The sequence below is a fragment of the Kaistella sp. SH40-3 genome (assembly GCF_030686865.1).
Lineage (GTDB): Bacteria > Bacteroidota > Bacteroidia > Flavobacteriales > Weeksellaceae > Kaistella.
The window spans coordinates 1-115,343 of sequence record NZ_JAQYUS010000001.1 but is presented as its reverse complement, the minus strand read 5'-3'; the positions used below and the strand labels follow the sequence as shown (position 1 = coordinate 115,343).

At 37.2% G+C, this 115,343-nt stretch carries 102 protein-coding genes and 1 tRNA gene (1 of these 103 running past the window's edge); 62 read left to right on the top strand and 41 right to left on the bottom strand.

From position 1 onward, the window contains the following. The 3 genes in view from rplA to rplL are tightly spaced (at most 53 nt apart) and all read left to right on the top strand, a layout consistent with a single transcriptional unit that may run on beyond the window. On the top strand, positions 1–278 hold the end of the coding sequence (rplA, locus tag PUH65_RS00515; protein ID WP_305517904.1) for a 50S ribosomal protein L1. Its footprint begins 415 nt before the window's first position; 278 of the gene's 693 nt are visible here — the last part of the coding sequence; its start codon lies beyond the left edge, outside the window; it ends in the stop codon at positions 276–278. A 13-nt stretch (positions 279–291) separates the two neighbouring features. Continuing rightward, the gene (rplJ, locus tag PUH65_RS00510; RefSeq protein WP_305517903.1) at positions 292–891 is read left to right on the top strand and encodes a 50S ribosomal protein L10; all 600 of its coding nucleotides are present in this window, start codon (positions 292–294) and stop codon (positions 889–891) included. A 53-nt stretch (positions 892–944) separates the two neighbouring features. Next, positions 945–1,310, top strand: a complete 366-nt coding sequence (gene rplL, locus PUH65_RS00505) for a 50S ribosomal protein L7/L12 (protein ID WP_305517902.1) — start codon at positions 945–947, stop codon at positions 1,308–1,310. A 173-nt stretch (positions 1,311–1,483) separates the two neighbouring features. Here the strand turns inward: rplL and PUH65_RS00500 are convergent, their stop codons facing one another. From PUH65_RS00500 to rpoB, 3 genes are all read right to left on the bottom strand, one after another. Then, positions 1,484–1,795 (bottom strand): DUF3467 domain-containing protein, encoded by a 312-nt coding sequence (locus PUH65_RS00500; protein ID WP_305517901.1) that lies wholly within the window; start codon positions 1,793–1,795, stop codon positions 1,484–1,486. Positions 1,796–1,881: 86 nt separating this feature from the next. Next, positions 1,882–6,147, bottom strand: coding sequence for a DNA-directed RNA polymerase subunit beta' (gene rpoC, locus PUH65_RS00495; RefSeq protein ID WP_305517900.1), 4,266 nt, complete (start codon positions 6,145–6,147; stop codon positions 1,882–1,884). Positions 6,148–6,230: 83 nt separating this feature from the next. Next, positions 6,231–10,058, bottom strand: a complete 3,828-nt coding sequence (gene rpoB / locus PUH65_RS00490) for a DNA-directed RNA polymerase subunit beta (protein WP_305517899.1) — start codon at positions 10,056–10,058, stop codon at positions 6,231–6,233. A gap of 637 nt (positions 10,059–10,695) precedes the next feature. On the opposite strand from rpoB, the gene PUH65_RS00485 reads away from it, so the two are divergent. Next, positions 10,696–11,955 carry a putative DNA modification/repair radical SAM protein gene (locus PUH65_RS00485; RefSeq protein ID WP_305517898.1) on the top strand — a complete coding sequence of 420 codons (1,260 nt, stop codon included), beginning with the start codon at positions 10,696–10,698 and terminating at the stop codon, positions 11,953–11,955. After that, entirely contained in the window at positions 11,956–12,720 is a 765-nt protein-coding gene (locus PUH65_RS00480; protein WP_305517897.1) for a TIGR03915 family putative DNA repair protein, read from the top strand. Positions 12,721–12,795: 75 nt separating this feature from the next. Here PUH65_RS00480 and PUH65_RS00475 read toward each other — a convergent pair whose 3' ends face one another. The 4 genes from PUH65_RS00475 to PUH65_RS00460 all read right to left on the bottom strand — a co-directional run bounded on the left by PUH65_RS00475 (position 12,796) and on the right by PUH65_RS00460 (position 17,588). Further along, a complete protein-coding gene (locus tag PUH65_RS00475; RefSeq protein ID WP_305517896.1) occupies positions 12,796–13,377 on the bottom strand; it encodes a hypothetical protein in 582 nt (193 codons plus the stop codon). Positions 13,378–13,445: 68 nt separating this feature from the next. Further along, on the bottom strand, positions 13,446–16,127 hold the full coding sequence (locus PUH65_RS00470; protein ID WP_305517895.1) for a hypothetical protein: 2,682 nt from the start codon (positions 16,125–16,127) through the stop codon (positions 13,446–13,448). Between the two features lie 58 nt (positions 16,128–16,185). Then, entirely contained in the window at positions 16,186–16,737 is a 552-nt protein-coding gene (locus tag PUH65_RS00465; protein ID WP_305517894.1) for a hypothetical protein, read from the bottom strand. A gap of 218 nt (positions 16,738–16,955) precedes the next feature. After that, positions 16,956–17,588: a hypothetical protein gene (locus PUH65_RS00460; protein WP_305552524.1), complete on the bottom strand. Its 633-nt coding sequence runs from the start codon at positions 17,586–17,588 to the stop codon at positions 16,956–16,958. A gap of 332 nt (positions 17,589–17,920) precedes the next feature. Between PUH65_RS00460 and PUH65_RS00455 the strand changes: the two genes are divergently transcribed. Continuing rightward, the gene (locus tag PUH65_RS00455) at positions 17,921–18,424 is read left to right on the top strand and encodes a thermonuclease family protein (protein WP_305517892.1); all 504 of its coding nucleotides are present in this window, start codon (positions 17,921–17,923) and stop codon (positions 18,422–18,424) included. 256 nt (positions 18,425–18,680) lie between these two features. Continuing rightward, positions 18,681–19,319 (top strand): MBL fold metallo-hydrolase, encoded by a 639-nt coding sequence (locus tag PUH65_RS00450; RefSeq protein ID WP_305517891.1) that lies wholly within the window; start codon positions 18,681–18,683, stop codon positions 19,317–19,319. Between the two features lie 101 nt (positions 19,320–19,420). On the opposite strand, the gene PUH65_RS00445 is transcribed toward PUH65_RS00450, so the two are convergent. The 12 genes from PUH65_RS00445 to PUH65_RS00390 form a co-directional block, all read right to left on the bottom strand. Beyond that, positions 19,421–19,981, bottom strand: coding sequence for a thioredoxin family protein (locus PUH65_RS00445; protein ID WP_305517890.1), 561 nt, complete (start codon positions 19,979–19,981; stop codon positions 19,421–19,423). Between the two features lie 92 nt (positions 19,982–20,073). Then, on the bottom strand, positions 20,074–20,976 hold the full coding sequence (miaA, locus tag PUH65_RS00440) for a tRNA (adenosine(37)-N6)-dimethylallyltransferase MiaA (protein WP_305517889.1): 903 nt from the start codon (positions 20,974–20,976) through the stop codon (positions 20,074–20,076). Between the two features lie 433 nt (positions 20,977–21,409). After that, positions 21,410–21,751 carry a YkvA family protein gene (locus PUH65_RS00435; protein WP_305517888.1) on the bottom strand — a complete coding sequence of 114 codons (342 nt, stop codon included), beginning with the start codon at positions 21,749–21,751 and terminating at the stop codon, positions 21,410–21,412. Positions 21,752–21,825: 74 nt separating this feature from the next. Beyond that, entirely contained in the window at positions 21,826–22,377 is a 552-nt protein-coding gene (locus tag PUH65_RS00430) for a TlpA disulfide reductase family protein (protein ID WP_305517887.1), read from the bottom strand. Positions 22,378–22,550: 173 nt separating this feature from the next. Continuing rightward, entirely contained in the window at positions 22,551–23,153 is a 603-nt protein-coding gene (locus PUH65_RS00425; RefSeq protein WP_305552523.1) for a thioredoxin family protein, read from the bottom strand. 300 nt (positions 23,154–23,453) lie between these two features. Beyond that, on the bottom strand, positions 23,454–24,527 hold the full coding sequence (gene aroC / locus PUH65_RS00420; RefSeq protein ID WP_305517885.1) for a chorismate synthase: 1,074 nt from the start codon (positions 24,525–24,527) through the stop codon (positions 23,454–23,456). A 123-nt stretch (positions 24,528–24,650) separates the two neighbouring features. Then, positions 24,651–26,300 carry a hypothetical protein gene (locus PUH65_RS00415; protein WP_305517884.1) on the bottom strand — a complete coding sequence of 550 codons (1,650 nt, stop codon included), beginning with the start codon at positions 26,298–26,300 and terminating at the stop codon, positions 24,651–24,653. A 55-nt stretch (positions 26,301–26,355) separates the two neighbouring features. Then, positions 26,356–26,859: a YMGG-like glycine zipper-containing protein gene (locus PUH65_RS00410; protein ID WP_305517883.1), complete on the bottom strand. Its 504-nt coding sequence runs from the start codon at positions 26,857–26,859 to the stop codon at positions 26,356–26,358. 269 nt (positions 26,860–27,128) lie between these two features. Further along, a complete protein-coding gene (locus PUH65_RS00405) occupies positions 27,129–28,415 on the bottom strand; it encodes a DUF389 domain-containing protein (RefSeq protein WP_305552521.1) in 1,287 nt (428 codons plus the stop codon). A gap of 155 nt (positions 28,416–28,570) precedes the next feature. Next, positions 28,571–28,641: transfer RNA gene (locus PUH65_RS00400), tRNA-Cys, on the bottom strand. 82 nt (positions 28,642–28,723) lie between these two features. Then, positions 28,724–29,200 (bottom strand): RDD family protein, encoded by a 477-nt coding sequence (locus PUH65_RS00395; protein ID WP_305517881.1) that lies wholly within the window; start codon positions 29,198–29,200, stop codon positions 28,724–28,726. A gap of 52 nt (positions 29,201–29,252) precedes the next feature. Beyond that, positions 29,253–30,629: a DUF4403 family protein gene (locus tag PUH65_RS00390; protein ID WP_305517880.1), complete on the bottom strand. Its 1,377-nt coding sequence runs from the start codon at positions 30,627–30,629 to the stop codon at positions 29,253–29,255. 159 nt (positions 30,630–30,788) lie between these two features. Between PUH65_RS00390 and PUH65_RS00385 the strand changes: the two genes are divergently transcribed. The 3 genes from PUH65_RS00385 (at position 30,789) to PUH65_RS00375 (ending at position 34,548) form a co-directional block, all read left to right on the top strand. Further along, positions 30,789–31,793, top strand: coding sequence for an LLM class flavin-dependent oxidoreductase (locus tag PUH65_RS00385; RefSeq protein ID WP_305517879.1), 1,005 nt, complete (start codon positions 30,789–30,791; stop codon positions 31,791–31,793). A gap of 246 nt (positions 31,794–32,039) precedes the next feature. Continuing rightward, positions 32,040–33,161: a 3,4-dihydroxy-2-butanone-4-phosphate synthase gene (gene ribB, locus PUH65_RS00380; protein ID WP_305517878.1), complete on the top strand. Its 1,122-nt coding sequence runs from the start codon at positions 32,040–32,042 to the stop codon at positions 33,159–33,161. A 175-nt stretch (positions 33,162–33,336) separates the two neighbouring features. Continuing rightward, positions 33,337–34,548 (top strand): type IX secretion system plug protein domain-containing protein, encoded by a 1,212-nt coding sequence (locus PUH65_RS00375; RefSeq protein ID WP_305517877.1) that lies wholly within the window; start codon positions 33,337–33,339, stop codon positions 34,546–34,548. Positions 34,549–34,820: 272 nt separating this feature from the next. Here the strand turns inward: PUH65_RS00375 and PUH65_RS00370 are convergent, their stop codons facing one another. The 3 genes from PUH65_RS00370 to PUH65_RS00360 all read right to left on the bottom strand — a co-directional run bounded on the left by PUH65_RS00370 (position 34,821) and on the right by PUH65_RS00360 (position 37,238). Further along, positions 34,821–35,057 (bottom strand): addiction module protein, encoded by a 237-nt coding sequence (locus PUH65_RS00370; protein ID WP_305517876.1) that lies wholly within the window; start codon positions 35,055–35,057, stop codon positions 34,821–34,823. A gap of 68 nt (positions 35,058–35,125) precedes the next feature. Further along, entirely contained in the window at positions 35,126–36,154 is a 1,029-nt protein-coding gene (hemH, locus tag PUH65_RS00365) for a ferrochelatase (RefSeq protein WP_305517875.1), read from the bottom strand. Positions 36,155–36,359: 205 nt separating this feature from the next. Further along, positions 36,360–37,238 (bottom strand): NifU family protein, encoded by an 879-nt coding sequence (locus PUH65_RS00360; RefSeq protein ID WP_305517874.1) that lies wholly within the window; start codon positions 37,236–37,238, stop codon positions 36,360–36,362. A 180-nt stretch (positions 37,239–37,418) separates the two neighbouring features. On the opposite strand from PUH65_RS00360, the gene PUH65_RS00355 reads away from it, so the two are divergent. Further along, positions 37,419–37,946, top strand: a complete 528-nt coding sequence (locus PUH65_RS00355) for a gamma carbonic anhydrase family protein (protein WP_305517873.1) — start codon at positions 37,419–37,421, stop codon at positions 37,944–37,946. Between the two features lie 29 nt (positions 37,947–37,975). Here PUH65_RS00355 and PUH65_RS00350 read toward each other — a convergent pair whose 3' ends face one another. Then, positions 37,976–38,437, bottom strand: coding sequence for a hypothetical protein (locus PUH65_RS00350; RefSeq protein WP_305517872.1), 462 nt, complete (start codon positions 38,435–38,437; stop codon positions 37,976–37,978). 252 nt (positions 38,438–38,689) lie between these two features. On the opposite strand from PUH65_RS00350, the gene PUH65_RS00345 reads away from it, so the two are divergent. Then, positions 38,690–40,819, top strand: coding sequence for a helix-turn-helix domain-containing protein (locus tag PUH65_RS00345; protein ID WP_305517871.1), 2,130 nt, complete (start codon positions 38,690–38,692; stop codon positions 40,817–40,819). A gap of 265 nt (positions 40,820–41,084) precedes the next feature. Here the strand turns inward: PUH65_RS00345 and lnt are convergent, their stop codons facing one another. From lnt to PUH65_RS00315, 6 genes are all read right to left on the bottom strand, one after another. Beyond that, the gene (lnt, locus tag PUH65_RS00340; RefSeq protein ID WP_305517870.1) at positions 41,085–42,746 is read right to left on the bottom strand and encodes an apolipoprotein N-acyltransferase; all 1,662 of its coding nucleotides are present in this window, start codon (positions 42,744–42,746) and stop codon (positions 41,085–41,087) included. 218 nt (positions 42,747–42,964) lie between these two features. Then, positions 42,965–43,324, bottom strand: a complete 360-nt coding sequence (gene folB, locus PUH65_RS00335; RefSeq protein WP_305517869.1) for a dihydroneopterin aldolase — start codon at positions 43,322–43,324, stop codon at positions 42,965–42,967. Between the two features lie 240 nt (positions 43,325–43,564). Continuing rightward, a complete protein-coding gene (nadA, locus tag PUH65_RS00330; protein WP_305517868.1) occupies positions 43,565–44,584 on the bottom strand; it encodes a quinolinate synthase NadA in 1,020 nt (339 codons plus the stop codon). 3 nt (positions 44,585–44,587) lie between these two features. After that, the gene (locus PUH65_RS00325; protein WP_305517867.1) at positions 44,588–45,319 is read right to left on the bottom strand and encodes an NAD(P)-binding domain-containing protein; all 732 of its coding nucleotides are present in this window, start codon (positions 45,317–45,319) and stop codon (positions 44,588–44,590) included. Continuing rightward, positions 45,316–45,879: a guanylate kinase gene (gmk, locus tag PUH65_RS00320; protein WP_305517866.1), complete on the bottom strand. Its 564-nt coding sequence runs from the start codon at positions 45,877–45,879 to the stop codon at positions 45,316–45,318. The genes PUH65_RS00325 and gmk overlap by 4 nt, the downstream gene beginning before the upstream one ends. A 100-nt stretch (positions 45,880–45,979) precedes the next feature. Then, complete coding sequence (locus PUH65_RS00315) at positions 45,980–46,837, bottom strand: YicC/YloC family endoribonuclease (protein ID WP_305517865.1); 858 nt, start codon at positions 46,835–46,837, stop codon at positions 45,980–45,982. 252 nt (positions 46,838–47,089) lie between these two features. Here PUH65_RS00315 and PUH65_RS00310 point away from each other — a divergent pair, with 252 nt between their 5' ends. The 5 genes from PUH65_RS00310 (at position 47,090) to murI (ending at position 52,484) form a co-directional block, all read left to right on the top strand. After that, a complete protein-coding gene (locus PUH65_RS00310) occupies positions 47,090–48,157 on the top strand; it encodes a PASTA domain-containing protein (RefSeq protein ID WP_305517864.1) in 1,068 nt (355 codons plus the stop codon). A gap of 64 nt (positions 48,158–48,221) precedes the next feature. Further along, on the top strand, positions 48,222–49,283 hold the full coding sequence (locus tag PUH65_RS00305) for an RluA family pseudouridine synthase (RefSeq protein WP_305517863.1): 1,062 nt from the start codon (positions 48,222–48,224) through the stop codon (positions 49,281–49,283). Between the two features lie 48 nt (positions 49,284–49,331). After that, positions 49,332–50,276: a PorP/SprF family type IX secretion system membrane protein gene (locus PUH65_RS00300; protein ID WP_305517862.1), complete on the top strand. Its 945-nt coding sequence runs from the start codon at positions 49,332–49,334 to the stop codon at positions 50,274–50,276. A 73-nt stretch (positions 50,277–50,349) separates the two neighbouring features. After that, positions 50,350–51,474, top strand: coding sequence for a radical SAM family heme chaperone HemW (gene hemW / locus PUH65_RS00295; protein WP_305517861.1), 1,125 nt, complete (start codon positions 50,350–50,352; stop codon positions 51,472–51,474). 179 nt (positions 51,475–51,653) lie between these two features. Continuing rightward, positions 51,654–52,484, top strand: coding sequence for a glutamate racemase (gene murI, locus PUH65_RS00290; RefSeq protein WP_305517860.1), 831 nt, complete (start codon positions 51,654–51,656; stop codon positions 52,482–52,484). A 122-nt stretch (positions 52,485–52,606) separates the two neighbouring features. On the opposite strand, the gene PUH65_RS00285 is transcribed toward murI, so the two are convergent. The 3 genes from PUH65_RS00285 to PUH65_RS00275 all read right to left on the bottom strand — a co-directional run bounded on the left by PUH65_RS00285 (position 52,607) and on the right by PUH65_RS00275 (position 54,434). Then, the gene (locus PUH65_RS00285; RefSeq protein WP_305517859.1) at positions 52,607–53,212 is read right to left on the bottom strand and encodes an RsmD family RNA methyltransferase; all 606 of its coding nucleotides are present in this window, start codon (positions 53,210–53,212) and stop codon (positions 52,607–52,609) included. Positions 53,213–53,286: 74 nt separating this feature from the next. After that, a complete protein-coding gene (locus tag PUH65_RS00280) occupies positions 53,287–53,640 on the bottom strand; it encodes a four helix bundle protein (RefSeq protein WP_305517858.1) in 354 nt (117 codons plus the stop codon). Between the two features lie 71 nt (positions 53,641–53,711). Continuing rightward, positions 53,712–54,434, bottom strand: a complete 723-nt coding sequence (locus PUH65_RS00275) for a DUF3822 family protein (RefSeq protein ID WP_305517857.1) — start codon at positions 54,432–54,434, stop codon at positions 53,712–53,714. Between the two features lie 523 nt (positions 54,435–54,957). Between PUH65_RS00275 and PUH65_RS00270 the strand changes: the two genes are divergently transcribed. Then, positions 54,958–55,260 carry a DUF6370 family protein gene (locus PUH65_RS00270; protein WP_305517856.1) on the top strand — a complete coding sequence of 101 codons (303 nt, stop codon included), beginning with the start codon at positions 54,958–54,960 and terminating at the stop codon, positions 55,258–55,260. Positions 55,261–55,421: 161 nt separating this feature from the next. On the opposite strand, the gene PUH65_RS00265 is transcribed toward PUH65_RS00270, so the two are convergent. Next, entirely contained in the window at positions 55,422–55,916 is a 495-nt protein-coding gene (locus PUH65_RS00265) for a Smr/MutS family protein (protein ID WP_305517855.1), read from the bottom strand. 600 nt (positions 55,917–56,516) lie between these two features. Here PUH65_RS00265 and glyA point away from each other — a divergent pair. The 7 genes from glyA to PUH65_RS00230 all read left to right on the top strand — a co-directional run bounded on the left by glyA (position 56,517) and on the right by PUH65_RS00230 (position 65,498). Then, complete coding sequence (gene glyA, locus PUH65_RS00260; RefSeq protein ID WP_305517854.1) at positions 56,517–57,782, top strand: serine hydroxymethyltransferase; 1,266 nt, start codon at positions 56,517–56,519, stop codon at positions 57,780–57,782. Between the two features lie 634 nt (positions 57,783–58,416). Then, complete coding sequence (locus PUH65_RS00255) at positions 58,417–58,890, top strand: regulatory protein RecX (RefSeq protein WP_305517853.1); 474 nt, start codon at positions 58,417–58,419, stop codon at positions 58,888–58,890. Positions 58,891–59,252: 362 nt separating this feature from the next. Continuing rightward, a complete protein-coding gene (locus PUH65_RS00250) occupies positions 59,253–59,894 on the top strand; it encodes an outer membrane beta-barrel protein (RefSeq protein WP_305517852.1) in 642 nt (213 codons plus the stop codon). Positions 59,895–59,962: 68 nt separating this feature from the next. After that, the gene (locus tag PUH65_RS00245; RefSeq protein WP_305517851.1) at positions 59,963–60,760 is read left to right on the top strand and encodes a polysaccharide biosynthesis/export family protein; all 798 of its coding nucleotides are present in this window, start codon (positions 59,963–59,965) and stop codon (positions 60,758–60,760) included. Between the two features lie 6 nt (positions 60,761–60,766). Continuing rightward, positions 60,767–63,088, top strand: a complete 2,322-nt coding sequence (locus tag PUH65_RS00240; protein ID WP_305517850.1) for a tyrosine-protein kinase — start codon at positions 60,767–60,769, stop codon at positions 63,086–63,088. Between the two features lie 367 nt (positions 63,089–63,455). Then, entirely contained in the window at positions 63,456–64,424 is a 969-nt protein-coding gene (locus PUH65_RS00235) for an SDR family oxidoreductase (RefSeq protein WP_305517849.1), read from the top strand. A gap of 108 nt (positions 64,425–64,532) precedes the next feature. Further along, entirely contained in the window at positions 64,533–65,498 is a 966-nt protein-coding gene (locus tag PUH65_RS00230; protein ID WP_370692006.1) for an ABC transporter permease, read from the top strand. 34 nt (positions 65,499–65,532) lie between these two features. Here PUH65_RS00230 and PUH65_RS00225 read toward each other — a convergent pair whose 3' ends face one another. Both PUH65_RS00225 and PUH65_RS00220 read right to left on the bottom strand, forming a co-directional pair. Further along, positions 65,533–65,727, bottom strand: coding sequence for a hypothetical protein (locus PUH65_RS00225; RefSeq protein WP_305517848.1), 195 nt, complete (start codon positions 65,725–65,727; stop codon positions 65,533–65,535). Positions 65,728–66,247: 520 nt separating this feature from the next. Beyond that, positions 66,248–67,351, bottom strand: a complete 1,104-nt coding sequence (locus PUH65_RS00220) for a GEVED domain-containing protein (RefSeq protein ID WP_305517847.1) — start codon at positions 67,349–67,351, stop codon at positions 66,248–66,250. Between the two features lie 669 nt (positions 67,352–68,020). Between PUH65_RS00220 and PUH65_RS00215 the strand changes: the two genes are divergently transcribed. From PUH65_RS00215 to PUH65_RS00095, 25 genes are all read left to right on the top strand, one after another. After that, positions 68,021–69,283: an ABC transporter ATP-binding protein gene (locus PUH65_RS00215; RefSeq protein ID WP_305517846.1), complete on the top strand. Its 1,263-nt coding sequence runs from the start codon at positions 68,021–68,023 to the stop codon at positions 69,281–69,283. Positions 69,284–69,287: 4 nt separating this feature from the next. Then, positions 69,288–69,686: an FdtA/QdtA family cupin domain-containing protein gene (locus PUH65_RS00210; RefSeq protein ID WP_305517845.1), complete on the top strand. Its 399-nt coding sequence runs from the start codon at positions 69,288–69,290 to the stop codon at positions 69,684–69,686. Between the two features lies 1 nt (position 69,687). Beyond that, positions 69,688–70,155, top strand: a complete 468-nt coding sequence (locus tag PUH65_RS00205) for an acyltransferase (protein WP_305517844.1) — start codon at positions 69,688–69,690, stop codon at positions 70,153–70,155. Further along, positions 70,148–71,248 (top strand): DegT/DnrJ/EryC1/StrS aminotransferase family protein, encoded by a 1,101-nt coding sequence (locus PUH65_RS00200; protein WP_305518404.1) that lies wholly within the window; start codon positions 70,148–70,150, stop codon positions 71,246–71,248. The genes PUH65_RS00205 and PUH65_RS00200 overlap by 8 nt, the downstream gene beginning before the upstream one ends. 70 nt (positions 71,249–71,318) lie before the next feature. Then, the gene (locus PUH65_RS00195) at positions 71,319–72,209 is read left to right on the top strand and encodes a glycosyltransferase (RefSeq protein ID WP_305517843.1); all 891 of its coding nucleotides are present in this window, start codon (positions 71,319–71,321) and stop codon (positions 72,207–72,209) included. 68 nt (positions 72,210–72,277) lie between these two features. Continuing rightward, entirely contained in the window at positions 72,278–73,198 is a 921-nt protein-coding gene (locus PUH65_RS00190) for a polysaccharide pyruvyl transferase family protein (RefSeq protein WP_305517842.1), read from the top strand. Beyond that, entirely contained in the window at positions 73,198–74,142 is a 945-nt protein-coding gene (locus tag PUH65_RS00185; protein WP_305517841.1) for a glycosyltransferase family 2 protein, read from the top strand. The genes PUH65_RS00190 and PUH65_RS00185 overlap by 1 nt, the downstream gene beginning before the upstream one ends. Next, positions 74,139–75,149: a glycosyltransferase gene (locus PUH65_RS00180; RefSeq protein WP_305517840.1), complete on the top strand. Its 1,011-nt coding sequence runs from the start codon at positions 74,139–74,141 to the stop codon at positions 75,147–75,149. Before PUH65_RS00185 ends, PUH65_RS00180 begins: the two co-directional genes overlap by 4 nt. A gap of 30 nt (positions 75,150–75,179) precedes the next feature. Continuing rightward, positions 75,180–76,289 carry a glycosyltransferase gene (locus PUH65_RS00175; protein WP_305517839.1) on the top strand — a complete coding sequence of 370 codons (1,110 nt, stop codon included), beginning with the start codon at positions 75,180–75,182 and terminating at the stop codon, positions 76,287–76,289. Next, complete coding sequence (locus PUH65_RS00170) at positions 76,286–77,257, top strand: glycosyltransferase family 2 protein (RefSeq protein ID WP_305517838.1); 972 nt, start codon at positions 76,286–76,288, stop codon at positions 77,255–77,257. The genes PUH65_RS00175 and PUH65_RS00170 overlap by 4 nt, the downstream gene beginning before the upstream one ends. A gap of 21 nt (positions 77,258–77,278) precedes the next feature. Beyond that, entirely contained in the window at positions 77,279–78,337 is a 1,059-nt protein-coding gene (locus PUH65_RS00165; RefSeq protein WP_305517837.1) for a hypothetical protein, read from the top strand. Beyond that, the gene (locus tag PUH65_RS00160; protein ID WP_305517836.1) at positions 78,334–79,311 is read left to right on the top strand and encodes a glycosyltransferase; all 978 of its coding nucleotides are present in this window, start codon (positions 78,334–78,336) and stop codon (positions 79,309–79,311) included. The genes PUH65_RS00165 and PUH65_RS00160 overlap by 4 nt, the downstream gene beginning before the upstream one ends. A 12-nt stretch (positions 79,312–79,323) precedes the next feature. After that, the gene (locus tag PUH65_RS00155) at positions 79,324–80,481 is read left to right on the top strand and encodes a polysaccharide pyruvyl transferase family protein (protein WP_305517835.1); all 1,158 of its coding nucleotides are present in this window, start codon (positions 79,324–79,326) and stop codon (positions 80,479–80,481) included. Then, complete coding sequence (locus PUH65_RS00150; RefSeq protein ID WP_305517834.1) at positions 80,478–81,686, top strand: glycoside hydrolase family 88 protein; 1,209 nt, start codon at positions 80,478–80,480, stop codon at positions 81,684–81,686. Before PUH65_RS00155 ends, PUH65_RS00150 begins: the two co-directional genes overlap by 4 nt. Next, positions 81,679–82,770, top strand: coding sequence for a hypothetical protein (locus tag PUH65_RS00145; RefSeq protein ID WP_305517833.1), 1,092 nt, complete (start codon positions 81,679–81,681; stop codon positions 82,768–82,770). Before PUH65_RS00150 ends, PUH65_RS00145 begins: the two co-directional genes overlap by 8 nt. A gap of 55 nt (positions 82,771–82,825) precedes the next feature. Continuing rightward, positions 82,826–84,640 (top strand): acyltransferase family protein, encoded by a 1,815-nt coding sequence (locus PUH65_RS00140; RefSeq protein ID WP_305517832.1) that lies wholly within the window; start codon positions 82,826–82,828, stop codon positions 84,638–84,640. Positions 84,641–84,787: 147 nt separating this feature from the next. Beyond that, complete coding sequence (locus PUH65_RS00135; RefSeq protein WP_305517831.1) at positions 84,788–85,882, top strand: EpsG family protein; 1,095 nt, start codon at positions 84,788–84,790, stop codon at positions 85,880–85,882. After that, positions 85,882–86,766: a glycosyltransferase family 2 protein gene (locus PUH65_RS00130; protein ID WP_305517830.1), complete on the top strand. Its 885-nt coding sequence runs from the start codon at positions 85,882–85,884 to the stop codon at positions 86,764–86,766. Before PUH65_RS00135 ends, PUH65_RS00130 begins: the two co-directional genes overlap by 1 nt. Before the next feature lie 227 nt (positions 86,767–86,993). Beyond that, a complete protein-coding gene (locus PUH65_RS00125) occupies positions 86,994–87,977 on the top strand; it encodes a glycosyltransferase family 2 protein (protein ID WP_305517829.1) in 984 nt (327 codons plus the stop codon). A gap of 53 nt (positions 87,978–88,030) precedes the next feature. After that, complete coding sequence (locus tag PUH65_RS00120; protein ID WP_305517828.1) at positions 88,031–89,215, top strand: glycosyltransferase family 4 protein; 1,185 nt, start codon at positions 88,031–88,033, stop codon at positions 89,213–89,215. 321 nt (positions 89,216–89,536) lie between these two features. Further along, the gene (locus tag PUH65_RS00115) at positions 89,537–89,740 is read left to right on the top strand and encodes a hypothetical protein (protein ID WP_305517827.1); all 204 of its coding nucleotides are present in this window, start codon (positions 89,537–89,539) and stop codon (positions 89,738–89,740) included. A gap of 541 nt (positions 89,741–90,281) precedes the next feature. After that, positions 90,282–91,040 carry a hypothetical protein gene (locus PUH65_RS00110; RefSeq protein ID WP_305517826.1) on the top strand — a complete coding sequence of 253 codons (759 nt, stop codon included), beginning with the start codon at positions 90,282–90,284 and terminating at the stop codon, positions 91,038–91,040. Between the two features lie 2 nt (positions 91,041–91,042). Further along, on the top strand, positions 91,043–91,447 hold the full coding sequence (locus PUH65_RS00105; protein WP_305517825.1) for a DUF5675 family protein: 405 nt from the start codon (positions 91,043–91,045) through the stop codon (positions 91,445–91,447). Further along, positions 91,444–91,662 carry a hypothetical protein gene (locus tag PUH65_RS00100; RefSeq protein ID WP_305517824.1) on the top strand — a complete coding sequence of 73 codons (219 nt, stop codon included), beginning with the start codon at positions 91,444–91,446 and terminating at the stop codon, positions 91,660–91,662. The genes PUH65_RS00105 and PUH65_RS00100 overlap by 4 nt, the downstream gene beginning before the upstream one ends. Positions 91,663–92,250: 588 nt before the next feature. After that, complete coding sequence (locus PUH65_RS00095; RefSeq protein WP_305517823.1) at positions 92,251–92,934, top strand: hypothetical protein; 684 nt, start codon at positions 92,251–92,253, stop codon at positions 92,932–92,934. 200 nt (positions 92,935–93,134) lie between these two features. Here PUH65_RS00095 and PUH65_RS00090 read toward each other — a convergent pair whose 3' ends face one another. Beyond that, a complete protein-coding gene (locus PUH65_RS00090) occupies positions 93,135–93,995 on the bottom strand; it encodes an RteC domain-containing protein (RefSeq protein ID WP_305517822.1) in 861 nt (286 codons plus the stop codon). 32 nt (positions 93,996–94,027) lie between these two features. Then, complete coding sequence (locus tag PUH65_RS00085) at positions 94,028–95,722, bottom strand: AraC family transcriptional regulator (RefSeq protein ID WP_305517821.1); 1,695 nt, start codon at positions 95,720–95,722, stop codon at positions 94,028–94,030. A 272-nt stretch (positions 95,723–95,994) separates the two neighbouring features. Here PUH65_RS00085 and PUH65_RS00080 point away from each other — a divergent pair, with 272 nt between their 5' ends. The 3 genes from PUH65_RS00080 to PUH65_RS00070 all read left to right on the top strand — a co-directional run bounded on the left by PUH65_RS00080 (position 95,995) and on the right by PUH65_RS00070 (position 98,310). Beyond that, positions 95,995–96,222 (top strand): hypothetical protein, encoded by a 228-nt coding sequence (locus PUH65_RS00080; protein WP_305517820.1) that lies wholly within the window; start codon positions 95,995–95,997, stop codon positions 96,220–96,222. Between the two features lie 263 nt (positions 96,223–96,485). Then, positions 96,486–98,006: a MauE/DoxX family redox-associated membrane protein gene (locus PUH65_RS00075; RefSeq protein ID WP_305517819.1), complete on the top strand. Its 1,521-nt coding sequence runs from the start codon at positions 96,486–96,488 to the stop codon at positions 98,004–98,006. Between the two features lie 25 nt (positions 98,007–98,031). Continuing rightward, positions 98,032–98,310 (top strand): DUF6520 family protein, encoded by a 279-nt coding sequence (locus PUH65_RS00070; protein WP_305517818.1) that lies wholly within the window; start codon positions 98,032–98,034, stop codon positions 98,308–98,310. Positions 98,311–98,345: 35 nt separating this feature from the next. Here PUH65_RS00070 and PUH65_RS00065 read toward each other — a convergent pair whose 3' ends face one another. Genes PUH65_RS00065 through PUH65_RS00055 form a run of 3 tightly spaced genes read right to left on the bottom strand, consistent with a single transcriptional unit; the run spans position 98,346 to position 105,190 of the window. Next, positions 98,346–100,799: a S9 family peptidase gene (locus PUH65_RS00065; protein ID WP_305517817.1), complete on the bottom strand. Its 2,454-nt coding sequence runs from the start codon at positions 100,797–100,799 to the stop codon at positions 98,346–98,348. Beyond that, on the bottom strand, positions 100,789–102,168 hold the full coding sequence (locus PUH65_RS00060) for a RagB/SusD family nutrient uptake outer membrane protein (RefSeq protein WP_305517816.1): 1,380 nt from the start codon (positions 102,166–102,168) through the stop codon (positions 100,789–100,791). Before PUH65_RS00060 ends, PUH65_RS00065 begins: the two co-directional genes overlap by 11 nt. A gap of 10 nt (positions 102,169–102,178) precedes the next feature. Beyond that, a complete protein-coding gene (locus PUH65_RS00055; RefSeq protein ID WP_305517815.1) occupies positions 102,179–105,190 on the bottom strand; it encodes a SusC/RagA family TonB-linked outer membrane protein in 3,012 nt (1,003 codons plus the stop codon). Positions 105,191–106,163: 973 nt separating this feature from the next. On the opposite strand from PUH65_RS00055, the gene PUH65_RS00050 reads away from it, so the two are divergent. Beyond that, positions 106,164–106,544: a helix-turn-helix domain-containing protein gene (locus PUH65_RS00050; protein ID WP_305517814.1), complete on the top strand. Its 381-nt coding sequence runs from the start codon at positions 106,164–106,166 to the stop codon at positions 106,542–106,544. Positions 106,545–106,555: 11 nt separating this feature from the next. Continuing rightward, positions 106,556–106,969, top strand: a complete 414-nt coding sequence (locus PUH65_RS00045; protein ID WP_305517813.1) for a helix-turn-helix domain-containing protein — start codon at positions 106,556–106,558, stop codon at positions 106,967–106,969. 152 nt (positions 106,970–107,121) lie between these two features. On the opposite strand, the gene PUH65_RS00040 is transcribed toward PUH65_RS00045, so the two are convergent. After that, the gene (locus PUH65_RS00040) at positions 107,122–107,271 is read right to left on the bottom strand and encodes a hypothetical protein (RefSeq protein ID WP_305517812.1); all 150 of its coding nucleotides are present in this window, start codon (positions 107,269–107,271) and stop codon (positions 107,122–107,124) included. 164 nt (positions 107,272–107,435) lie between these two features. On the opposite strand from PUH65_RS00040, the gene PUH65_RS00035 reads away from it, so the two are divergent. The 7 genes from PUH65_RS00035 to PUH65_RS00005 all read left to right on the top strand — a co-directional run bounded on the left by PUH65_RS00035 (position 107,436) and on the right by PUH65_RS00005 (position 115,182). Then, positions 107,436–107,843: a DUF6530 family protein gene (locus tag PUH65_RS00035; RefSeq protein ID WP_305517811.1), complete on the top strand. Its 408-nt coding sequence runs from the start codon at positions 107,436–107,438 to the stop codon at positions 107,841–107,843. A 2-nt stretch (positions 107,844–107,845) separates the two neighbouring features. Beyond that, a complete protein-coding gene (locus PUH65_RS00030) occupies positions 107,846–108,106 on the top strand; it encodes a hypothetical protein (protein ID WP_305517810.1) in 261 nt (86 codons plus the stop codon). A gap of 196 nt (positions 108,107–108,302) precedes the next feature. After that, positions 108,303–111,401, top strand: coding sequence for a class I SAM-dependent DNA methyltransferase (locus PUH65_RS00025; protein WP_305517809.1), 3,099 nt, complete (start codon positions 108,303–108,305; stop codon positions 111,399–111,401). Continuing rightward, a complete protein-coding gene (locus PUH65_RS00020) occupies positions 111,388–111,984 on the top strand; it encodes a hypothetical protein (RefSeq protein WP_305517808.1) in 597 nt (198 codons plus the stop codon). Before PUH65_RS00025 ends, PUH65_RS00020 begins: the two co-directional genes overlap by 14 nt. An 18-nt stretch (positions 111,985–112,002) precedes the next feature. Beyond that, entirely contained in the window at positions 112,003–112,308 is a 306-nt protein-coding gene (locus PUH65_RS00015; RefSeq protein WP_305517807.1) for a hypothetical protein, read from the top strand. Positions 112,309–112,646: 338 nt separating this feature from the next. Beyond that, positions 112,647–113,291 carry a hypothetical protein gene (locus PUH65_RS00010; RefSeq protein WP_305517806.1) on the top strand — a complete coding sequence of 215 codons (645 nt, stop codon included), beginning with the start codon at positions 112,647–112,649 and terminating at the stop codon, positions 113,289–113,291. Next, positions 113,281–115,182: a hypothetical protein gene (locus tag PUH65_RS00005; protein WP_305517805.1), complete on the top strand. Its 1,902-nt coding sequence runs from the start codon at positions 113,281–113,283 to the stop codon at positions 115,180–115,182. Before PUH65_RS00010 ends, PUH65_RS00005 begins: the two co-directional genes overlap by 11 nt. Positions 115,183–115,343 lie beyond the last annotated feature (161 nt).

Sequence of the window (115,343 nt, the reverse complement as noted above, 5' to 3'; positions counted from 1 at the left end):
ATCCTAAATCAGGAACTGTAACGATGGATATCGGTAAAGCAGTATCTGAAGTAAAATCAGGTAAAATTGATTTTAAAGTTGATAAATACGGAATCATCCACGCTGGAATTGGTAAAGTGTCTTTTGACCCTGCTCAAATTAGAGAAAATGCTTCTGAATTAATTCAGACATTAATCAAATTGAAACCAACAGCGTCTAAAGGTGTTTATGTAAGAAGCATTTATTTGTCTTCTACTATGAGTCCAGGTATTGCAATTGATACTAAATCTGTAAACTAAAATCTGAAAGACAATGACAAAAGAAGATAAAGTATTAGTAATACAAGAATTAAAAGAAGTGTTACAAGACGCGAAAGTGGTTTATGTAGCAAGTCTAGAAGGAATGAATGCTGCTGCGACTTCAGATTTTAGAAGACAAGCATTTAAACAAAATATCACTGTAAAAGTTGTAAAAAACACTTTACTACAAAAAGCATTGGAACAAATCGAAGGAGTAGATTACTCTGAAATGTTCCCAACTTTCAAAGGTAACTCTGCTATTATGATTTCTGAAACAGCAAATGCTCCGGCAAAGTTGATTCAAGGATTCAGAAAAAAAGCAGAAATTCCAGCTTTGAAATCTGCTTATTTACAAGAAACTTTCTACGTAGGCGACGAAAACTTAGCTACTTTAGTTAGCATCAAGTCTAGAGAAGAAATGATTGGTGAAATCATCACATTACTTCAATCTCCACTTAGAAATGTTCTTTCTGCATTACAGAACAAAGATGAAGCAAACGGAGATGCTGAAGAGGCTGCTCCTGTTGCGGAAGAAGTTCAGGCAGAAACCCCAGCAGCAGAAGTTGCTCCAGAAGCAAGTGCTGACGCTACCAATGCACCTAGTGCAGAGTAATTAGACTCAAAAAAAAATCAAATAAATCGTTCAACAATTAAAACATTATTAAAATGTCAGATTTAAAAAACTTAGCGGAAACGCTTGTAAACTTAACCGTTAAAGACGTAAATGAATTAGCTACTATCCTTAAGGATGAGTACGGAATCGAACCAGCTGCTGTAGCTGTAGCTGCTGTTGCAGGTGCTGGCGAAGCAGTAGAAGAAAAAACTGAATTCGACGTAATCTTGAAAGCAGCAGGTGCTTCAAAATTAGCAGTTGTAAAATTAGTTAAGGATTTAACTGGTGCAGGTCTTAAAGAAGCGAAAGATATGGTAGACGGAGCTCCGACTGCAATCAAAGAAGGAATCTCTAAAGACGAAGCTGAAGCGTTGAAAAAACAATTAGAAGAAGCTGGTGCTGAAGTAGAATTGAAATAATTCTTCCTCAACCTTATAACTAAGCCGTCTCGTTTTATACGAGATGGCTTTTTTGTGCTTAATGGTACTTACCTTGGACGAGTGGTATTTCTTTAAATTAAACAAACTGAAAGCAAAAAAATCCCGACTCAAATAAATGAATCGGGATTTCTATTTTAAAAACGTTTTGCTGATTAAGCTTGTACGTTGTTTTGTCCTAATACGAAAGGCTCAACTTCTTTGATTTCTCCGAATTGTTGTTCGTAGTTATTGATGTTTTGTTGCAATGCAGCCATTACTCTTTTTGCGTGTAGTGGCGCCAAGATTACTCTTGATCGTACGTTCGCTTGTTGAACTCCTGGCATCATTTGGATGAAATCCACAACGAATTCTGAAGGGGAATGGTTTACTAAAGCAAGGTTACAGTAAACTCCTTGAGCAACCATTTCGTTTAAGTTAATGTTAATGTTGTTTGGATCTTGATTTTGATTCTGATTGTTGTCCATTTTAAATTTTATATTTTAAGTTAAAAATTATAGACTACGAATATAAATTATTTAAAACTTATATCCGTAATCTGTAATTAAAATATTTAGTTGATATCTTCGAATTCTTTTTTAGAACCCACGATCACGTTTTGATAGTCTTTAAGACCTGTACCTGCAGGAATTCTGTGTCCTACAATTACGTTCTCTTTCAGTCCGCTTAAGTAATCTACTTTTCCTGAAACTGCTGCTTCGTTCAATACTTTCGTCGTTTCCTGGAAAGAGGCTGCAGACATGAATGATTTGGTCTGTAGTGCCGCTCTGGTAATCCCTTGCAATACTGGTGTTGCAGTTGCAGGAAGTGCTTCACGAACTTCTACTAAAGCCAGATCTTCACGTTTAAGTTTAGAATTCTCGTCTCTTAGATCTTTAGAGGTAATCATTTGACCAGGTTTGAATTCTTTCGAATCGCCCGCTTCTGTTACTACTTTTAGACCGAACACTCTATTGTTTTCTTCTAAGAAATCTCCTTTGTGTTCTAGTGCACCTTCTAAGAATTGAGTATCTCCACCATCTACAATTGACACTTTGGTCATCATTTGACGAACAATAATTTCGAAGTGTTTATCATCGATTTTCACCCCTTGTAGTCGATATACTTCCTGAATTTCATTTACCAAATATTCCTGTACGGCAGTTGGTCCCTTAATTTTCAAGATGTCATCTGGTGTAGTAGATCCATTTGATAATGGTGATCCAGCTCTTACGAAGTCATTTTCCTGAACCAAAATCTGATTCGATAATTTCACCAAATACTTAGTGATTTCTCCAGTTTTTGCTTCTACGATTAACTCACGGTTACCTCTTTTGATTTTACCATAAGATACCACTCCGTCGATTTCTGTAACTACCGCTGGGTTTGAAGGATTTCTCGCTTCGAACAATTCGGTAACTCTCGGTAGACCCCCTGTAATATCTCCAGATTTTGCAGATTTTCTTGGGATCTTGATCATTACTTTACCAGCTTTAATTTTCTCACCATCGTTTACCATGATGTGTGCTCCTACCGGTAAGTTGTATGCTTTTTGCTCAACTCCTTTAGAATCCACAACTTTCAAGGTTGGTACTGCTTTCTTGTTTCTAGATTCAGAAATTACTTTCTCTTCGAAACCAGTCTGCTCATCAATCTCTAGTGAGAATGAAACCCCTTGGATAATATCTTCATACTCAATCTTACCTGCAGATTCCGCGATGATTACCGCATTGTACGGATCCCACTTACAGATTAAATCTCCTTTCATTACTTTATCACCTGGTTTAACAGCCAATTCAGATCCATAAGGAATGTTGGCAACCATTAACGGTGTTCTAGCAGCATTGTCTGCTACCAAACGGAATTCCGTTGAACGGGAAACCACGATTTCGGCTTTTTTACCAGCTTCGTTTTCTGAAGTTACCGTTCTAATCTCATCCATTTCTACGATACCATCACGTCTTGCAACAATTGATGGATTCTCAGAAATATTCCCTGCAGTTCCCCCTTGGTGGAAGGTTCTCAATGTTAACTGAGTTCCTGGCTCACCGATGGATTGTGCTGCGATAACGCCAACTGCTTCACCCATATGAATAGGTTTACCAGTTGCTAAATTACGACCGTAACACGCTGCACAGATTCCTTTTTTCGCTTCACAAGTTAATGGAGAACGAACTTCTACGCTATCAATTCCAGCTGCTTCAATTGCTTTAGCATAAGCCTCATTAATTAACTGATCTGCTTCAACGATGATTTCATCGGTTTCTGGATCATAAACGTTATGTAAAGAAACTCTACCTAATACTCTTTCAGAAATACGTTCAACGATTTCGTCATTTTTCTTAAGTGGTGTAATTTCTGTTCCTCTTAAAGTTCCACAGTCGTTTTCAGTAATGATAACGTCTTGTGCAACATCTACCAATCTTCTGGTCAAGTAACCAGCATCGGCAGTTTTTAGTGCGGTATCCGCTAGACCTTTACGAGCACCGTGAGTAGAGATAAAGTACTCTAAGATGGATAAACCTTCTTTAAAGTTCGCTACAATCGGGTTTTCGATAATCTCTGCACCAGATGAACCGGCTTTTTGCGGTTTTGCCATCAAACCTCTCATTCCTGAAAGCTGACGGATCTGCTCTTTGGAACCCCTTGCTCCAGAATCAAGCATCATATAAACAGAGTTGAATCCACCTTGATCGGTCTTCATTCTGCTCATAATCATCTCCGTTAATCCTGCATTGGTATTGGTCCAAACGTCAATTACCTGGTTATAACGTTCTGTATCGGTGATAAGACCCATGTTATAGTTTGCCTTAATTTCATCTACTGTTTCTACAGCAGTTGCAATCATGGTTTTCTTTTCTGCAGGAATTACGATATCACCTAAACTGAATGATAGTCCTCCACGGAATGCATGAGAATAACCTAAGTCTTTCATGTCATCCAAGAATTCTACAGTTGTTGGGAAATCGGTGTCAGCCAAAATTCTACCAATTACATTTCTCAATGATTTCTTGGTTAAAAGTTCGTTAACATAACCTACACCTTCTGGAACGATTTGGTTAAATAATACTCTACCAGCAGTTGTGTCTACTAATTTAGTTACCAATTCTCCGTTTTCTTTTACAAGAACTCTACATTTCACTTTTGCATTTAGGGAAACTTTTCCTTCTGCATAAGCGATTTCTACTTCTTCCGGAGAATAGAAAACCAAACCTTCACCTAAAACTTTCATATCATCAGTTGATGATAATTCTTTGGTCATATAATATAGACCCAAAACCATATCCTGAGAAGGTACCGTAATCGGTGAACCATTTGCAGGGTTCAAGATATTCTGAGAGCCTAACATTAGAAGTTGTGCTTCTAAGATTGCCTCAGGCCCTAAAGGTAAATGAACCGCCATCTGGTCACCATCGAAATCCGCATTAAATGCAGTTGTACACAATGGGTGAAGTTGGATTGCTTTTCCTTCGATCATTTTCGGCTGGAATGCCTGAATACCTAGTCTGTGAAGAGTAGGCGCTCTGTTCAAAAGAACCGGGTGACCTTTGATGATTCCTTCCAAGATGTCATAAACAACTGGCTCTTTTCTATCAATGATTCTTTTTGCCGATTTCACAGTTTTTACAATTCCTCTTTCAATCAGTTTTCTGATGATAAACGGTTTGTACAATTCCGCTGCCATATCTTTTGGAATACCGCATTCGTGCAATTTCAAGTTTGGACCTACGACGATTACAGAACGGGCAGAATAATCCACACGTTTCCCCAATAAGTTTTGACGGAAACGACCTTGTTTACCTTTCAATGAATCAGAAAGTGATTTCAATGGTCTGTTAGATTCCGATTTTACAGCAGAAGATTTTCTGGTGTTATCGAATAATGAATCTACAGATTCCTGTAACATTCTTTTCTCGTTTCTAAGGATAACTTCAGGAGCTTTAATTTCCAAAAGTCTCTTCAAACGATTATTTCTAATGATTACTCTACGGTAAAGGTCATTTAAATCTGAAGTCGCAAAACGACCACCATCCAATGGAACCAAAGGTCTCAATTCTGGTGGAATTACAGGAAGCACTCTCATAATCATCCATTCTGGACGGTTGATCATTCTTGTATTTGCTCCTCTAATCGCTTCTACAACGTTCAGTCTTTTTAAAGCTTCAGTTCTTCTTTGTTTTGAAGATTCGTTATGCGCTTTGTGACGCAAATCGAATGACAAAGTATCTAAATCAATTCTGCTTAATAATTGCTCAACCGCTTCAGCACCCATCTTAGCGATGAATTTGTTCGGATCAGAATCATCAAGATATTGATTATCTGCAGGAAGGGTATCTAGAACATCTAAATATTCTTCTTCAGTTAAGAATTCTTTATCATCGAAGTCAGCACCATCTGCTCTTTTAGCGATACCTTGCTGAATTACAACATATCTTTCATAATAAATGATCATGTCTAATTTCTTAGACGGCAATCCTAAAAGATATCCGATTTTATTTGGTAAAGAACGGAAATACCAGATATGAGCAACAGGAACAACTAAGCCAATATGGCCAATTCTTTCTCTACGTACTTTTTTCTCGGTAACCTCAACACCACAACGGTCACAAACGATTCCTTTATATCGGATTCTTTTGTATTTCCCACAAGCACATTCGTAATCCTTAACAGGACCGAAGATTTTTTCGCAGAAAAGACCATCTCTTTCCGGCTTGTGCGTACGGTAGTTTATTGTTTCGGGCTTTAAAACTTCACCTCTTGAATCCTGTAAAATAGATTCGGGAGAAGAAAGACCAATTGTAATTTTACTAAAATTACTTGTTTTATTTTTGTTTGACATTTGTTAGATTTTAAATTTTAGATTTCAGATTTTAGATTAAGCATTGAATATTTCTATTCAAAAATTATAAATAAAATTTAAAATTATTCTTCTAGTCTTACATCAAGACCAAGTCCTTTCAACTCATGAAGTAATACGTTGAAAGATTCTGGAATACCTGGTTCAGGCATTGCTTCTCCTTTGGCAATCGCTTCATAAGTTTTTGCTCTACCAATCACGTCATCAGACTTTACAGTCAAGATTTCTCTAAGGATATTCGAAGCACCAAATGCTTCCAATGCCCAAACCTCCATCTCTCCGAATCTTTGTCCACCAAACTGCGCTTTACCTCCTAATGGCTGTTGCGTAATCAATGAATAAGGTCCTATAGAACGTGCGTGCATTTTGTCATCTACCATGTGACCAAGTTTCAACATGTAAATGATTCCAACCGTTGCTGGCTGTGCGAATCTTTCACCTGTTCCACCGTCATATAGATAAGTGCTACCATATTTTGGTAAACCTGCTTGCTCTGTATATTCTGTAATCTGCTCTAAACTTGCTCCGTCGAAAATTGGAGTTGCAAATTTTAACCCTAATTTTTGTCCAGCCCAACCAAGAACGGTTTCATAAATCTGACCAATGTTCATACGAGAAGGTACACCTAGTGGATTCAATACGATATCTACCGGAGTTCCGTCTTCTAGGAACGGCATGTCTTCTTCACGAACGATTCTTGATACAATACCTTTGTTACCGTGACGTCCCGCCATTTTATCACCAACGTTTAGTTTACGTTTTTTAGCAACATAAACTTTCGCCAATTTGATGATTCCTGCAGGAAGTTCGTCTCCAATAGAGATTGCAAATTTCTCACGGTTTTTAACACCATTAAGATCGTTGTACTTGATTTTGTAGTTGTGAATTAATTGTTTAACCAATTCATTACGTTCAGCATCAACCGTCCAATCAGCACCGCTTACGTTTACATAATCTTCAACAGATTGAAGAAGTTTGGTTGTAAACTTCACGCCTTTTCCGATAATCTCTTCAGCCAAATCGTTATTAACTCCCTGAGAAGTTTTACCGTTAACTAAAGTTCCTAATTTTTCAAGAAGGGTTGCTCTTAATTCATCGAATTTCGCTTTGTACGTGTTTTCGATTTCTTCAAGTTTCAATTTCTCTTCGGATCTTTTCTTTTTGTCTTTAATGTTTCTTGAGAATAACTTCTTGTTGATTACAACTCCTCTTAATGAAGAATCTGCTTTCAAGGAAGCATCTTTTACATCTCCAGCTTTGTCACCGAAGATTGCTCTCAATAATTTTTCTTCCGGCGTTGGGTCTGATTCTCCTTTTGGAGTAATTTTCCCAATCATGATATCACCAGGCTTCACATCAGCACCGATTCTAATCATACCGTTTTCGTCTAAGTCTTTGGTCGCTTCTTCAGAAACGTTAGGAATATCTGCAGTCAATTCTTCCATACCTAATTTGGTATCACGAACTTCCAATGTATATTCATCAACGTGAATTGAAGTAAACCAGTCCTCACGAACTACTTTTTCATTAATTACAATTGCATCCTCAAAGTTGTACCCTTTCCATGGCATAAATGCTACGGTTAGGTTTCTACCGATTGCTAATTCACCATTTTCTGTTGCGTAACCATCACAAAGAACCTGACCTTTTTCTACTTTGTCGCCAACTCTTACGTTTGGTCTCAAAGTAATAGTCGTACTCTGGTTGGTTTTACGGAATTTGGTTAATTTATAAGTTTTGGTTCCAGAATCAAACGATACTAAATCCTGATCTGCAGTTCTTTCGTACTTGATGGTGATTTTATCAGCATCAACATATTCTACAACTCCATTTCCTTCAGCATTAATTAAAACTCTTGAATCTGTTGCAACTTGTTTTTCTAAACCTGTACCTACAATTGGTGCTTCTGGTTTCAATAATGGAACTGCCTGACGCATCATGTTTGATCCCATCAAAGCTCTATTCGCATCATCATGCTCCAAGAAAGGAATTAATGAAGCAGAAATACCAGAAATCTGGTTTGGTGCAACATCAATTAAATCAACTTGTTTAGGCTCAACTACCGGATAGTCACCATCCAAACGAGCAATAACTCTGTCTGTAAGGATCGTTCCATCATCTTTCATGTCGATATTTGCCTGAGCAATTGTTTTATCTTCCTCATCTTCAGCATTCAAATAAATCTGAGTGCCTTTTAAGTCAACTTTACCGTTTTCTACTTTTCTGTAAGGAGTTTCGATGAAGCCAAGAGTATTGATTTTCGCATAAATTCCTAAAGAAGAAATCAAACCAATGTTTGGTCCCTCTGGAGTTTCAATCGGACAGATTCTACCGTAGTGCGTATGGTGAACGTCACGTACCTCGAAACCTGCTCTCTCTCTTGATAAACCACCAGGTCCTAGGGCAGAAAGTCTACGCTTGTGCGTGATTTCTGATAGTGGGTTGGTTTGGTCCATGAACTGAGACAACTGGTTGGTTCCGAAGAACGAGTTGATTACTGAGGTTAAAGTTTTCGCGTTAACCAAGTCAATCGGCGTAAAGATTTCGTTATCTCTAACGTTCATTCTCTCACGAATTGTTCTTGCAATTCTAGAAAGACCTACACCGAACTGTCCTGATAATTGTTCACCAACAGTTTTAATCCTTCTGTTTGATAAGTGATCAATATCATCAACCTCCGCCTTAGAGTTTACCAACTGGATCAAATGTCTTACGATCGCGATGATATCATCTTTGGTTAAAACTTCAGTTTTCTCAGGAATATTTAATCCTAATTTTTTGTTCAATCGGTAACGACCAACTTCTCCTAATGAATAACGTTGCTCAGAGAAGAATAATTTTTCAATAATTCCACGTGCAGTTTCTTCATCGGGCGGATCTGCGTTACGCAATTGACGATAAATATATTCAACCGCTTCTTTTTCAGAGTTGGTTGGATCTTTTTGTAAAGTATTCTGGATGATTGAGAATTCATTTGAATTTTCTTTGTGAATCAAAATTGATTTCACACCTGAATCAATAATCATTTCAACATGCTCTTTTTCAAGAACTGTTTCTCTATCCAAGATGATTTCATTTCTTTCGATAGAAACTACTTCACCTGTATCTTCATCAACGAAATCTTCGAACCAAGTGTTCAAAACTCTCGCTGCAAGAACTCTACCTTCTACTTTTTTCAAAGCGGCTTTAGAAACTTTAATTTCTTCAGCAAGGTCAAATATTTGTAAAATGTCTTTATCAGATTCGTATCCAATTGCTCTTAACAAAGTTGTTAAAGGTAATTTTTTCTTACGATCGATATACGCAAACATTACATTGTTAATGTCGGTTGTAAATTCCATCCAAGATCCTTTAAAAGGAATAATTCTCGAATAGTACAATTTAGTTCCGTTGGCGTGATACGTTTGGCCAAAGAAAACCCCTGGCGAACGGTGTAATTGAGTTACAATTACACGCTCAGCACCATTAATAATAAATGATCCAGACGGCGTCATGTAAGGAACAGGTCCTAAATAAACGTCTTGAACAACGGTTTGAAAATCTTCATGTTCCGGGTCGGTACAATACAATTTCAAACGTGCTTTTAAAGGAACCGAATAGGTTAAACCTCTTTCTACACACTCGTCTCTCGAGTATCGTGGTGAATCTACCAAATAATCTAAAAATTCTAAAACGAAATTGTTTCTAGAATCGGTAATTGGGAAATTCTCTTCAAAGGTTTTGTACAAAGATTCTTTGAGTCTCTGCTCCGGAAGGGTATCCAACTGGAAAAATTCTTTGAAAGATTGGATCTGAATGTCCAAAAAGTCAGGAGTCACAATTTTCCCTTTTGCTTCAGAGAAATTGATTCTTTCATTGGCCTGAGTTTTAGCGACTGCTTTAGATTTACTCATAAAAAAATTAAAGAATGAGGGTTAAAAAATATTTTGTTTTATAAAATATCAGAAAGAAACTAGACTATGAATTTGAGTTCAGACGGTTGATTTTTGGCGCAATCAGGAGAAGTCTTGGCTCTCTGCTCTTTATTCTTGGGTCTTTCTAACTGCAACATCGGTATATCTTTTCACGACGTAGTGCAAAATATTTTCACTGTAATTCTGGCGGTAATTTTTGTTGGATTGATAATGAAAACAGAAAATCCTCTTTCAAGAAATGAAAGAGTTGATAATCAATATTTTAAAGTCAAGTAAACAATTATATGCGCCAAAATTGAGTGCAAAGATACGTAATAAATTTGGTTTTCACAAATAACACGCTGATTTTGAACCCTAACCTATTTTCAGATAGAAGAGAATAATTGAAATTGGTCTAAGGAGAAAAATTAAATGATCAATTCATTTCAAATGTATTAATTTATTTTAAATTATCACTTATTTGTTTGTGTTTTTCATTTATATAACTGAATTTTTGTTATTTAATTTATCTAAAAAGTATTGACTTATAATGATTTACACAAAGTGTTAAACTTCTGTAAAACTTTGTTCGCGCGCTTCAAAGGTTGTAATTTTGATTCCATAAATATTTCAATTGATGAATTTCCCCCGCCTTCAAGAAAAACTCGAAATTCTGGCAGATGCAGCAAAATATGATGTATCGTGTTCCTCTAGCGGTGGAAATCGCAAGAATAAGAATGGTGGCTTAGGCGACAGTCACGCTTCAGGGATTTGTCATTCCTATACGGAAGATGGGCGATGTGTTTCTTTACTAAAAATTCTATTAACCAATCATTGTATTTATGATTGTGCATACTGTGTTTCCCGAAAATCGAATGACATAAAAAGAGCGGCATTCACTGTAGAAGAAGTGGTAGATTTAACGATTAACTTTTACCGTCGAAATTATATTGAAGGTCTTTTTTTAAGTTCCGGAATTTTTAAAGATGCTGATACCACTATGGAACGACTGGTGAGAGTTGCCAAGAAGCTTCGAACCGAACATAAATTCAATGGCTACATTCATTTAAAATCAATTCCAGGCGCAAGTGATGAATTGATGAAAGAAGCCGGTCTGTATGCAGATCGTCTTTCCATTAATTTAGAAATTCCGACTACCAAAGGTTTGAAACTTTTGGCACCCGAAAAATCTCATGACCAGATGATAAAACCGATGGGTTTCATTAAAAATGAACTCACCTTATATAAAGAGGAAAAAAAGATTTTTAGAAATGTTCCTAAATTTGCGACTGCAGGACAATCAACCCAGATTATTGTAGGAGCGACGGATGAGACGGATTTAAAAATCATAAAAGTAGCAGATCATTTTTATCAAAATTTTAATTTGAAAAGAGTCTACTATTCCGGTTATGTGCCGATGTTGGAAGATAAAAGATTGCCTTCGATTGATTCTCAAGTTCCCATGTTGCGGGAAAATCGACTATATCAAGCCGATTGGTTGATGCGGTTTTATGGTTTTAAAGCCGATGAGATTTTAGAAAAAAGCAATCCTTTCCTGGATTTAGAAGTTGACCCCAAATTGGCTTGGGCACTGCGTAATCGTGAGCAATTTCCAGTGAACGTCAATACGGCGTCCAAAGAAATGATTTTACGCGTTCCTGGAATCGGACGTAAATCTATGTTTAAAATTTTGACTGCAAGAAATTTTCAGAAATTAAATCTGGAGGATTTAAGAAAAATGGGTGTTGCTACAAATCGTGCAAAGTTTTTCCTGGAGTTCGAATCGCAAAATATTTTTAACAAATATATTGATGATTTTAATTTTCGAAAAATAATTCTGCAAGGAATGAAATCAAAATTCCAAAATCCACATTCCCAACAGTTGACGCTTTTTTAAATGACGACTCTTCTTTACGATGGAACTTTTGAAGGTTTAATGACGGCGATTTTTGAGGTGTACGAATGTCGATTCGAACCCGTAAAAATAATCGCTGCTGAAAACTATCAAACCGAATCTATTTTTACAGATCACCATGAAGTGATAACAGATCAGGGAAAAGCGGATCGGGTTTTAAAAAAAATAGAATCCAATTTAGGAAAAAAAGGCGTCTCTCAATTACTCAGCGTTTATTTTTCTGAAAATGAAAATTTAGAACGACTCATTCTTTCTACAGTTTCTGCTTGTATTAAAAATCCAAAAGAGAACGTGTTAAATAATTTTGCAGATGTTGATATGATGGACATTGCGAAAATCACCAAATCAATGAGTCGGGAGGTTCACCGAATGCATGCATTTGTTCGTTTTGAAAAACTGCAAGATGAGGTTTATTTTTCTAAGATTGAACCTGATTTTAATGTGTTGCCTTTAATTATCACTCATTTTGAAAATAGGTATCGAGATCAAAAATGGATGATTTACGATTTAAAAAGGCATTACGGAATTTTCTACGATTTAAGTAATGTTCAATTTTTTGAACCTGCCTTAGAGCATACTCAGCAATTGAAAAGGACTGAAAATATTCTTCATGAAGAAGAAATTCAGTATCAAAAATTATGGCAGCGGTATTTTTTTAAAACCAATATTCCAGAACGTAAAAACTTAAAACTCCATGTGCAGTCTTTACCAAAAAGATATTGGAAATACTTAACAGAGAAATTGTAAGCCGACTATCCTAATTCACAATGAAATAAAAAAGTCACTCCTTTCGAAGTGACTTCAATTATTGAGTGTTTGATTTTAGGGTGCCCAGAAAGACCATTTACTACCATTGAAAACGGCCAGTCTTTTTGCGCCAGTTTTATTAACGTAAACCATCATTCCCGGCGAAGGACTCAGGATATTTTGCACATCTGCAACGATAGGTAATACCATCGCTTTATTGGAAGATTCCAAAACCAAAACCCCATCTGCACTACTAGATTGTGCGCCGATAATCGCTTTAGATGTAGCGGATTCTGGTGCTTGCAATATGGTCGGTTGCGACGCCATGTAATTTGTAGGCAATGTAAGATTGGCGTCTTGGCCACTTAAATCTACCCAACCATTGGTTAACGGTAAAGTGTTGCCATTATAAAATTTCATTCTTGCTTTGGTAGGATCAGTTGCATCTAATAAGATGGTTCCTTCTGTGCGGGCATTTCCTGCTACAGGCATTACTCGTACATAAGGAACGATGATTCCTTTGTTTTGTCCTGTGACAAAGTCTAATAATACAGAAGTTGTATTAGATCCTGCTGATCCAGTTGCTCCGCCAATTACTACTTGGGCATTTAAACCCACGATAATTGATAAAGTTAATATTGAAAATATTTTTTTCATTTCTTTTATATTTAATTAAAGTTAAATAACCCGAAAGTGACAACTTATCACTTTCGGACTGTATTAATTTACGGACATGCTGGTTTGTTGAAACAAGACCAATTTGTACCATCGTATAATTTCAAACATTTTAAGTCTGTATCATAAACCATCATTCCTTCTACTGCATGATTATCAGTTTTTATTTGATTAATCTGGTTTGTTGTCATTCTGGAAATTACAAATCCTTTGGTATTCGATTCTAACACAGTGTGTGCAGATTTTCTCACCATTGGCCAGTTATCTAGCGACGCTGGGCTGGCTCCGGCTCTTTGCAACAAAGTAATACCATGCTTGGTATCTGTACCAGTTCCACCAGCTGGTAAATTGTAACATAATCCTCTAGAAATTGAGATAATGAAGTAACAGTTAGCAGGCATATTTGGCGCCACGGCATAGTATCGAATAGCTGGATCCGAACCATTTGCTGGCGCATTGAAATCTCCTGTAAACACATCAGTTATTGCATTAAAAGTAGGGTCAGATGGAGATTTTGTGTAGAAAATCGTTCCAGCAGGAAAGTCATTAGCTACCGTTGCACGTGGTATTGTACTTGCTCCGGCGTTATATGTCACGATCTTATGGGTAGGATCATTAGGATCAGTTATAATATTTGACGGACAATTTAGGGTAGAAGAATCAATATTCAAAGCAAAACTGAAAGGATTTGTACTAGGAACGGTACAACCGCCTGAGGTAGTAGTGCTTCCAGTAATTGTAGGAAGCTGTACAGTCTGACCAGATACTTGACCTGTTCCCGTCATGTATGCATTTTGTTCCGTAACTCCACTACATGTAGGCGCAGTTAGCAATAAACAATTGGTTGTGATCCGGAATTGTGCTTGCAGGCTGGCCATTACTCTGTTTTTATCCGCAGCACTCATTAAAGGTAAGGTTCCTAAATTCCACGTAAGCGTTCCGCCCGTTACTTGTCCCGGTGCTGCTGGTGTAAATACCGGGCTGACTTGTGGACCAAGTAATGAAACATCCCAACTATTTACTGAACTGGAAACATACTCTTGATTGAAAGGAATTGGAATTGTAAGTTTCGAGTTGATCACTGCCTCATTTCCAGGATTGGTAATATCATAATCTACAGTAAAGTTATCCCCCGCATTAACAGTACTACCATTTACGATAGAACTTGCCGAAATAGATGACGTTGGCTGCGGCACGTAGTTGTCTACTGAAAAGGCAATGCTATAGATAATATAAGTATCCTGAGAAGAACCATATTGAAAACTTGTAGAAGTCTGACTGTTGCCAATAATCGAGTTACTGGCATTAACCAAATTTAACATATGAATATCTGATCCATAGTTATTCATATGATTAGGGTTTCTTGGTGGATTTCCTGCAATTGTGATACTGGAATCAAAAAAGTTGTTGTAAGCCCCAGTCGGTGTGGACGTGGTACTATTTCCGTTATGATCTAAATACCGATAGGTTGTTGTGTTTTTTTGTTGAATAGAAAACGGGTCACCTGCAATACTAAGATCACCTTCTCCACCCATCACACCAATGGTAGCATTAACTGCGCCAGATGGTGGAGTTGAAAAACCACTTACATTTAAAGTTTGTGTACCTCCACCGCTCGCCATATAACCATAGCCATCGAATACGGTGATACTTTTATCTACCATAAAAGGGTTTTTATAGACCACAACAAGCCCCCAACTGCCATAGTATCCGGTGTCTCCACCGTTTCCCTCTCTCAGTGCGATATTGGCTACGGTATAGTTTCCTGCCCCATGGGCTTTGACATAAGCCGTTACATCCGCGTAGCCCGCATACATTTGACCGTAGTTAGTTGGTGGATAATTAATCGCTGTTCCACCTAATGCTGGAATATCCTGGTAGGTATCGCCTGCAAATTTGAATTTAACTTTTGCTTTATCCAAATTAGCAGTTGTACCTGCAACTGCAGGCGTATTTACGGTAGCATAGAAACTATTGCTCACACTTTGCCCACTACCTCTTACTTTTTGTAAGACAGTAACTAAGCCAGTCCCTATTGGTAATGCGTAAGGTGTGCTTAGCGTTACAGAATAATTAGTATTATTTGATGCTGTTCCAGATAAGGTTTGTACAGTACCAGTGCCAACCTGAACGGTTACTTTATTTGTGTAACTATTATTATTAGTAGTAGTACGCCAAGTATAAAAACGAAATACCACGGCATCACCACTAGCTTGTGGCGTGAAAGTGTAAGTAGTCAAGGTTCCATTATTCCCACCATTGCTAGAGTCATCAGCAGTTGCAATCGTTAAATTATAACCATTGCTTGAATTTCCAGTGGTGACATTGGTATTGTAAGTGGCGGCTGCTCCGCTTGTCACTGAAAAAGTATTGGAAGCATTTCCACCATTATCTGCCCTTCCGGACCAGTATAAACCGGCGTAAACAATCTCGCTACAAGCGGGATCAACCCCAGATATGTTTGGAAATTGTAAAGTAGCCGAAGAAGAATTTACGATCCCCGTCGCTGGTTCTACATTAACATATACCATGTTTGTAGCATTGGACTGTGAAGTACTACTTCCAGTAAGGTCATTAGCAGCAACCAAATTAGAATTTCCAAGCATCTGGAAATCTCCTTTGATGTTGTATGTTCCAGTTGAGCTGGCAGGCGTGGATGCTCTTGGATTAAATGGAACGACGGATTGTGCAGACACGCTATACCATCCGGCACTTAACAGCAATAAAGCCATTGCAAGAATACCGGTTATGTTAACAAAATATTGATTATTTTTTTTCATGATTTCAGTTTTATTGTGGTTCAGCTTCTTGATAATAATATACATTCACCGGATTGATCTGGCTTTGTTTCAATTTGGAAAGAAAAGTTTCAAGGTTTTCATCGATATCCTCAGGCATTTCTTTATAAGAAGTTATCAGTATATTTTGCAAATTGGGCATGTCAGCGGCTAATTCTGCCACAAGATCTATATTATTGCTATAAGTAATTCTAATTGTACGAATCAAATAGATCTGAGCAGGATAGGCCGCTTTTAGCGTTGGTATTTCCGATACAGATTTTAAATCCATATCTTGAACGGGTTTGTCTACTCTGTCCCATTTTACTGCGTCTTTCCCATTCATAACAGCAATCATACCGTGAGCATCAAAAAAGGTTTCTTTGAGTAGTTCAGGGTTGGTAGATTGTTCAGGGTTGTTTTTCAGAGCAGATTTAGAGAAGTTTGTTTTACCCCCCGACGGATCTAGTAATGCATTAAGGTCTTGTATTTTCTTTTGTGCATGCAATGATGCGCCAAAGAAAAGACTAAGGCCAAAAAACAGGTGTACTTTTAATTTTTTCATCTTAGTGTTTTTTTTATTATGTAATTTTTTTTGATTTTTATTAAAATGATAATTCCAATCTTTAATTATAACAACTCAATTGACATTTAAAATGAAAAAATGCAGAGTTTAGTCTTAAAAAATAGAATCGTTGATTAAATTTTAAATGGAGATTATAGAAAAAAAGAAATTATGTAGGAATGATTTCAATAATAAATATTGAAAGTCAAAATAAAATCTTAAACGAATGCAGGCGGTGCCCGCAAAGAAGAACTTCTATATTTACCGAAATGTAAATAAGAAAGAGTAGTGTAGAATTTTTGTTTGTTTTTCTTGTCTTCGCAAAGAACAGGTGCTTTGTTTTTTTGCAAAAAGACTTTTAAGAATTTAAATGGAGAGTAAGAATTGTTGCTTGCAACTGCAATACTTCCATTTTGAAAATTAGTATTATTGAAATCTGAAGAAGTTTGATTTTGTGAAAGAAAAGTGGTAGGTTTTTCTTTAACCTGCTTTTGAATTTTTGCTAATTTTTCTTTTTCTTTTTCTTCTTTTTCTTTTTTACTGATTTGCGCAGAGATTGATTGATCTTCTTTTTTTTCTACTGTATTTTGTTTTGTATTAGAAGATTTCTTTTCTACAATTTTTACAGTGATAATGTTGGCGTTAGAAAAACTACTTTCACCTTTAATTATCGTATTTCCTAAAACGTAAATTACCGCAGTTTGCTTTGTTGTGACACTATCTGTCTTTGATAAAGTAGTTGCAAAGGAAAGTGATGAAAATAATAAAACAAAAAACACCGAAAATAAAGATGATATAGAAGTCATCCTTCTTTTCGGTAAATTTCTTACCAAAAATAAATCTTTTTTCAAAATTGTGTTTGTGTTTAGAATTAAACTTTTTAAAGATTAATTCTTTCACAAAACTACACAAGAGATTGCAATTAAAAAAGAATTTTAGTGCTTGTAGTTTAAAATAGGGTGATTTAACCCATCAGATTAGCAATCAATTAGGAGATAAAAAAACATTAAAAAGCCGATTCCATAAGGGGAATTATTTTGATCTTGCTGTTAAAGTATTCCTACATACAATAAAAAAACACCGACATATCTGTAATTCACACTTTAATAATTAAATGTAAAGAAGTAACATTTGGTAAATTTTAATACCTATCTTCAGCACACAAAATAGTTCCAATACCTTCATGCGAAAACTTATCATCTTTATTCTCCTTTTCTTTTTCGGAAATCAATTTACAACCGCTTCTTTGCAAACTTCTAAACAAACCAATCAACTTGTTTTAAAAGTGAAAGTTATTGGGGTAAAAGACGGCGATACCATTGAGGTTCTATACTATCAACTTCCCATTGTAATTCGGCTTGAACATATTGATGCGCCAGAAAAGAAACAAGCGTTTGGGACGGTTTCAAAACAAAAACTCTCAGACTTATGTTTTGGTAAAAACGTTACCATTGTCAGCACTGGTAAAAAAGGGAATTATGATGGCCGAGGTCGAATGATCGCTGAGGTTTTTGTAAATGAAAAAACGAACGTGAACAAGGAAATGCTGAAATCTGGTTTAGCCTGGCATTATAAAAAATATTCCAAAAATGAGGAGTATGCTCAATTAGAAAATTTCGCTAAGAGAAATAGAGTAGGACTTTGGACAGACAAAAATCCCGTCGCACCTTGGGATTTTAGAAGATAAATTATTCAACAATAAATTCAAATTGAGATTGATTTCTCTAAGAGCACAATGCAATTTTCGAAGAGGATCTTAATAATCTTAATTCCTTCATCAATCTTAATGGTGAATAATTTTTAAACATTCTCTCGCAGATTTTGCTTATTACGCAGATTTTCTTGAAGTCACTAATTTTAGAAAAAGTCTATTTTATAATTTCGCATCAAGGTTTTGTGGTTTATAAAAAATTAGGTTTTAAATTTGTAAAAAAAATAAATCAATGTTGCAGATTAAATCTTTTGCTTTCAATCCTTTTTCACAAAATACTTATGTCGTTTTCAATGAAGATAAAGTTGCTTTCGTCATTGATCCGGGAAATTTCACTGACGAAGAAACCGAGACTTTAGAAAAATTCATTTCGGACAATGATTTGAAAGTGCAAAATATTCTTTTAACTCACGCACATATCGACCATGTTTTAGGTTTGCAAAAAACCTTTGATGCCTACAATGTTCCTGTTTTGGTTCATCCGCTTGAGCAGGAAATACTGGATAGAAATCCAATGGATGCAAATCGGTTTGGCTTTTTCTTTAAACCATTTGAAGGGAAGATCTCTTATATTAATGAAGGTGAAACGGCAACTTTAGGAAAAGATGAATTTAAAATAATTCACGTTCCCGGCCATTCACCAGGAAGTATCGCTTTCTATAATGAAGCGCAGAAATTCATGATTTCGGGCGATGTTTTATTTGAAGGAAGTATTGGTAGAACCGATTTGTACAAAGGGGATCACGAGCAACTTATTACCAATATCAAAACAAAACTTTTTGTGCTTGATGAAGAAACAAAAGTTTACAACGGACACGGAAATCCAACCACAATTGGATTCGAGAAAAATTACAGTCCTTATTTCAGATAAAAGTTTTTCAAAGATTTTATCGTTGAAAAATGTTGCAAATAAAAAAGAGCCAAGTAATCTGTATGATACTTGGCTCTTTTTACTTTTTACTTGGCTCTTGTTTAAGCCTTCCACTTGATATTACAACCCATACTTGGTTTTTGGATTTCTTCCTGAGGCGCTTCTGCCAATAGGTTTTCGAAGGCGATAATTAAATCTTCACCTGTAATTTCTTTGTTGTTTCCCGGTCTGGAATCATCCATTTGTCCGCGGTAAATTAAATCTAATTTGTCATCAAAAAAGAAAAAATCTGGCGTGCAGGCAGCGTCGTAGGCTTTTGCAATCGCTTGGCTTTCGTCATATAAATAAGGGAAATCAAATTTTCTTTCTACCTGAAATTCAACCATTTTCTCTGGAGAATCAGCCGGATATTTCTCTACGTCGTTCGAATTAATCGCGATGAACTCAATTCCCTGTTCCTGATAATCTTCGTAAAGTTCAGTCAATTTATCAATCACATGAAGTACAAACGGACAATGATTACACATGAAGAAAACCAATGTTCCTTTTTCTCCTTTTAAATCTTCTAAGGATTGCATTTCATTGCTTTGAGACGGATTCGGAAGTTCAAAAAAAGGTGCTTTGGTTCCGAGTGCGAGCATATTTGAAGGAGTATTTGCCATAATGATTTGTTGATGAGTTAATGTGTTAATTTGATAATACAAATATAATGATAAACTATGGCAAAGAAAACAACAATCAGCATATTAAAGAATCATAACATCACCGAATTTAAATAGGATAACGATTCTTGCACCGAATTTTCAAAATTTACCCACTTGATGTTTTCTTCTTTTCGGTACCACGTTAATTGTCGTTTTGCAAACCGTCGGGAGTTTTTCTTGATTTCTTCCACGGCAAAATCCAGAGTCCAGGTTCCGTCGAAATATTTGAAGAGTTCGGCATAGCCAACGGTTTGTAAAGCCAGATTATTTTTAAAGGGAATTAATGATTCTACCTCTTTCAGTAAACCGTTTTCGACCATCAAATCTACACGTTGATTAATTCTTTCGTAAATGATTTCCCGTGGCGCTTGAAGTCCGATTCTGATGACTTTAAAATCCCGCTTGTTCATTTGTTCTGAAATATTTGCAGTGTACGTTTTACCGGTTTGCCAGATAATATCAATTGCTCGAAATAATCTTCTCGGATTGTCTTTGTCAACTTTATTAAAATATTCCGGATCTAATTCCTGTAAGATATTTTGAAGTTTTTCAATTCCATCTTCTTCTGAAATCTGCTCCAGTGTACGTTGGTTTTCTTCATTGGCTTCGGGTAGATCGTGAAGACCTTCGATGACGGCTTTTTCGTACATCATGCTTCCGCCAACCAAAACAACAACGTCATGTTTCTGAAATAATTCTTCGATTTTTTGAATGGCTTCTTTTTCATATTGTCCGATGGAATAATAATCCTGAACGGAAAGATTGCCAATAAAGTGATGCGGAACTTCGGCCAGTTCTTCAGGAGAAGGCGTTGCGGTGCCGATAGTCATTTCTTTGAAAAACTGTCGGGAATCACAGGAAATAATTTCGGTCTCGAAATGTTTTGCAATTTCGATGGCGAGTTTTGTTTTGCCGATTCCTGTTGTTCCGATAATGGAGATGAGTTTTTTCACGCTGCAAATTTCCTGATTTTTTTTGAATAATATTGAAACATTAAGGATTAAGGAAGATTAAGATTTTTGTTTTTTCTAATAACGACACAATTTTTCCGAAATGAATTTTAACACCTTAATGTTTAAAATTATATATTGTCAATTTAGTAGTCTTCTTTTCTCGCACAGATTTCACTGATTAATATTCCGTAATGAAAATTGAATCTATTCTTTTTTTTAATATTGATTCTTTTATGAAATAACAAAATACCTGATATTCTAGCCCCGATTGCAGTGGAAATCCCGGAATGAGACGTAATCTGCCGCGGCGGAGAGCGCCGAATGAAGAATTGTAACGGAAAGCGGGACGGGTTTTCGAAGAAGCGAAAATCTTGTTGCTTCTCCTAAAAAAAACCGCTCTTTTTAAAGAACGGCTTGTAATAAGTTTCTGATTTTATCCAATTACTTCGGCTTCATCAATGATATTGTCCTGCATGTTTTGAGAGACTTCCCAAGCGACAAATTTTTCGGCTTCTTTTACCAATAACGGAATCGCAAAGGTGAGTAACGCCAAGTCGTCTAAAATGCCGATACCCGGTATCCAGTCAGGGATGAGGTCGATGGGAGAGATGAGATAAACCAAGACCAAAGCGGGGATTATTACATCTTTTAAATGTGGTTTGTAACCACCTTTTTTGGTTGCAGATTTGATCATGCGGATGATTACAGGAATTTTTGAGACAAATCCTTTATGCTTGAATGCTTCTTTTGCCAACTGAATTTTTGATACTTTCATTTTGTGTATTGTGATTTTTAAAACGTGATATAATTCGCAAATTCTATACCACTATTTCGTAAATTTAGTTAAAGTTACTTGGTCACATTATCGATGAATTCGTTGGTTGATTTGGAGTTCCAATCTTTGGAACCGTCTTCTTTCAGAAGGATTCTGCCATTTTTATCTAATAGAAAAGTGGTGGGAAAAACCTTTGGCAAAACATGATTGGTAATCGGACTTTCAGCAATATATACGGGTGCGGTATAATTGTTTTTTTTCATGAATGCAATCACATCTTCCTCTTTGTCCTGCATGGCAATCAATACGAAATCGATTTTGTCTTTTCTGCCTTGATATAGTTTCTCGATGGTCGGCCATTCTTCGCGACACGGCGGACACCACGTCCCCCAGAAATTAAGCAGAATTAATTTATTGCCTTTTAAATCTTTAAGATTCGTGTCTGGAACATTAATTCCTTTGAGTTGGATATCGTAATCTTCATCGTTTAAAGTGATGGCGTTTTCGATGGCTGCGACGGGAAAAAAAAGATCTTTCAACTTCAATTTTACCGATGGGAAAAGATAAAGCACGGCTAAAAATGCCATAGCCAAAATGAAAAATGCGTTCTTCTTCAGAAATTTCATTGTCGTGTTTTGATTAAGAGTTTGTTTAATTTTTTAACCGCAAAAGATACAAAAGGTTCTTAAACAGAATTTATTCAAAAGTTTGCAAAATCATAATTTACTTTTTGCATCTTTTTGAAAATCCTTTTTTTAATTATCTTTTGCCAATTTTGCGGTTAAAATTAAAAAATTATTTACAGTAAAGATATGATTTCTTCGATGGCATCTTTGCCACGGTTTTTGGCGTAATAAACCTGCAAATCATTGTAGAATTCTTCTCTTGGGTACGTGTCTGGGTTTTCTTTGAATTTTTTCAAAAGATCATTTCCGAATTGTGGACGCGGACCCCAATCTGCTTTTACAGAGAAATCATCATTCACGATAATTACTTTTGGAATCGACTGCGTTCCATTGGTTTGAAATTGATCGATTAGCGAAAGATCGCTGTCTCGCAAGAAAATTTTAACTTCAACGCCGGCTGCTTCGAAAAATTTAGAAACTGCCGGAACAGTCGCACTGGCATCACCACACCACGGTTCTGAAATGATTAAAATTTTACCATTAAAGTTTTTGGCTTCTAATTTTTGAAGTTGTTCATCGTCAACTTTATAGGTTTTTACCGTTCTGTTGGTTCTTGTTAAACCCAGTTCGTAATATTCCTGGTGCTCATCATTTTTATCTGGATTGTTGTGAAAACGCTCTTCTGCTACTTTTAAATATTCATCAAAAGTGATGGCGTTTTGCCAGTAATTTTTAAATTCTTGATTTTTATCTGTTGTTTGGGCTTCTTGAATCATTGATTTCATTTCTTTTTTATTTGATACAAATTTCAGGATAATACTTGTATTAGTACGTGACCTAAATCACATTGGGAGTTTCTTTTAATTTTTTTACCGCAAAAGTTTCAAAAGTTTTATCCATTAAGCGGAATCAAAATACGGCAAAATGCATATTAAAATAATTTCTAGGTCGATTTCGTAGGTTTTGCGGATAATCTGTGTAAATCTGTGAGATCTGTGCTTTAAATAGATTTAGTATTTATTGTTTTTTAATGGATTTAGTATATGTTCTATCTGCAGTTAAAAGATTTTTCTGTTTTAAATTGGTTCGGAATACTTTCGAAGTTTATTGATCAAAAATAAATCTGCCAAAACGAAGGCTGCTAAATTCTCAACAATAGGAACTGCTCTTGGTAAAACGCAAGGATCGTGACGGCCTTTTCCTTCAACAATAATTGGTTTTCCATCAGAGTCAAAACTATCTTGTGGACGTATAATGGTTGCTACAGGTTTGAAAGCAATACGGAAATAAATATCCATTCCATTGGAAATCCCACCTTGGATTCCGCCAGAAAGATTGGTTTTTGTAGAAAAATCTTCATTGAATAAATCGTTGTGATCTTTGCCGGTCATCTTTGCGCCACAAAATCCACTTCCGTATTCAAAGCCCTTACAAGCGTTAATGTTCAACATTGCTTTTGCCAATTCGGCCTGAAGTTTTCCGAAAACCGGTTCGCCAATTCCGATAGGTAAATTCTTGATGACGCACGTAATTGTTCCACCGATGGTATTTCCTTCTTTCTTAATTTCTTTGATTTTCGCAATCATTTTTTCAGCCGTTTCCGCATCAGGACAACGAACATCATTATATTCGGTTTTAGAAAAGTCTAAATCTTGATAGGGTTTTTCGCAGAAAATTTCGCCAACCGAAGAAACGTAAGCATTGATTTCTACATTTTTGGGTAAAATCTGTTTTGCCATACTTCCGGCAACAACCCAATTCACCGTTTCGCGTGCAGAAGATTTTCCGCCGCCACGATAATCACGAATTCCGAATTTTTGGTCGTAGGTAAAATCTGCGTGACTTGGTCGGTATGATTTTGAAATATGATCATAATCTTTCGATTTCTGATTTTCGTTTTCAATCATAAAACCGATCGGAGTTCCAGTTGTTTTTCCATCAAAAATCCCGGAAAGAAACTTTACCGTATCACTTTCTTTTCGTTGCGTAACGATGGAACTTTGACCAGGTTTACGTCGGTCAAGTTGATGTTGAACTTCTTCTAAATTAATATTTAAACCTGCGGGAAAATTAGTGATGATTCCGCCGTACGCGGTGCCATGACTTTCGCCAAAGGTAGAGAGCGTGAGAAAATTGCCTAAATTGAACATGTTACAAAGTTACTTAATAGTTGTGAGTTTTTCTGCCACGAATTCACGAATTTATTTTAATGAAATTACGTTAGCGTTTCAATACAGTAGAATTCTTAGCGATAAACTTCGAAGTTGATTTTATTATTTGGAATCATTTATTGCAGGAATCGTTTTTGAATACTGTTCCAAGATTACTTCAATTTTTATTTTTTCTTCCTCTGTAATTTTTCTCCAGATAAATCCATCTTTTAAAGTTTCACCTTTGAGTTGTGGAAAAATTCCGGCATCTAAATCTTCTTGAATAAATTGCGGAGATATCGCCGGAAGTGTCGTATCAAAACTGAAAATATAACCATCGACGACATTGAATTTTAGATTTCCGATTTGATGCGTGTTGTATTTATTTAATGCAAAAGCAGCGGGTTTGACAAATTGAGTTTTAGTAAAACCCGTCATGAAATTTCCGAGTTTGAAACTGGGTAAATAGGTGGTAACCAGATTTGGAAATGATAGAAATGCACCAATGAAAATTGATGATAATGAGAAAATTAGAAGCGCGAGTTTTTTAGATAAAATTTGATAAAAAAGAACAAAGAAGACCACAAAAAACACATCGAAGAAAAAACGGTATTGCGCTGAAAATAAAAGAACAACAATGCTTTTAATTAAAATGGAGATAAAAAGAATCCAAATTAATTTTGATTTTTTAATAAAGGCAAAAACTAAAAATACGATTAAACTTAAAACAAATAAAAGATGAATAACACTTTTGATTCCGTTAATGAATAACCAGTTTTTGATATAATCAAATTTTGAAAACTGCTGAATTTCTTCGAAGGAATATTGCATATCGAAGGTTTTCATCATTGCCATTTCAGATGAGTTTTGTAATAATTCTGCATTAGGTTTCCAGGATAATCCTAGATCGACGAATTGAACTGGAAATATGGGGAATCCGAAAGTCCAGATGTTTTTAAATATGAAAAGAAGTAATACTGCAGTTCCAACAAAGAGAACTTTATAATTACTTTTTAAAATTAAAAAACTGTAGAAGAAAATAAAGATGGGCAACCAAATCATGGTCGGTTTTATGGCAAAAACAAAAACAGAAAGTGCAAATAAAAATTCAGAATTTTTATTTTCTAGAAAAACTTCATTTAAAATAATTAAAGAAAACACGATCGCAGGCAAATCTGTGGACGGAGATTGTAAAAAGAGAAAGAGTAAAGGGAACAAAACCAGATGGATCCAGGATTTTTTCTCTAAAACATAGATTAAATAAATAATCAGCATCAGAACATTTATTCTTAGAAAAGGATCAGAGAGATTTGAAAAGCCAGCCTGGAAAATATGCCAGAAAGAATTTTGTCCCAGTAGTAAATCCAGATTTGAAATTCCTTGAACCAGACCAACTTCTGACAACCATTTTACGGTCGGAACATAATATCCGAAATGATCTAAAATAAAAGGGTAGTAGGATCCAAAGAAAATAATGAGCAAAGAAATACTTAAAAATAAAAGAGAATTTTTTGAAATGAAATTCCAGAATTGGAGATAGACTTTAAAATAAAAAAAGGCTGTGATACCAATAATTAAAGTTCCTATTTCGACGTAGATATTGAGAGGAATAAAAAAAGCGAGGATCGTCCAAGTGATGGTGGTAAAGAAAATACCTGCAATAATTTGCAAAGCAATTCCTCGAGGGAAACTTCTGAAAATATTTTTGAAAATTGCTCCTAAACCTGCTAAAGTAGGAAGTAGCAAAATAAGCATCAATAAAGTATACAGCATAAAAAAAGATTGCTTAAAAATAAGCAATCTTTTCTATAATATATGAAGTGATTTTTTAATTTCTTGGTTGCACTCTACCATCTTTTCTGTCACCGGCTCTACCGATGGTATAACCAGTTGCGCCACCTACAACACCACCAACTACTGCACCCAAACCACGGTTTTTCTTGCTGATAATTGCACCTGCTGCAGCACCACCAACGGTACCAATTATGGTTCCTTTTGCGGCTTTACTCATTCCTTGTTTTTGTGTCGTTCCTTGATTAGTTCCTTGAGAAACTCCTGCATTTGAACCAGACGAAGAATTTTGTCGAGGCGTATTGTTTACATAAACAGTTTTAGTCTCTCTAATAACCTGCGGTTTTGGTTGTGCCGCGATTGCTTGTTTTCTCTCAGCAATACTGTCCATTTTCTTTTGAGTTTCGTAAGCCATTTTTTCTTTTTCAATGGCTAATTTTTGTTGCTCAATTTCAAGTTGTCTTTGCTGGAACTCTATTTTTTGTTGGTCTAATGATTTTTCAACTACGGTATTTTCTTTTTTACAAGCAGTCAAGGTCATTGCTGCTACTGCTCCTGATAATAAAATAGTTTTAAACTAAAGTTCTTTCTATTCGGTTGCGTTATTGCGTTAGTTGATTTCATAATGATAAATTTTAATACGATTTGAAAAGTAGATTATTAAATAATCAGTCTAATCTTACTACAGCCAAAAACGAAACCAATCTACTGTTAAAGGATTGTTAAAAGTTTTAAAAACTATTAAAATTATTGGTAGTCGCTTGATTATGAAAGTGTAGTTTACTTTTATTTTTTTTAAAATACATTGAATTATCGGCGGTAGATTTCAATGGTGTCTACTTTTAATTTTGCTTCTAACCATTTTCTTAAAGTTTCTTCATTTTCTTTGGTAAATGGTTTTTCACTTTGGTAGAAACCAACAGGAATCACTGTCGTAGAATCTGTTTTCGTAAAAATTTCTTGCTTTGCTACTGAAATTGAAGTCAACTCTGGAAAGATGGAAGATGCTTCTTTATAAAGATTGTCTGTTTGGAAAGAGTAGCGTGCAACTTTTGAGTTAAGGTCAGATATCAAAGCACTTCTTGCATTATCAACTTCATTGTTGGCAATTTTCTTGGTTGATGCCTCTGCCAGGAAAGCACTGTCTTGTCTGATGATTAATTTGGTGTTTGGCAAACCCAAACCTTCTAATTTTTTATTCTCTTCTTCGATTTCCTTTGCAGTGAATTTCTTATTTAAAAATGCTAACTCTATGGTTCGTAGTGTGGCAGGAGATGTGTAGTTGGTTTTTTGATAAACAATCGTATTGCCTTTTGATTCAAATTCTTTCTGTACATAAAGTTTTACTTTTTCCTGAAAACGCTGTTGCTGTATAAATTGGTAGGCAAAGAAAACACTGGGTACAATCATTAATACTGTAATAAATGTAATCCAGTTTCTTACTTTTTTTTCGCGTTTCGCATCTACAAAACCGATTGAAGGATATTTCAATAGTTTAACAATAAAATAAGTTGCGATGCAGATGAAAACACAATTGATTGCGTAGAGAAAAAGTGCGCCTCCAAAGAAAGAAAAATTTCCGGTTGCTAATCCGTAACCTGCGGTGCAAAGTGGTGGCATTAAAGCAGTGGCAATTGCAACACCGGGAATTGGATTTCCTTTTTCTACTCTGGTTACCGCAATCACACCCACTAATCCACCAGAAAAAGCAATAAGTACATCATAGATATTCGGTGAAGTTCTGGCCAGAATTTCAGATTGTGCTTCTTTAAAAGGAGTTAATAAGAAATATAAAAAGGAAACGAGTAATCCTATTAAAGTGGAAATTAAAAGGTTTTTAAGTGACTTTCTTAAAAGTGCAAAATCAAACATTGCCAAAGCAAATCCAGATCCAACAATTGGTGCCATAAGTGGAGAAATCAACATTGCACCGATTACCACCGCGGTAGAATTCACATTTAAACCCACAGAAGCAATAATAATGGCACAAGCCAAAATCCAAACATTTGCGCCAGAAAAAGAAATACTGCTGTGGATATTTGCTAAGACTTTTTCCTTTTCTTCTTCACCAATTTGGAGATTAAAATAATTATTCATCATTTAAAATAAGTAGTTAAAACAAATGTAGAAAATTAAACCAATATTTGAGGCGATTCCCTAAAAACCTCGTGTTTTAAATTGATAATTTCCCTTACTATTTCCCCAAAAAGAAAAACCCTAGAAATCTTACGAGCAGATTAATAGGGTTTTAGAGGTTCCTAGCGGATTCGAACCGCTGTAGATGGTGTTGCAGACCACTGCCTAACCACTCGGCCAAAGAACCATTTGGGTTTGCAAATATAGGACTTTTTATTTTTTGGAAAAAATAAATTTAAAGATTTTCTTTTATACCCAGACTTTCGATGTCATTTTTGCATGCTTCTGGCGCGGTCATAATCTTTAATCCGCACTACCCGCGTATTCGACCAGTTGTCGTGCCACCCGATGTTTACTAAAAAAGAAAGTTGGTCAAATGGAACCGCCCGCGTGAAATTTCTTTTGAGTAAATCGTCCGTTGTTAAATCACTCCCGTCCGCTTTGACGACTTTGGTTCCGGTGATTAATTTACCTAAACTTCTGCCGTTGCTAAATTTTTCAACTAGAAATAGAATGAACGAACACATCAAAACAGTTCCCACACGATCGATGAGCGGATTCATATCTGCAATTTGATCGATGGTTTCTTCGATATCTGCGCCAGTGATGAAATATTTTGCGATTACAAATACAAGCATCAGCGTCCAAATAATGATCATTGCAAAAGCAAGATCAATGATGTAATTTAGAAAGCGATATCCCTTATCTGCTTTATGTCTTTCAACAACCTGTAGAACTCTTGCCATAATTTTGTTTTAGTTTATATTTATTTATTTATTTATTTATTTATTTAATGAATTACATTCCCTTAACGAATAATTCCAGTTGTGCCTGAGTATCAATCACTGCTGTAATTCCAAATGGAGTAAGAATGATTTTTGATGGCGTCAACTTAAAAACTTTTCCTTTCATATTTAGACCTTTGTAATATTCTTTATTAAAGGTTTCTTCGATGCTTTTCTTTGATGAATTTTCGAGTTCCGCCGTTGGAATTCCGTATTCGTCTTCAATCATTTTTACGATTTTCCCTTGAAATAAAAGCGTTACCGTTTTGTATAAAATGTTTTTCGTTTTCAATTTGAATTTCGTGTCTGATAAAACAATTTTTCTTTTTAAGGGGTCGTAAACCGGAGTTCCGCTGATGTAAGAAGTTCCTTCTATGGCGCCTTCAGTTTGGGCTTCGATCATAATTCGGTCCTCTTCTCCAAAAACTTTAATTGAATTTATTTTAACCTTCGATTTTCCTTCTCTAAAATCAAACTCTTTTCCTAAAAACATTTTTTCGGCAATGGCGGTCGCCTCACTGAATGGAATGTTCACAGTAGTTTGCAATAAAAAGTTTTGTGGAAGTTGCTGTACCGAATTAAAATTAGCAACGGTTTTTATGACAGGAGAAGATGCTGGTTTTCTTCCTGTAAAAGTTTCAGAATACGTATCGATCCCGATATTCGCATCAATTCGATTTCCATAAAAAGTGAGCGGAGTAATATTTACACTGATTGGGGTGATTTTCAACCAGGTATTGTATTCTTCGGAAACTTGGAAAGGCTCAGAAAATTGATTCCAGGCCATAATTGCATATTGCTGAAAGTTCAGTTGCTCCAACATCATATCATCAATAGTTTTGCAAAAATCTGCCTGCTGTTTTACTAAACTGGATTCAACAAGGGAAGTAATAGGAACCTTAAATTTACCGTAATCTAAAACTGGTTTACTTACCCATTTATAACCCATTGGTGAGGTTTTAGTGACCATCTTCCAGTTATTATTAAAGGTGAGTTGCATATTAAAATACATCACCGTTTCAAATGTGGTGTTCTGATAATTGTAAAGACCAAATGTTCCAATTCCCTTTTCTGCCCATATTTTTAAAGGAACTTCGATGAGAAGATTTTGCTTCGTTCCACCAACCAAACGAATTGGACGAGTCTTCCAGACTTTCACTTTGAACTGGTCGTTATTATTGTCGGTAAAAGAATTGTCTTCGAAAATTAAGGTCGGCACAGAATTATTAATAATATTCCCAATTTCAGATAACGGAATTTTTACCGGCATCGTGATCGATGATTTTATTTTAGGGAAATTATAATAGGGTACTACTGAGTTCTCGGTATTTTGCTGCGAAAATAATTTCGAACCAAAAAGCAAAATCAGCAGTAAGAGAAAGTTTCGCATTTTTAAAATTTTCTATCTAACGCAAATTTGCATAAAATTTGGATAAGGGTGAGGAAATATATCATCATTTTAAATTTTATTTTCCAATTCTATAACAGGAATTGGTTCTTTAAATATTTTAATGATGAAAAAATTAATTCTAATCCTTAACTTTTCGCAATGAAAAATTTTGAAATTTCGGTACTGGATTTAGCGCCAGTAAAAAAAGATAAAACCATTCACGATACCTTTAACGACAGTTTAGATTTAGCAAGATTTGCTGAAAAATTAGGCTACAAAAGATTTTGGCTTGCCGAACATCATAACATGGCAAGCATTGCAAGTTCTGCAACTTCAGTACTCATTGGCTATATCGCCAATGGAACCCAAAAAATCAGAGTTGGATCCGGCGGAATTATGTTGCCAAACCACAGTTCACTGGTTATTGCCGAACAGTTCGGAACTTTAGAAAGTTTATTTCCCCACAGAATTGATTTAGGCGTGGGAAGAGCACCGGGAACTGACGGGCTGACCGCAAAAGCGCTCGGCCGAAATCCAAATAATATCAACCAGCATTTTCCCCAGCAAATCCAGGAATTGCAACGGTATTTTTCTGTAGAAAATTCCCAAAGTCTGGTCAGAGCCATTCCAGGAGAAGGTTGCGATGTTCCAATTTATGTTTTAGGATCAAGTACAGACAGTGCCTGGCTTGCGGCAGAGTTAGGTTTGCCTTATGCTTTCGCGGGACATTTCGCTCCACAAATGATGGAGTCTTCTTTTGAGATTTACCATCAGAATTATCGACCGAGTAAAGAATTTCCCGATCCTTATACGATTGCTTGTGTTAATGGAATTGCGGCTGAAACTGATACAGAAGCAACTAAACTTTCAACAACATTATATCAAGCATTTGTAAATCTTATTAGAAATGATAGAAAACCGTATGCTCCGCCAGTTGATGATATGGATGAAATCTGGAATCCAATGGAAAAAATGCATGTTCAAAATATGTTGAAATACAGTTTTATTGGAGGCAAAGAAACCATAAAAAAGGAAATGGAGCAGTTTCAGAAACGTTTCAGAGTTAATGAATTTATGATTACTTCGCATATTTATGAACATGAAGCGCGATTAAAATCTTATGAAATCATTCGAAATGCAGTTGATGATTTGAATCAGAATTGATAAATCCTGGTTTAAGGAATACTTTAAACTAATATTATTGAGTTTTCTTAAAATACATGAACCCATGTCCCAGTTTGAACCGAAATCTTTTTTAGGTTTCTTAGAAAAAGAAAAAGCAAAGGCAGAAAACCAAAAAAGTGGCAACCTTTCTAAAATTTCAGGATAAATTCAAACGGAAACAGACATCTAAATTAGAATTGTCGGTTGCGTTTAAACTCAGTATCTTTGCAAAAATCTAAAAGTAAAATGTCAGATATTAAACTTAATACAATTCCTGAAGCGATTGAGGATCTAAAAAACGGAAAAATAATCATCGTTGTAGATGATGAAAACCGTGAAAATGAGGGAGATTTTCTTTCTGCAGCGGAATTAACTACGCCGGAGATTATTAATTTTATGACCATCCACGGGCGTGGTTTAATTTGTACGCCACTACCAGAAAAACGTTGTGACGAACTCGGCCTCGATATTATGGTGACGCGCAGCAGCGATCCGAAAGAAACGGCTTTTACAGTTTCTGTGGATTTGTTGGGCGAAGGAGTTTCTACAGGAATTTCGGCGAGCGACAGAAGTAAAACGATTTTGGCCTTGATGGATAAAAATACAAAACCTACTGATTTCATGCGTCCGGGACATATTTTTCCGTTGAGAGCGAAAAAAGGTGGTGTTTTGAAAAGAGCCGGACATACCGAAGCAGCGATTGACTTAACCAAATTAGCCGGCCTGCAGGAAGGTGGCGTAATTTGCGAAATTATGAATGATGACGGTTCTATGGCCAGACTTCCGGAGTTGTATGAACTGGCAAAAAAGCACGATTTGAAATTGGTTTCTATCGAAGATTTAATTCAATATCAATTAAGAAAAGGAGATTTGATCGAACGTTTGGAAGAAAGAAAAGTGAAAACCCATTACGGTGAATTCGACTTTTACGCTTTCAAAGAAACGAGTACGGATCAAATTCACTTTGCTTTAACGAAAGGACATTGGTTAGAAAACGAACCGATTTTAGTGAGAGTACAAGCCTCAAATTCTTATTTTGATGTTTTGAGCAGACTGACGACGGGAGAAAAACCGTTGCTTGAAAAGGTGACAAAAATGATCAATGACGAAGGAAAAGGAGCGATTATTTTCATTAATAATGTTTCGAATTCTGAAAACACAATGCGCAAATTGCAGCAGTTTTTGGACTTCCAGGATGGTCAGGAAAAACGTCCAACTTTAGCATCAAACTTCCATGATTACGGAATTGGGACTCAGATTTTAAAGAATTTGGGAATTAATAAATTCCGGGTTATTACTCAAAATACGCAGCAGAAACCTTTGGTAGGAGGTTATGATGTGGAAGTAACCGAGATGGTTGAGTTGTAGCAAGAGCCAAGTAAAAAGATAAAAGAGTCAAGTAAGGCAATAAATATTTTGGGCAAATTTTTTGCCAATCCTAAACCCTTTCAGCCTTCTAAAGGCAGAAAGGGTTTTCTTTTTAATCACCACGTCAACACATCAACAGATTATCAACTCGTCAAAAATTGTTATCTTCGTCTCAATGAAATATTTACAAACTTTCCTGATTTTATTCAGTGCCTGTTTCTTTGCACAGGATATTCGCAGCGTTCAATTGTTTAATCCGCAAACCAATGATGAAACGCCGGTTATCGGGTTTAATGAACAGTTGATTTTGCGCTTCGATGATTTGTCGAATTCCAGTAATATTTATCGATATACGTTAAAACATTTTGACCGTAACTGGAACGATGATGGTTTGTTTTATACCGAATATGCAAATGGAAGTTTAAATGGAATGATCGATCAGTTTCAGTATTCCTTCAATACTTTACAGGCTTATACCAATTATACTTTGACTTTTCCGAATGATAAAATTCAACCGAAAATTTCAGGGAATTTTGAATTGTTAGTTTATCAGGATTCAGCGAGTAAACCACTTTTCACCAAAAGATTTTGTGTCGTAGAAGACGGAGCGAATCTGGCTCTAAATATTACCCGAACTTCTGATGCGAGAAATCCCCAAATCAACCAAAGGGTAGAAGTGCAGGCTGTTGGAAATAGTTCGGCCATGAATTCCAATCTCAATTCTCTTTCTTTGAATGTCATCCAAAATAACAACTGGAACCTGGGTGTTTATAATCAAAAAGCAAGTTCAACTTTAGGAAATAAAATACTTTTTCAACAAATGAATTTGGTTTTCCCCGGTAATAATGAGTTCTATTATTTCGATAATAAGAATATGAATCAGCCATTTGACATGGTTGCTCAATCAGAAACCGTTGACGGAGTTAACTATACTTATCTTCATCCCGTTTGGGCTTTTCCGCTGAATTATCAATATCAGCCGGATGTGAATGGCGCTTATTATTTCCGTAGAAATGATTTGGGAATTGAAAGAAATGCGGAACGAGAAGCAGATTATTCGTGGGTTTATTTCGCGCTGGATTCAGAAAAAACAAATAAAGAAATTTATGTTGTGGGTGGTTTCAATGACTTTAAAGCAAGCAAAGAAAATCAAATGACTTACGATGAAACTTTAAAAAAATACATTGCCAAAATTTATTTGAAACAGGGATTCTACAATTATATTTTGGCTACTAAAAATCCGGATGGAAGTTTAAATCTTGGTGAAATTAACGGTAATTTCTGGCAGACCGAAAACTTGTATCAAGCATTTTTATATTACCAGCCTTTTGGCAGAAACTACGATGGATTGTTGGGTTATGGGGAATTTAGAACGCCGGTGAGATAAATTTTTAGACTTATCCCAGTTTTTCATGGTTTCTTGATGAATGAAATATTGCGACAATAACAATATATTCTTTTCCAATTTTGTAATGAATGGTAAATGGAAAGTTTTAATTACTAAAACTCTGATATCTTTATATTTTAATTCTGCTGATTTTGGATTTTTTTGAATTAAATCTAGTTGATTTCTGATTTAAATCTTTTGCCCAAACTTAAAACTCTACCTTCGTAGAATTTTGCAGAATTAATAAATTCTTCTTTGCTTCAAAGGAGAATTTAATTTTCATCTAATTCTCTGTCGATTTCAGAAAAAACATCATTCATATCTGTAAGAGAGCCGGGATTTCTTTTGTATTCTTCGATTCTTTCTCTTACCTCATTTTTCTGCCACTCGGGAATTTCTAGATCAATTTCTTCTTCTGATAACCCATCGATATAACCCCAAACTCTTTCTAAGAAATTTTCAGGAAGTGTTTTCAGTTTTTCGGTAAGTTGTTCAACAGTAACATTCATAGAATCAAAGTTATGAAAAACTATTCATAAAAAAAGACCTTCAAGATTTCTTGAAGGTCAATATGTTTTTATACCAAATAAAACTCGTGCAATTTTTCCTCGCACAAAGTTTTCACTACCTCAATCCAGCGGTCTTCATCATTTAAACATGGAATGTAATTGTAGGTTTCCCCGCCACCATGCATAAACTGTTCTTTACCTTCAACTGAAATTTCTTCCAAAGTTTCCAAACAGTCAGACACAAAAGCCGGACAAACAATTGCCAGATTTTTAATTCCTTTTTTGCCCAAACCTTCCAAAGTTTCATCTGTATAAGGTTCCATCCATTTATCATTTCCCAAACGGGACTGGAAGGTTACCATTACTTTTTCTTTCGGTAAATTTAATTTCTTTATTACCTCTTCCGTCACCTTAAAACACTGGTGTCTGTAGCAAAACTGATGACTCGGATTACTATCTCGGGAACAACAGTCGTTTAGATTACAGGTTTTGGTAGGATCGGTTTTGAAAATATGTCTTTCCGGAACACCGTGATAAGAGAATTGTAAAGCATCAAATGTTTCCGGCAATTTCTCGCGGATACTTTCTGCCAAACAGTCGATATAAATTTCACGGTTATAAAAAGGCTGAACGTAATTAATTTTAATATCAGGGAAATGTTTCTTGCGCACCTCTTCGGCTTTGTCAATCACCGTTTCCGTCGTGCTCATCGCGTATTGCGGATAGAGTGGGAAGAGAACGATTTCCGTAACACCTTGATCAGTCAGTTTTCGGATTCCAGTTTCGATGCTCGGTTCAGCGTAACGCATTCCGATTTCTACGGGAACATCTACGATTTTTTCGAGTTTCTTTTTAATCCTTTCGGTGATGAAAATCAACGGCGAACCTTCATCAGTCCAAACCGTTTTGTAGGCTTCTGCAGATTTTTTCGGTCGCGTATTCAAAATAATCCCACGCACCAACAATGTTCGGAAAAACCAGCGATAATCAATCACCTTTTCATCCATTAAAAACTCATCCAGATACTCCCTGACATCCTCAACTTTTGTCGATCGTGGCGACCCAAGATTAACTAATAAAATTCCTTTTTTCGACATGTATTTTTTATTTGGGCGCCTAATTCCGCCTTCCACTCCCGCTTTTTTTATTATTGTCTTCGGCTCCGCTCAGACAACAATAAAAAAGAGCTCCGTTCAAGTCGGGGCGCAACCCTGTTATATTTTTAAAATGACAGCAACAATTAAAGATTTTTTTCCATCTTCAACTATCAACTATCAACTATCAACTATCAACTATCAACTATCAACCGTTTACCGCTTCAACTTTCTCTACCAATTCAGGTAAAAACTGTTTCAGAATATTTTCGATTCCACCTTTTAAAGTTGCTGTAGAACTTGGACAACCGGAACAAGCACCTTGCATTAACATTTTTGCAGTTTTTGTTTCAGCATCGTATTCCATCAAAGAAATTTTTCCACCGTCACCTTCTACTGCTGGAGCGACATATTCGTTTAAAATATCAGAAATTTTCTGTTCGTCTTCCGTATAATCTCTGTTCATGATTCCCGCTGCCGGACTTTCATGTTTTTGTGGAGTTACATTAGAAATAGCACCACCGTTTTGAAGATAATCAGATACAAATGCTCGCACCGTAACCATTACTTCATGCCATTCAACCGATACGTTTTTCGTAATTGCTACAAAATTATCTGAAATGAAAACTTCTTTCGCAAAATCATATTCATCAAAAATGGCTTTGGCTAAAGGAACTTCGCTTGCTTCTTCTCGAGATTTAACTTCGATGAAACCATCCATTAAGGCTTTATTAGAAACGAATTTCATTACCATTGGATTCGGAGTCATCTCCGCATAAATTAGATATTCATCGTTTTTCTTCTGAAGATAAATTCTTGGGTTCGCTTCTAATTCATCTACGATAACGGTTTTTAACGGTTCAACAAGGTTTTCCCAGTCAATGCCATCCTGTTTTGCTACAGCGATAAAGTTTGCCGTAATAAAAACTCTTTCTACAAAAGGATATTTGAAAAGTTCTTGGGCTAAAGGAATTTCTTTAATATCCGAATTTCTGTCGAGTTCCAGAGAACCGGGAATTAAGTTGTAGTCGACTACAAACTTCATTACTTTCGGGTTTTCTGTGGGCTCTATAATAAGTGGTCTCATTTTATTTCACTAAATTTGGATACAAAAATACGGATAACAATTTAGATTTCATTATTGATGTTTTAGACCCTGTCAATGAGTAATATCAGTTAACATAGATAAGGTTTATTAAAAATAAATGGTATTAATTTTATTGGTATAAATTATCATATTTTTAAATTAACACATTATCAATTTAATATGGCACTTATAAAAGAACTTTTAGGAAAAACCCCACAAATGGGAAACGATACTTTTTTAGCAGAAACAGCAACCATTATCGGTGATGTTAACATGGGCAAAGAATGCAGTGTTTGGTATAACGCCGTCATCCGTGGTGATGTGAATTATATAAAAATGGGCGATAAAGTGAATGTTCAGGATAATGTGATGTTGCACTGTACGTACGAAAAATTCCCGCTCGTAATCGGAAATAATGTTTCCATTGGACACAACGCAATCGTTCATGGTTGCACCATTCATGACAATGTTTTAGTTGGAATGGGCGCAATTGTCATGGATGACTGTTTGGTAGAAAGCAACTCGATTGTAGGTGCTGGGTCGGTTGTGACTCAGGGAACGCATATTAAATCAGGCGAAGTTTGGGCTGGATCTCCAGCAAGAAAAATTAAAGATATGTCTACTGAATTATTAGAAGGCGAAGTGAACAGAATCGCTGATAATTATGTGAAATACTCCGGCTGGTATAAAGAAAGTACGAGTTTGTAAATAATACGAAATAGAGAAAGAAGTTGGATTTATTCACCTTCTTCCTTTTTATCTGAATGATCTCCAATTAACACCGCTTTTCCATCCTGGCATCTGATTTCGGCAGGAGGCATCACCATCGCACAATCTGACATGATTTTATGTTTCGTGTTAAAAGCACTTTGCATCGAAGTGAACTGGGTTATTTTTGGTAAAATTTCTTCTTCTAATTTTAAAGGATACGCAATATAAGAACTTGGTCCACCACATGCTTTTGAGCCGATTGCAGCAAATTTCCAGTCTGTTGCATCGGAGCAGGTTTCAGTGCTGATTAATGAATCAATTTTGTTGATGAGGTTTTTCATTTGAACTTGCTCTTCTTCCTGCGAAAACTCATTTTCTGGTTTCAGCGCAATATCCTTCGGTAAAGTCTCTTCCTCTATCATTCCTTTTTTCGAGGAACACGAAGCCAGCGTTAAAATTGAAATTGCAATAATCAATAAGTTTTTCATTTTCTATTTTTCTTTTACTTTACAAAAATACAGTCTTTTTTGGAATTTTGACTCAAGAGTATTTTGTACGAAGGAAGCGCATAAGTTTCTTTTTTATTCTTCTAATTGAAAGTTCACACCGTTTTATCTAAAATTATTAAAATTCACTTAGAATCTATTAAAAAGAATTCGTGCATTTGTGGCAAAAAAACTTTAATACACATGTCCTAATTTCGGCTATGGTAATTGTATTCAATTTCTTAAATTTGACCAATGGACGAATCTCTCTTTAATTTAGCCGAACATACGAACCGCAGTATTTTTTTAACGGGAAAAGCAGGAACGGGAAAAACGACTTTTCTTAATGAATTTGTAAAGAAAACCAAGAAGAAACATATCGTGGTGGCTCCCACTGGAATTGCTGCAATCAACGCTGGTGGCGTTACGATTCACTCCATGTTCGGACTTCCTTTGAGAACTTTTATTCCGACTACCGATCGAATCGACAGTAATTTAGGAAACAATATTGCTGATTTGATGCAGCACTTTAAATACCGAAAAGACAAACTCAAACTTTTGCGCGAAATAGAAATCATTATCATCGATGAGGTTTCCATGTTGCGTGCTGATGTTTTGGATATGATGGATTTTTCGCTGCGTTTTGTTCGTCGGAATCAGCAGAAATTCGGTGGTGTTCAAATGTTATTTATTGGAGATTTGTACCAACTTCCGCCGGTGGTGAGAGATGAACATTTCTTAGGACAATATTATAAATCACCTTTTTTCTTTGAGAGTTATGCTTTAAAGGAAATGCCTTTAATTACGATTGAATTAACAACTGTTTATCGTCAGACTGATGAAACGTTTTTGGAGATTCTGAATGATATCCGAGATGGAGCAGTAGGCGATATCGATTTCGAAACCTTGAACGAAAGGTATAATCCCGATTTCGAACCGACCGATGAACCTTATGTTTATCTGACTTCTCACAACAGAATGGCCGACGAAATCAATCAGAAAAAATTGAAGGAATTAAAAGGAAAACTTTATTCCTATAATGCAGATATCGTTGGCAACTTTAGCGAAAATCAATATCCCAACGAAGAAGAACTTCAGTTGAAAGTTGGAGCACAAGTAATGTTTATTCGAAATGATGCCAGTGCCGACAAAAGGTATTTCAATGGAAAGTTGGCCGAAGTGATGAGTTTAAACGATAAGGAAATTACCGTGCTCATCGATGGCGACGATGAAGTTTTCACTATAAAAAAAGAAACCTGGGAACAGAAAAGATATGGCTTAGATGCTGAAAAAAACATCACCGAAGATGTCTTGGGAAGTTTTCAGCAATATCCGATTCGGCTGGCTTGGGCAGTGACGATTCATAAATCGCAAGGTTTAACTTTTGACCGTTTGATTATTGATGCTGGAAAATCATTTGCCTCCGGACAGGTTTATGTAGCGCTTTCCCGTTGTCGAACTTTAGAAGGAATTGTTTTAAAATCTAAGATTACACCGAATGTAATTTTTGCTGACCGCAGAGTTTCAAAATTTCAGGATGAAACGAATGCCAACGAAAAAGTCGAGGAAATTCTACAGGCTGAAAAATATGATTACAGCATTAAAAAAGTAATCAGCAGTCTGGATTGTATGTGGTTCAGACAATCCCTGGAAAAGTGGTATCAATCCACCAAAACCAGCAAAGCACTTGATAAAAGCAAAGCAACCTTTTTATACCAAAGCATTAAACCGAAGATTTCAAATTTTGGCGACGTTTATCAAAAGTTTGAGAGAATCATGGTTCAGAAAACCCATAAATTTATCAATGGTGATGAAAAATGGCCGGAGATTGAAACAAAAGCAAAAGGCGCGGTAAATTTCTTTTTTACCAAAGTGAATTTAGAAATATTTCAGCCGTTGCTCGATTTCTATTCTGAGAATAAAGGGACAAAAGGTCTGAAAGAATACAACGAAGATTTTCGTGTTTTTCTAGATGATTTAGAAGATTATCTGAATGATTTAAAGAAAGTTCATCTGTTGGAAGCACCACTTTTTAATCAGGAAAATAATATTACGATTTCGACGAAAGTAGCCAAAATCCCTTCTCATATTTTAACCTTTCAGTTATTCGAAGATGGAAAAACCATTCCTGAAATTGCCAAAGAAAGAGGTTTGGTAACGGAAACGATTTTTGGACATTTAGCGAAATTCGCGGAACAGGGATTATTGGATTTGACCAGAATTTTTGACAAAGAAAAAATAAAAACCTTTGAAAAAGAATTTAAGAAAAATTCGTACGAAACCTTAAATGACTGGAAGAAAGCCCTACCGAACGATTTTGAATTCAATGAAATCCGTTTGTTGCTGAATCACTTTACTCATAAAAATTCCAAAACAGGAAAGTAAATTCTTAATACATTAAACCACAAAAGTCACAAAAGTTTAATTGCAATTAAAGTGAAAATCATGCTGCTGAAAGTTCGCAAAATTAAATTTCACCATTAAGATTTAATTAAGAAGTTAAGTTCATTAAGACTTTTTTAGTAAAATGGAGTGTGCTAAAACTAATGTGATTTGGGCACTGAACTAAAAACTAATGTGACTTATGTGGAAAAAATAAACCACAAAAGTTACAAAGTATATTTGCTATTTAATTAAAATATATGCTTCTTTATCTTTTAATCACAATCTTCTTCATTGGTTCTTGCGGTTTTCTATTCTGATACTTTTTAATTAAAGTATAAAAGACCAGGAAGCCCAAAACGAAAATGCATAATCTTGAAAATAAATCACCCGTTCGGGTGTAAAAAGTTTGATGATCATACAAATCAACTTTAGCGAAGAGAGCAGTTTTATCGCCGTAAAGGGTGTCTGCTGAAATGTCACCTTTCACATCAATATGCGCAGAAATTCCGCTGTTGGCTGATCTCGCAATTTCACGACGGGTTTCGATGGCGCGCATTCTGGCATAAGCCAAAAGTTGTTTGTGACCTTGCGTAACGCCCCACCAGGAGTCGTTTGTCATAATTCCTAAAAAGTTCGCGCCTTTTTTTACATAGTCCGTCACGAATTCGCCGTAAATACTTTCGTAGCAAATAATCGGCGCCATTTTTCCTTTGTTAAAAGGATTGTTGAATACTTTTCTTTCTTCATCAATTCCAAGGGAAGCAGTGGTGCCGCCTAGGTTTAACATTGCATCTCCCAAAAGTGGTTTCAGCACATTGATGTAAGGAAAAATTTCAACGCCGGGAACGAGTTTACCTTTGTGGTAGACTTCTACTTTTTGATTCGGAATAATTTGAACCGCAGAATTATAACTGTCCACGTACGTCCCTTGGGAAGTTTGATAAGCCGTTTTGGATTTCTCACTTTCATTGGGGTAAAATCGGTGGGAGGAAATTCCGGTGGTAAAAACAGATTTCGGATGTTTTGTTAAAAACGCTTTTGTTTTATTTAAAAGTTCACTATCCTCAAATCCAGTTTCCGAAATCGATCCAAAACCGGGAAGTGAAGTTTCCGGACCGATATAATAATCGATTTGACCTTTGGAGTGGTCTTCAGCTAAAGTCAATAAATCATTTAAAATCGTTAAACTGTCTTTTGAATATTTTTCAGTGTACGGATTCAATTCCGGTTGGAGCATTAAAACGTTGACCGATCCGATTGGTTTTAAATCAAAGTTTTTATATTTTGCCACGGAGATTAATAGGGGTAAAGCGATTCCCGCAACAAGGATTGAAGAGTTGATAATGAGTGACTTCTGTTTTCTGCCCGCTTCCCAAATTCGTAAAGTGTAGAAGGCAAAAACATTCACCAAGAGAATCCAGAAACTTCCACCAGTCGCTCCGAACGTGTCATACCACTGAATCAATTGCGGATAATCGGCGAATACATTTCCTAGATTTAACCAGGGCCACGTCAGTTCCCAACTCAAATGAAGTTTTTCCCAAACCATCCAAATGGCCACAAAGAAAACGAGTCCAAAATAAGTTCCCTGCGCATTTTTGTACCAATGGTAACACTGAAAAATAAGGGAGTAAAAAAAGGCATTAAATAAAACCGGAACAACCACGGCAAACAGAGAGTGCGTTCCATCTGGGTTTTTTGCTCCATATAACCAGCCGGTGGTTACGATATTCCAAATCACAAAACAGAGATAAGTCAGGCCGAAAATCGTCCAACCTTTTCTTTTGATTTTTGAAAATTTAGAAATGTCGTGTTCGATGATTAATAAAGGAACGAGCGCGAAAAATATAAAAAAGGGAATTCCGTAAGTGGGCCAGGAGATACTCAGCAATACCGCTGAGAGTAAGGAAAGAATAATATATTTCATAGTTTGTTTAAAACGTATTTAATTGTCAAAGTTAAGGTTTTCTGATCCTATAATTGACTCGAAAGGTTTTTGCCACGAATGCACGAATTTCTTTCAGCCTAATTATTATTTGCTTTTATAGATGGCTTCACCAATTTTCGAATTTTGACGAAGGAAGAAGCTTGTTTAAAAAAATGAGATTCTTCACTGCGCTTTGTTCCATTCAGAATGACAAAAAATTAAAATTGATTTTCAATTTCCACACTTACACCGTGCATTTCGCCGGTCATTGGTGGACTGGTTTTGGTAATTCTAATTTTAATAAAGGAAACTTGTGTGAATTTTAATTTGATATTTTTCAAAATTCTGCCAGCCACGTGTTCCATCAACTTCGACGGAGTTTTCATTTCATGATGAATGATTTCGTTGATTTCTGCGTAGTTAATGGTATCGTTTAAATCATCAGTCCCGACTGCTTTCCACAAATCAGCGTGAACTTCTACGTTCAAAAGATAGTATGTTCCGATAAGGGTTTCTTCCGGAAGAGCACCGTGATGAGCGTAAATTTTGAGGTCTTCTATAATTATTTTTGAAGTCATTATTTTAATTCATTTTCAAATTAACACATCACCAATTATCAAAATGTCTTCTGCAATAGGGATGGAAGTGGAAATCCCACAGCAAGCGTTGGCATTAGCGTTGGCGCGAGGAATTGCAACGGACAGCCTGGCTTTTTTCCGGTGGAAAACCCTTTCAGCCTTCAGAAGGCTGAAAGGGTTTAGCGTTGGCGAAAAAAGATTGCCCAAAATAATAGATCAGGAAATCATCACGTCGCCAAATTATTTAATCGTTGTCGATAATTCCAGCATTGCTTCAATCGGTTTCAAGGCTTTTAAACGTAATTCTTCGTCCATGGTGATTTCCGGCAATTCGTATTTCATGCACAGATAGAGTTTTTCCAGCGTGTTTCTTTTCATGTAAAAGCATTCGGAGCAATTACAGGATTCGTCGAAAACCAAGGCAGGCATTAGTTTTTTATGTGGTGCACGTTTTTGCATTTCGTGTAGAATTCCTTCTTCGGTTGCCACGATGAATTCCTGAGCATCGTCTTTTTCTACAAAATTTAAAAGTGCAGAAGTGGAGCCAACGAAATGAGCCAAGTCCAAAACTGGGGTTTCACTTTCAGGATGGGCGATCAATTTTGCGTGAGGATTGTCTGCCATTTGCTGGGCGATTCTTTCCATAGAAAAGGCTTCGTGAACGATGCAACTTCCGTCCCAGAGAATCATGTCACGTCCGGTTTTCTTCATTAGGTATTTTCCTAAATTCTTATCCGGTGCGAAAATAATTGGTCGGTCTTCCGGCAAAGAACGAATGATGGTTTCAGCATTCGAACTCGTTACGATAATGTCTGATTCGGCTTTTGTTTCGGCGTTACAGTTGATGTAAGTCGCAATTAATGCGTTCGGATATTTTGCACGCATTGCACGCAAACCTTCACCACTACAACCGTCTGCCAATGAACATCCGGCTTGGGTATCGGGAAGAACAACTTTCTTCGTTGGGTTCAAAATCTTCGCTGCTTCAGCCATAAAATGAACGCCACAAAAAGCGATCATATCAGCATTGGTATCTTTTGCCGCTCTTGCCAATTGCAAGGAATCTCCCAAGTAATCCGCGATATCCTGAATCGCAGGCGGTTGGTAATAATGCGCCAAAATAACGGCGTTTTTTTCTTTCTTTAAATCCAAAATGGCCTTTACCAAATCTTCACCTTGTGGAATGATGAGGTCATCTATTTTTAAAAAACCTCTAACCGGAAGGTTCGATTTTGCTTTATCTAAATTTTCTGTGCTCATTGATTAAAAATATTTAGGATTGGGATGTATAAATGTATAATTAAAATCTTGAATCAAATGGTCTGAAGAAATGATTCTTTGTTTAGTTTCGGTTTTAGGGTCGTCGCTTTTTTGACTTTCTAAATTCAGCACTTCCGCTATGGAAGGATGTTCCGGCGCGACGATATTATAAGTCTCAGATTGTATTTCCGAATTAAGAACCAATTCAACAATCGGAAGAATATCTTCGTAATGAATATAATTGGTTGGCTTGTCAGGATTTTCCGGCTGTCTGTTTCTGAACATGTTTTGCAAAGAACGTTCGTCACCCATTAAACCACCAAAGCGCAGAATATTGGTTTGCGGATATTTTTGTCTGACTAAATTTTCTGACGCGAGAATATCGGCTCTTAAATTATCGGTGTCTTTTTCTGTAAAGATTTTATTTTCTTGCGGATAAACTCCGGTCGAACTGAAAAGAATGGTTTTTGGAAATTGTTGGTCGAATTTTTCAAAACCTTGATGCCAGGTATTTCTCGAAATCGGCATACTGAAAATGGCAACATCCACATTATCTAAAAATTCAAAATGGGTCACAGAATTAAAGTCAAGTAACTGAACTTCTGTTGCGACTTTTTCCAAATTGATTGTTTTTTCGGGTGAAGTGGTAGTGGCAATGACATGGTGATTTCTACCAGTCAAATATTTGGCTAATCGTTCCCCAACCCAACCGCAACCGATAATGGCAATTCTCATGATTTCAGAAATTGAGTAATTAAATTTTCGATGTCCTTTTTAGCAACTTCCAACTGATCATTCACCACGATTTCATCAAACTCATTTTTATAGGAAATTTCTTCTGTTGCTTTTGCAACCCGTGTGTGAATGGTTTCTAAATCATCAGTTCCTCTGGCGATTAATCTTAATTCCAACGCAGCAACTGATGGAGGCATGATGAAAATAGATAAGGCTTTGTCGCCAAAATATTTTTTTAAAGCAATTCCACCCTGAACATCAACATCAAAAATAACGACTTTTCCGCTGGCCCAGATTCTTTCGACTTCCGATTTTAAAGTTCCGTAATACTTGTCAGTATAAACCTCTTCAAACTCTACGAATGCTTTTGCTGCAATTCTTTCTCTGAACTCTTCAGGAGAAATAAAATGGTAATCAATACCGTTTTTCTCTTCACCTCTTGCACTCCTGGTCGTACAGGAAATCGAAAATTCCAGTTCAGAAAAATGCTCCAAACAATGCTTAACGAGCGTAGTTTTTCCACTTCCGGACGGCGCTGAGAATATAATAACTTTATTCATTGATTTAAGTTTTTAAGACGGATAGATAATAGACTAATAGATAATAGACTAACATGTTGATGTCTATTATCTATCCGTCTATTATCTCAAAGTCTTTTATCTACAAAACGTTTACCGTCTGTTCTTTTATTTTCTCCAGATCATCTTTCATCATGACGACCAGTTTTTGAATTTCTGCGTGATTGGCTTTGGAACCCAAAGTATTGATTTCACGACCGATTTCCTGGGAAATGAAGCCGAGTTTCTTACCATTGAAACTTTCTTCAATCATTACTTCCAGATAATATTTTAAATGTTGAGTCAATCGAACTTTTTCTTCGGCGATATCTAATTTCTCAGTGTAGTAAGCCATTTCCTGATAGAAACGCGTTTCATCAATCTGGTCAAATTCATTGAGAGAATTTCGGTAACGTTCTTTCACGGCATCCATTCTTACTTGTTCGTAAGGTTCGACCTGACTTAAATAAGATTCAATTTTTTTAATATTACGACTGAGTTCCTGTTGAAGAATTTCTCCTTCTGTACGCCGAAAATTTTCAAATTTTGTTAGAGTTTCTTCCAGCAATTCAATCAGGAAAATCCATTCGTCTTCACTGAGTTCCTCACTTTTTGTCGAAACGACGTCCGGCATTCTTATTGCCATTTTCAAATATTCGAAATCGGGACCGTCTGCAGCAACCTTCTTTAATTCAGTAATATACGCCTGAACCAAATCATGATTAATAGCAACATCATTAATATTATTAAGGGATTCAATATTGACGTAGCAATCTACTTTTCCACGTAGTGCTCTGTCGTTCAATAGTTTGCGAATTTCAAATTCTTTTTCTTTATATCTTAATGGAATTTTGATATTTAAATCAAATGATTTGCTGTTGAGAGATTTAATATCGAGGGTTATTTTTTTGCCTTCGAAAACTCCTTCGCTTCTTCCGAAGCCGGTCATGGATAAAATCATGTATTTGCTTTATCTCACAAAGATAATTATTTAAAAACTTTCAGGCTTAAAAAAGAAACTATAAAATACTGATTAATCATCTGAATCTTTTTTTTACGCAAAAGTTCAAAAGTAAAAAATAAAATAAGATCATTTTAACCAATTACTTATGCACTAAGGTGATACTATTTGAAGTTTAATACTGTTTAAAATTTTCGACAAATACAGAAAAGATTATTTTATATATTTGCATTTAATAAAAGATTTAGAAATATGCTTAAATCGCTCTTCCATTGGAAAGTCTGGGTAAATATACTTTTAGCGTCTGCTGTTTTCGCAGGTGCAGTTTGGTTGACTTTTCGTTGGCTGGAATTGCATACGAACCACGGGAAAGAAATCGCAGTACCCAATGTGATGAATAAATCGGTGCACGAAGCCATTAAAGTATTAGAAGATACTGGCCTGGATTATGAAGTTGATAGTGGTAAATACGAGCCAAAATTTAAACCGTTCCAGGTTTTACAAATTTATCCTTCACCGGGATCCCGCGTGAAAGATGGCCGAACAATTATTTTAAAGGTCAATCCAAGAAGTTACGCACCCGTTTCGGTTCCTGATGTTTTGGATCGGTACAAAGGTTTAGCATTTAGACAGTTAGAACAGGTTGGATTAAAAATTGGGGACACTATTTTGGAACCGAGTATCCAGCGTGATGCGGTACTCCGGTTGCTTTATAATGGCGCAACGTTAAAGCCGGGTGCTTTGTTACCAAGGTTCTCAACCATCGATATTGTGATTGGCGCAGGCCCGAAAAGAAATATTTCTGTCCCCAATCTTGTAGGTTTAACGGTTCAGGAGGCAAAAGCGGTTATTAAACAAAATCTATTTGAAATAGGTTTGGTAGAGCATGAGGATGGGGGTGCAGATGAATCAGATATCGTGTATTATCAGGATCCGGCAGCATTTGATGTTCGGGATCAGGGAATGCAGATTGATATTTGGGCAAGTAAAAAAACACCGGCCGAAATGGGCGGAAAAATTTCACAATTGAATTCTATTTATAGAATCAAAATGGATTACAGTGTTCCGGAGAATTATGACAATGAAACGCCAGTCTACAGAGAACCGGTACCTCGAGGTTCTGAATCTGAAGTGGTAGAAGCGCCGAAATCAACGGTACCAAAATCAGAAACTCCGAAACAGGAAGTTAAAAAGGTGGAAACTTCAAAAGGAACTGAGCAGAAACCGAAACCTGCTGAAGGAAAGCCGACGACTCCAGCGAAAACCACACCAACAAAAACCGAAGAGAAACCCAAAGTGAAGAAGGTAATTGTTGAATAAGATTAGTCAAGATCATCCAAAAAGCTTCAACGGAAATGTTGGAGCTTTATCTTTCAAAAATAAAATGACAGAAGACAACGAAAATTTCTCCCACGACGAAGAATTACTGAATCAGGAATCTAATGAAAACGAATCAGAAGGACTTTTTGAACATTTCTCTATCAAAGTAGATCGAGGTCAAGAACCACTTCGAATTGATAAGTTTCTGGTTAATTTTCGCCAGAATTCTACACGGAACAAAATCTCCCAAACCTGTCGTGCAGGGAATGTAATTGTTAACGGTTCGCCGGTAAAACAAAATTACCGCGTAAAACCAGGCGATGAAATCTCGGTGTTGCTTACCAGTCCGCCGCGTGAAAATATCATCATTCCACAAGATATTCCTATTAACATCGTTTATGAAGATGACGATGTGGTCGTTGTGGATAAAGAAGCGGGAATGGTCGTACATCCCGGTCATGGGAATTATAGCGGAACATTAATTAATGCGCTGGCTTTTCATTTCGAAAAAAATGGACTTAAATCAGATTTAGACCGTGTTGGTTTGGTTCATAGAATCGATAAAGATACTTCTGGACTTTTAGTCATTGCCAAAAACGAATATGCCTTAAGTTTTTTAGCCAAGCAGTTCTTTGACCGCACCACCAAAAGATTATACTGGGGTTTCGTTTGGGGAAATATAGAAGAGGATGAGGGAACCATCCGCGGGAATATCGGCAGGCATTTGAAAAACAGAATGCAGATGGCAGTTTTCGAAGATGGTAGTTTGGGCAAACATGCGGTCACGCATTATAAAGTTCTCGAAAGATTCCGCTACATCACTTGGGTCGAATGCAAATTAGAAACCGGCAGAACGCATCAAATCCGTGCGCATTTCAAACATATCGGACATACTCTTTTTAATGATGAACGCTACGAAGGAAATCAGATTTTAAAAGGAGTAAATATGCCGAAATACAAGCAGTTTATCAAAAATGTTTTTGAAGTTTTGCCACGTCACGCACTTCATGCACACACTTTAGGTTTTATTCATCCGACTACAAAACAGGAAATGTATTTCGAAAGTCCGATGCCAAAAGATATGGAAGAAGCTCTAAATAAATGGAGGAAATATTTAGAATCTTAGTTCCATAAAAACTTTTTATATTTGTTCAAAATTCACGCAATTCTTATTATGAGAAAAATATATACGTTATTTTTCGTGGTGGTCTTTTTAGGAAGTTATAAAAGCCAGGAAACATTGCCTTTTTATCAACAGTATTTGCTCAATGGCGATTTCCTATTTAACCCTGCACTTTACGGAAATACCGATGATGTTGTGTTGAATTTAAACTACCAAAAGCAATTTTCTAATTTCGACCAGTCACCCAATGTGCAGTCCATTGGTATGCATGCCAATGTTTTCGATAGAGTAGGAGCAGGATTGTCTTTTTTTAGAGATCAAAACGGACCGATTTCTTCAAATGGAATTTCAGCAGGTGCATCGTATTTTATTCCGATTGATGATGATGGTGAAAGAAAAAGCCAGTTCTCTTTTGGAACCAATGTGAATTTCTATAACATGAATATTGATTTGGGAATGCTTAATCCACAAGATCCAGGCGATCCTGTATTGAATTCCAATTCGCTGTTTTTAGTTTATGCAAATTTGGGAATGGCGGTAACCTACCGTGATTTTTTCGCTGGAGTTTCTGTGAATGATATTGCCTTAACCAATGATATTCCTATTGTAAATGGCATTGAGCCAGAGCCCACTAAGTTTCTTCTCAACACGGGTTATAACTGGTTTCTTACCGATGAGTTTTATGTAACGCCTTCAGTGCTTGTAAATTTTAATACCAACTCATCCAAAATGATGGATTTTAATTTAATGGCAACGGTGACTGGAGACGAGAGTTCTTTTTCTGCCGGCGCGAGTTTACGAACTGCGAGCAATAAATTCGGAAATCAAAATTTAGGAATTTCCCCTGTCGTAAAAGCTTCGGTTAATAATTTCTTTTTCGGAGCGACTTATAATTTCGGACTTTCAGATATTCAACAATACGCAGGAAACAGTTTTATGTTGAGCATCGGTTATAAATTAGAAAACTTTATCAATACAAGAGGATACCGTTACTAATAAAATCGGAAATTTTGATTGTGGTACTAATATTCATCATCCATCATCGAACATCCATCATCTAGCAACTTGTATGATTTACCTCCACATCCCTTTCTGCAAACAAAAATGCAGTTACTGTAATTTCCATTTTTCTACTTCTTTAAATTATAAAGAGGAGATGGTTTCTGCCCTTAAAAAAGAAATTGGTTTGCGAAAAGACGAACTGGAAACGAAGTCTTTAAAATCTCTTTATTTCGGTGGTGGAACGCCTTCTATTCTTAAAGTAGATGAACTAAAATCTATTGTTGATGAGGTTTTAAAATATTTTTCCTTTGATCCGGATATCGAAATTACGCTGGAAGCTAATCCAGATGATTTGGATAAAAACTTTCTGAAGGAATTATCCAAAACTCCTTTTAACCGCTTGTCAATCGGAACCCAAAGTTTTTTTGATGAAGATTTAAAATTAATGAACCGCGCTCATAATTCGGGTGAAGCAGAAAGTTCGATTAAGCGGGCGCAAGATTTTGGTTTTGAAAATATCAGCATCGATTTAATTTACGGTTCACCCAGTGCAAATTTTGAAATCTGGAAACAGAATTTAGATAAAACCATTGAACTTCAAGTTCCGCATGTTTCTTCTTATGCATTGACTATCGAACCGAAAACCATGTTAAACGCCTGGATTTCGCAAGGGAAAATCGCTGCACCAAAAGAAGCAGAACAGCATGAGGAGTTTTTCTACATGAGTGATTTCTTGAAAGAGAATGGCTTTGATCATTACGAAATTTCCAATTTTGGAAAACCTGGTTTTCATTCCAAACACAATTCGGCTTACTGGAAATATCAAGAATATTTAGGCATTGGACCCTCTGCACATTCTTATAACGGAAGAAATGAAAGAAGTTGGAATATGGCTAATAACCAATTGTACATCAATTCATTAAATAAAAATGTCTTGCCAAAAGAAACTGAAATTCTATCAGAGAAAGATCAATTTAATGAAATGCTCATGATTGGTTTACGAACCATTTGGGGCGTAGATTTATCATCATTAAAGGAGAAATTCAGTACGGAACTTTTGGAGTATTTTCAAAAAGAAATCAAAACCAAACTGGAAGACGGTTTATTAAAAGTCGAAAATAACCATTTAACGATTCCTGAAAAACACTGGTTTTTAGCAGATGGAATCGCGTCGGATCTGTTTGTGGTTTAATGAGTTGCGAGTTGCGAGGTTGCTATTTAGCAATAGTTTAAAGTTCAATATTCACTTTCTTCATTAAATAAAAACGGTTCAAAATTCGTCATTCACTTTTATTGACCACTCATTTTACTTGGCTCTTTTTACTTTTTACTTGGCTCTTTATTCCGTATTTTTGCACAAATTTCAACCCCTTGAAAACTCAAAAACAAGATTTCAGTCATCTTTCAGCCAACCAACCTATCGGGATTTTCGATTCTGGTGTGGGTGGATTAACCGTTGCCAAAGAAATTAAAAGATTATTGCCTAATGAAGATTTAATTTATTTCGGCGACACCAAACACCTTCCGTACGGTGAAAAATCGCGGGAAGCGATTGTTGGCTATTGTATAAAAATCACCGAGTTTTTATTAGAGAAAAATTGCAAAGCGATTGTTATTGCGTGTAATTCTGCCACAGCAAATGCTTTAAAAGAAGTCTTGGAATTGGTCAACAATCAAGTTCCAGTCATCGATGTAATTAATCCAGTAGCGGAAAAAGTAGCGTACGAGATTCACAATAATGTGGGTGTGATTGCAACCAAAGCCACTGTGAATTCTGGGTTATACAAAAAGTCAATTCGCAAACATAATAAGTTCATTAAAGTTGATGAATTGGCGACTCCGCTTTTGGTCCCGGCGATTGAGGAAGGTTTTAGAAACCATCCAATTACCCATTCGATCATTTACAATTATTTGAGTAACAGTAAATTAAAAAACATTGAAACCCTAATTTTAGGTTGTACACATTATCCGCTTTTGTTGAATGAGATCAAGCAATATTACGGAAACCGCGTCAGAGTAATTGATTCACCGAGTATTGTGGCGAATCAGTTGAAAATGGTATTGGAAAAACACCATTTATTAAATGAGCAAAACCCAAAGCCGTCTTATCAATTTTACCTTTCAGATATTACCAAAAACTTCGAGAAAATTTCTAAGAAATTCTTTGGCAAAACGATCAATCTGGAATTGAAAGTGTTGTAAGAGAGTGTTTTTTATAAAAATGCCACGAATGCACGAATTTTTCTGTTGTAGATAACATTTATTCATGAATTCGTGGCAATATAATTTTGAGATAAATTCCGTCTATTCTCTCTTAGTCAATATTACTCGGTAGTTGCTTCTTCTGTCTCCGCAGTTTCTTCTACTTCCGGTTCATTTGGTTTTAAGAAAGAAAAACTTACATTCCCATATTTTCTGGTATCGATAATATTGGGGTGTTCCAATTTTGTGCGACTTTGATGTTCCAAAATAAAGACGCCATTTTCCTTCAGGTAATTATTGTTCAATACCAAAGAAATCAATTCCTGATATTTCGGCACATCCATTTCAAAAGGGGGATCAGCCACAACAATTTCGTAGGTTTTACGGTTTCTGTTCTTTTTTAAATATTCAAAAACATCGCCACGAATTGCATTGACCTGCGTATTCATTTCGAGTTCAGTCGCAGTATTATTAATGAATCCCGCATGTCTGGCATTCATTTCAATTGAGGTAACATCTTTGCAACCTCGGGAGGCAAACTCCAGGGAGATGGATCCAATTCCGGCAAATAAATCGAGCACAGAAATTGAGGCATAGTCGAATCGGAAACGGTTTTCAATAATGCTGAAGAGTGCTTCTTTGGCAAAATCGGTGGTTGGTCTGACGTCGAAACTTTTTGGAGCGGAAATTCTTTTGGCTTTCCATTGGCCACTGATTATTCTGTACATGGTTTTGTTGTTGGATGTTAGATGCTGGATGCTGGGTGTTTGGTGCTGGATTTTAGATGCACGAGAAGGCAAATTTAATTCAATTTATTTCTAAATGCGATGATATGGTTCATGATTTTGTATGATTCGTTATATAATGCTGTGAATGTTTCTTCTGTAATATAATTTCTATATTTTGCCTTGTATAGACATGTAACTGCCTCTGCAAGTGAACGAATGGAATATCCTAAAAACCTTCTAAATTCAGGATTACTTTGTAAAATACTGCCCTCTGCAATATTAAGAGCAATAGAGTCTGAAGCTCTTCTTATTTGTGAAATAAGATTAAAAACTTCATCTTTTGGAAATTGGGAAGAACGATGATAAATCTTTTCGCCGAAACTCATTGAATCTTGCCAAATAATTAACTTTTCAAACTTGAAACTCATCTTTAAAATTTGAATTAAAGATAATCAATCAAATTTAATCGCTATTATTATCATCAAACATCGAGCATCCATCATCTGGCGTTTAAAAGAAAGTTTTTGTTGGGAATATTATCGAAAACGATTTTTAGAGTTTTAACGAACTTCTTTAATTCGGAAATAAAAGTTTCATTTTCTGTGGTTTCACCATAAACGAAAAACTGAGTGTCTGCGATGCCGAATCCTATTTTACTTAAAGTAAACATGATGAAATAGAGGAAATCAACTTCTGAATTCACATCTAGATTATTATAAAGAATCACTTTTTTATGTTCAAAAGCGAAAAACTCACATTGATGATGGTATAAATTGATATGAATTTCTTTCTGATTCTTTACTGTAATTTGATTCAAAAACTGTTCGCCCGAGAAATTGAATTTGGTCGGAATCGCTAAGTCTTTAATTTTCTGATGAGTCGATTTTGGGAAAGTGTAATAAAACTGAACGCCAAATTTTTTGTTAATCGAAAGCATTAATTCTTCCTCATCTTTATCTACTGGCGCGTTATAGGCAATCAGATCATAACCCAAATCGTGGTTATTGAAGCCTTCTGGCATTAACGTAAAATGGTTCAGGGCAGAAATAACCGTAATTTCTTTATATTTTTTATCGGCCAAAAGCGTGTCGATCTTTTCAGACAATGCATTTTCTGGTGATTCTTCGGTCATAAAAAAGGCATTGTCCAAAGAAACATTTTTGTTTCTGGAAACCTGATATTGTACGCCGTCTTTGGTAAAAAGTAATTTGAGTTGTTCCATGCTTTACGAGCGCAAATTTATTAAAATTAATCGGCTTTTGAAATTTTTGTTATTTTCAATGATTATGAGCAAAGTCATGGACGCATTCAAAAGAGATTTGCTATTTTTACAAGGCGTTAAAGTATTTTTTTATTCGCAAAAAAAACAAAAGATCATTGCAAAAGAAAGTAATTTTTGATTGTCCGTAAATAATAATAATTTGTAATTCGTTGCGAACTTTGTTAAGTGAAACGCCTTTGCGAACTTTAAAAACGTGCGAAAAAAAGCATTTTTTTTAATAAAACTTTGCGCTCTTTGCGTTTAAAATTTTCATTATTATTGAATACGGATATACATTAAGTAATTTAAAAGAATACAAAAAAGCAAATCGTTTTCCGACACTTATTTTGCACCCTACTGATTAACTTCTAATACAATGAAACTTTTGCCTCTTTTGCGGTTAAAAATAAATACACGCAAATCCAAGAATTAAACTCCTAACAGAGAAAAGCCATTATTTAATAATCATTAAAGTTGAAATCATATGAAAAGATTGATGTTCGTAATCTTGCTGTTATTTTCGGTAAGTATTTTTGCCCAAAAAATCCAAAATCAAACCGTAGATGCGGCTTGTGCAATGTGTCAGTTCAAAGTAAAAACAGACAAAGGTTGCGCCATGGCAGTGAAAATCGATGGTAAAGTGTACCTCGTTGAAGGCATGGACAAAAAAGCATTTGGTGAAATGCATTCAGACGATGGCTATTGCAAAATCATGAAAAAAGCAGTGGTAAGCGGTGAAATCAAAAAAGGAAAATTCTACGCGACCAGTTTTAAGTATGTAGACTAGTTTTGGTGCTGGGTGTTTGATGTTTGGTGCTTGATGCTGGGTGTTTGATGTTTGGTGCTGGGTGTTTGGTAATTGTGAAAGGTCAAATATGAATTTTCTAATTTTGCATCCATCATCCATCACCCATCATCCATCACCCATCATCCATCATCCAACATCCATCAACCAAAATAAACCAATACTGTACCCGACTGATGGTGCAGTATTTCTTTGTTCTGAAACTCCAGATTGGTCTGGCTTTCCAAAACGTCATGAACCATTTGCTGTAAAACGCCGTCGCCAATACCGTGGATGATTTCTAATTTTTTCAGATTGTTTTTGCGGCAGTAATCGAGCGTTTTTAGAAGTTTGTCTTTTTGAAGGAAGAGGCGTTCAAAAGAATCGTAATCTCCCGTGTTTCTCACCAGCTTTTCGAAATGCAGATCCAGTATGAAAGGCTTTTTATCGTGTTTTTTCGAGACGGGTTTTAAAATTTCTTCTTTTCGAATGGTCTTTATATTCTCATAAATCTCGGCTTGTTGCAAAACCAACTCCGATTCCGCATATTCATACTCAAAGCCGTGCTCATCTTCGATGGTCACTTTCTTTCCTTTGATGGAGGTCACTGTTCCTTTCAAATGATCATCTATCACCGAAACCGAATCGCCTGTTTTCATTCTTTCTCTTATTTTGCGAAATTAATAAAATTGAAGTTTAAAACCGCAAAAGTGCAAGAAGTTAAGAGCTGTTTATATTTAAAAAAATAATTTTAAACCACAGAAGTCACAAAAGATTTTTAGAGATGGAACTTTTTGGGTCTATTAAGTTCACATAATAGTTTTTTTTTAAGCACTGCCATTTTGTTTTGTAGATGAGATTGAACTAAACAACCAACAACCAACATCAAACATCAAGCATCAAACATCAAGCATCCCACATCAAACATCCCACATTTTAATAGTGTTATTTGTGATACCATTAGTGTTTAAAAATTTCAAGTCTTTAAAAAAAACTCACAGATTCCACAGCGTTTTATTACTTATGATCGGATTAACTATTGACCGTTCACCATTGCTCATTAACCAGTGCCCATTGCTCCTTACTGATCCTCCAGCCAATATCAATCACCAACATCCATCACCCAACATCCATCACCCATCAACAAACACCCCAGACCCTTCCGCTAACATTTCACGCCCAACCCAAACTTGTTCTCAAAAATTTCCATAAATTTGAATTCTTATTAATTACAATTAAAAAAATCTCAATTATACCCTATGGATCCAATTTTTGACCTTATCGAACAGGAAAGACAAAGACAAACTCACGGCATCGAATTGATTGCTTCGGAAAATTTTGTTTCCGAAAACGTAATGAAAGCGGTAGGAAGTGTTTTGACCAATAAATATGCAGAAGGCTATCCCGGAAAAAGATATTATGGGGGTTGCGAAGTCGTAGATGAGATTGAAACATTAGCCATCGACAGAGCCAAAGAATTGTTCGGTGTAGATTATGCCAACGTGCAGCCGCATTCTGGGTCACAAGCCAATGCTGCCATCTATCTTTCAGTTTTAAAACCAGGTGATAAAATATTAGGTCTTGATTTATCAATGGGGGGCCATTTAACCCACGGGTCTTTCGTGAACTTTTCCGGAATTCAATACAATGCTAATTTCTATGGGGTGGAACGTGAAAGTGGTTTAATCGATTATGATGCAATGCGCCAGAAAGCCTTAGAAGTAAAACCGAAAATGTTGATCGCAGGTTATTCTGCGTATTCCAGAGATATCGATTTTGCAAAATTCCGCGAAGTGGCAGATGAAGTAGGCGCGACCTTATGGGCAGATATTGCACACCCTGCAGGTTTAATTGCCAAAGGATTATTGAGTTCTCCATTCGAACATTGTCATGTCGTTACCACGACCACTCATAAAACATTGCGTGGCCCAAGAGGTGGACTGATTATGATGGGGAAAGATTTCGAAAATACGTATGGACATAAAACTCCAAAAGGCGAAATCAAAATGATGAGTCAGGTTTTGAGCGGTTCTGTTTTTCCAGGAATTCAGGGTGGACCATTAGAGCACGTCATTGCTGGAAAAGCGGTTGCCTTTGCAGAAGCAATTGATCAAAAATTTGAAGTCTATGCAAAACAAGTCGTTGCCAATGCCCGTGCTTTAGCCAACGCACTGATGACTCTTGGATTCGATATCGTAAGTGGTGGAACCGATAATCACTTGATGTTGGTTGATCTTCGAAATAAAAATGTTAACGGTAAGGAAACTGAGAAAGCACTTGTGAAAGCCGATATTACCTGTAATAAAAACATGGTTCCTTTTGATGATAAATCTGCCTTTACCACTTCCGGAATTCGTTTAGGAACAGCCGCCATCACCACCAGAGGTTTAAAAGAAACCGACATGGAAGTCCTTGCCGGCCTGATCAATGATGTCGTAATGAACATCAACGATGACCAAAAAATCGCTGAGGTTCGCAAAAAAGTAAACCAAATGATGGAAGGGAAGGCGTTGTTTAATTATTAATGAAGAGACGAAGAGATAAAAGACGAATAGATGATAGACTGATAGATAATAGACTGATAGATAATAGAGGTTAATTATTAACAGAGATTCAAATTCATTGCTTTGCTAAAGGCAGTGAATTTGTTTTTTAGGACTTAGCTCCACAATGATTGACTTAGAAGTTAGTTTGGATAGGTAAGTCCTGAGACTGATAGATGATCGTATTTAAATATAAAAACAAAAATCAAATTCATTTGCGCCGACCCTAAAGGGAGTGAATTTGATTTTTTACAAAGTTTCGATTGCAAAACGAAATTAGATTTGACTTCGGAAAATGATCTAAGTATTTAACTTTTTGTTTCAAGACAAACCATTGAAAATGGTTCGCTGATTCCATTAAAGATTATAAAATAGGCAGCAAAAAGTAAGGCTAAGAAATAAACGCTAATTATTTGTGCAGCCAGACCGAGGGAAATTTGGCATTATAGAAATAGTAACTTTTGTGGTAAAAAAGAATAGTAATAGATCATCACCTTCAGATGACGCGTTCGGCTAAATTGTATTAATTTTGTCATTTGTCATCTATCATCTATCAGTCTATTATCTATCATCTATCAGTCTATCATCTATCATCCATCACACCCATCATCTCAATATGGAACATAAATCCTACACCTTCCTCGAAATCAAACAGAAACTTGTAAACTATTGCGTTTACCAGGATCGCTGTCATCAGGAAGTAGAACAGAAAATGCGGGATTTTCTATTGATACCAGAAGCCAAAGATGAAATCCTGCTTTTCTTGATGAAGGAGAATTACCTCAATGAAGAACGCTTCACCCGAAGTTACATCCGCGGAAAATTCTATATGAAATCGTGGGGACGAAATAAAATCCGGAACCATTTAAAATTCAAAGGAGTTCCGGAAAAGCTAATCAACAACTGTTTTGATGAAATTGAAGACGATGATTATCACAAAACCTTGTCTAAATTGTACCACAACTATCATTCAAAATTAAAGGGTTTACAGCAGTATCAGAAAAATTCAAAAACAATTAAGTATTTATTATCAAAAGGATTTGAATATGAGGAAATTACGCAGGCGATAAAAGATGCAGAGAGTGAGTAGGAGGTGATGAGGTGTGGATTGATGGGTGCGGGATGCTGGGTGCTGTGTTTGGGTGAATGGGTGCTCCGGAGGAGCGATATCTCCTTAGAGAATTAAATATAGAATAATGGTGCGGCTCAGGAGGAGCCGTATCTTTTTTTTGTGATTGTTTTGAGAAGGTGGTGGGTGCGGGATGCTGGGTTGTAGACGATTTATGATCTCATTATTTTTTAACAAATAAAAAACATAAAAACCATCCCTTTCCTCCAAATTCAAATCAAATCAAATCATCCTTTGAAAAAAAGTCTTATAATTAAATAAATTTTAATTAATTTGCATGATTATTATTAAATAAACAATTCATCACTATCGATTTCAATCATATGAAGAAAATTAAGACCCTTATTGCAGTTTTCCTTTTGATCATGGTGAACGGGCAGACTTTCAAATACGGATTGACCGGGAACTTTCATAAAGGATCAATCGTGGGTGTACACGATGTTTCTAAGGGTGCCTATGGTGGAACTCTGGGGGCTTTTGCGCAGTGGTCGCTCGTAGAAAATGATGTTTTCGATTCAGCGTGGCTTTATATTACGCCGCAAATTGAATACCATATGGGAGGTGAAGTCGCAAAGGCGGAAGAAAATGTTTTTGGAGTGCAGAAGTTTCATCATGACTATGTCGCCATGCAGGTCTATATGAAGTGGTTTTTTCACCAGGGAAATATGAAACGGGATCTGTTTTTATTTGCTGGTCCACGCATTGAATATTTGGTAAGAGAAGAACGAAAGGTAGATCCCGCCTATGATCTGGCCTACTTCAAATACAATAAAGATGATGAAATTAAGAAATTCGGCTATGGAATTTCTTTTGGTATTGGCTTAAAAGTGACCCAGCAGTTTGAAGCATTTCTACGCTACGACCGTGGCTTCAGCAAAGTCTATCCCAATAATGATGCGAGAAATACGTACAACAGAATGTTAGGTTTGGGTCTTAACTATTATTGGAAAGAAAACTGGTGGTAAGTCCTGCATATGATGTAAGACTCAACCTATTCAAAATAGTTTTACATTTATAGTCTTAAAAATAACAAATGAAGAAATACTTTTCGGTATTTATTATAATTACGCTTTTTGCTTTTCAGGCCTGTAAACCGAAGAAGAACATCGTTTACATGTCTAACAATAACTTTGAACAGGAAGTTTCGCAAGCTCAATATTTAGGGCTTCATATTCAGGAAGGCGACCGTTTACAGATCTTGGTTTCCGCTTTCGAAGAGATTGCGGTTCGCCCATTCAATCAGGCGACCATGCCTGCAACCGGAAGTGCTGCTTCAGGAGGCAGTGGCGGTGCATCATCTTCCCCAACAGAATATATTGTGACGACCGATGGCACTATCGTTTTTCCAGTCTTAGGAAGCATCTATTGCAAGGGCATGACCAAGCAACAACTCAAACAGGATTTAGAAAGCCGTTTAAAAAGATATCTTACCGATCCAATGGTTACGGTGACTTTGTCTAACTTTAATTTCTCTGTATTGGGAGAGGTGGGCAGTCCAGGGCAGAAAACAAGTCCCAACGAGCGACTGAACTTATTTCAGGCGATTGCACTTTCAGGGGACATTAAGTATGATGGCAATAAAACAAGTGTAAAATTAATCCGCTATTCTGAAGAAGAAGGCAAAGATAAGGTGGTTTCTCTGGATCTTTCGGAAGCATCCATTGTGAATTCTCCTTACTATTATCTTCAGCAAAATGATATTCTCTATGTTGAACCCGATCGCAATAAGCAGGTATCGGTCAATACCAATTCCAATGTAGATAACTGGATTAAATATGGTGGAGTTGGATTAGGTCTACTCACTTTAATCTTCACTTTAACCCGAAAATAAGTATTAATGGAATTGTTGGAAAACTCCGAACCGTTAAAACGGACGAAGACGGTTAATATTAAAAAAGAAATCGGCAAGTATTTAAAAAAATGGCCCTGGTTTCTACTCAGTCTCGCGTTATTTTATGGTGGTGCTAAAATCTATCTGAAATATACCCAGGCACAATACAATAGCAAAACTTCTCTTAAACTTCGTGAATCCAAAGGAAACAGTTCTGCCCTTAGTGATTTGAAGAATCTCGGAATGGGGGTAAGCGGCGATAATGAATTGCAGGGGGAAACCACCATTATTGTCTCTAAACCTATTTTAGAATCCGTGGCACAAAACCTGAATCTGGGCGTTACTTTTTTTAGTATCGGTAAGATCAAGGAGGTCGAACTCTATAAAGACAGCCCCGTGTCCGGAAAAATAGTGAGCATCCATCAACCCGATCAGTTTTCGGGTGCCTCTTATATCTTGGAACCCGTGGGTAAAAACTCGTATAAAATGGCGGGCTCCAGTAACCAGTACCGTTTCGGAACCCCGGCGAAATTACCTTTCGGTACCGTTCAACTGAATATCAAACAAGGGGTGCAACTTACGGATCAGATCAAAGTAGTTTTCCAGAGTTTGAAAGCGACCGTAGCCGGTTTAGAAGGTCGGCTTTCTGTGAGTTTACCAGAAAACAAAGGATTGCTGATGGATGTTTCGATGGTCGGACCGGTACCCAAGAAATCAGAAGATATTTTAAATGAAATCGCTAACCAATACATCATTGATGGGGTGAATGATAAAAACCAGGAAGCTAAAAACACCAAGGATTTCATCGATGAACGTTTAGAAGTCATCACGGAAGATTTAGCGGGCATTGAAGGTCAAAAGGAAAAATTCAAACAGACCAACCAGATCACCAATCTGGAAACCCAGGCAGGTCTAGCGGTCAGTAAAGCCGATGAAAATACGAAGGTGATCTTAACCCAATCCATGCAGCTGGATTTGGTGAATTCTGTTCTGTCTGCCAGTGCCAGCGAGCAGTTATTGCCTTCCGGTATGGGATTGCCCTCGGGGGCTGAAAGCAATATTGCGGAATATAACAATTTGTTATTAACGCGTAACCGGGTGTTGAAACAGGCGACAGGAGAAAACCCGGCGGTCATTGAAATGAACAAGCAGATTGCCGCCCTGAAGAATTTAATCCGCAAGAACCTGGTAGAGTCGCGCGAAACGCTGCAGCTTCAAATCGCACAAGCCAATGCCCAACTTAACCTCGCGAAAGGGAATATCACCAAATATCCCACGCAGGAGAAAATATTCCGCAGCATCGATCGGCAGCAAACGTTGAAGGAACAATTGTATCTCTACCTTTTACAGAAAAGGGAAGAAAATGCCATTACTTTAGCGGTAACGGCTCCCAAAGCCAAGATCATTAATCCCGCTTATACAACGGGTATTGTACAGCCTAACTCCAAACGCATTATGAATGGCGCCTTGACGGCTGGTTTTTTACTGCCGCTCATCTTCCTGATTGTCTGGAATTCCTTGGATACCAAAGTACATACGAAGGAACATATTATGGCCCTTATGCCGGTAACAGCCATTGTACTCGCAGAGATCCCGCTCAACCCTGAAGAAAATGCAGTCGTGCATCCCAACGATTTTTCCACCTTTGCTGAATCGTTTCGGATCTTGAGTTCCAATCTCAAATACCTGTTGAAAGCAAAAAAAACCACAGGTGGAGATGTGGTGCTCGTCACTTCTTCGATTAAAGGAGAAGGTAAAACAACGGTCTCCATTAATACTGCCCTGACTTTAGCCGGAAAAAACAAAGTCATCATCATTGGGGCCGATATCAGGAATCCGCAGTTGCACCGTTTTGTACGGGGTAAAAATATCGGTTTGACTGATTATCTGATGTCTGATAAAACCGTACCCGATTCGTATATCGTTCCTTCTAAAGTGAATGAAAATTTAGATGTCCTCTTCAGTGGTCAGATTGCACCGAACCCGAATGATCTTCTGGATATGGATAAGTTCACGGAAATGATTTCGTACCTGAAAACGAAATATGATTATATTGTGCTGGATTCTGCCCCCGTTATGCTGGTGAGTGATACGCTGCAACTGGTCGAAAAATCAGATGTGCTGCTTTATGTAGTACGGTCTGAGTTTACCGAAAAAGGCATGATCGATTTTGCAGCCGGCTTCCAGATTGAAAATCAGATTGACAATATGGCCTTCGTGCTGAACAGTGTAAAACCCGAAAACACCCGCTATGGCAAGAAATACGGCTACGGCTATTACTCTTACACCCATGAACTGGAGAAAAAATGGTGGGAGAGATGGTTTTAGATGATGTGGCTTCGACAGGCTCAGCCACCGGACAGGCTCAGCCACCTTGTTTGAGATGATGTGGCTTCGACGGGCTCAGCCACCGGTTGGGTTTGAGGGGCTCATCTGCCGGGTTGTAGATGATATGGCTTCGACGGGCTCAGCCACCGATTTTGGGGTTGTTGAAAGGTGGTTTTTTTGGGGGCTGAAAAGAAATTTTATTTTTTAGTGAAAAGATCAAGTCTTGATTTGCTATTTTTGCACGAGGGCAAAACTCATTTAAAGCAGAACCTATCATAACAGCGTTCGTTAGCTTTGTATCCAGTTAGCCTTTGCAACTGTATGTATGATTCAATTAAAGTGATGGTGCAATAAGCATAAAAATAATATGAAAAGAATTTTAATTACCGGTGGTGCCGGCTTCATTGGATCTAACCTTTGTGATTATTTTATCTCCAAAGGCAATCAGGTAACCTGTCTCGATAACTTTGCGACAGGCTTCAGATACAATATCGAACATTTACTTTCCCATCCGGATTTCAAACTTATAGAAGGAGATATCCGGGATTTAGCCACCTGTCAGCAGGCGGCTGCGGATCAGGATTATGTGCTGCATCAGGCGGCTTTAGGGTCTGTGCCGCGGTCCATCAATGACCCTATTACGAGCAATGATGTGAATGTCGGAGGTTTTTTAAATATGCTGGTGGCAGCGAGAGACTCCGGAGTGAAACGTTTTATTTATGCGGCAAGTTCCTCAACCTATGGAGATTCAGAAACATTACCCAAAGTAGAGGAGGTGATCGGCAAACCGCTTTCCCCTTACGCCATTACCAAATATGTGAATGAACTCTATGCTGATGTTTTTAGCAAGACCTATGGCATCGAATGCATCGGTTTGCGATACTTCAATGTATTCGGCAGAAGACAGCATCCCAACGGTGCCTATGCAGCGGTAATTCCAAAATTTGTAATTCAGCTGATGAATCATGAAAGTCCGGTCATTAACGGAACCGGGGAGTATTCGCGTGATTTCACGTACATCGATAATGTCATTCAGATGAATGAAAAGGCAATGTCTGCTGAAAACAAAGAAGCCTTAAATACCGTTTACAATACTGCAGTAGGCGACCGTACCACCCTTAATTTACTCGTAGAATATCTTAAGGAATATCTTTCCGTTTATGATCCTGCGATTGCAAATGTTCCGATCATTCACGGTGATTTGCGTGCCGGCGACATCCCACATTCACTTGCGTCTATCGATAAAGCAAAAAAGCTTTTGGGCTACGAACCTTCTCACGATATTAAAAAAGGCCTGCAGGAAGCAGTGGGTTGGTATTGGGAGAATTTGAAATGAGGTGATGATTGAGGATTGATGGGTGGTAGATGATGGATGTTTGGTGATGGATGATGGATGATGGATGATGGATGTTTGGTGATGGATGATGAATGATGACAGGACGGGATGCTGAGCCAGCCTGTCGAAGCATCTTTCTTAACCTTAACCTTAACCTTAACCTTAACCTCACCCTCACCCTTAACCTTAACCTCAACCTTAGCCTTAACCTCACCCTCAACCTCAATGTCAAAAGAAAACCAACCCACTTATTTGATCAGTTCTAAGCAGTCTGTTTTTTCTCTTAACTTAAAAGAAGTCTGGGATTACCGGGATTTGCTGTTAATGCTGGTGAAGAAAGACTTTATTACATTTTATAAGCAGACTGTTTTAGGACCACTTTGGTTTATTGTACAGCCTCTGTTAACAACGGTTATTTACATGATCCTGTTTGGAAATATCGCCAAATTATCGACCGATGGCGTACCGCAGGTGCTCTTTTACCTTTCCGGAATTACGGTGTGGAATTACTTCTCCGAAAGTTTAACCAAGACCTCTTCTGTCTTTACGGCGAATGCCGGAATGTTTGGCAAAGTCTATTTCCCCCGGTTGATTATGCCGCTGTCGATTGTGGCTTCGTCGCTCATGAAATTTGCGGTACAGTTTGGCATCTTTGCGGTGGTGCTGCTGTACTTTGTTATCTTTACTGATGAGGTACACCCCAATATCTGGATGTTGTTTACGCCCGTTTTAATACTGTTGATGGCGATGTTTGCGTTGGGAATGGGAATGATTTTTTCTTCACTTACCACCAAGTATAAAGATTTAACTTTTCTATTAACTTTCGGGATTCAATTGTTTATGTACATCACACCCGTGGTGTATCCTATTTCTGCATTGCCGGAGAAATTTAGATTTCTGGTTTATATGAATCCGTTATCTTCTATTTTTGAATGTTTCCGCTATGCCTTTCTGGGATCCGGAAGTTTTGATTTAATGAGCATCCTCTGGAGCAGCATTTTCATCACCTTCATTTTGGTCATCGGCACGGTGATTTTCAACAAGGTGGAGAAGAGTTTTATGGATACGGTGTAGGAGTGCGAGGTGGGAGCGCGGTCCGAGTTGCTGTTTAAGGGGTGCGAGTTGCTGATGGGTGATGGGTGATGGATGATGGATGATGATGATGATGATGATGATGATGATGATGATGATGATGATGGGTGATTTTTGAATTGGTGAATGGTGAATTGCTTTCGTTCCGGAGGAACGATATCTCGGTAGAAGATAGGTAAGAAATAATGGTACGGCGCCGGAGGTGCCGCATCTTTTTTTTGCAATTGCTGTGAATGGGTTGGGTATTGTGATGGCATTCGATGAAGTGGTGATTCTCTGATGTGGTAATATGGTCAATGGTCAATGGTCAACACTATTCAGGGATTGTCATGGTGAATCCGGTCGCTGAGCGGAGCCGAAGCGAAAATCTCACCCCGCATCCAAGATCCCAATTTATTTTTCCGGCAGCAAAACCACCCCCGTCTTTCCGCAAGCGGAATGACACCCCTCCAGAGGAGGGGAATGGGCAATTTGCAAAGAACATCAACGCTTATTCCCGTAAGAAATCTTCATCAACTCCATTGCTTAATTAAAAACTTAATGCTTAAATAATTTCATAAAACAATCAAATCCATCAGCTAAAATAAAAAAAGCCTCAACCTCAACCTCACCCTTAACCTTAACCTTAACCTTAACCTTAACCTCAACCTTAAGCCCAACCTCACCCTCAAAAGCAATAAAAAAAACCGCCTCAGTATCGAGACGGCTGCGGAATTAAATGATTAAAACCCCTATTCCTTGATTATTTTTTTAGAAACCACCGTTCCATCAGCAAATTCGATCTGCAGCAAATAGACCCCCGGAGTTAAATCCTTCAGGTCTATCTTTTCCGTTTTCGTCATTATTTTAACGGGTGATCCCGCAGGGCTGATGATTGTTGCTTTTTTAAATTCTCTGTCTGAGGCGATATTCAAATGATCCTGTACCGGGTTTGGATATACGTGTACGCCGTTTTTCGCCACCTCCGTCACGCCCAATTGTCCGGCTACCCGTAAGGTGTAATCCTCTGTTTCGCCATAAGTGTCGGCTACATTACAAGCCTTTCCTGCGGTTGCTCCTGCCTGTCCCACGGTTGCTAAGCGCACGCGCATCCGGTAATCTCCATCTGGCAGGTTCGTGGGTATTGTGATGTTTTTTGTCAAAACTCCCTGATCGACCGTCCCAATATAGAAGAATTCATCATTGCTGAATAAAAAGTCGTTATTATAATCAATCCATACCGAAACAGATTGTTCGAACCAGCCAAAGCCGATTTCTACTTCCATTGGATAATTTTCCCCTCTCTTCACATTAACGACAGAAGCGGAATAATCAGCATAGCCGTTTTCACTGCAGGTTGATGATTTTTCTAAATCTGCAAATTTAAAACGCTTGATTACTGCCCCATCTGTACAGTCCAGACTGGGTGTACAATAAGAAGTCAGCACCGCTGAACACTTGATGCGTCTTGCGGTAAATTCATAATCATTAGAGGTACAGGAGTTTGAAAGATGGGTGTAGAACCGTACTACTGTGTTTTCAGTTGGAGTAAAACTTACTTTGCTGCTGCCTGCCGCCAGGACCGTGCTGCCGTTTTCAGAAGCAATGGTAAGGTAAGCAGGTGTTCCTTCCACTGGATCGGCGGAAAATTCATAAGCAACATCAGCGTTTAATTTCACTTTGGAATATTCACCAGTGAAGGCATAATCAATGATCAGTTCTGGATTGCCTGTACAGTTAGGAGTAAATACTCCGGATGGATACTGACCATTTGGTGCGCTCAGGCATCCTGGAATTTGTGCCGTAGCGGTAGCACTGAGGAATAAAATTCCACAACTTAGTAAAAATGTTTTCATGTTTTTTTATTTTAAAAACATCAAATATAAAAAAAATAACGGAACACCGTGTTCATGTCATTACCACGCCCGCTCAGACCATTATAAGAAGTCCATTTTTTTCGATCCATCACTTTATGTTTCAAGCCCCACCCTTGTAAAAGGTTCGCCGACTCCATTGAAAAAGCATAAAAGTATGAAGTAAAAAGTAAAAGAAATTAACATTAAAACTTATTTCAAATCACGTGGCTTCGACAGGCTCAGCCACCAGTAGGCCTTAATTAAATTTACCCATATCGACTTAGGAGCTTTTTGCGTTAAGAAAAACCTTGAAAAGGTTCGCCGATTCCATTGAAAACAATAGAAATCGGTGAAGCAAAAAGATCCAGTCTTGAACTTTTGGTTACTTTTGTTTGACTACGTCGAATCTTCGATTTCAAGGCCAAAGAACATAAGAAAGTTATTCGACTCAAAAACAAGTAAGAAAAAAAGCAATCACTCCTATTTCCATCAGAAATCTTAAAGAACTTCATTGTTTAATTAAAAACTTAATGCTTAATTTGTAAATAATTTCATAAAACAATCAAATCCATGATCTAAAATAAAAAAAGCCTCAACCTCCACCCATCTATTATCTATTCTCTATCCGTCTATCCTCTATCATTTCACTGACCTAAAACTTACGATCAATTGAATCCCAACACCGCCATCACCGCCCACAACATCTCCAAACAATACCGTCTTGGCGAAGTCGGCACCGGCACCCTCTCCCATGATCTCAATCGGTTTTGGGCAAAACTCCGGGGCAAAGAAGATCCTTTTTTGAAGATTGGGGAGAGCAACGACCGTACTGCGAAAGGCGAAAGCGAATACGTTTGGTCTTTGAAAGATATTAATTTCGAAATTGAAAAAGGCGATGCGGTCGGAATTATCGGTAGAAACGGGGCGGGAAAATCGACGCTTTTGAAATTGTTAAGCCGCGTGACCAAACCCACGACCGGACATTTTGAAGTACAGGGCAGGATTGCTTCTTTGCTCGAAGTAGGAACCGGTTTTAATCCCGAAATGACGGGCCGTGAAAACATCTTTCTGAATGGTGCTATTTTAGGAATGCGCCGCCAAGAGATCAAAAGAAAGTTTGATGAGATCGTGGACTTTGCCGGCGTAGAACGCTATATCGATACCCCGGTGAAACGCTATTCCTCTGGCATGTATGTACGTTTGGCATTTGCTGTTGCCGCGCATCTGGAATCTGAAATATTGATTGTAGATGAGGTTTTGGCGGTAGGGGATGCTGAGTTTCAGAAAAAATGTTTGGGCAAAATGGGCGATGTGAGTAAGGGCGAAGGCAGGACCGTTTTGTTTGTGAGCCATAATTTGACAGCAGTGAAAGAATTATGTGGAAATGGGATCTTATTAAATCAAGGAAAGATATTATACAAAGGAAATGTTCACGATACCATTTATGAGTATCAGAAAGATTCTGAAAAAAGATCCCATTATAAACATGAAGGAAAAATTGAAGAAGCTTTAGGAAATGAGAAAATAAGATTAACTGAATTTATAGTAGAACCAGGCAAAGGTAAATTTATTGATATCGCCTCTGGAATAAAGGTGAGTTTAACGTTTTTTAATTTTACAGAAGATATAAACTTAGACGCTACTTTTGAACTGAAAAATTACGAAGAAATGACAGTCTTCAAAACTGGGGCTTTGATTTCAGAAAATTACGATTCAAAGGTTAAAGAATATCATGTTGAGTTTTTAATACCAGGAAATTTTTTAAATGCAGGTAATTATTATTTTAAATTAGTTTTCGGAAAGAATCAACAAATACCATTATTGATAATTCAAGAAATTGTAGGTTTCGAAGTGGAAAATATCAAAATTGGTAACAATCTAAGTATTCAACCAGGAGTTGTAAGGCCTAGCTTTAATTATATAATATCATAGTAAAGTGAAGCAAAAACCACATTTTCTACAATTAAATAAAATCGGTAGTCCTAATTTAGGCTATATTTCGGTGGCTGAAAATTCCGATAATATTCCTTTTGAAATTAAAAGAGTGTATTGGACATATTATACTCCTCAAGACGTTACCAGAGGTGGACATGCGCATTATGATTTAGAGCAAGTCATTGTTGCGGTTTCTGGCACCATCACTTTTACGACCGAAGATTTAAAAGGAAATAAAGAAGAGTTTATTTTAGACAGTCCAGATAAAGGATTATATATTCCCAAATTAATTTGGCGGGATATTAAATTTTCGCATAGCGCTGTATTACTTTGTATAGCTTCTGAAAAATATATCGCCGAAGATTATATCCGTGATTATAAAACTTTTTTTGAATTATAAAATGGCTATAAAAATACATCCCCTGTCAGAAGTTCAAACAGATAAAATCGGTGAAAATACTTCAGTATGGCAGTTTTGCGTGATTTTAAAAAATGCCCAGATTGGAAAAAATTGCAATATTAATTGCCATGTATTGATTGAAAATGAAGTTTTAATAGGTGACAATGTTACTATAAAACCAGGTGTTCAAATATGGGACGGAATTACATTAGAAGATCATGTTTTTATTGGACCCAACGTCACTTTTACCAATGATCATTTTCCCAAATCAAAAAATGCAGATTTTCAGTTGCGTAAAACTTTGATAAGGAAAGGAGCGTCAATTGGTGCAAATGCTACCATATTGGGAGGAATAACTATTGGTGAAAACTCACTAATTGGAGCGGGAAGCGTTGTAACGAAAGATATTCCCGCAAACGAAATTTGGATAGGAAATCCTGCGAAATTTTTAAGAAAAAATGATGATTAAATTCCTCGACCTTCAAAAAATCAATCTTCAATATCAGGAAGAAATCGAAACGAGACTTTTAGAGAACTTTCGCAACGGTTGGTATCTGCTGGGTGATCAGGTAAAATCTTTTGAACAGAATCTGGCTCAATTTATCGGTTCTCCCAATGCGGTTGGCGTTGCCAACGGTTTAGATGCTTTGCGGCTTATTTTTAAAGCCTATTTAGAACTGGGACAATTGAAAGTGAGTGATGAAGTTATTGTTCCCGCAAATACTTACATTGCATCTATTCTCGCGATTACAGATAACCGATTGAAACCCGTTTTTGCAGAACCATGCATCGATCACTACAATTTGAACCTGGCGAAAATTGAAGCGTTGATTACGCCAAAAACAAAAGCCATCATGGTGGTTCATTTATACGGTCAGGTTTGTTGGTCTGAAGAGTTGGAAACTTTAGCAAAAAAATACAATTTAAAAATTATTGAAGATAATGCCCAGGCAATTGGTGCGGCATGGAACGGAATTAAAACTGGAAATCTCGGTGATGCTGCTGGATTTAGCTTTTATCCTGGTAAAAATTTAGGAGCTTTAGGTGATGCGGGTGCCGTGACCTGCAAAGATGCCCTCTTAGCAAAAACGATCAGGACTTTAGCCAATTACGGATCTGAAGAAAAATATATCAATAAATATCAGGGACTAAACAGTCGTTTAGATGAAATTCAAGCAGGTGTTTTAGAGATCAAGTTAAAATACATTGATCGTGATAATGACAAACGTCGGAAAATAGCGGAAAGATATTGTACAGAAATTACAAATCAGAAAATAACGCTTCCACAATTGCTACAAAATTCCAATGAACATGTTTGGCATCTTTTTGTGATCAGAACTCCTAAAAGAGATCAGTTGCAAAAATATCTTTTAGAAAATGGAATCCAGACATTGATCCATTATCCGATTCCACCACACAAACAAAAAGCCTACAAATATTACAACCATCTTTCTTTTCCAATTACGGAAAAAATTCATGAAGAAGTTTTAAGTTTGCCGATGAGTCCGGTGATGGAGGATGAGGAAGTAGAAAAAGTAATTGCGATATGTAATCTGTTTTAGTAACAATAGATTATTATAATAAAATGTATGCTATTACGTTTAACCGGCAAATTTAAATGATGACCCGATCATGAATACAGAAAGTGATTTAGCGAGCTTTTGTTTGTTTACCTATAATCAAGAAAATTATATTGAAGAAGCTATTGAAGGTGCATTGTCGCAAACCTACAATAATTTAGAGATTATCATTAGTGATGATGCTTCCACAGATGGAACACAAGATATTATTAATGAAATAGCAAAAAACTATAAAGGACCTCATAAGATTATTGTAAATTTTAATGAAAAAAATCTGGGTCTGGTTCGTCATGTTAATAAAATTTTATATGAAATCTGTCAGGGAAAATTTATCTTCTTAGGTGCGGGTGACGATATTTCTTTACCACTGCGTGTTGAAAATACCGTCAATTTTTATGTAAAAAATCCTACTGTAGTTGCGACAGGGTCTAACTTGCAGGAAATCAATCATCTATCTGTAAACAATAATTCGCAAAACTTCAAAATAGGAGAGCAGGCAATTTACGGTTTAGAGTATTATTTATCAGCATCTTATCAGCATTTATATGGCTGCACCCGTACGTTTACCAGAGAACTTATCAATGCTTTTCCACTATTGAATTCCTCCTGTCCTACTGAGGATACCCCATTGCTTTTTCGCGCTTTCCTTTTAAATAAAAAAGTGGCATTTTTGGATGAAATTATGGTTAAGTATAGAATTCATGGTAATAATGTCAGCTCACCGGAAAATATTGTATTGATGAGTATTAATGCTATTTTTGCACAATATAGAAGGGATTTGAATTTTGCGCTAAAGCAGAATTATATTTCCAACAAAGAGTATTTGGCTTTAAAAAAAGGGTTGAAAATTCGAAAAAATTCGAGACTTAAGAGGAAAAAAATAAGAGATAAAGTTAAAGATAAAATTATTGAATTTTTAAAAATAGTCCTAAATAAAAATTGATAATAAAGAAATGGTGGCATTGGAAAAGCAATTGATTATTTATACAAGACATGAGTGAAAAGATAAATTTGTTCTGGTATCGACACCACGAAGGTCATGGTAATTTTGGTGATGAACTCAATCCTTTTATTATTGAGAGACTTTCAGGAAAAAAAGTTTATTATTTGGATTTTAATGACTTTAAACTAGACTCTGTTACTTACATTAAAACTTTCACGCATCGATACCTAAAAAGAAAAATATCTTTTGCAAATTATGTGAGGCATATATATTATTATTTCATTGTGAGACCAGTAGTGTTAGTGGCAATTGGAAGTGTCTTGGAACATATTACCTATAATAAATGTATCGTGTGGGGAGCCGGAATCATTGAAACGAAATCAAAAATCCAAAATGCTGATTTCAGAGTTGTTCGTGGGAAATATACTCAGCTTCGATTAAAAGAACTGGGACATAAAGTACCAGATGTAGTTGGTGACCCCGCTATTCTGCTGCCACTAATTTATAAACCTGAATGGAGTAAAAAATTTAAATTGGGCGTAATACCGCACCATAGACATTACAATAAAATGAGGTCTATCTCGGGAGAAGATATGTTGGTCATAAATCTGTTGGATCCTATTGAGAAAATCATTAATGAAATTTGTTCGTGTGAGAATACACTTTCTACTTCTCTCCACGGAATAATTGTATCACATGCTTACGGGATTCCTTCAATATGGTGTACCGATCATGACAAAAAACTATATGGCGATGATGTGAAATTTAGGGATTATTTTTCATCAGTTGGACTTGAAGAATATAAATCAATACCTTCCTCCTTAATTTCGACAGACCTGCTTGAAAATTTGAAACTTATTGAGTCAGTACCTGTCAGCCAGCGATTGCCCCAAACACAACAGTTGGCATTAACACAAATATCCTTATTAAAAGCTTTTCCGTTCGTTTTAAATAGAAAATTTGAAGACATTCAAATTAAATTTTCATAATGCCTACAGTAACAGTTATTATTCCGGTATACAATGCAGAACGATATTTACATCAATGTGTAAATTCCATATTGGAGCAGACGTTTACTGATTTTCAATTGCTCTTGATTAATGATGGTTCCAGTGACAAAAGTCCAGAAATTTGTGATGAATATGCAACAGTAGATAATAGAGTGACTGTATTTCATCAGGTGAATGCAGGGGTTAGCGCAGCACGCAATGTAGGGTTATTACATGCAAAAGGTAAATGGATTACTTTTGTTGACAGTGATGACTGGATTAGTGAAAATTATTTTGATATTCTGTCAAAATTTTCTGATCTGGATTGGATAATACTTTCAACAGATCGGGTAAATAGAAACAAAATTAACAAAGGACTTCATTTTGAAGAAAACATTTATATTCAGAATAGCTTTTTAGATGAGTTTACATTATATCCCCATTTTCCCGGTCCATGCGGTAAGTTTTATCGATCAGAAATAATCAAAGGCAATAAGGTGCAATTTAATAATAAGATTCATTTTGGTGAAGATGCTTTGTTCAATATCTGTTACTTAAAATTCACCCAAAAAATAGTAACGGCTGCTAACCCCCGTTATTATTATCGACATAGAGATTGCGGTTTAAGCAGTACAGAGAATGATTACCTTTCTGCCAAGTATTTATACGAATATTTAGAGGAAGAAATGCATTACTATCCCACAAAGTATTATCTTAAAAATATGACATATGTGTTCAAAAGAATGTTAGATGGACTTTATGATGCAGTACACTTTGATAAAAATGAAAAAGAAAGAGAAATTAGGGAAATTATTAAGAAACATTTTGATCTCATGATAACTATGTCTCCCAACAGATCATTAAGATATTTATTAAAATTGGGCAAATGTCTGGGTACCTATTCAGCTATCAGTAAACTCTTAATTTATCATTCGCAAAAATGAAACTATCCATCATTATCCCTGTTTACAATTCCGAAAAATACCTTGGCCAGTGCCTGCAAAGTGTATGTGATCAGGATCTGCCTAAATCAGATTATGAAATCATTGTGATCAATGACGGTTCAAAGGACGGTTCCCGAGAAATCATATTAAGTTTTAAAGCAAGGTACAATAATATCATATTTATTGATCAGGAAAATAAGGGAGTTTCTGCAGCAAGAAATACGGGATTAGATCTGGCTCTGGGGGAATATGTAACTTTTGTAGATTCAGATGATGAGATTTATGCAAACTCACTGCAACAGCAGGTCACCTATATCAAAGAAAATAATTTAGATCTTTTGTATCCAAAAATCACTTATATCAATGCACGCGGTGAAGTAACAGGAGAATTTAAGATGAATTCTGAAACGGGGGAAATTTTGGATGGTTTTATACATCAAAGGAGAGGATACATTGTTGCATTTTATAAGAGAGAATTGATTAAAGACATAAGGTTTAACTTGAAAATATCCATCGCTGAAGATTCTCTTTTTAATATAGAAGTACATGCCATTGCAAAAAGATGTGGCTATTTACGCTCGCTATATTACAAATACAGGAAAGGAATTATTTCGACTTCAAATTCCAAAACGACACAAAGCGAAAAAGCTTTCGATGGAATGATAGAACAATTATGGTGTATTAAACGGCTAATTGAAGCCAATAAGGATATTTTTACAGAAAAGCAAGTCGTTTATTATGATCGACCATTTTATGTGACGATAGAAATGATGATGAAGGTCAATGTAATTCCAACAATTTCACTTTCACGTTTCAAAATGCTAAAAAGAGAAATGAAAAGACTTAACATCGAATATATTGCAGACAAATTAGAGGAAAGCCTTCCTTTTTTTAAGGCTCACTGGCTTTTATTTTTCGCTTATCATTCACCAAAAGTTTTTGAATACAGAATTAAAACTTATATTTATAAAAAACTTTTACAGTCTAAAATGATTGTTCATAAGTAATCACGAAATTACTGCCATAATAATTTGATAATGACCAAAATTCTCTTCCTCATCCCTACTTTAATGCACGGCGGTGCTGAAAAGGTGCTGGTGAATCTGGCGAATAATCTGGACCCAACAAAGTACGATGTGACGCTTTATTCCATTTTTGACGAGGGCATTAATAAGCAGTTTCTTCAGTCCCATGTAAAATACCGGTCGCGATTTAATAAAGTCTTTCGAGGCAATTCGCTGCTGATGAAATTGTTTTCACCCAAGGTACTTTACCGCTTTTTCATAAAAGAAAACTACGATATAGTGGTCTCTTATCTGGAAGGTCCTGCAGCAAGGATTATTTCAGGTTGTGAAAATCCTGAAATCCAGAAAATTGCGTGGATACATATAGAACTTAATAATGAAAAGGAAGCCAGTGTCGGATTCATCTCAGTAAATTCTGCCAGAAAGGCCTACGAGAAATTTGACAGGATTGTGGCTGTCTCTGAAACAGTTGGGGAATGTTTTAAAAAAAACATGACTACTAAAGTTCCTTTACAAGTACTTTATAATACCAATGAAACAGATCAGATCAGGAAGTTGGGATTGGAACCGGTGGAGAATGTGTTTGAGAAAGAAATCCTTCAGGTTTGTTCAGTGGCAAAAATTGCAGCACCAAAAGGATTTGACCGGTTGCTTATTGCACATAAGCAGCTTATGGATGAAGGCTTGCCCCACCACATTAATATCCTGGGTATTGGCCCAGAGCAGGAAAAACTCGAAAAAAAGGCCAAAGAGTTAGGAGTCAGTGAAAGCTTCCGGTTTTTGGGTTTTCACCAAAATCCTTATCAGTATGTAAGCAAATGTGATTTATATGTATGCTCATCACACACTGAGGGATTTAGCACGGCGGTTTCCGAGGCCCTAATCTTAGGAATCCCAGTAGTAAGTACGAATTGTTCCGGAGCCCTGGAAATGCTTGGTGAAAATAATGAGTATGGGATTGTAACCGAAAACTCGACAGAAGGAATATATCAAGGGATGAAACAAATGCTATCTGATCGCACACTGCTGGATCATTACCGTAGCCAGGCAAAATTGAGAGGTAGCTTTTTCTCGACGGCGAATACCGTGAAAGCGGTTGAAAATTTATTGGATGAAATATGAGTGAACTGATCAGTGTTATACTTCCGGCTTATAATGCGGAGCGTTTTATTGAGGAGAGTGTAGGGAGTATCCTTAAACAAACCTACCCCAATATTGAACTCATTATCGTTAATGACGGGTCGACAGACGGTACCGCCAAGCTGTCAGAGGAACTGGCAGCCAAAGATTCCCGTATTAAGGTCATCCATCAGGAAAACCAGGGCGTTTCTACTGCTCGAAACAATGGTTTAATCGCAGCCAAAGGAGATTATATTGGTTTTATCGATGCTGATGACCAGGCGGCAGAAGATCTTTATGAGTTGCTCTATAAAAACATTAAAAAATATGATGCCGACATTTCTCACTGTGGATTCGAACTCGTAAAGCCACATGAAACGGTTAAATTTCACGATTCTGGTGATCTGCTGATTCATAACAAAGTGGAAGCATTGAAAGCGCTGTTGACGGGGAAAAAGGTGGAACCAGGAGTATGGAACAAATTATACAGGAAGGTGATATTGACCAATGTTTTTTTTCCAGCAGATGTAAAAGTGAATGAAGATCTTTTATTCAATATTTTAGCCTTTAAAAAGGCTAATAAAAGTGTCTTTGAAGATGTTGTAAAATATCGATATCGGTTTGTTTCGGGATCGGCGTCCAGAAATTCGGAAGTTCTAAAACATGCATGCGATGTATATATAGTTGCCAAACGTATAAAAACTGAGTTGACGGATCCCGAAATAAGGAATGCGACAGAATTTTTTTATGCAGGAAAGATACTAAATATACTGAAAATCTTTAAATCAGAAAATTATTTTAAGAGCGAATTCGCTGGAGAGCTCCGCAGGGAAATCCGGATGATAGATTTCTCGAAAATGAGTTTAAGGATCAGAACCTTAAAAAGTTTACTGCTTGACTATCCGCTTTTATATGACGGATTTATGTTTATTTATAATCTTGTATACTCCAAAAACCAGAAATGGAAATAATTCATTTAAAAAGTTTTAGTTATGACTGATCAGTATCAAGTATATCTGGATCCTTCAAGTAATATTATATACTCCTCTTATTATATAAAAGGATTATATGAAGTTTTTGGAAAAAATAATGTTACATTTTCTAGCCACTATTTTCAGGAACTTGATAAAAAAAATGAAGCGTGGTCCTATGATTCTTATATGGCATTGGTGATTAAAAACAGGGAAACGCTATGTAAGATTATCATTGATTTTGGAGACGACAGCCCGATAAGGGAAAATGCATACCGCTGGTGCGATTTGTATGCAAAAGTGAATATCAATCCTGAAAAATTGCCTGAACAGTTTAAAACAAAAATTCTTTCCATTTCACCAGGTTTCGGAATAAAAATGTGGACTTCTATTGAAGCATTATACCACAGCTTTTTTAATCTGTTAAAGTTGAGGTTTTCACCTCAGGTTTCTTTAAAGAATTATTTCCGGTCGTATTTAAGTCAGATCAAACAGCTTAGAATTGAAGATTTCACCAGACCTACGACCGCAGAACTGCCGAATAGGGACTATGTGTTTTTTGTTTCAAGTCTGTGGCCCCACCCCAACTGCATCACGGGTACTAACCGGTACCGCAAAATGTACATTGAAAGCTGCCGAAAACAAGCGATTGATTTTGAAGGGGGTTTTTGGGTGAATGACCGGAATCATCCTCAGTTCAGCGAATTCAAAGATTTAACAATCAGTAAAAGATATTTGCTTAGTGATTATATCGCGAAAACTAAAAAATCACTTTTTGTGTTCAATACTCCCGCTGTTCATAACTGTCACGGCTGGAAATTAGGGCAATTTCTGGCGATGGGTAAAGCTATTATTTCCACCCCTTTTCAAAATGCTTTACCGGAAGATTTGGTACATAGCAAAAATATTCATTTTGTAAGTGATAGGAATGAAATGGATGTCGCGGTGGAAAAATTACTGCATGATGAAAACTATCGTAAAAAATTGGAAGAAGGAGCAAAAGACTATTGTCTTAAGCATGTTACCCCCAGTGCAGTTATCTTAAAAATATGTAATAAATTAAATATTGATTTAAGGTGATCAAGAATAAAATAAGTATTATAGTTCCTGTTTATAATGTTGAGAAATATTTATCAGCCTGTATTGAAAGCATCATCGGCCAGACTTACAAAAATCTGGAGATTATTTTAGTTAATGATGGCTCAACCGACGCATCCGGTAAAATAATGGATGACTATGTTTTAAGAGAAAATAGAATCAAGGCCATCCATCAGGATAATGCTGGTGTTGCAGTTGCGAGAAACACCGGTCTGCAGAATGTAACCGGTCATTTCATCAGTTTCATTGATGCCGATGATGTCATTGCACCCCATTTCTATGAAACGATGCTGAGGAGTCTGATTGACAATGAGGCAGATATTGTGGAATGTGATTTTATCCGATTCGCCAACATCAATGAAATAGGAGAGCACCCATATTCCGGTGAACCGGCAGAAAAAATATATGACACCGCAAAAGCACTGGAGCTCCTTATCAAAGAGGAAATAAAACAAATGCCCTGTAATAAGCTTTTTACGGCAGAAGTGAACAAAGGAATTACTTTTCCGCCGGGAAAAAAACACGAAGATGATTTCTGGGCTTTCCAAATCATCGGCAATGCCAAAAGAATGGTACAACGCGATGAAGTGCTGTATTTTTACAGAACCCATGTGGAAAGCAATATGGGAAGGCCTTATAATTTGACGAGACTGGATGGACTGTCAGCTGTTGAAGAAAGAATCTGTTATATGAAAGAGCATTTTCCCCAACTTGAAAATTTGGCTATAAAATCATTTCTACAGGGTTCGATGTGGCATTATCAGAAAATTACAAAACACAGCGAAATTGATCCTGGAATGATCAGCAGAAAAAATATCCTTAATAAAGTGAAAACTTATCATACGAAGACTGCATTCAAAGGGTGGACATTTAAGCAGCAGTTCTGGTATCAGTTTTTTTTTATGGCACCTGTTTTATTTGCGAAATTTAGAAATGGAATTAACATCGGCATTTAAGAATTATTATTAATGAAAAAAATCAACTTATATTTTCATACCGGCAGCCGTAACCACGGCTGTGAAGCCATTGTGAGAGGGACGAATGAAGTTTTGCGGCAAAAATTAAGACTGTTTTCTTTTGTTCCCGAAGATGAAATCAAGTACCGCCTTAATGAGATTGTGGAGGTGCAGAGTGATCAACCGGTGACGATCAAAAAATACCGTATTCCTTATTTGTTTTCTGCTTTACAGGTAAAAATCTTTAATAAAACCACTTTGGTTACCCAATACCGAAAAAGAAACTTTTTTTCAAAAATTAAAAAGGGCGATGTCTGCCTTTCGATTGGAGGTGACAATTATACCTATGAAGGAACCTGGGAACTTGCGGATTATAATCAGATACTGCAGGGGAAAGGTGCGAAAACGGTCCTTTGGGGATGCTCCATTGATGATCACCTGATCCCGGATCTTACGGGGGATCTTAACCGGTACAATATGATCATTGCCCGGGAAACCCTGACTTTTGATGCGCTTAAAAAGAACGGTATTACCACAGAAATCAGGCTGTGTCCTGATGCGGCTTTTCAGCTTCTCAAAAATGAAGTTCAGCTTCCCCCAAACTTTATCAAAGGCCAAACGGTAGGAATCAATCTGAGTCCGCTGATTTTAAAATATGGCAACAGCGCGCTCATCCTTAAAAATTTCGAACATTTAGTTCAGCATATTATTTCGGAAACCGATCTGCAGATTGCCCTGATCCCTCATGTTGTGGTACCCGGAAATGATGACCGCGAGGCGATGAAACCGCTTTATGAAAAATTTAAAGATTCAGGGAGGATGGTTTGGGTGGACGATTATAACTGCTCGGACCTGAAAGGGTTTATTTCCGAATGCCGCTATTTTATGGGCGCAAGAACGCATGCTACTATTGCGGCATATTCTACCGAAGTACCTACTGTTGTTATTGGATATTCCATGAAAGCCAAAGGGATTGCGAAAGACCTCTTCGGAACCCATGAACATTACGTGTGTCCGGTTCAGGATTTTAAAACTGACCGCGAACTTATTGGTTCTTTTCAGTGGCTGACCGAAAATGAGATGAATATCAGAGAACATTACCGCACGGCCATGCCGGAATATAAAGCACATGCTCTGAAAGCTGCAGAATTTCTAAAGGAAATCATATGATGGAGATAAGTTTTTATCTGTTACTTCTGTTTTTTTTTATTGCACTGATTTTTTTGAGTGTAGATGCCTATTACTGGTGGATGGAACGTTATCCGAGATACAAAATCGGAAGATGGCAGAAGGAAGAGGAATGGATGGATAAGGTGTTCAATAAAGGCGCATCATGGCTTCCGACAGTTCCTGCGGTACCTGTTACCCAGAACAGACATCTGTTGCTTTTGGATATGATGGAGGGGGAATTTACCCGAAGCTGGGTACAGGCCTGGCAAACAGGCGGACTGCTGATCGGGGTTTCGGAGTTTTCCTTAAAGGATTCAGCAGTCTCCAGACAAAAAACCATCAGTCATTTCATTAATGACAATGGGAAATGGAAAGTCAAGCCTGAAAATGTTGATTTTGCGATTTTAGCTTTTGGGCTGCTGAAATATAATGACAAAGCAGATTTTCTAAAGCCGGCGATGGACGAGGTGATTCAGGTGATTGAGAAGCAGACCGGTGAAGACGGCCTCATTGCTTATTCATCGAGAAAGAATATCAGGTATATTGATACGCTGGGACTGGTGTGTCCTTTTCTTGTGCTTTATGACAGGACATACGGAACTGAAAAGTATTCGGCCCTTGCAGTGAGGCAGTTAGAGCAGTTTATTGAAAACGGAATGTTTAAGGATACCCTGCTGCCGGTACATTCTTACGAACTGGCAAGCCGTTTACCGGTGGGCGTGTATGGCTGGGGAAGAGGAACGGGCTGGTTTATTTTGGGTCTGCTGGATACTTATCTGGAACTCCATGTGGGGTCGGAAAAAGAAAAGCTTCAGCAGCATGTTCTGAATGCTGCCGATTATTATCTTCAGTTTCAGCGTGAAGACGGAGGTTTCGGTATTTTTCTTCAGAACAGAGAACCTTACGACAGTTCAGCTACCGCTGTTTTTGCTTACTTTTACGGCAGGTGTTTTGAGATGACGCAGGATCAGAAATATTCTGAAGCACTGGAAAAATGCCTGACGAAACTGAAAGCCTATACCCGCAGAGACGGTGCGCTGGACTACTGTCAGGGTGATACCGTAGACGTTGGTGTTTTTTCGCAAAGGATGGACATCATGCCGTTTGCACAAGGCATGCTTTTGCGGGCGCTGAAAATGTACAGCACTTTAAAATCAAACTTTAGCTCCCCTTTAGAAAGGCAGCGATACAGAAAAAATGCTTAAAGATATCAACGATTATCTCCTTCTTCAGATCAACAGATTCCCAAACCTAAAAGGACGTTTGGTGAAGCTGATTGATTTTTCATTCGAATTCCGAAAAGTAGCGGCAGGAAATCTGACGCGGAATCCGGCATTTATTCTTCACGTCATGCGTTCAAAGGTGATTGCAAAACCTGGAACGCTGGGTTTCGGTGCGGTTTTTAATCCGGGCGTACTGCTGGAGAACGGCCGTATCATTATGGTTGCGAAAGGACAGCTGGTGCCGTGGTTCAAAACAGGAGGAACCCAACGCAAATTTTATTTAAAAGGAAAACCCACCGTGTTTCTCCTTGACCAAAAAACGGATATACAGGAAAAGCATATCATCACTGATATTCTGGATTTTCCTGAGGAGGAACGGTGGGCGATCGAAGACACCCGCATGTTCTGGTGGAAAGGCCGCAAAATGGTCAACCACAGCCTGGTGATGATCGGACCGGTGGATGGAGTTGACAATCAGGTTGCGGTGAAGTCAGCCCTTTCTGTTTTGGAAAACGAAGCAAGGACTTTCAGGTTTTGCGGCTTTCCCCAGGTCGATTTTCCTGTTCAGAATTTTGAAAAAAACTGGGTGTATAAAGAGTCGGAAAATGAACTGTTACTGTTTTATTCCATCAGTCCTTTCCGGGTTTTAAGATTGGAAAATGAAAATAATCTGGAATTTAAAAGCATTATCAATCAACCCTTATCCAGTAAAATTACTAATCCGGGCGGTTTTGGAACCATGGTTTCTTTCAGTGCCAATCCGGTTGATTTTGATGAAAACTATTGGCTGATGATCGTTCATCAGATTGCTAATAAAATTTCGGGCAGATGTTATTATCACTGGGTGGTATTGATTAACAAAGCGACGGTGATTCCGGAACGAATGTCTTCAAAGCCTGTCTTTTCCGGAATGGGCGCGCGGGGGAGAACCCCTGGTGTACGCTATATATCTTCAGTCCTAAGGGTGGATGATGAAATTTTGTTTTTTGCAGGGGAAGGGGATGTGCATGTTACGGTAACGAGAAAGCCTGTTAAGACAATTATTAAGGATATGGTTGATTTATAAGTGATGAATTTACAAATTAGAAAATATTCAATGACTATAAATAAAGTTTTCAAAAATGCAGTTTAGGAATGACATTCAGGGCCTAAGAGCCATTGCATTCTTTCTGGTATTCGTTTTTCATCTTAACAAGGAATGGCTGCCTGGGGGATTTCTTGGTGTAGACCTGTTTTTTGTTATTTCCGGGTATTTGGTTTCTTCCATTATCCTCCATGAAATTAAACATCATAAATTTGACTTCATCAATTTTTTTATCAAGAGGATCAAGCGCATTGTACCGGCATACCTGTTTATGCTTTTTGCAGTGGCTTTTGCCAGCCTGTACTTTTATTTGTTTCTCGATATGGGTACCATAAGGGGTACTTTACTGCGCAGTCTTTTATTCGTATCTAATCAGGTTTTTGCGGGAGGATCCAATTATTTTGGAGCGTCCATGAGTGAAAACCCTTTGCTTCATACTTGGTCTTTAGCCATTGAGATGCAGTTTTATCTTATTCTTCCATTAATTCTATATTTTTTCCGGAAAAAATTATTTCTTGTATTAATAGGGATGATATTGCTCTTAAGTGCTTACAGTACGTTTCAAATCCTACATCATCATCAAAACGAAATGTATTTTTCATTGTTGGCAAGAATACCGGAGTTTTTGGTTGGAGCTCTGTTTTCTGTCCTTTTTAAAGAGGGGATAAATTTCAGCCGCCAAATAAATAACATTTTAGCTGTTGGATGCTGTGTCGTTTTTTTAGCGTGTACAGCTATTATTACAGAAAACTCAGCTTTTCCCGGTTTTTTAGCTTTAATCCCCACTTTAGCAGCAGCAGTTCTGCTCAGTGTAAGAAATAATGTGATGGGTGAATTGCTTGGCAGCAAATGGTTGGTTCATTTTGGTCAGCTTTCCTATTCGCTCTATCTTTTTCACTGGCCGGTAATGGCCGTTATCCGATACCGATTTGACGAATATTTGTTTGATCTTAAGACGATTCTTTTTATTTCAGTACTGACTTATGTGCTTTCCTGGGTTTCTTACAGCTTTGTTGAAAGTAAATTTCGAAAACAAAATGACACCCTGTTTTTTAAAACTTTAATTTCTTCGTCTTTTCTTTTCCTGGTGCTTTGCGGTTTTATGCCTAAAATTTCAGAGCAAAATAAAATACCGGCTTCATTTTCTTCGCCTGCTGTCGGTTTAAAATCGCATAATCAAAATAGCGTCGAAAAGTTAGGAGATCTTTCGCGAAATGACAGCATTGTTCTGATTGGAGACAGTCATGCTTTGTCCCTAAAACCTTTCTTCAACGAGATAGGCCGAAAAAATCATTTCTCTTTTTTTACGCTTACGCGGAATACATACCCAGCGATAAAAGGAATAAAGAAAAGTGATATTCCTCTCGAAAAACAGGACAAAATAGAAGAGACAAACATTTTAACAGCTACTACTGAAAGGCTGATCGCAGAAAATAAAATCATTATTATAAACAGTATCGGTTTTGAGCGCTTACCTTCCCTTACTTCAGCACTTTATTCTCTGGCAGATCAAATAAAGGCGGATCAGAAGTTAATTTTAATCTCTACTTTTCCCATTGTAGATAAAAATCCAATCAAACTAAACAATGGCTTCAAAAAAGTTAACAGTTACCATTTCATTAAAACAAATAATGAAAAAAACAGAATGTTGTTACATGATGTTGCAAAAAGATATCCGAATGTTTTTGTTTATGACGTAGCAAAAAGTAAAATTTTTGATAACGCTCCTTACATCAATGATACGGTGGCTTATTTTGACGGCCTTCATCTCAATCAGTTTGGAGCGCTAAAATTATCAAAGGATTTGGAAAAGGATTTTATGAAATTTTTAACTGAAATTAAGGACAAATAATAAACAGAATTGTGTGAACGCCGTTAAAAGTAGGCACATATTAATAAAATTAGATATTTTTACAGCATTATAAAATTGTCAGTTTTTATAATGGAGGGTTTTGAGAAACCTAATAAGCTTTTGAAAATTATAAATTAAAGACCAACTTTGTTCGACTGGATTCCCATTAGCAGTTATACAGCTGTTTATTTTAATATACTGATGATCATTATGCTCATCACGCTTTTTCATTCCTATCAGAATGACCTGTTTGATCCGCATACCAAGACGTTTTCGGTTGTCTTCGGTAATGTTTTTCTGTTGTTCATTATTTTATATATCGGAACAAGACCGATCCATTTTATATTTGGAGATATGGGTACTTATGCTGCCATCTTCAAAATGGCGCAAGCCGGACAGACCATATCCATTAAAACTGATTTTTTATTTAATTACTTTATGATTTACAGCAGTAAAATCATGGGGGTGAAGACCTGGTTCCTGTTGTGTGCTTTTATTTATACCTGGCCCTGTTATCTGTTTTCCAGGAAATACTGTGGGTCTTACTGGTATTACGTCTTATTTATTTTTATTGGTTCTTATATGTTCTGGCCTTTCGGTACCAATGGCGTACGTAATGGTCTTGCGACATCAGTTTTTGTTTTGGCCCTCTATTTTTACGAGCGTAAGGTAATAAGCTATTTATGCATGTTTCTGGCTTTCGGTATTCATAACTCCTTGCTCATTACAATTGCAGCATTTTTGGTTTCAGGGACTTACAAAAATCCGAAAGCGTATCTCTATATCTGGCTTACGGCTATCCCGCTGTCTTTAGCAGGAGGCAGCTTCTGGGAAAGTTTTTTCCTGGGTTTGGGTTTTGGTGATGATGCCCGACCACAGGATTATCTTACCCAGTCTGATAAATATAAGGATGCTTTTGCTTACACAGGTTTTCGGTGGGATTTCCTTTTTTATTCCTCCTTTGCGGTTTTTGGCGGGTGGTATTTTATCTTTAAGAGGAAGATCACTGATACGTTTTATATTCATCTTTGGGGAACTTACATGATTGCAAATGCTTTTTGGATCCTGGTGATCCGGGCCAACTTTTCCAACCGGTTTGCCTATCTTTCCTGGTTTCTGATGGCTCCTGTAATTGCTTATCCTCTTTTGAGGTATAAAATGTTCCCCAACCAGTATCGGGTAGTTGGGGTTGTAATAACTCTTTATTATTTATTTACTTATTTTATGTTTTTACGAGGATAATGAAAATACTAACAGTTTATACTCCAACTTTTAATAGGGCTCACCTCCTAAAACGTGCCTACGATGCTTTATGCAGACAAACATCTACAAATTTTGAATGGCTTATTATTGATGATGGTTCGACGGACGGTACTGACACGTTGGTGGAAAAATGGATAAATGAAGAGAAAATCTTTATTCGTTATTTCTACAAGGAAAATGGTGGTCTGCATACAGCTTATAATAAAGCCATTGAATATCTTAATACAGAACTTGCTGTTTGCATTGATTCTGATGACTTTATGCCCGATAATGGCGTAGAAGTAATCATAGATCACTGGAAGAAATTTGGTTCTGATGAATATGCAGGTATTTTAGGGTATGATTTTCCAATTGGGAAAGATTTACCACTTGGTGGAGAATTACCGAATGTAAAAGAGTTGAGAATTGTTGATTTAAAAAATAAGTATAATCATTATGGTGATGTGAAAATGATCCATAGAACAGATCTGCTGAAGAAAGTATTTCCTATGCCTACATTTAAAGGAGAAAAGAATTTCAATCCTATCTACCTATTCATGAAAATTGATAAAAACTATCCTTTGCTCTTACTGCGTGAAAATCTTTGTTTTGTTGAATATCAGGCTGACGGTATGACAGCTAATATATTTAACCAATACTGGAACAGTCCTAACAGTTTTGCAGAATTGCGGCGTCTGTTTATGACCCATCCGCTTGTGCCAATGAAATATATCTTTAGGCAGAATATACATTATGTTGCTGATTCAATTATTGCAAAAAAATGGAACTTTGTAGCTACTTCTCCAAGGAAAGTATTAACAATACTGTCAATTCCTCTGGGTATTATATTGTATTTTTATATTAGAAAAAAGAAAACAATATGAAAACTTTAAACTACAAGGCTTTATATTTTTTGTGTAACTTACCTCATATGCAGAATTTTTTTTGAATGCTCTACGAACGTATTTGTAAGTCTTTTTACATTATCAACTTTTTTCATGTCCAGTACATCAAAAGGTCTGCAAGTTTTTAAAATCTAAGAGTTACTAATTCTGAATCAAGTATTTTTATTAGCCGCTACTTTACTTAAAATTTCACAAACAACAAAAAAATGGAAGGAAAGCCAGTCTTCAGTATCATCATCCCGGTATTCAATGTTGAAAAATATATAAAAGAATGTTTGGATAGCGTAATTAATCAAAAATTTAATGATTTTGAAGTAATACTTGTCAATGATGGCTCCACCGATAAAAGCGCAAGTATCTGCGAAACCTATAAACTAATTGATCCAAGAATAAACGTTATACAACAAAATAATAGAGGGTTATCAGATGCCCGCAACACAGGAATCCTGGTTGCAAAAGGTTTGTTTTTGTTGTTTCTAGATAGTGATGATTACTGGAATGATAATGCCTTTTTAGGTAATCTTGCCAAAATCATCGGCTCAAATCCAGAAACAGATGTGATAAATTTTGGGTGGACTAAATATTTTCAGTTTAAACAGCAATTTGTTGAAGATACAAGGGATTATTCTATATTGCAGGTAATTGTAATGAAACCAAGCGATATAATCCCAAGCATGATCGAGAATGATCTTTTTATTGCCAGTGCATGTAATAAATGTATTCGCAAGGAATTTGTTATGAAAAATCAATTGTTTTTTAAGAAGGGTATCCGAAGCGAAGATATGGAATGGTGCGGCAATATCCTTTATCTCATGCCGCGCATGACGTGTTATAATAGTAAAGCATATATATATCGGCAACAAAGAATTGATTCCATTACAGCTACTGTTGACAAAGCACATGTTCAAGACATCATAACCATGATTAAGAATGCGATGGTTCTGTCACATATTTTATCAGCCGATAAAAGAAAGATTTATATGAGTTACTTTGCGGTGCAATATTTAACATTGCTTTACAATGTCTGTAGCAAAAAATTAAGAGCAGATCGTCAAATCTACAAAGAAACATATGACTTACGAAACATTCTGAAATATGATTTGAACAAAAAAGTAAAAGTGGTTCGAAAAGTCAACGCTATTTTAGGATTTAGACTTACATCAATGTTACTCTATTATTATGTAAAATAGAAAAAAATAATTCTATTTTTTTTTTTTTTTCATTAAACCTTAAATCTAAACTATTGAAACTCTTCCGCATCTCCACTGTTTCCATGTCCCTCAATATTCTGCTGAATGGGCAGCTGCGCTATCTGCGGCAGTTTTATGACGTGACCGCAATATCGGGTGCGGGTTCGGAACTGGATGAGGTGGAGGAAAGGGAAGGGGTAAAAGTGCATCCTATCGCTATGGAGCGGCAGATATCACCGCTGAAAGATGTGATGTCGCTTATTCGGTTATACCGCTTTTTTAAGAGAGAAAAACCAGATGTCATTCATTCCATTACCCCAAAAGCGGGGCTGCTGTCCATGATTGCAGGTAAATGGGCAGGGGTGCCGGTGAGAATGCATACCTTTACCGGACTCATTTTTCCCCATAAAGCCGGCCATTTTCAGACATTGCTTATTTGGATGGATCGTGTTTTATGCCATTATGCTACCCATATTTATCCTGAAGGCAATGGGGTAAAGGGAGATCTCGAACGATACCGCATTACCAAAAAGCCCCTGAAAATTTTGGCAAACGGAAATGTCAACGGAGTGGATACCGAATATTTCAGCCGGCCTGCTGTAGCCGCGGAAAGCGTTGAAACCCTGCGCCATCAGCTTGGAATCAGAGATGATGATTTTGTGTTTGTCTTCGTCGGACGTTTGGTTCGGGACAAGGGAATTAATGAACTGGTTACCGCTTTTAAAAACCTCGCTTCTACTCCTCTCAGCGACCGTGCTGCGACAGGTGTCGGCGGTGTGAAACTCCTTCTCGTGGGCTCTTTGGAACAGCACCTTGATCCATTAAAGTCTGCTGTATTATCGGAAATTGATACCAACCCTAACATCATCAACGTTGGGTTTCAGCAGGATGTCCGGACTTATTTTGCGCTGAGTAATGCGCTCGTATTCCCAAGTTATCGGGAAGGTTTCCCCAATGTGGTGCTGCAGGCCGGAGCCATGGAGTTGCCAAGTATTGTAACCAACATCAGCGGCAGTACCGAAATTATAGAGGAGGGCACCAACGGACTGATTATTCCGGTAAAAGACAGTGCTGCTCTTGAAAATGCCATGCACCGTCTGGCAGGTGACCGTAACCTTTATCGTTCCATGCGGGAACGCACAAGATTCCTTGTCGAAAGCCGCTACAGGCAGGATAGGGTCTGGGAAGCACTTTTGGAGGAGTATAGGCGTTTGGAGCGGTTGCCGGAAATCGGATGATTGTGAGGAGAGATCACCCCGGCATTTCACCTGCGGTGAAGCGCCGCCCCTCCAGGGGAGGGGAATGAGCGTGTGTTTCAAAAAGGATTTTTAGGGGTGTCATAAAGACCCATGCGACCTCTATTTTATTCAAGTACCCTGAAAAAAGACGGGTTTATTCCCCTCCTCTGGAGGGGTGGCAGTCGGGCCCCCGACTGACGGGGTAGTTACCCTTTTAACATTCACTGAATGTTAATAACTAAAAATCCATACTACCGTATTTCTATGGAACAGGTACCGTTCTCTTTAATAAACTTTGTGAATCAAACAAAACCTCCAACCATGAAATCACGTATCACCAGAATCTGCATTTATCCCAAAGATGTCCAGCTCATCACGGGCAAGAGCGAACGCTCCAGCCGTGATCTGATCCTAAAAATCAAATTGGCACTCAACAAACCCGAACACCAGTTCCTCACCGTCCAGGAATTCTGTACCTATATGGGCATACCCTACGAATCCATACGAGAACTCATTATCAGCTAAATACCAGTCCTATAATCATCTGATGTCGCGGATTTGCAATCCGTGATTATTATTGTTGCTCATCCCGCACCTCGCATCCGATCTCGCAGATCCGATGTCTAAGAATTTACAAGCAGCACCTTGCACCTTGCATTGCACCCCTCATCCCTCACCGCATCACCAAATCACTCAGATTTAAAATCAGATGTCGCAGCTTTACACCCCGCACCCCGCATCCATCACCAGATCCCGCACCCATCATCACATCATCAAATCACCAAATCACCACCCGCCGCACCCATCCCGCACCCATCCCCTAGGAATCCCCCACGATAAAGCATGAGAAAGCATTAAAAATCAGATCGGCAGATCCGTCCGTTTTAGGCAAAAACAGCAGAAATGACCCAATCCGGCAATAAATGCCTTTATCGGCAAAAACAGCCGAAAACGGCATGAACACTTGTTTGATGTGAATTTTATACCAAATTTTGCCCCGTGATCACACCAGGTTTTAACAGATGTACCTCAACAGCTGAATCTTTAATTTTTAAAACGAAACAAAATGGCAAGACAAAAAGGTCTTATTAAATTGAAAGGTACCATGGGGGATATCACCTTCTACCGTACCAAAGACGGCTACATGGCCCGTGAGAAAGGAGGAATCACCGCAGAACGCCTCCGCAATGATCCCAGATTTCAGAGAACCCGGGAAAATATGGCAGAATTTGGCAGAGCGGGAAAGGCAGGTAAAGTCCTGCGAGCCTCTATTCAGAACCTGCTCCGGACTTCGGCAGACCGCCGGATCGTCAGTAGACTCACCAGAGAGATGGTCAAAGTAATACAACTGGACGCCATTAACCCACGCGGTCTGCGGAATGTCATCGATGGTGAAGCGGAACTGCTGCGGGGATTCGAGTTCAATATCCACGGCAAACTGGAACATTCCATCTCAGCTCCGTTTACGGTTACCTTAGACCGCGTGACGGGCAGCACAGCGGTCGAAATAGAACCGTTCATTCCAACCGAAAGCCTCGGTGCACCCGCTGGAAGCACTCATTACAAATTGGTGGCCGCTGCCATGGACATCAATTTCGAAAACGGAACATTTGTTACCGAAAACAATGCCACAGCGGTGCTCCTCATCGACACCCTGCCGACCACAGCCGTACAGCTGACCAACAGCCTGCCCGCAAATTCGGTCAACCCCCTCTTTGTGGTATTCGGGATCAATTTCTATCAGGAAGTCAACGGTACTTTTTACGAACTGAAAAACGGAGTGTATAATGCCCTCCAGATTGTAAACGTCTCAGGTACCCCATAACCATGGAACTTCAGTTGATCAGAACAGCACATCCGAAAGGAACCAACGGAATCCTCCTCTTCAAGGAGACCGAACTCTGTAAAACGGTGGAACTCCCCTGGAAGAACAACCAACCACGGATTTCATGCATTCCGCCCGGAACTTACAGACTGCGCAAACGCTGCAGCCCAAAATTCAAATCCCATTTTGAAGTCATGGAGGTTCCCGATAGGAAATACATCCTTTTTCATGCGGCCAATGATGCCGCGAAAGAACTCAGGGGATGTATTGCACCGGTGCTCCGGCATACCGGCGAAGGAAAAGGCAGTTCGTCACGGGCTGCTTTGGAAAGAATGAAAGAACTCCTTTATCCGCTCATGGATAACGGACACAAAATCACGCTAACCATCAAAAACGCTGAAAAATGAAAAACATCATTCAGAGGGTGCAGGAGCCAACACCCAGGTTTTTCCGGAAAATCAGGAATGCCGGACTCCTCCTCACCGCAGTAAGTGGAGCGGTCCTCACGGCACCGGTCACACTGCCGGCAGTACTGATAACAGCAGCAGGGTATCTCGCCCTCGCAGGCGCCCTCGCCAGTGCCATCAGCCAGACGGCCGTCAACAACGAAGCACAGCCATGATGTACTTCGACAGTTCACAGCGCATCAGTGCCTTCAGTGGCATGGCACTCATTGTACTGTTGCAGATTGAAAGTGCGGAGGTCCTCAAAACCATCATTTTGGCAGGCCTCGGAGGAATCTCGAGTTACCTCTTCACCCTTGCGGTCAAATTTCTCCTGATCCGTTTCAGAAAGAAATTCAAATAAAACCAAACGGAACCAGCCTCCCTCCGGGGAGGCTTTTATTAAAATACCCACAAAAAAACAAACAGTCTAACTCTTAAAAACAAAAAAATGAAATCCACACAACTTATAAAATCTTTCCTTTTAGAAAAACCTTCTACTATAAAACCCCCGACTTAGGAGATTTTTATGTTAAGAAAAACCTCGAAAAGGTTCGCCGATTCCATTAAAAAACAATAGAAATCGGTGAGGCAAAAAGATCCAGTCCTGAACTTTTTGTTACTTTTTGTTTCAAGACAAACCATTAAAAATGGTTCACTGATTCCATTGAAAAAACATAAAAGATCAAGCAAAAAGTAAAAGAAATCATCTTATAACAATACAAGCATCAAAATCAAAAAAAAATAACCCTTAAAAATCAAAAAAAATGGCAAAAGTAGATATCAACGGCAACTTGCACGGAAAACTCGGAGACTATGTGTACTATGTACGAAACGGCAAACAGATGCGGCGCAGCCTCCCCACTCCTCACAAAGGACCAAAAACAGAAGGCATGAAAAAAAACGCACTGAACGCCACAGAATTCGGCACCGCAGCAATGATCTCCAAACACCTGCGAAATGCACTGGAACAGGAATGCCGGCTTTTAGAACAGCCGTATCTTTACCAAAGGATCAATGCACTGATTATTCAGGTCAAAAACTGCGATGCGGCGCCTTTCGGTAGCAGAACTCCACAAGGTGGTCTGGAGACTGCGGAAGGAAAAACACTCTTTAACAGGTTCCCATTTCACCATCACTGTAGAAAGTTTCCTCAACTGTTGACTGCAACACTTCGGGGCTCACAAATGGAGGCAGTAATAAATCCTTTCCGTACCGATATTTCACTCATAGAACTACAGATAAACCTAATGACAGGTGATTTTAGGCGCCACGATTACCCCCTGACTCTCGCAGATCAAAAAACACAGGTCGTCATCAAAAAGAAGTTCAGGGCAAAAAAAGGATACACCAATTTTATATTTATTGCCGGTAAAGACTCCCTGCAAGGTATCTTCCTGGAAAAGGCTCAGGAATCACCGGAAAAGCAAACTGCACAGGAAAGCCTCTAATCAGACATCACATTCCACACCCACAAGCCGGTGAGAACTAAATAAAGAAAGTGGGAGTTTTTTCCACTTTCTTCATAACTACTCCCCACAACCGTTCCCACCAAAGAAACCCGCCCTCATTCCCCTCCGCTGGAGTGGCGGCGCTTCACCGCAGGTGAAATGCCGGGGTGGTCTCACCGGGCGCAACCGGCATGATTTTCTCACAAAGGAATCCCGTCATCTTTCTCAAGATAGGCAGTAAGGTTGTCGCTGAGTTGTTTTAAGAATTTCGTGGGGTTTGATTTTCTATTTCGGATTTCGGCTATGGTGTTGTGGTAATTTCCCAGATCTACGCTGAGTGCTTCTTCAAACCATTTCACGGTTTCGGAGAGCGAAGTGTTGCCACCGTTGAAACAGTGGGTGTGATGCAGGGCAAAGACCAGTTCGGTGAGGGCAACTTTTGGGGCGGTCCACTGCAAACCACTGGTCGAAGAAGAAGGTTCTGGGGTTGGTGTTTCTTTAAGTTGCTGCAGTTGCTTTTTCAGAAAGAGTTCGTACTGGTCATGCGCCAGAATGGTGGCGATAAGATGGTCATGGGAAGTGGAGAATCTTTCGTCGTAGTTGTGAAAATCAGGGGCTAACTTAACGTCGAGGTCGTATTTGAAACGCATGAAATATTTAAGATCGAGGTAGGTGGCTTTGCGGCGGTAATAACTGATGAAGTCTCTATTTTCCAATGAGAAATAATTCAAATAGTCGAATTCGCTTTCCAGATGCCTTTTTTGTACTTTGGTTCCCGAATGGGGCATTGAGGACAGCAGGGTAATCACCTTTGAGTAATAGATGAACTTGGAAGTGAAGAGCGGTTTCAGGTTCTTAAAGAAAGTGATTTCGCTTTCCCAGCAGTCGAAATCGTGGGTGATGACCCATGATTTGATGGTGCGGATGGCTTCATCGGTTTCCATGAGGGCATATTGGGCGTATTCCAGCGGATTGTTTTTGTCGAGTTGTAATTGCTGGAGTGTTTTTTGAAGTGTTTTCCACAAGGTTTTGGTTTGAATAATCAAATGACTGGAATGCATAAAAGGCTTTTTTAAGGGAAGTGGTAATGGCTTTAGGGTGCTTTTAATTCTTTTCTCTTTTCTTCTACAAAGTCTGAAGGTCTTATTTTGTTTATTTCATAAAAAAGTTTTGAGAAATTTTGCCGAGATTTCATCCCGCATAATTGAGCGAGAGCTACGGTACTGTATTTTAAATATGCAGGATCTGTATTCATCAAGTTGGTGATGTAATTAATGCGCAAGACTCCAAGATAATTATGAAAGTTTGTTTTTTTATGTTCGTTGAGGACGAAAGAAAGGTGGTTTTTGTTGGTTTTCAGAAGTTTTGCCATTTTATCTGCAGTGAGATTTATATCTGTAAACAATTTTTTATCTTCAAATTCATCCAGTTTTTGCAGGAGATCCAAGACCACGTTATCGGGATATGACATTTTTCGACCAGATTCTATTATAATACTAGTATGAGGTTGATGGTCACTAATTTCTAGTTTTCGTTGTAATGCTTTATAACTTTCGGTGATTTTTTTCTGTCGCCACCACATTAGGACAAGAAAAATGATTGCTGCGGCAACGACGCCATAAAGAATGGTCAGAAAATCATGGGCTGTTTGTTTTTCCTGCGTCAACTTTTTTTTCTCGCCAAGTAGACTTTTTGTATCATATTCTCGGTAAATAGTGGAAGACAGGTGTGGGAGGTCGGTGTGCAAAATACTATCGGCTTTCAGCAATTGATCTGTGTAGTGGGAAAGTTCATTCGGAGAAAGTGAGAATTGTTTGTTTTTTAAAAGCAACTCGTAGGATTTTCGGACTTCGGGGATCATGGTCTTATTTTGAGAAAAAAGCAAATCAACCTTCTGAAGATCAATATAAGCCTGTGGAATGTTGTTTCTCTTTAGATGTGAATTCGCAAGGTAAAAATAGACTACTGCCAAATGGTTTTCTTCCTTTCGATTGTAAAGTTTTTCTTTTGCCGCAGAAAGTAATTGTATGGATTTTTCATAATTGCCCTGCTGATGGTCGACAATTCCCTGTTCTTTTAAAAAGTATGCTTTTTCCTGCTCAAATGTTGGGTCACTTTGATAGGGGAAGGTTAGAAGCAGTAACTGGTCGACTTTTTTCCATTGCTGTAAGTGACGGGCACAGATAATCATTTGATGAATAGTGTTGAGATAGCCCCGGGTATTATTGAATTGGACGGTAGGATGTAGGTGAGACTGGAGGTTTTTGGCAAAAAATTGTAGACATTCCTGAAAATACTGCATTGCTTCCTGATTATAACCCAAATAACTTTTGACTACCCCAATCTGGTATTTTATTTTAAATTTCAAATAGTCATCATTGGTGTCTTCGGCGTTTTTTGCAGCAAGGAGATATTGTTGAAGTGCCTGATCGAATTGCCTATAATTAAAGTAATACACAATCCCGCGGTCTAGAAATGCCTTGCTTATTAATGAGGCGTCTTTTGTTTTCTGAGCAGTGTGAACACTGCTGTCCATAAATTTCAGTTTTTGTTCCCGAGTCGGAGAATAGAAGGCAGCATCTTGATAAGCATACAATAAATGTTTGTCGTTGTGGTTTTTCTTGGCCCACTGGATGCTTTTCGAAACTGAAGGTAGGGCGGTTATATCATTCTCTGCCAAATCACTATATGCTTCCTGCATTTTGTAGTATTTCACAACAGGGTTTTGCGCAGTGCAGACTGCGCTCCAAAGCATGCTTATGCCCAAAAGTAGAATGTTTCTACACATTTTCCCCCACTTTTTAAAAAGTTAACACCACAAAGCAGTCTTTATTTTCGTGCTGCATCATCATAATCGGTTATTGTAGTCGAATTTACATAAAAAGTACTGATTACCATGAATATTTACGTAAAAAGATGGGAATTCATGATGTATTAAGACGTCGGTCAACATCTTTGATTGCCACTACCTCTTTTTTGGGAGCGCCTCTCCTGCTACTTTTGGGGTAGAATTCTATAACAAAAAAACCAGCGCTGGATTAACTTTTAAAAATCATTATTATGAAAAAGTCAATCGCAATTTTAAGCATTTTTTTATTAATCATTACGGTGTCATGTCGCGATGATCTACGTTTTAATCCCATTTCACAAGGAACTTCAGAAGAAGGGATTGCTGCAAAAGGGGTGCCGCAGGATTCCTTACCTGAAAATTCTTCTCATGGTAGTGGCGATCCAGAGCCACCCCGAAAGGATTTGTCACAATGGAGGGGTACGGGGGGCAATGATTAAAGAGATCACGGTTACCACTGTGAGTGGAGAACCTTGCCCTTGCAACGGAGCGTGGGAGATTGTGGGGCCCGTATCTACGAGCGCTGTGTTTGCGAAGAATCAGATTGTTCCGAGGTATCATGGGAAGAAAGTAGTGTGGATGCTGGCACGGAGGGGGTGAGAGGGTGGTGTATGATTGATGGATATTGGGGTTATTTGTGGTATTCTCAACTCCTCACAATGCTGGTAATTAAGGGGTTATTTAATAATAAAATCGTAATGTCATGAATTTGAGAGCAATTTGTAAAGTAGCAGTGACGGTGGTGTCGTATTTTTTTATGGTGCTGTTGGTATATGCGGCAGTGAGTAAAATGCGGGACTTTGAAAATTTTCAGGTTCAGTTGGCGCAGTCGCCTTTGTTGAGCGCCTATTCAGGATTTATTTCTTATGGGGTTATTGCGTTGGAATTGGTGATTGCAGGCGTACTCGCTTTTCCCCAAGTAAGACGAGTGGGGTTGTATGCTTCGTTTGGTTTGATGGTCGCTTTTACCGTTTATATTTATTTGATTCTGAACTACAGTGATTTCGTACCATGTTCCTGTGGAGGAATTCTGGAGAAATTGGGGTGGAGGGAACATTTGATTTTCAATGGAGTGTGCGTTGTTTTGGCATTAACAACAAGTGTTTTTATGGGGAAAGAACGGGCGCACGGCTGGAGTCGTATCGCTGCAGCGGCACTCATCGCAGTGTTTTCAGCGGGCAGCATGGTCGCCCTGTTTCTTTCTTCTGAGTATATCATGAAAAAGGAGAATAATTTTACGAGGCGGTTTCCTCATCATCCTATCATAGAAGAAAAATCTTTGGACCTCAAAGTAAATTCTTATTATTTTGCAGGCATTTCAGGAAATACTATCTATCTGGGTAACAGCAGCACCCCTTTCCGGATTATAAGAATGGATTACTCCCTTCAGAAAAGCGATACGCTCGATCTGGTCCCTGCAACAAATCACCGGTTTAGAAGCCTAATCTATACCGTACAAAACGGGATGCTCTACGCACATGACGGGGCGGTTCCTGTGATTTACTCATCTCCCGTCGATTCGCTTGCGAAACCGCTTCGGGAAATAAGCAGTAAAGATATTTATTTTGATCAGATGGCAGTTGTGTCTCCAAGTCAATTTCTGCTGCGGGTTAAAGATGCTGAAAGCGAAAGAACATCGATAGGATGTATAACTGTTGGGGAGCCGGCAGCTATAAGGGTTCACAGCACATTGCTCACCACAAAAGCGGATGGAGGTTTCGATGCCGACGGACAGTTGGTGTATGACAAAGAAACAGGCATTCCGTTCTATCTGTTTTATTATCGGAATCAGATCCTGCAATTCAACAAATATGGACAGTTAAAAGGTCAGATGAAGACGATTGACACTGTGGCGGAAGCTCGTTTAAAAGTGTTAACACTTCCGGCCGGCAGAAAGAAACTGGCGGAGCCTCCCTTACTTGTCAACAGGAACATGACGGTACATGGCGGTTTGATATTCAACGAGTCTGGTCTGATGGGAAGACACGAATCCAGAACACAGTGGAAAAAAAATGCGGTGGTGGATATTTACAAGACATCACCTGCAGGATACTGGGGCAGCATGTATGTACAGCACCGCGGTAAACATAGACTGTCCCGAATGTTAGTGACTGACACGTACTTTTTTGTACTGTCGGGTGATGAAATGGTACGGTACCGGTTTGCGCAGACGGTGACCGAGCAGTTCATCAAAAGGGGAAGCCGAAAACCTTTTTCAGAGTAGGCATCATCACTTTAATATTTATATTATGAAAAATTTAAAAACGTTCCTTTTACCGGCATTTGTTATGCTGGCAGGAGCAGGAAGCGCGTATGCCACACATACCGCAAAAGACACCGCCAAGGCAGTTCGCCCAGGCTACGCTTTTCATCCTGGTGCTGAACCTGAATGTGTTAATGCACAGAAAGATTGCGATACCGAAGGAGAGGTTATCTGTACCGCGGATGTGGGTATGGGACCGGAGCCGCTCTATGACCTGAACGGTACGAGTTGTCCAAGCGTGCTCAGGGAAATTTTAGTCAAATAATTAACAAAAATGGATGTCCATCAGGACATCCTTTTTCAATGGTACAGTATACTAATCCATTCGCTGTTGATTTTTTTCAAGTGGAAATCAAACCATTCAGAGATTCTTGTATATAGATCCTCCCTGTTGGTCTTATCCTGAAAATCATGGCCCTGACCTTTGTAAAATAAAGCGGTCACTTTTTTATGATTGCGGCGCAAACCCATATAAAATTCCATACTCTGATCCCACACTATATTTTCATCTTTGGTTCCCGCCCACAACAATATCGGACCGGATACTTTTTCTGCATGATAAATGGGGCTGTTATCAATATACAGCTGCTTATCCTCCGCAAAAGATTTAAACATTCTGTATTGTTGCTCTTCAAACTGCCAGAAAAAAGGACTCACAAAATTATAGTTAAAAGAATGATAGGAACGCACCAAATCACTGTTGGCCGATCCGCTTAAGTAGGCCGCAAAGCGTGTACTTTGCGTCGCAATAAAGTTGGTTTGGTAGCCACCGTGCGAGTGCCCCATGAGGCCTACTTTTTGAAAATCGATGGAGGAAAGAGTCTGTAAAGCATCGAGTGAACTTTCAACACAATCCAAGGCAGATCTTCCTGGTCCTCTGCTGTCGTAAACAATATCCGGTAGATATACAAAATAACCGCGGTTCAAATAGTGTCTTATGTTCATTCCTTCAATCCTACCAGAAAATCCATCCCTCAAATAACGGTTGACCTGGCTTCTTAGCATTTCATAAATACCCACAATCATCGGATATTTCTTATGTGAATCGTAAGTTGTTGGATAAAATAGTATCCCTTTCAGCGGCACTCCTTTAGAATTGGTGAAACTGATCGTCTCCTGTCTGATCTCCTTTGATTTTTTATCCTGCGGATTGCTGTTAAAAATTACGCTTTCCCGCCCGCCTTTATTCAGTGTCAGTTCAAAAGGGCGGTTGTAATTGCTTTTTAAATACATACAACTTTTTTGATCTGGCATCAGCGTTGCCATATTCACAAAATCAATAGAGGGAGTGTAGAGTTCTCGGAACCGACCCTTATGGTAAATACCCATCCCCTGCTCTGCGGTGTCAGGATTGGTAATTTTAATCAGCAGTGGTTCTTTCTCATCATAGGTATTTTTGTAAAACATATTTTCAATTCCTATGGTTGCCTTGTTTATATTAACCGCTGTGCTTTCGTACCCCGCTCGCAGGGTGGTGGGGCGGAGTTTTTTCTCCTTGATATCGTAAACAGCGAGGTGGGGTTCGGTAAAAAGGATCTGCAAGCCGTTTCGGGCAAAGTAAGGTTTAGACCCGGCGGCGGCTGGGATAACGGTTTTTTCTTTAGTATCGATACGGTACAGAACCCAATCTTTATTATCATATGACAGAAGAAACCTTCCCTCCCTGTCTAAATAATTATAGATGCCAGTCTTTCCCAGAAAATCATAGGTGTTGTTGGCGATGTCATACCGGTGAATTTCGTAATTAATGCGTTCATGCGTATAATCCTGATGAAGTGCAGGGTCTAGAGCGAGCAGATAATTTGGATTTCCCACGTTCATCTGTTTCGGGAATTCTGATGCGTCCAGCTCCTTTACGGAATTGTCTGCGGTATTCCAGATAAAATGTTTTAACACCACATTGTTCTGAAACTTTTTACCCAGATTGTTGTCGTTCCCGTACCAGATGTCGACGGACGATTTCTGCTCTCTAGTCTGCTCCACTGCCAGGCTCACAAAGAAGTGATTCGGGCTGGTTTTCGAGACTACCGCGGGTCTTTTAATAGCATATCCCGCTTCGTTCTGCCAGATTGCCTCTTTTTCTCCGTCCGTCGTCAGGTAGTGGATAACTGCGTTTCCGCTCGCTGGATTGTTTTCATAAATAATGAGTTCAGCTCCCTCACAAAAACCAACGCGTATTTTTGAGGTCTCAGCCGTATATAGGTTCTTTGTGACTTGTGGAGACCACTCCGCGAGTATCCAGCGGGAACCCCTTTTCTTCGTATAGAACAGACGGCCTTCCTTATACTCTACAGCAGTAACGTCCCTGATTTCCTCCTGCAGTTCTACCTCCTCATTATAAATTTGCAACATGTCGTTCTGAAGTATCGCAATGCGGTTATACGATTCAAGGAAAATGGCCTTTGAAATGCCTGACCATAGGGTAGGTTTCAGATCTGGCAACTTAAGGTATTGGGCATTTGCAACTCCGCTCATAAACAGATATCCTTTAGGCGAATATTTTATGGAGATGGGATATACCCCTGCGGTTTGGTAAACAATATGGTTTGGTTTATCAACAGAAAGCAGTACAAGAGTATCGCTTGAATATTCGTAAGTCTTCTGAAAGGAAATGTATTTCTGATTCGGCGAACTTTTAATCCAAGACATCTCATACGTTTTACCTTTAAAGCCAACTCTCTTCCGATCTTCACCGGATTGAGCGGACAGTAGTGTCGTCGTCAGTATAAGGATAAATAAGATTTTAATAGCCATCGTTTTGGGGTTTTAAGCGGGGGTTAACAAGCAATTCTGATGCAGGCAGCGGCCAATTTTGGTGAAAAGGCTGCCAGTTGGTTTTATACGGGATCAGGCTGTTGAGTCTGCCGTTTCTTTTCAGGGTAAGAAATCTCATTCCTTTTTCGGTGAAAAACTCTTTGCAACTTTCATCGATAATCTCCGTCACCAGTTCTTGTTTAGTTAAAGTATCCGGTAAAGGTGCTAGTCCAGCCTTCTGTTTCACTGCGTTGAGAAAAGGTAGTGCTTCAGAAATTTTGTTTTGTTGCGCCAAGTTTTCCGCAAGTAGGAGGTAGGCTTCTTCCAGCCGAACTACAATGGAATACTCATCAGTATTATTTACTGTTTTTTGATACTTGTCGGCGCGATAGTACGTTTTCTGGTTAATCAGCAGCGGTTTAATCCAAGCCTGTCGCCGGAGATCATTAGAGGTAAATGATGCGAATAAGTTATCTGAAAGTGTATAGGTATTAGGGACTGCAGTAATGAAATAAAAGAGCAGCGCTTCGGGAGTGGCATCATTTGCTTTGAGCGGTTTAAGCTGCCACAGGATATGCTTTCCTGTAGTTTTAAAGGTTTTCGTCAAGTCGGGTTGCCACACGTAAACCGGGTTTTGCACGATGCCGCGCAAAAGGGCTTCTGCTTCCTGCCATTTTGAACGTTTCATCATTACTGTTGCCAGGATAAGTTCTGCCGTCTTCCGGTTGGCATATATCCGTTCGTTATTTCTGTACGAATCATTCAGCATGAGGGCGGCCTGCTGCAGGTCATTTTCGATTTTCATCAGGACTTCCGCTTCTTCAGTTTTCGCGAGACTCTGATTCACTGAATAGTCTGTGGAAACGGTATAGGGGATGTCACCGAATATGCTGGTCAGGTAGTAATATACAAGTGAACGTAAAAACAGCGCCTCCCCGTGAATTCTTCTTTGGTCGTCTTCTGTAATGCCTGCACTAACTTTAACCCCGTTTATAATAACATTTGCCATATAAATCTCCTTGTACGCATTTGTCCATACTGATTTAATCCTTGTATTGGTTGCGATTTGCGTATTGTTATAAAGGTCATACTCTGCATTCTGTGTATTGATACCATAAGAATACAGTTCATCCGTGTAGGTGCCGAGCAATGCTCCGGCTCCGCCTGCACCTCCGCTTAACAGAGAATATGCCTGAAATTCTGCATAGAGGTTACTTAAGGCGGCATCAGCTGTACTGACCGATTCAAATACTTGTGCAGAACTGATTTGATTCACAGGGGGTGATACTTCTAAGGCATCTTCACATGCAGACAAAGTAAAGGCTGCTGTAAAAATACCTGCCATATAGGTGATATTTTTTATTTTCATTAGTAGATGTTTATAAGGTTATGAGAAATCCTAGAGAGAAGGTCTTTAGTGGAGGTAGATAACCCGAAGTGATGAACTCAGGATCTAGGCCGAAATATTTAGTCCATGTCCAGATGTTCTGTCCCTGCAGGTATACTGACGCTTCGCGTATAGGCGGGTTTCGAAGGGGTAATCGGTAGTTTAGCTGTATGTTTTTGAGACGGATAAAAGAAGCGTCTCCTACTGCTGCAATACTGTTTCTCAGATTTCCCGTGAGGGTATTGGTTAGAGCATGATTTCCCGGCGTGTAAGGCATAATAATACCGTCCTGATTTTCAGCTGACCATACATCCAGGAATTCATTAGGCTGATTTAGCATTCCACCTGGAACAGCCATTGTTCTGTAATAATTCCAGTTTTGTTGTTTTGTGAACTGAAACAGAACAGAAATATCGATGTTCCTATATTTGAGGGTGCTGTAAAGCCCGCCGAAATATTCCGGACCAAGGGTTCTTATTGCTTTGGCATCGTCTGGGGTGGTAATTTTACCGTCACCGTTAAAATCCCTGAATTCATATTGGCCAGTATTACGGTTGATTCCGAGATAGTCAAAAAGCTTGACCGTATAAATTGATTCACCAATTATATACGTGTTCGCATAGGATGAATTTTCCAGATCGGGAAATGCCAGAAGTTTATTTTTAGGGATACTGATGTTGAATCCCGCTGTCCATTTCCAATTACTATTATTGACCGGTGTACTTCCAAAATCAACTTCGATACCGCTGTTTTCTACTGTCGCATCGAGATTTGCAAGTATTGAACTGAATCCCGTAACGGTGGAAAGAGGGATGCCGATTAGCTGATTGGAGGATCTGTTTCTGTACCATGCAGCAGTAAGGGTTAGGCGGTCACGCAGAAAGGACAGTTCTACAGCTGATTCTATTTTGTCCGTACGTTCCCACGAATAGTCCGGATTGAAGAGACGGGAAGGGTAGAGGCCCGGAATATTGTTATAAGCCGACGTGGACAGTGTGAAAGTATCCGTAAACTGGTAGTCACCCACAGCATCGCTTCCTGTATGTCCATAGCTTCCTCTTATCTTGGCCAAGGACAGCCAGCGTATGTTTTTCATAAAACGTTCTTCAGAGATAATCCATGCAGCGCCGACAGCGCCGAAGTTTGCAAATTTTTTGTTGGGTCCGAAACGGCTCGATCCGTCTCTACGGGCAGTAAGGTTTACAATATAGCGGTTGGCAAACTGGTAGTTAAGTCTGCCGAAAAAAGCAGCATAACGGTATTCGTTGTCGATAAACGGTGAGATCGTCACGGTTGCTGCAGCTGCTATATTCTGGAGCAGTGCATTGCTTGCAAAACCGGTTCCTCTCATCGCAGATGACTTTGTTTCGGTTTGCTGATAAGTAATTCCGGCTAGGACATTCAATTCATGTAATGCAAACTTCTTCTTCCAGTCCACTTGTGGTTCCGCTAAGTAAGAAAGCACCGCGCCTGTTGCGCGCGCTGCTGAGGAATAGGCAGGACTGGTACTTGAAGCCGATGACGGAATATACATGGTATTGGGCGAAAGTGAAAATTCTTCCAGCTCTTGATGGGTAAATCCTGTATTGAGTTTGATGGAAAAATCTCCCCCCGGGCGATAAACAAGATTAAGGTTTTGGTTGATGAGCTGGGTTTTGTTAGAATAGCTTGCATTCACCTGACTCAGTGGATTATTAAAAGTGTTGTTTTGCCAATTGAGGTTACCCGCTGCGTCATATAATGCCGGAGCATTCGGTGATAGGCTAATTGCCCTGCCGGTAATATCTTGATTTAAACTGTTATTGCCGGTGAATGAAAATGAATTAGATAGACCTGCGACAAGGCGTGCGTCTTGAGAGCGATAGGTATAACTGCTGGTAAATGTATTTATCTTATAATGGTGGTCTCCTGGAAAAACTGAAGTTTGGTCGTTGTGTCCTGCACTGATACTGAAACTGTTCTTTTCTGATCCGCCAGACACTGCAACGCGTGCGCTAAAATTCTCTGCTGTTCCTCCTATAAGTTCTTTTTGCCAGTCGGTATGCCGGTCAGGGTCCCATGTTCCGTTGATGTCATACGCGTTAGCAGGATAATTCACGGTTCCCACATTGGCGTATGCTTGCCTTCGCATGCTTAAATATTCCTGAGTATCCATCATCTTAAGTTTGCCAGCTACTGTACTGTAGGAGGTCGCAGCACTGGCAGTCACGCGTACAGCTCCTGCTTTGCCTCTTTTCGTCGTAATCAGGATGACTCCGTTACCACCACGGCTTCCGTAGATGGCGGTAGCATCTGCATCCTTAAGCACGGCAATACTTTCGATATCATCAGGATTCAGGGCATTAAGTGGGTTGATATTGCTTGTGGGAAGAACTCCGATGGAATATGCAGAAGGCAACTTCCCAATCCACGGGACTCCATCCACAATATACATTGGCTGATTGCCGTTAGTACTGCTGTTCAGTATATTTCTCAGACTATTCCTTCCTCTAATCTGTACATCGTACCCACCTCCTGGAGTACCTGTGTTCTGTACGATGCTTACGCCTGCCATTCTGCCCTGCACCGCAGAGAGTACATTGGTGACTGGTTGGTTTTCAATATCTTTGGCTGTAACCCTTGCGATACTGCCAGTACTTTCTCGGGCTTTGACGTTATAATACCCCGCATTGAGTACCACTTCTTCAATCGACTTTACTTTTTCTGTAAGAGAAATCGTAAAAGTGGATTTCCCATTGGTGGTGATTTTTCTTTCTGCATACTCCGGATGTCGGAAAATGAGTATGGGATTTTCGCCACTAATTTGGAGGTTGAACGTTCCCGAGGAGGAAGTAGTAGTTACTTGGTTCGTTCCTTCTTGCGTGACGATTACTCCGCCGATGGGTTTTTCTTTGTCGTTTACTGTTCCCGTAACAGTACGGGTTTGTGCCTTGGCCTGCGAATGAATCGCAGAAAATATCAGGCAACAGGAAACAACTCCTATGTTGGATAGGATTTTTTTCATAGTTTTGTTTTAGATTTTTAGTTCATTTATGTACTGATAATTGTTACCGCTCTTTCCTGTGGTTTGTCGACGGTGGGAAAGGGCTTTTTTTTTAGATGATAGAAAAAAGAAAAAAGATGATAGACTAAATGGGGAATTGTTCCGCACATTAGGCTTTAATTCATTCTCTCTTTATTCTTTCTCTTAATTCTCAACTCTTGCCTTAAATTTTAAACCTTCGACCTAGGAGTTATTTGCGTTAAGAAAAATTGAGATTTCTTCCGAAACAAATCTTCTAAATTATTACCGCCTAAAAATTCCCTCTGTTTGAGTGGCGGCAAAAAATGATGTACACAAAAACCCATAGACTTTCCGCCCGAGTTTGGGGATTTTCTTAGAAGAAATCTCAATTTTTTAGTAAATAAATCCAAGTCTTGATTTTTTTGGTTCTTTTTTCATCAAGGAAAAAAGAATGAAACCTCGGATCGTCTTAGGGGAAAGCGTGTAGAAACACTTTTTACAGTGGGGTCACTTTCCCGCTAAAGACAAATCCTTTTGAAAAAATTGATAAGAATGTTTCTCTTTTCTAAAAACTATCGTTGTAGTGGAAGAGGAGTCTGTTCATGTTTGGTTATGTGAAAAAGATAGAATTATAGAAAGGTCATTGTATTAACCTGATTTCCCGCGAAGCTCGTAAGCTGCAATGGTTTTGCACACCACTGTACCATGCATATCCATACTAAAAATTTTATCTTTTATATGGAGATTCTTGTTTTTTTACAAAGTTTTCATTGTTCTGTCAAACTTAAAATAATAATGAAATAAAGACCGTTAGTACTTGGAAATGATCATTATGACCCAGAATCCTAAGCATTATTTTGTACTAATACAAAGAAATGAATTAATATTCGTGCGAAAAAATAAAATAGGTTGACTTTTATTTGTATTAGGTTGACTTTTATTAATATATTTGCTGTAATAAAAATTATCAATTATGGAAAAAGCTGTTAGAATTGGCCCTAATATTAAATTTCTCAGAAATCTAAAGGGTCTTAAGCAAGACGCGGTAGCTATTGAGCTTGGAATAAGCCAGGCAGAATATTCGTTAATAGAAAATTCTGATCTTATTGATGATGAAATTATTTTTCAGATTGCTAAAATACTTAATGTTACAGCTGAAGTGATAAAGGAATTCAACGAGAGTCAGGCATTTTACAGCATTGAAAATAAAGTGGATAACACTACAATAACTGAACATGCACATGGAATCCATCAAGTCTTTAGTCCGATTGAAAAAGTTGTAGAATTGTATGAACGGCTGTTAGCAAGTGAAAAAGAAAAGATAGAAATACTTAAAAGTAAAAATAACAATTAAACAACTCCGACATGACTGAAATTTTCACGAATAAAGCTAGCCTAAAAAGAGGACGAAAAATTGAACGCGTTAGGAAACTAAGAGGGTTTACGCAATCTGACTTAGCAGAAAAACTTGGTGTTTCCAAACAAGCCATTTCCAAGCTTGAACAAGCGGAAAATATTGGCGACGAGAAATTAAATGAAGTGGCAATTGCATTGGGTGTTACTTTTGAAGGTTTACGCGATTTTACAGAAGATAAAGTACTATACAATACCAATAATTTCTATGATAATTGTGGTGTAACTGCATCAAACATTGTAGCCAATGTAGAGACCTTAAACAACCCCTTAAAGGAAACTATTGAAATGTTTGAAAGACAGTTGCAGGCAGCAAGAAAGGATTTACTAGAAATTGTTAAGAACAATATTAGCCGAAATGAATGAAGTATTATCTCGACTAAAAAAACCGAGAGCATTATTTGATTTTGAATTTGACATTACGAAATACAGAATTGAAGTATAATCCTGACGAGCGTTGGGGTTTTTGTTTTTATACAAGATGTCCCAGTTCAATTCTGATACCGGGTACCGGAATTCTACTTCGCAATTTCTTGATAATATCGATCTGAGCATTGTTGTAGGGCTTTTTCAGTTTCTTTTATATCGTTTTGAAGTTGTACGACCCAGGCGCAAAGCAAGATGATGATTAGTACTGCGATAATGTTGTAGATTTTTAGGGTTTTCATGAGATTGGTTTTTGCAAATATAAAGTATAAGTGAAAGAAACAGAGGTTTTTGGGAAGATTACAAAGGGTTAAAAGACCCTTTTATGGGTTTTTTGAGGATCGTAAACGGTAAGAGTTTGTATATTTGAAATTTAACAGAAATTTTATAATCAACTATTTATTAGATGAACTCACCAAAATATTTAGGTCACAAACCAATTATCAGTGTCAATGATTATGATAAAATTGACGCTCAATACAAAAATAATATAGATGTAAAAGCACTTTCAATTGGAACTGCACCATATGATTTTGATGAAATTTCTTTAAAAGTTTGGAGACACACTTCTACAAAATGGAGCAGACAGAGTGAAGAAATTGCGTTACATAGAAGTATAGATTTAAATATTTTGCTTGTTGCAAGTTTTTTGAAAGATATAACTTCCGATTATCCAAATAGTAATTTACGAGAAGAAGTCGATGATTTATCGAAAGTAAACTTAATTAAAGATTATTATAATGACGATGAAAGTTTTCTACGACCGAGACTTGAAGAACTACACGGAAAATTAAAAGAATTTTTAAAAAAATAATTATGAAAACCTGTTTACATTTATCAAAGATTGGAGATGAAGTATCTAGATTTTATCAAATCGTTGATGAGGATATCAATGTATCGGAAAATGATATCTTTGATTATTCGCTTTACTATTACAGATTAGATAGCGAAGCTCTAAAAGATTTTCAAAAACGTGAGTTAAAGTCAGGAAAATATATTGTAGAATCTATTAGAATTGATCCTGAAAACGATGCTGATAGAATAAGATATATATTCTTACGAGAAACTGAAGATTAAATAACCAAGTTTTAGTTTCATACCTCTTTCAAAAAGTTACCAAATTTTCAACAATCTTTTATTATTAAAATTTCATAAATCTTCCTATTCTTAATTTGATTAACTTTATAAATAATATATTTATCAAAAGAAATATCTTTGCAGACTAGAATTTGTATTTTAGGCAAGAATTTGATAGTGACAGATAATTAAAATAATGACGGGGGAAGAACTAATAAATTTAATTGGCTTAGACAGGGCCAAATCTGGAAATTCTAAGGGTGAAAAACTCTTGGAAAGTGAAGCTATTGTGTTTGACCAAGTTCGTAAATTTGGAGTTAATTCAATCTATTTCAATACAGATGAAAACGGCAATAGTTTTCCTGCCATATTTTTGAAAAAAATAAAGGTTTTTGATGTAGAAACGTTGCAAGTAATTGCCGATACTCACAGGAAAATATGGAATTATAAAAAAGTATTGTTCTTATATGTTTATTCCGAAACCGAAATTCGTATTTACAACTGTTCTGAAAAACCACTCATTAAAGCCAAAGTGGATTTTGATTACGAAAAAGAACTTCAAAACGTTGAAATAAAAGCGTATCAATTTTCAGACAAAAAGCAGTTTGAAGAACTCAACAAACTGTTTTCAAGAATTGCTGTTGATTCTGGAATTATTTGGACTTTGGAAGAAGCCCGATTTATCAGAGATAAAATCAATTTACAAAAAAGAGTTGATAAATATTTGGTAGATAGTTTAGTAAATACCGCTAATCAGCTCGAACAGCAGGGGCTTGAAATTAATTTCATTCATAAAATTATACTTCGTTCTTTATTCCTGTTATATCTTGAAGACAGAGGAGCAACGGACAAAAAATTATACGGTCAAATCAAAAAAGGAGCACAGTCCTATTTTGATATTTTAGATGATGTAAAAGCTACTTACCAATTGTATGAACGATTGGAAGACGATTTTAACGGAAATGTTTTTACATTAGAAAAAGACGAAAAAATATCTGTCGAGCAACTACAACTTATACAAAAGTGCTTCATTAGTGGTAATGACGATACTCCACAAACTAAATTGTTTGAAAATTGGCGTTTGTTTGATTTCAGCATTATTCAGATTGAATTACTGAGTGAGATTTATGAAAATTTTTTATTCAAAACTGACCCTGAATTAAAGAAAAAAACTGGAACATATTACACGCCTCCTGCGTTGGTAGAGTTCATTCTGAATGAAAAGTTGCCAATCAATAAAACGGATAAAAATTATAATATCAAAGTTTTGGATCCAAGTTGTGGTTCGGGTATTTTTTTGGTGGAAAGCTTTAAGCGATTGGTAAAACGCTACGAGAACCAACACAAAGAAAAACCGGATTTCGACACTCTGGTTAAGTTACTAAAAGAAAATATTTTTGGAATTGAAACTAATCCGCAAGCCATAAAAGTAGCGGCATTTAGTTTGTATTTGGCGTTGGTTGATAAATTAGATCCAAAAAATTTATGGCAAAAGAAAAAGCATCGTTTGCCAAACCTTATCAATAATCCTAATGATAAGTTGTTAAAAGCATCAGGAAACAATTTATTTTGTAGAGATACGATTGCAGATTTATCAGAAGATACAGAACTAAAGGATTTTAAACTTATCGTTGGAAATCCGCCATTTGGCAAAATTCTTTCTGAAGAGAATGACAAACAGAGTGAGCATAAAAATTTAAGAGAATATTGTGAACGTGAAAAACTGGCAAAAGAAATGGTTTTGCCTTTTCTCCATAAAGCAACAAAGTTTGGTCCTAATGGTGAAATAGCTTTAATATTCAACACTAAAGTTTTAACCAACACAGGAGGAACTTACCGAAGTTTCAGGAAATGGCTATTCAATGATTGCTATGTAGAAAAAGTTTTTAACTTTTCTATTCTTCGAAACGCAAATGAAAATTTTGGTGGACAATTATTTGGCGATGCGACAGGACCGATTAGTATTGTGTTTTATCAGAGAGAACAACCAGAGAAAGCGTCTGATAAAATTGCTTACTACGCTCCAAAAACATACATTAAAACCAATGTAATTGATGGCTTAAGTATTGATTTTACAGACTTAAAATACCTTCCAAGAGAAGAATGTCAGAAACCCGACACCAAAATTTGGAAAATTGCAATGTGGGGAGGAATGAATGATTGGGAACTAATAAATAGAGTTTCTGAAAAATTCAATACGTCAATTGGAGAATTCTTAGAAAATAATAAGGAGGAATATCATTTTGGTTCAGGTTTACATTCTCCAACAGAAAAACAGCTAAAAGAGAATAAAACATTTAGCCCTTCCAAGGTTATTAATCTTAGGAAAGTTCAACGATTTTATACATTAAAATCGGCGGAAGCACCTTCTCAAAAAGTATATAGGAGCATCAATCAAAATATTTTCAAACCACCTTATTTGATTATAAAAGAAGGTCTAAAGAATAAAGAATTTTGTGCAAGTTGGATAGATTACAAATCTTATCATACAGGCGCTTTCAGTATCTCGTCAATAGACCAGCACAATAATTTCATATTAAAATTATTGTGTAGTTTAATTAATTCCTCATTTGCTAAATATTACTTGTCACTAACATCTGCATCTTGGGGCATTGAGAGAGAAAGAGTTCAATCCAATGAAACATTGACTCTTCCGATGCCAATAGACATTAATAAGAAAGTCATTTTAAAATTAGAACTAAAATTTGATGAGTTGATAAAATTGATTCAAGATGATTTTGATTTTGTAAAAACAAAACCTGTTGAATCAGAAATCAATAAAATTATTTTGCAAGATTTATTTTTATTCTCCGATTCTGACAAATGGGCTATTGATGATTTGACTAACTATTCAATCGACCTTTTCGAGAATAAAGAAAAATCAATTGCACTTTATTCTGTTCTTCCAGAGCAGATAACAGAATACGGAAAAACAATGAGTGTTGAACTTACCGAATTTCTTGACGGGCAGGATTTATTTGCAAATGCTACCGTCTATTCCATTAATAGGTTCACGCCTTTGATGATGATAAAACTTTCTCACGAGAATATAAAAAAAGATGTTTTTATTTCAAAAGAAAATGTTGATAAAGAATTGAAACAATTAGACAAATGTTTATGGGAGAAGAAAGCAACAAACATCTATTTCAGAAAAAAACTGAACTATAAAAAAGGAGATGATATTTATATCATTCGTCCAAACCAACGGAGGTTTTGGTCAAAATCAATGGCTCTTGAAGATGCATCGGAGTTAATTCTTGAAATCTTAAACGGAATTCACGATGAAACTAAGTGAGATATACAAAAAAGGCTTTGAAAATCAATGCTTTGTGTTACTTGTTGATGCATACAACACTTCTTTATCTGAAAAGATAATACAATTAAATTGGGAAGAAAATGATATTTCACAAGAATTGTATGAAAAAATAGATGCAGACCCCCAAAGATTAAAATGGAACATAACACCTTTTAGAGAGTTTTATTTACCTCAAAATATAAAGAAGGAAAAGGGGTTTGCAAATAAACTATCTAGAATTGACTTACGAATGTCTACTATTTCTGGAAATTTAGAATATAAATATTTTTGTGAAGCCAAACGACTTAAAAAAGCAGATTCGAAGCTAAAAAGAGGATATATAAACGAAGGGATGGATAGGTTTATTTTTAAAAAATATCCAATGGGATGTATGTTGGGTTATGTACTTGAAGGCGACATCGACGGTACACTAAAAGGTATTAATTCATTGTTAGAAAAGGACGGAAGAAATATTGAAACTTTAGAGCAAAAATCGTGTAAGCTGCTGAAAGATTATTTTGAATCTCATCACGCTGAAATAGGAACATTGAAGCATATGTTTTTTAACTTTGGAACCATCTAAAATGTTTAATTTAGCACTATGAATCCAAGTATTAGAGAATATCAGAAATCCAACAGTATTACGTTTGCTAAAACCGATGGCAGGTTTGGGGGCCTATCTAATATGGCTCCAGGTTACCCTTTGTTCATTAATGAAGTGAACATTCAGAGCGTTGAAATCTTATATCAAGCATGCAGGTTTCCCGATGGAATAGGGTATTTCAGGTTCTGCAATTCTGATGAATTACCTTATAAAGCATATGTAGAAGTAATACCTTTCAAAAAGGTAATTAAAAATGCCAAAGAGAGAAATAAAGTGTTATTTGATAAACTAAATATATCTTAAGACTTGCTATTCTTCAATATGTGCAAATGTGGATGTAATTGACCACCGCTGCCGCAATATTTGTCGTATGATTAATTGGATACAAATATTGCTATAATGTATGTAGAATGTGCGATGTGTAATGATGTACAGAGGAAGGAATTCGTGAAAGTTCGCTGATTTCCACTAGTGGTTTTTGAGTTATTAAAACTATCTGTAATTGATTTAAGATAAGTGATAGAGCTTTTCTATTGTAATTAAAATTCTTTTTTATTTTTTGTACAACAAATTTGCATAGATTTGGTTACATATTAGATACTAATATAATTATTAATACATTTGCAAACTTATTTTCGGTAATGGATAAAATTAACGCTATAAAATATATAATTTTTCAAGTTGCAGTAGAGTTCAACAAATATCACTCTGCGGCTGAAAATGACATTAAGTATTTTAATGAACATAATAATTTTAATTTGTCAAAATGCTTAATGCTTCCGTACATAATCACAATAGCTAATGGGAAAAAGAACTTTTTTTTAAATGAAGATGGAATTTTTAAAAATTCTTTTTTACCTATTATTGCAAGAAATAATGAAAAAGTTGTTATAGGAAACTTAGATGTAGAATTTATTCTTTATAATGAATTGAGTTTAGATTTGAAATTTAATAATGATGGCAATCTTATTCTTGATGATAATTTTTTTAATCAAACCTTCAATTTAGATAAAGATTTGATTGCAATCATTAATTATAGTATTCAGTTTTTTATTGCTAGGCGATATGATGACTTTGCAATCCTGAATTCCGCAGTACTTGCAAAACTTACCATTCAAAATTCTGCATTTGAAGTAATTCAAAAATTTATTAAAAGTAAAAACATTCAGGAGGAAAGTATTATTGTTAAGTTATTTAATATTGTGATCTCGCAATCTGTTTATTTTACATCATTTAATGATAGTCTAGAAGAAAAATTTGAATTAGAAGATTCTCATGGAGACTAGGCATATAAAAAAAACGAAAACAATTCTTGAAAAAACGAGTAGGACTTTAATTAAAATTAAGTCTTTAATTGAGAATTGCAATCAAAATACCCAAAATGAAGCGATTGAAATTGAAATAAATACAAAGTGGAGCACTGCTTATCAGGATTTATTTTTATCTATTGCTAGAGGAGAATATTATTTATTTGATTGTTCACGAAAATTAAAGTTAATTAAAAGGATTTTAGAGGAAATAGACAATTTAAATTATGAACTAGATCAAGAAGAAAAATATAATTTTGACCATGCTTATAATCAATATTTGTACCTTAATCAACATATAACAAACAGATGTAATGAGAAATATGCTGATATAATATTGAATATTGAGATGAATAGAAATATTTATCCTAGAAAACAAGATGATTACAATTTTTTTTGGATTTTTAGTGTGAGTATAAAACTAGCGGTTATTGATGAAGGGTATAGTGCTGATAATGATACATTAGGGCAATTGGGAAGGATTCACCATGATTTAAGTTTTGCTATCAAGAAAAAGCTTTTAATGGGTTACGATGAAATCCTTAAGATGCTAAAATTGAAATGTTCTTTACTGATTTATAAATTATACAGTAGAAAACAAAAAGACAGTAATGTTGAAACAACATTTTTAATTTTTAATGATTCAACTTTTGATGACATTAAACTCGAACTTTTACAAGATGAATTTGGGAAATCTTTTTGTGAAATAATTGAGAAACACTATTTTAATGATGAAATAGTAGAATTTAAATATGTAGGTGAACTTTTTAAATCAAATAATTCCTTTGATACTAAAAAAGTAAATGTCAATAATATCCATTTTTTCACTAAAAGAGTAAAAAAATACTTGAAGCAAGTAGAATTTGGTGATAAAAGTATTACGTATGAAGAAAAAAGAAGTTTTGAAAATATTATACAACGGATAAGAAAAATAATTGATGATAAAGATAATTTAGAATTACCTTTTAAGATTTTTGTAAATAATTCCAACTCTATTGTTTATAAAACAGCTTCAAACCTCATTAACAATTGTGAGTATAGGATAAATGCGCACTATGCTATTTATTCATTGAAAGACAAAGAAAACCCTTCTTTTACTGAATTAAAGAAAAGTTTTGAAACTATTGAAAGTCATTTTAAGGAAATTAAAAAATTAGAGCCAAAACATTTAGACAACTTCATGTTGTATAAGAATCATTTGGAACATTTGTTTTTTTTTCTTAGAAATATAGAAAGGAATAAAGTTAAAATTAACAATGATGATGAAGATTTTGAAAACTTGATTGAAAAAATTTTACTGAGTGCAAGCGGTACATTGAAAAGTTTGAAGTCTAAAATTCAAACTGCGAAAAAGTACAAGTTAATGCCTTATTATATTGAAATTGATAAATGTTTTGATAATGTTTCGTTTAAATTTTCAGATAGCCAATATATTTTACCTAGTGATTATGAAAGACTTTTAGAGGGTTGTGAGGAAAGTAAGGTAAATCTAGATGATTATGCAGAAAAAATAAGATTTTATATTGTCCCTAAAAATATTAGGGAAGCTTTTAAACAAGAATTTAAAAAGGAGGTAAAAGAACATCAATATAATATAATTACAATCATAGGTTTATATGCTGGTTTTATAACCTTTATCTTAAGTTCTGGTAATACATTAGCAAATGCTTCTGATTTTTCAATTGCTACAATAATCCCTTCAATTGCAGTGATAGGTTTTGTTTTATTCTACTTCATTATTTCCATCAAATTATTATTTTCTGATCCAAAATCACTAATAACAGGATGGAAGTTTTGGTGGATGATAATTTCATTAATTATAATAATTCCTCTTATTGTAGTCATATTGTATAAAAATATTGCTTTTTAATAGTTAACATATTTAATTATTAACGATTTTAATAGAGTAAAACTCCCGATGTCTCGGATTTGCAATCCGTGACGTTTTCAACATAGCGTGATTTTCCCCTCGCTGCTGCGTGATTGCATCGCATTGCGCTCTGTAGCAATAAATGTTTTTTTGATAATTGC

Excerpts from the sequence above, each read along its gene's own strand:
- PUH65_RS00145 (WP_305517833.1), top strand. The coding sequence starts at position 81,679 with ATGCTTAAAGATATCAACGATTATCTCCTTCTTCAGATCAACAGATTC.
- PUH65_RS00065 (WP_305517817.1), bottom strand. The coding sequence starts at position 100,799 with ATGGCTATTAAAATCTTATTTATCCTTATACTGACGACGACACTACTG.
- PUH65_RS00350 (WP_305517872.1), bottom strand. The coding sequence starts at position 38,437 with ATGAAAAACTTATTGATTATTGCAATTTCAATTTTAACGCTGGCTTCG.
- PUH65_RS00080 (WP_305517820.1), top strand. The coding sequence starts at position 95,995 with ATGAAAAAGTCAATCGCAATTTTAAGCATTTTTTTATTAATCATTACG.
- glyA (WP_305517854.1), top strand. The coding sequence starts at position 56,517 with ATGGATCCAATTTTTGACCTTATCGAACAGGAAAGACAAAGACAAACT.
- PUH65_RS00040 (WP_305517812.1), bottom strand. The coding sequence starts at position 107,271 with ATGAAAACCCTAAAAATCTACAACATTATCGCAGTACTAATCATCATC.
- rplJ (WP_305517903.1), top strand. The coding sequence starts at position 292 with ATGACAAAAGAAGATAAAGTATTAGTAATACAAGAATTAAAAGAAGTG.
- PUH65_RS00475 (WP_305517896.1), bottom strand. The coding sequence starts at position 13,377 with ATGAAAAAAATATTTTCAATATTAACTTTATCAATTATCGTGGGTTTA.
- PUH65_RS00310 (WP_305517864.1), top strand. The coding sequence starts at position 47,090 with ATGCTTAAATCGCTCTTCCATTGGAAAGTCTGGGTAAATATACTTTTA.
- PUH65_RS00395 (WP_305517881.1), bottom strand. The coding sequence starts at position 29,200 with ATGGCAAGAGTTCTACAGGTTGTTGAAAGACATAAAGCAGATAAGGGA.
- PUH65_RS00150 (WP_305517834.1), top strand. The coding sequence starts at position 80,478 with ATGATGGAGATAAGTTTTTATCTGTTACTTCTGTTTTTTTTTATTGCA.
- PUH65_RS00415 (WP_305517884.1), bottom strand. The coding sequence starts at position 26,300 with ATGCTGTATACTTTATTGATGCTTATTTTGCTACTTCCTACTTTAGCA.
- PUH65_RS00265 (WP_305517855.1), bottom strand. The coding sequence starts at position 55,916 with ATGAAAACAGGCGATTCGGTTTCGGTGATAGATGATCATTTGAAAGGA.
- PUH65_RS00075 (WP_305517819.1), top strand. The coding sequence starts at position 96,486 with ATGAATTTGAGAGCAATTTGTAAAGTAGCAGTGACGGTGGTGTCGTAT.
- rplL (WP_305517902.1), top strand. The coding sequence starts at position 945 with ATGTCAGATTTAAAAAACTTAGCGGAAACGCTTGTAAACTTAACCGTT.
- PUH65_RS00095 (WP_305517823.1), top strand. The coding sequence starts at position 92,251 with ATGGCAAAAGTAGATATCAACGGCAACTTGCACGGAAAACTCGGAGAC.
- PUH65_RS00435 (WP_305517888.1), bottom strand. The coding sequence starts at position 21,751 with ATGAAAGTATCAAAAATTCAGTTGGCAAAAGAAGCATTCAAGCATAAA.
- PUH65_RS00275 (WP_305517857.1), bottom strand. The coding sequence starts at position 54,434 with ATGGAACAACTCAAATTACTTTTTACCAAAGACGGCGTACAATATCAG.
- PUH65_RS00285 (WP_305517859.1), bottom strand. The coding sequence starts at position 53,212 with ATGTACAGAATAATCAGTGGCCAATGGAAAGCCAAAAGAATTTCCGCT.
- PUH65_RS00325 (WP_305517867.1), bottom strand. The coding sequence starts at position 45,319 with ATGAGAATTGCCATTATCGGTTGCGGTTGGGTTGGGGAACGATTAGCC.
- nadA (WP_305517868.1), bottom strand. The coding sequence starts at position 44,584 with ATGAGCACAGAAAATTTAGATAAAGCAAAATCGAACCTTCCGGTTAGA.
- PUH65_RS00450 (WP_305517891.1), top strand. The coding sequence starts at position 18,681 with ATGTTGCAGATTAAATCTTTTGCTTTCAATCCTTTTTCACAAAATACT.
- PUH65_RS00015 (WP_305517807.1), top strand. The coding sequence starts at position 112,003 with ATGAATCCAAGTATTAGAGAATATCAGAAATCCAACAGTATTACGTTT.
- PUH65_RS00480 (WP_305517897.1), top strand. The coding sequence starts at position 11,956 with ATGACGACTCTTCTTTACGATGGAACTTTTGAAGGTTTAATGACGGCG.
- PUH65_RS00130 (WP_305517830.1), top strand. The coding sequence starts at position 85,882 with ATGAAAATACTAACAGTTTATACTCCAACTTTTAATAGGGCTCACCTC.
- PUH65_RS00385 (WP_305517879.1), top strand. The coding sequence starts at position 30,789 with ATGAAAAATTTTGAAATTTCGGTACTGGATTTAGCGCCAGTAAAAAAA.
- PUH65_RS00360 (WP_305517874.1), bottom strand. The coding sequence starts at position 37,238 with ATGAGACCACTTATTATAGAGCCCACAGAAAACCCGAAAGTAATGAAG.
- PUH65_RS00485 (WP_305517898.1), top strand. The coding sequence starts at position 10,696 with ATGAATTTCCCCCGCCTTCAAGAAAAACTCGAAATTCTGGCAGATGCA.
- hemW (WP_305517861.1), top strand. The coding sequence starts at position 50,350 with ATGATTTACCTCCACATCCCTTTCTGCAAACAAAAATGCAGTTACTGT.
- PUH65_RS00055 (WP_305517815.1), bottom strand. The coding sequence starts at position 105,190 with ATGAAAAAAATCCTATCCAACATAGGAGTTGTTTCCTGTTGCCTGATA.
- PUH65_RS00045 (WP_305517813.1), top strand. The coding sequence starts at position 106,556 with ATGACTGAAATTTTCACGAATAAAGCTAGCCTAAAAAGAGGACGAAAA.
- gmk (WP_305517866.1), bottom strand. The coding sequence starts at position 45,879 with ATGAATAAAGTTATTATATTCTCAGCGCCGTCCGGAAGTGGAAAAACT.
- hemH (WP_305517875.1), bottom strand. The coding sequence starts at position 36,154 with ATGTCGAAAAAAGGAATTTTATTAGTTAATCTTGGGTCGCCACGATCG.
- ribB (WP_305517878.1), top strand. The coding sequence starts at position 32,040 with ATGTCAGATATTAAACTTAATACAATTCCTGAAGCGATTGAGGATCTA.
- PUH65_RS00205 (WP_305517844.1), top strand. The coding sequence starts at position 69,688 with ATGGCTATAAAAATACATCCCCTGTCAGAAGTTCAAACAGATAAAATC.
- PUH65_RS00355 (WP_305517873.1), top strand. The coding sequence starts at position 37,419 with ATGGCACTTATAAAAGAACTTTTAGGAAAAACCCCACAAATGGGAAAC.
- PUH65_RS00155 (WP_305517835.1), top strand. The coding sequence starts at position 79,324 with ATGAAAAAAATCAACTTATATTTTCATACCGGCAGCCGTAACCACGGC.
- PUH65_RS00235 (WP_305517849.1), top strand. The coding sequence starts at position 63,456 with ATGAAAAGAATTTTAATTACCGGTGGTGCCGGCTTCATTGGATCTAAC.
- PUH65_RS00465 (WP_305517894.1), bottom strand. The coding sequence starts at position 16,737 with ATGAAAAAATTAAAAGTACACCTGTTTTTTGGCCTTAGTCTTTTCTTT.
- folB (WP_305517869.1), bottom strand. The coding sequence starts at position 43,324 with ATGACTTCAAAAATAATTATAGAAGACCTCAAAATTTACGCTCATCAC.
- PUH65_RS00070 (WP_305517818.1), top strand. The coding sequence starts at position 98,032 with ATGAAAAATTTAAAAACGTTCCTTTTACCGGCATTTGTTATGCTGGCA.
- PUH65_RS00300 (WP_305517862.1), top strand. The coding sequence starts at position 49,332 with ATGAGAAAAATATATACGTTATTTTTCGTGGTGGTCTTTTTAGGAAGT.
- PUH65_RS00270 (WP_305517856.1), top strand. The coding sequence starts at position 54,958 with ATGAAAAGATTGATGTTCGTAATCTTGCTGTTATTTTCGGTAAGTATT.
- PUH65_RS00240 (WP_305517850.1), top strand. The coding sequence starts at position 60,767 with ATGGAATTGTTGGAAAACTCCGAACCGTTAAAACGGACGAAGACGGTT.
- PUH65_RS00035 (WP_305517811.1), top strand. The coding sequence starts at position 107,436 with ATGAACTCACCAAAATATTTAGGTCACAAACCAATTATCAGTGTCAAT.
- PUH65_RS00315 (WP_305517865.1), bottom strand. The coding sequence starts at position 46,837 with ATGATTTTATCCATGACCGGCTTCGGAAGAAGCGAAGGAGTTTTCGAA.
- PUH65_RS00255 (WP_305517853.1), top strand. The coding sequence starts at position 58,417 with ATGGAACATAAATCCTACACCTTCCTCGAAATCAAACAGAAACTTGTA.
- PUH65_RS00125 (WP_305517829.1), top strand. The coding sequence starts at position 86,994 with ATGGAAGGAAAGCCAGTCTTCAGTATCATCATCCCGGTATTCAATGTT.
- PUH65_RS00370 (WP_305517876.1), bottom strand. The coding sequence starts at position 35,057 with ATGAATGTTACTGTTGAACAACTTACCGAAAAACTGAAAACACTTCCT.
- PUH65_RS00455 (WP_305517892.1), top strand. The coding sequence starts at position 17,921 with ATGCGAAAACTTATCATCTTTATTCTCCTTTTCTTTTTCGGAAATCAA.
- PUH65_RS00500 (WP_305517901.1), bottom strand. The coding sequence starts at position 1,795 with ATGGACAACAATCAGAATCAAAATCAAGATCCAAACAACATTAACATT.
- aroC (WP_305517885.1), bottom strand. The coding sequence starts at position 24,527 with ATGTTCAATTTAGGCAATTTTCTCACGCTCTCTACCTTTGGCGAAAGT.
- PUH65_RS00025 (WP_305517809.1), top strand. The coding sequence starts at position 108,303 with ATGACGGGGGAAGAACTAATAAATTTAATTGGCTTAGACAGGGCCAAA.
- PUH65_RS00245 (WP_305517851.1), top strand. The coding sequence starts at position 59,963 with ATGAAGAAATACTTTTCGGTATTTATTATAATTACGCTTTTTGCTTTT.
- PUH65_RS00115 (WP_305517827.1), top strand. The coding sequence starts at position 89,537 with ATGAAATCACGTATCACCAGAATCTGCATTTATCCCAAAGATGTCCAG.
- PUH65_RS00165 (WP_305517837.1), top strand. The coding sequence starts at position 77,279 with ATGACTGATCAGTATCAAGTATATCTGGATCCTTCAAGTAATATTATA.
- PUH65_RS00020 (WP_305517808.1), top strand. The coding sequence starts at position 111,388 with ATGAAACTAAGTGAGATATACAAAAAAGGCTTTGAAAATCAATGCTTT.
- PUH65_RS00375 (WP_305517877.1), top strand. The coding sequence starts at position 33,337 with ATGAAATATTTACAAACTTTCCTGATTTTATTCAGTGCCTGTTTCTTT.
- PUH65_RS00060 (WP_305517816.1), bottom strand. The coding sequence starts at position 102,168 with ATGAAAATAAAAAATATCACCTATATGGCAGGTATTTTTACAGCAGCC.
- PUH65_RS00085 (WP_305517821.1), bottom strand. The coding sequence starts at position 95,722 with ATGTGTAGAAACATTCTACTTTTGGGCATAAGCATGCTTTGGAGCGCA.
- PUH65_RS00100 (WP_305517824.1), top strand. The coding sequence starts at position 91,444 with ATGAAAAACATCATTCAGAGGGTGCAGGAGCCAACACCCAGGTTTTTC.
- PUH65_RS00200 (WP_305518404.1), top strand. The coding sequence starts at position 70,148 with ATGATTAAATTCCTCGACCTTCAAAAAATCAATCTTCAATATCAGGAA.
- PUH65_RS00195 (WP_305517843.1), top strand. The coding sequence starts at position 71,319 with ATGAATACAGAAAGTGATTTAGCGAGCTTTTGTTTGTTTACCTATAAT.
- PUH65_RS00110 (WP_305517826.1), top strand. The coding sequence starts at position 90,282 with ATGGCAAGACAAAAAGGTCTTATTAAATTGAAAGGTACCATGGGGGAT.
- PUH65_RS00050 (WP_305517814.1), top strand. The coding sequence starts at position 106,164 with ATGGAAAAAGCTGTTAGAATTGGCCCTAATATTAAATTTCTCAGAAAT.
- rpoC (WP_305517900.1), bottom strand. The coding sequence starts at position 6,147 with ATGTCAAACAAAAATAAAACAAGTAATTTTAGTAAAATTACAATTGGT.
- PUH65_RS00405 (WP_305552521.1), bottom strand. The coding sequence starts at position 28,415 with ATGAATAATTATTTTAATCTCCAAATTGGTGAAGAAGAAAAGGAAAAA.
- PUH65_RS00105 (WP_305517825.1), top strand. The coding sequence starts at position 91,043 with ATGGAACTTCAGTTGATCAGAACAGCACATCCGAAAGGAACCAACGGA.
- PUH65_RS00030 (WP_305517810.1), top strand. The coding sequence starts at position 107,846 with ATGAAAACCTGTTTACATTTATCAAAGATTGGAGATGAAGTATCTAGA.
- PUH65_RS00175 (WP_305517839.1), top strand. The coding sequence starts at position 75,180 with ATGACCAAAATTCTCTTCCTCATCCCTACTTTAATGCACGGCGGTGCT.
- PUH65_RS00225 (WP_305517848.1), bottom strand. The coding sequence starts at position 65,727 with ATGCGGCACCTCCGGCGCCGTACCATTATTTCTTACCTATCTTCTACC.
- PUH65_RS00430 (WP_305517887.1), bottom strand. The coding sequence starts at position 22,377 with ATGAAATTTCTGAAGAAGAACGCATTTTTCATTTTGGCTATGGCATTT.
- rpoB (WP_305517899.1), bottom strand. The coding sequence starts at position 10,058 with ATGAGTAAATCTAAAGCAGTCGCTAAAACTCAGGCCAATGAAAGAATC.
- PUH65_RS00425 (WP_305552523.1), bottom strand. The coding sequence starts at position 23,153 with ATGATTCAAGAAGCCCAAACAACAGATAAAAATCAAGAATTTAAAAAT.
- PUH65_RS00280 (WP_305517858.1), bottom strand. The coding sequence starts at position 53,640 with ATGAGTTTCAAGTTTGAAAAGTTAATTATTTGGCAAGATTCAATGAGT.
- PUH65_RS00410 (WP_305517883.1), bottom strand. The coding sequence starts at position 26,859 with ATGACCTTGACTGCTTGTAAAAAAGAAAATACCGTAGTTGAAAAATCA.
- PUH65_RS00010 (WP_305517806.1), top strand. The coding sequence starts at position 112,647 with ATGGATAAAATTAACGCTATAAAATATATAATTTTTCAAGTTGCAGTA.
- PUH65_RS00250 (WP_305517852.1), top strand. The coding sequence starts at position 59,253 with ATGAAGAAAATTAAGACCCTTATTGCAGTTTTCCTTTTGATCATGGTG.
- PUH65_RS00390 (WP_305517880.1), bottom strand. The coding sequence starts at position 30,629 with ATGCGAAACTTTCTCTTACTGCTGATTTTGCTTTTTGGTTCGAAATTA.
- PUH65_RS00445 (WP_305517890.1), bottom strand. The coding sequence starts at position 19,981 with ATGGCAAATACTCCTTCAAATATGCTCGCACTCGGAACCAAAGCACCT.
- PUH65_RS00180 (WP_305517840.1), top strand. The coding sequence starts at position 74,139 with ATGAAACTATCCATCATTATCCCTGTTTACAATTCCGAAAAATACCTT.
- PUH65_RS00005 (WP_305517805.1), top strand. The coding sequence starts at position 113,281 with ATGGAGACTAGGCATATAAAAAAAACGAAAACAATTCTTGAAAAAACG.
- PUH65_RS00345 (WP_305517871.1), top strand. The coding sequence starts at position 38,690 with ATGGACGAATCTCTCTTTAATTTAGCCGAACATACGAACCGCAGTATT.
- PUH65_RS00230 (WP_370692006.1), top strand. The coding sequence starts at position 64,533 with ATGCTGAGCCAGCCTGTCGAAGCATCTTTCTTAACCTTAACCTTAACC.
- lnt (WP_305517870.1), bottom strand. The coding sequence starts at position 42,746 with ATGAAATATATTATTCTTTCCTTACTCTCAGCGGTATTGCTGAGTATC.
- PUH65_RS00185 (WP_305517841.1), top strand. The coding sequence starts at position 73,198 with ATGCCTACAGTAACAGTTATTATTCCGGTATACAATGCAGAACGATAT.
- PUH65_RS00305 (WP_305517863.1), top strand. The coding sequence starts at position 48,222 with ATGACAGAAGACAACGAAAATTTCTCCCACGACGAAGAATTACTGAAT.
- PUH65_RS00470 (WP_305517895.1), bottom strand. The coding sequence starts at position 16,127 with ATGGCTTTATTGCTGTTAAGTGCCGGATGGTATAGCGTGTCTGCACAA.
- PUH65_RS00090 (WP_305517822.1), bottom strand. The coding sequence starts at position 93,995 with ATGCATTCCAGTCATTTGATTATTCAAACCAAAACCTTGTGGAAAACA.
- PUH65_RS00220 (WP_305517847.1), bottom strand. The coding sequence starts at position 67,351 with ATGAAAACATTTTTACTAAGTTGTGGAATTTTATTCCTCAGTGCTACC.
- PUH65_RS00170 (WP_305517838.1), top strand. The coding sequence starts at position 76,286 with ATGAGTGAACTGATCAGTGTTATACTTCCGGCTTATAATGCGGAGCGT.
- PUH65_RS00140 (WP_305517832.1), top strand. The coding sequence starts at position 82,826 with ATGCAGTTTAGGAATGACATTCAGGGCCTAAGAGCCATTGCATTCTTT.